The sequence below is a fragment of the Pseudomonas sp. RIT-PI-q genome (genome assembly GCF_001297125.1).
Taxonomy (GTDB): Bacteria; Pseudomonadota; Gammaproteobacteria; order Pseudomonadales; family Pseudomonadaceae; genus Aquipseudomonas.
On the sequence record NZ_LHPC01000030.1, the window covers coordinates 1 to 82,947 of the forward strand.

The following is an 82,947-nucleotide window of genomic DNA, read 5'->3' on the forward strand; positions in this document are numbered from 1 at the left end:
GCCCTACCCGCCTGCTGCACCCCACTCGATGCCCATTGGCCGCTGCCGTTTGTGCTGGCCGACACGGTGCTGCTGAGTACCCACTTCGATACCTCGCAACTGGCCAGCGATGACTTTCAACGCAGCGCCATCGAGCCACCTGCGAGCATCCAGCGCTCGGTCGCCAAGCGGCAGGCCGAGTTTCTCGCCGGGAGGGTCTGCGCACGGGCGGCGTTGCAGCAGCTGGAAGGGCTGAGTTTCATCCCGGCGATTGGCGAAGATCGCGCGCCGGTGTGGCCCGCGCACATCACCGGTTCGATCACCCACAGCACCGGCCGGGCGGCGGCGATTGTCGCGAATAAAAGCCACTGGCGCGGCTTGGGCATGGACCTGGAAAACCTGCTCAACGTGGAACGGGCCGAACGCCTGGCCGGGGAAATCCTCACCGGGCCTGAACTGCAGCGCATGGCCGCCGGCCGTCGCGATCAACTGGCGATGCTGGTGACCCTGACGTTTTCGGTGAAGGAGAGCCTGTTCAAGGCGCTTTACCCGATCGTTCAGCAGCGCTTTTATTTTGAACATGCCGAAGTGCTGGAGTGGACCGAGGCTGGCGAGGTGCGGTTGCGGTTGTTGACTGACCTGTCCGGCGAATGGCGAAACGGGACGGAGCTGGAGGCGCAGTTTGGCGTGATGGATGGGCAGTTGTTGAGTCTGGTCAGTATCAAGGCCTGAGGATTTTCGGCGTTTGTAATGACCCCATCGCGGGCAAGCCCGCTCCCACAGGTTCCGTGTTGTACACAAAAACTGTGGGAGCGGGCTTGCCCGCGATAGGGCCATCAAAGGCAATACAAAATCTCAACGCTTCTCCTGATTCCTCGGCCAGCTCAAACTGAAACACGCCCCACCCAGGCTTTTGCTCTTGCTGATCAGCGCCCGCCCGTCATGCCAATGGATGATCCGTCGCACAATCGACAACCCCAACCCATGCCCACCCGAGGCGCGGGTCCGGCTGTCATCGAGGCGCAGGAACGGGGTGAAAATCTTCTCCCATGCCGTTTCCGGCACGCCCGGCCCGTCATCCTCGACATCCACCCGGCAGCGCTGCTGCCCCACCTGATAACTGACGGTCACCCTCGACGAGGCGTGGCGCATGGCGTTGCTCACCAGATTCTGCAGCGCCCGATGCAGGTAGCGCGGCTCGGCCTCGACCCAGGCGTCGTCGCAATCGGCAGCCGACAGGCACAAACCGCGCTGCACCGTGACCTCGGCCCGTAGCGGCGCCAACTCTTCAATCACCTGATTGACCAGCGCATCCAGATCGATCCGCTGGAAATTCAGCGCCGGCGAACCCTGCTCCAGTCGCGCATAAGTGAGCATCTCGTCCACCAGCCGGTCGAGGTCCTCGATGTCGTGGTCCATGCCTTCGCAGTATTTTTCCAGGGCCTGAGGCGTGGTGGCCGAGCCGATCATCTCCAGGCCAAAGCGCAGCCGCGCCACCGGAGTACGCAATTCGTGAGACACGGCGCGCACCAGTTCACGCTGGATCGCCAGCAACTGTTGCAAATGCTCGGCCATGCGGTTGAACGCCGAGGCCAGTCGCCCCACCGAGTCCGCGCCGCGCGCCGGCACACGGGTTTCCAGGCTGCCCTTGGCGATGCGCGTGGCGGCGGCTTCGAGACCACGCAAACGACGCTCCAATTGCCGCACCAACAGATAAACGATCAAACCGATCAGGCTCAAACCGAGGGCCGCGATCAGCCCCAGCCACTCCGGCGGGTAAGGGTTCATCTGATACAGCGGGCCGATTTCCAGCACCCACGGCGTACCGACCATGCCGGCAAACACCCGGATCGAATCGCCGCCCTTGCCCAGCGCCATCACCGTGTCGCCCTCGGACACTCGACGGCTCTGGTCTTCGTCCATGTCGGCCTCGTCGACTGTGACCAGCCGCAGATCGAAGCCGAAGCCCTTCTCCTCCTTGATCTGCGCCAGGCGCTTGGGCTGCTCGGCCACCGGGACACGCACCAACTCATCGGCCAGCAGGTAAATCGTCGCGCGCGCCAGTTGTTCGCTGATTTGCTGGACTTCGCCGGTGATCACCAGCTGTTCCTTGTCGCTGACCAGTCGATAGACCTTCGCCGCATGCGGGCCGGTCTGTTCCACCAGCGCCTGGCCGCGCAGCACGCGGGTACGCTGGGTCAGGTCGAGGTCGGTCTGGGCGAAGGTTTTCAGCGCCAGAGGGATGCCCAGCAAACGCTCCCACACCAGCAAGGCGCGGTGGCGTTCGGTCTCGTTCATCGGTTGCAGGTTGTCGGCCATCAGCGAGAACGTGCCGTGGGCCAGGCGTTCGCGGTACTGCTCGCTACGCACCTGGTTGAGCATGTGCAACGCCAGCACGCCGAGCACCGCCACCAGAATCAGCGCGGCGCACATGCCGCCATAGATGCGCAGGAAGATCGAGTTCACTGGGACAAGTCTGCGCAGGCCTCGGGAACGAACAGATAACCTTTGCTGCGGATGGTCTTGATCAGGCGCGGATGCTCCGGGTCATCGCCGATCTTGGGGCGAATACGCGAGATGCGCACGTCGATGGAGCGGTCCTGGCCGTCGTAGCCAATGCCGCGCAGCGCGGTGAAGATTTCTTCCCGGGAGAGGATGCGTCCGGCGTTGGCCACCAGCAGCCAGAGCAAATCGAACTCGGCGCTGGTCAGTTCGATGCCGCTGTCGTGCAGCCAGGCTTCGCGCAATGCGTTGTCCACCACCAGCGGGCCGAACTGCAGACGGCGTTGTTTTTCCGGGACCACTTCAGGTGCTTCACTGCGTCGTAGCAGCGCCTGAATTCGCGCCAGCAACAGACGTGGACGAACCGGTTTGCACACGTAATCGTCGGCGCCCAGGTCCAGGCCAAGAATCTGATCGGTGTCGTCGGTGCGGGCGGTGAGCATCAGGATCGGCCCGTCAAACTTGTCGCGAACCTTGCGGCAGATGCTCAGGCCATCTTCGCCGGGGAGCATCAGGTCGAGGATCACCAGGTCCGGCTTCTCATTGATGATGCGGGCCGCGGCTAACGCACCATTGCCCTCGATCGACACGCGCAGACCATTGGCTTCCAGATAATCGCGGGTCAGTTCGGCCAGACGCTGGTCGTCCTCGACAATCAATACCTGCCAGGCTTCTTGCTCCACGGTGACCTCTGCTTGCCAACAACACTTATAAGGAAGGATCCACCCGTCTTTTTGTAATGAATGGGGAGGATAAGAATGCGTATGCATCAGGCGATTGTATAAACGCCGCCCGCCGAGAACACAAGCTGCTAAATGCGTTCGGACAAGCCGATTTTTTGTGATAGGGTTCGCGCCCTTAAAAATCCGAATGACTGTTTTTATTCAGTGAAAATCGATGAAAAACGGTCTGGTCCAGCAGCGTCGCGGCTTAGACGTGCGTTCCGACTTTCACACACAATTTACGCACAGGTTTATCCACAGGTAGTACGTTGCAACACCCCCCAAAACGCATTATCTTGTAGCACGGCGCTAAAAAAACCCTACATGTAGGGTTTTATGCCAAAAACCAAACACAAACCGGATACCGATTTCAAGCGCTTTTATTGCCTCTTTCCGGTTGAACCAAACGTATTTTCGAAAGACCAAACCGCGCGTGCGGATGGCTACTGTTTTTGAGCCGAAAACGGCGTTAACGGTACGGGTGTTGCAGTCAATTACTGTCACCCAAAAGGATCCCGGTTTCAGGTTCAAGGCCTGGGACCAAAGACTTCGGCATGGAAGCGGCGCCCCAATAGCCCCTTCCTGATCTGTCCCGAAGTTGGTATGCCCGGCCCCTCGCCGGTTGTAGTGCTTCAGGACAGAACGGTGGGCACCCAGATGGTGCCCAAACAAACATAGAGAATGTGGAGACAACCCCCCATGCAAACCGACACAACTCGCGAGAACCCGCAGGGCACCTTGCCGCAGGCCGCAGATTCGACTTCGGATCTGTCCGCCACCGCGCCTGGCCAACTGCGCGTGATCAAGCGTAACGGCACTGTCGTTCCTTACACCGATGACAAAATCACCGTCGCGATCACCAAAGCGTTTCTCGCAGTTGAAGGCGGCACCGCTGCCGCTTCGTCGCGAATCCACGACACCGTTGCGCGCCTGACCGAACAAGTCACCGCGACCTTCAAGCGTCGCATGCCTTCGGGCGGCACCATCCACATCGAAGAAATCCAGGACCAGGTCGAACTGGCCCTGATGCGTGCCGGCGAGCAGAAAGTGGCTCGCGACTACGTGATCTACCGTGACGGTCGTTCGAAAGAACGCGCCGCCCACGCGCCGGCCGAAGAAGCGGTCAACGCTCACCCGTCGATCCGCATCACCCGCGCCGATGGCAGCTTTGCGCCTCTGGACATGGGCCGCCTGAACACCATCGTCACCGAAGCGTGCGAAGGCCTGGAAGAAGTCGACGGCGACCTGATCCAGCGCGAAACCCTGAAGAACCTGTACGACGGCGTGGCCCTGACCGACGTCAACACCGCCCTGGTGATGACCGCCCGGACCCTGGTCGAGCGTGAGCCGAACTACTCGTTCGTGACCGCTCGCCTGCTGATGGACACCCTGCGTGCCGAAGGCCTGAGCTTCCTGGAAGTTGCCGAGAGCGCGACTCACCACGAAATGGTCGACCTGTACGCCAAGGCCTTGCCTTCGTACATCGCCAAGGGTATCGAATTCGAATTGCTGAACCCGATCCTGGCCACCTTCGACCTGGAAAAACTCGGCAAGGCGATCAACCACGAGCGTGACCAGCAGTTCACCTACCTGGGCCTGCAAACCCTGTACGACCGTTACTTCATCCACAAGGATGGCGTGCGTTTCGAACTGCCGCAGATCTTCTTCATGCGCGTGGCCATGGGCCTGGCGATCGAAGAGAAGAACAAGGAAGACCGTGCGATCGAGTTCTACAACCTGTTGTCGTCCTTCGACTACATGTCCTCGACCCCGACCCTGTTCAACGCCGGCACCCTGCGTCCACAGCTGTCGAGCTGCTACCTGACCACCGTGCCGGATGACCTGTCGGGCATCTACCACGCGATCCACGACAACGCCATGTTGTCGAAATTCGCGGGCGGCCTGGGCAACGACTGGACCCCGGTCCGTGCGCTGGGTTCGTACATCAAGGGCACCAACGGCAAATCCCAGGGCGTTGTACCGTTCCTGAAAGTGGTGAACGACACCGCCGTCGCCGTTAACCAGGGTGGCAAGCGCAAAGGCGCTGTGTGTGCCTACCTGGAAACCTGGCACATGGACATCGAAGAGTTCATCGAGCTGCGCAAGAACACCGGTGATGATCGTCGTCGTACCCACGACATGAACACCGCCAACTGGATCCCTGACCTGTTCATGAAGCGCGTCTTCGATGACGGCAAGTGGACCCTGTTCTCGCCGTCCGAAGTTCCGGACCTGCACGACCTGACCGGCAAGGCCTTCGAAGAGCGTTACGAATACTACGAAGCCCTGTCCGAGTACCCAGGCAAGATCAAACTGTTCAAGACCATTCAGGCCAAAGACCTGTGGCGCAAAATGCTCTCCATGCTGTTTGAAACCGGCCACCCTTGGCTGACCTTCAAAGACCCGTGCAACCTGCGCAGCCCGCAGCAGCACGTCGGCGTGGTTCACAGCTCGAACCTGTGCACCGAGATCACCTTGAACACTAACAAGGACGAGATCGCCGTTTGCAACCTGGGCTCGATCAACCTGCCGAACCACATCGTCAACGGCAAGCTGGACACCGCCAAGCTGGAACGTACCGTGAACACCGCCGTGCGCATGCTCGATAACGTGATCGACATCAACTACTACTCGGTGCCACAAGCGAAGAACTCCAACTTCAAGCACCGTCCGGTCGGCCTGGGCATCATGGGCTTCCAGGACGCTTTGTACCTGCAGCACATTCCTTACGGTTCCGACGCTGCCGTCGAGTTCGCCGACAAATCCATGGAAGCGGTCAGCTACTACGCGATCCAGGCGTCCTGCGACCTGGCTGACGAGCGTGGCGCTTACGAGACGTTCCAGGGTTCGCTGTGGTCCAAGGGCATCCTGCCGCTGGATTCGCAACAGATCCTGATCGAGCAACGTGGCCAGAAGTACATCGACGTTGACCTGAACGAATCCCTGGACTGGGCACCGGTTCGCGCCCGTGTTCAGAAAGGCATTCGTAACTCCAACATCATGGCCATCGCACCGACCGCGACCATCGCCAACATCACTGGCGTATCGCAGTCGATCGAACCGACCTACCAGAACCTCTACGTGAAATCGAACCTGTCGGGCGAATTCACCGTGATCAACCCGTACCTGGTTCGCGACCTCAAGGCTCGCGGTCTGTGGGATTCGGTCATGATCAACGACCTGAAATACTACGACGGTTCGGTGCAGCAGATCGAACGCATTCCGCAAGAGCTCAAAGAGCTCTACGCGACTGCTTTCGAAGTGGACACCAAGTGGATCGTTGACGCGGCCAGCCGTCGTCAGAAGTGGATCGACCAGGCTCAGTCGCTGAACCTGTACATCGCTGGCGCATCGGGCAAGAAGCTCGACGTGACCTACCGTATGGCTTGGTATCGTGGTCTGAAAACCACTTACTACCTCCGTGCCCTGGCTGCGACCAGCACCGAGAAGTCGACCATCAACACCGGCAAGCTGAACGCTGTTTCCAGCGGCGGCAACCACGGTGAAGATTCGGTCCTGGCAGCGCCTGCCGGCCCTGCTCCAGTGCCGAAGGCTTGCGCCATCGACGAGCCGGATTGCGAAGCTTGCCAATAAGCTGAGCCGGTAACACAAGAACCCCCGACAGGCCGCAAGCCTGCCGGGGGTTTTCTTTTGCCTTGAGGAATGTGGCGGCGGGTCTGGCGCCTTCGCGGGCAAGCCCGCTCCCACAGGTTTTGCATAGTCCTGTAGGAGCGAGGCTTGCCCGCGAAGAGGCCCGCCCTGACAACACAAAATGCCTGTTCCCGACCACAAAAAAGCCCCTCGATCGAGGGGCTCTTGGTGAAGCGCTAACCACCCACCCGCATCAGGTCATCTGAATGATGGTCTGCATGATGGTGCTCTGGGTGGAGATGGTCTTGGCGTTCGCCTGGTAGTTGCTCTGAGCCTTGATCAGGTCGACCAGTTCATTGGTCACGTTGACGTTGGACTCTTCCAGGGAGTTGGAAGCGATCGAACCCAGGGTGCCGGTTTCCGGTGCATCGTAGCCCGGGATACCCGACGCGTAGGTTTCTTTCCAGCTGGTGCCGCCCACTGGCTGCAAGCCTTGTTCGTTGGTGAAGCTGGCCAGGGAAATCTGGCCAATAGGCTTGGTCTGGTTGTTGCTGAAGTTGGCCAGCAACACACCGCTGCCGTCGATGGTCAGGTTGGTGATCTGGCCAGTGGCGTAGCCATCTTGCGTCGGAATCGAGCGCGCGGAGTCGGCATTGTATTGCGTGGTGTTGGCCATCGAGATGGTCACGCCGGCAGGGTTGGCGCTCGCACCGTTGGCTGTCCAGGTGCCGTTGGTCACGGTCCCTGGCACCCAGGTGGTGACCTTCAGGTCACTGCTGATCACTGGCGTAGGCGTCGGAACAGTTGGCGGTACGGTTGGCGGCACCGGGGTGCTGACCTGCACCAGTTTGCCGGTCGAATCGAAGGTCATGGTCGAAGGAACCGGCGCCGTCGGGGCGGCAGGCAGGCTGCCATCCGGGTTGCGGTTGTCAATCAGGGTGTAGACGTCCCAGGTGTTGGCGCCCGTCTTGACCATGTACTGGTCCATCACGTGCTTGTTGCCCTGGCTGTCATAAATCGGCGTACTGAACGGCTTGGAATACGTTTCGATTTTGCTTGGGTCGAACTTGTTGGCGGGTACGGTCTGATCAATCACTTTCTCCGTAGAGTTCAGGTTGATCGTCGACGAAATGTTGCTGGTCGATTTCGGTGCCAGGTTGGACGTGTCGATGCGCAGGTCGGTCAGCACACCGTTGACGATCTTGCCGTTGGCATCCACGCCGTAACCCTGCAGGCGCGATGTGCCGTCGGTGTTGGTGACGAAACCTTCCTTGTCGACCTTGAACGTACCGGCACGGGTGTAGGACAGCGAACCGTTGTTGTTCAGCACGAAGAAGCCGGAGCCATTGATGCCCATGTCCAGCACGTTACCGGTGTTGTTGATATCACCCTGGGTAAACTGCTGGGAAACGTTGGCCAGGCGCACGCCACTACCGGTGGTCTTGCTGCCCGAACCCAACTTGGTCGCCGAGTACACGTCTTCGAATTCTGCACGGGACGATTTGAAACCGGTGGTCGCCACGTTGGCGATGTTGTTGCCGGTTACGTCCAGTTGTTTGTTGGCTGCATAGAGACCGCTAAGGCCGATATTGAAAGACATATTCCACTCCTTTGTGCCGTGTTAGTCGGCTCTATATACCAATGGTTTGAACTTTGGACAGGGCGACACTGCCCAGCCCGGCGAGGTTGAGCATCAACTCGCCGCCGGTCTGGCTGATGGTCACGCTGTTGACGGTCGCCGGCAGATTGGTCACCAGCGCTGCGCCCTGGCCATCGATAGTGGTCGTGGCCCCAAACGTGTAAGTTCCCGATGCGAGCACGTTGCCGGCATCGTCCTTGCCGTCCCAGGTGAAGCTCGAATTGCCGGCTTTCTGGTCTTCCAGCTTGATGGTGCGGACGGTTTTGCCGTCCTTGTCGGCAATCGTCAGGGTGGCTGACGCGACGGATTGCGGTATCGCCACCGAACCGGTCAGGCCCTTCGTCGTGTCGACCACGGCCTTGTCGCCCGGTGCAATGACCGAACGGCCCACCAGTGACGAGGCCTGCAATGCCTGGGACGAGTTGTAGTTACCGGCAATGCCGGACACGGTCTCGTTGAGGGTGGTGATCCCTTCCAGACTGCTGAACTGCGCCAACTGGGCGACGAACGCGCCGTTGTCCTGCGGTTCCAGCGGGTTCTGGTTTTTCAGCTGCGTGACCAGCAACTGCAGAAACGCATCCTTGCCCAGGGCCTTCTTGCCGCTGGCGCTGCCGGCAGCCGACGCGAGGCTGTCGTTACCGGTGTTGGTCTTGATCGAGGAGTTGGCCAGGATGTCTTTGAGGCTCAACCCACTGGTGGTATCGGTAACACTCATCTGAGTCGCCCCTTATCACTGACCGAGGGTCAGGACCTTTTGCATCATGGTTTTGGCGGTGTTCATCATTTCGGCGTTGGTCTGGAACGAACGGCTCGCGGAAATCATGTCGGCCATTTCTTCCACCACGTTGACGTTCGGGTAGTAGACGTAACCCTTGGCGTCGGCGGCCGGATGGTTCGGCTCGTAGCGCGCTTCAAGGTTGCTCTGGTCTTCGACCACGCCCAGCACTTGCACGCCTTGACCGGCCGCGTCCTGGTTCTGGAACAGCGAATCGCTGCCGCCGCTCTGGCCGCCCTGGAACATGGTGGCGAACACCGGGTGGCGCGCACGGTAGGTCTGGTCGATGCTCGACGAGACGGTCTCGGCGTTGGCGATGTTCGACGCAACGGTGTTCAAGCGAGTGGTCTGCGCACTCATGCCGCTACCGGCAATGTTGAAAACACTGGACAGGGACATGACTTACTCTCCACGCAGGGCTGACACCAGCCCTTTGAATTTGCTATTGAGCAGGGTGAAGCTGGCCTGGAAGTTGACCGCGTTTTCCGCGTAGTTCGACTGTTCCAGCTGGGCGTCCACGGTGTTCTGGTCGATCGACGGTTGCATCGGCGTGCGATACAGCAGCGACTCGTCGCCATTGCCCAGGCCTTGCGCTTCGATATGACGGCTGTTGGTCATGTTCAAGGCGAAAGTGCCGTTTTTGGTTTTCTCGCTTTGCTCGGCGAGCACTTTCGAGAAGTCCAGGTCCCGAGCCTTGTAGTTCGGGGTGTCGGCGTTGGCGATGTTGTTGGCCAGGACTTCGGCACGCTGGGCGCGAAAGCCCAGGGCTTGTTCGTGGATACCGAGCGCTTTATCGAAGCTGATGCTCATGTCGGGAAACCTTCGGGTGACCTGATTTTTCGTAACATGGACATTAGCAAGCGTCGTGCCAATTCAAAAAAGCCCGTAAACCGGGGCTTTGCGGGCAGTGGCAACGCGGCAATGCCAGAAAAGCGGCAACCGATTTCCGCTGGCTGCCGCTTTTCTGCCGCTTTCCCATGAACAACACCTTTCCCTGTAGGAGCGAGGCTTGCCCGCGAAAGCGTCGGGGCAGTCAATGATGATGTTGTCTGACACACCGCTTTCGCGGGCAAGCCTCGCTCCTACAGGGGTTGCGGTGTTTGAGGGAAATCATCAGGCATAAAAAAACGGGAGCCCCTGAGGACTCCCGTTTTTTGTTGCCGCCAACGAATCACTTCGCCTGGTAAATGATCCCCGGGCTGCACTGGACCATCTGGTAATGATCCGGCAATCCGTTCAGCGCTTCGGAAGCACCGAGGAACAGATAACCGCCGCGCTTCAACGTGCCGTGGATGCGCAACAGAATGTCTTTCTTCACTTCGGCGGAGAAGTAGATCAGCACGTTGCGGCAGAACACGATGTCGAACTTGCCGAGGCTCGCGTAGCTGTCCAGCAAGTTGAACGAGCGGAACTCCACCCGGCTCTTGATCGGCGCCTTGATGGCCCAGCGGCCCGGCCCTTTCGGGTCGAAATAACGCTGCAGCCGCTCGGGCGACAAACCGCGACCGATGGCCAGGCTGTCGTACTCGCCGGTCTTGCAATTGGTCAGCATGGTGCCGGACAGATCAGTCGCAACAATCTGCACCCCCGCCTTCAACTGACCGATATTCGTCCGCTCGAACTCATCGATCGACATCGACAGCGAATACGGTTCCTGACCCGACGAGCACGCCGCCGACCAGATCCGCAGTCGCTGGCCGGGAGCCGCCTTGATCGCTTCGGGCAGCACCTTGTTCTTCAAGACTTCAAACGGATAGGTGTCACGAAACCACAAGGTTTCGTTGGTGGTCATGGCATCCACCACCATCTCGCGCAAACCGCTGCGAGGCTGGGTCTGGATGCGCTGCACCAGCTCACCCAGGGACTTGATGCCCTGCTGTTCCATCAGTTTGTTGAGACGGCTCGACACCAGGTACTGCTTGTTTTCACCGAGCAAAATGCCACAGGCTTTTTCCAGGAAGACCCGGAACTGTTCGAAATCCAAATTACCCGTAGACAAAGATACCGCCTCTTAAATCGTGTTGACCGCCAGGGGCAAAAGGCCCCTAGCTGATGTCTGCTGCTTTGATCCGGTCGACTACCCGGGATGCCAGGTCATCAGGACGGAACTTGGCAAGGAAGTCATCGGCACCGACTTTCTTGACCATCGCCTGATTGAATACGCCCGACAACGAAGTATGCAGGATGATATGAAGCTTTTGCATGCGCGGGTCGGCGCGGATCTCGGCCGTGAGGGTGTACCCGTCCATCTCCGGCATTTCGATGTCGGAAATCATCATCAGGAACTCTTCTTCCGGCTTCTTGCCTTCGTCGACCAGTTTGCGCAGGTACTCCAGCGCTTGCCGACCGTCGTTCAACGCCACCACTTCGACCCCGACCGTTTGCAGGCAACGCGTGACCTGCTTGCGCGCCACCGACGAGTCATCGACCGTCAGCACGCGCAAGGACAGCGCCTTGTGCTGGGTTTCGACATCCACCACGCCAACGGAAATCGCTTCCGGTGTCGGCGCCACTTCCGCCAGCACTTTTTCGACGTCGATGATTTCGACTAGCTGATTGTCGACCCGAGTCACAGCCGTCAGGTAATGATCGCGTCCCGTGCCCTTGGGTGGCGGATGGATCTCCTCCCAGTTCATGTTGACGATGCGCTCCACCGAGCGGACCAGGAAACCCTGGGTCTTGGTGTTGTACTCCGTGATGATCACGAAGGGATTGTTCTTGTCTTTCAAAGCCCCGGAACCGGTCGCCATCGCCAGATCAAGAATCGGAATGGTCGCCCCCCGGATATTCGCCACACCGCACACGACAGGACTGGATTTTGGCATCAGCGTGAGTTTGGGGCATTGCAGCACTTCCCGAACCTTGAACACGTTGATCCCATACAGCTGCTGGCCGTCGAGACGGAACAACAACAGCTCAAGGCGATTCTGCCCTACCAGTTGCGTGCGCTGGTTTACCGCATCCATTACACCAGCCATGCACAGACTCCTACACCAACGCTTAAGTGTGTTGCGACGCGCATTCATCACGAAACGGCACGGCGCTTGCTTTTTAACTCTTATGAACACAGAACCGACATTTTCCCGACGCCTGACATCAATCTTCCGCAAATTGCTTTGCGCGATGTCGGCCGTCTGCCTGTTCAACGCTGGCAGCCCTGCCCTTGCTGACGCGGTTACCTTGCCTGACATGCTTATCGGCGTCACTCAGGGCTTTCTTGAATTCACCGTAGAGGACTATCTGGCGACCAGTCAAACGCAGGGGCGCTACGAAATCGAAGTTAACCAGCTCGATCCGCGCCTGCGCATGCCGATGTGCGACAAGGAATTGACAGCCACCCTCGAGAGCCCGGCCAAGCCGCTGGGCCGGGTGACGGTGAAGGTTCGCTGCGAGGGCGCATCACCCTGGACAGTCTTCGTGCCGGCTCAAGTCCGCCTGTTTCGCGACATTGTGACGACCACCCGGCCCCTGCGGCGCACCGGCATAATCGAGCCCGAAGACGTGACCCTGCGCGAGCGCGACATCAGTTTGATCAGCCAGGGTTACCTGACCTCCGTCGATCAGGCGATCGGGCAGAAACTTACCCGACCAATGGTCGCCGATCAGGTAGTGACCCTGGTGCACATGGAACAGGCTGAAGTGATCAGCAAGGGTGACCAGGTGGTGATCACCGCCCGCAGTGGTACGCTCAGCGTGCGCATGCCCGGTGAAGCGCTGTCCAATGGTGGCCTGCGCGAACAGATCCGGGTGAAGAACCTCAACTCCCAGCGGGTTATCAAGGCGCAAGTCATCGCGCCCGGCCAGGTGGAAGTCGCCATGTAGGTATCTATTCATGAGGATGGCGCGCCGACCGACTGTTGCCTAAACTGTGCCCCAGGCAGGGCAAGCGCTGGCGCGCGCAAGCTCATTTATAAATGGGCCTAAAGTTTTTCCGGGTATGGCCGAAAACATGGCAAGCGTCCAAATACCCAGAGGTTTTTTTATCATGGTCATCGATTTCAACCGTTTGAACAGTTCCTCATCACTGACGGGCAGTACACGTACCAGCGTTGCCAAGGAAACCGCCGAAACCGGCAAATCCGCGCCGCTGAATACCCCGGCCGAACAGGCCAGCACCGTCAAAAGCGGGGAATCGGTACATCTCAGCAATGAGGCTCAACAGTTGCAGAAGGTCACTGACTCGCTGCGCGATCAGCCTGCCGTCGACAAAGCCCGCGTGGCCGAGTTGAAAGCAGCGATTGCCGATGGCAGCTATAAAGTCGACAGCAACCGCGTAGCCAGCAAACTGCTCAACTTCGAAGCCCAGCGCTAGGCCACCACGGTCTGCGCCAGGCTTTTGGACGCTTAAAACCCAAGGCCAGCCATGCACGACACTAATTTGCTGCAACTGATCACCGACGACTTCGCTCCAGCCCAACACTTGCTGCAGTTACTGCAAACCGAGTCCCTCGCCTTGCATGGTCGCGACATGCAACTGCTCGAAGACATTCTGGCGCAGAAGCAGGCACTGATCATTTTGCTCGAACAGCATGGCCGCAAACGCAGTGAAATCCTCGCCAGCCTCAACCTGCCGACCACGCGCAAGGGCCTTGAGCAACTGGCCGAGCAGTCGAGCATCGGCGAGCAATTGCTGGCACAAAGCGACGTACTGACCGACCTCCTGGCCCAATGCCAGGCCGCCAATGTCAACAATGGCCAGTCGATCATCATGCAACAGGCCGCCACGGCCACTCAGCTGAAAATCCTCACCGGCGGTGAACCGCCAGCGCTCTACAATGCCAGCGGATCATTCTCCACCCTTGTGAAGCCGCGCCCACTCAGTCAGGCTTGAGCCGGCAACATGCGCACGCCCTATCAAGACGCGAAACATGCTGGCAAAATGCTGGCTAGCCGCAGTCAAATTTTGTCTGGAGATTGATGAACCGTGTCCAATGCCTTAAACGCGGACGATGCTCCGCAGCCACCCAAGGTGCTCAGCACGCCCCTGGAGATCTCCGGCAATCTTCGCCAGCTGCAAGAAAGCCATGACCCGCTGATCATTACGTTCCACGAGCGCAGCCAGCGCTTCCAGAGCTATCTGGTGGACATCGATCGTGAAAGCAAGACGATCGCCCTGGACGAAATGATTCCCCGCGACGGTGAACGCTACCTGCTGGCCGGCGAACCGTTCAAGGTCGAAGGCTTTCACGACGGCGTGCGCATTGCCTGGGAAAGCAACGGCCCGCTGAGCATTGACGAGTCCGGTGGCAGCCGCTGCTACCGCGGCCCATTGCCCGCCGAGGTGGTTTACCATCAGCGGCGCAATGCGTTCCGTGCAGCGTTGAAACTGGCGCAACTGGTCAACGTCGATCTCGATGGTGAAAAGCTCAAGGCACCGATCAGCGGCAAACTGCTGGACATCTCCGCCACCGGCTGCAAGCTGCGCTTCGACGGCGACATCACCGGCAGCCTGCAACTCGGCCAGGTTTACGACCGCTTCGCCGCAGCCCTGCCCTTTGGCAAAATGACCGCGCCGGTCGAGCTGCGCTACCTGCACTTCGAAGAAAAAATCTCCACCACCTTCGCCGGCATCCGCTTTCACAACATGAGCGGCCTGGTGCAGCGGCAAGTCGAGCGGTTCGTCTATCAGCTTCAGCGCGAAGCGCGACGCTTCGACAAAGACGACATGTAATAGCCGCCACAATAAAAAACGGGCAGTCCCTTGCGGTGACTGCCCGTTTTTTTATGCGCTTAATTTAAGGCCTGGCCTCGGTAAAACTTTGCTCGCGACCGGTGTCCGGCTCATCCGGAGGCCGATCGGTTTCGGCCGTCGGTTCGGTTTCGGGTTCCGGGTCTGGCTCAGGATTGATCGGGTTCTGCATCTGGTCCTGCACCACCTGCTCATCGACACGCGGGTCAAGGCACGCCACCAGCGGCGAACTCGACATGCTGTCGGGCATGGCCACGTGGTGCAATGGAGCATCGTCGACCTGATGCAGGTTGGTGACTGCTTTCGGGCGAATCCGCCACACCAGCACCAACGCGAAGAAACTGAAGAAGGCATACAGCATGTGGCTGCCGAACAGTTTCATCAGCACGCCGGCCACCAACGGTCCGATGCTCGCGCCCACGCCATAGGTCACCAGCAACATCGCGGTCAGGGATACGCGACGATCGCCTTCGACGTGGTCATTGGAGAAGGCCACTGCCAGTGGATACAGGCAGAACATGACCAGTGAACAAACGAACCCGGCAATGAACAATATCTCCAGCGACACCTGTTGCAAGATTGCCAGCGGCAATGCCGCCACGGCCAGGACCACCGCGAAACAGCGAATCAACAACGCCCTGTCATAACGGTCGGACAGCCAGCCCAACGGCCACTGCACCATCAGCCCGGCGAAAACGCAGCTACCCATGAACAGACCGACCTGCTCGGTGGATAACCCTTGCTGCGAGGCATACAACGGTGCCAGACCATAGAACGAACCAATGATCAGCCCGGCCCCCAGTACCGTACTCAACGACTGTGGCACGCGCTTGATGAAGAAGCGCGGTTCCATCGGTGCCGGATGTAACGGCGCCGGGTGAATCCGCCGCGTCAGGGCCACCGGCACCAGGCACAGGGCAAAGCACAGCGCGACCAGCATCAACAGTTCCAGGCCCAGGGCCGGGTGCATGACCAAAATCAGCTGGCCCAGCACCAGGCCCAGGTAGGACGCGATCATGTAGCCACTGAACACCGCCCCCCGCTGCGAGGCTTCGGCCTGTTCGTTGAGCCAGCTTTCGATGACCATGTACTGGCACATCATGCCGAGGCCGACGATGACCCGCAGGAACAGCCATGCCGGCAACCAGTCGACCAAACCGGGGCCCAACACAGCCGCGCCGACAATCCCGGCGCACGCCGAATAGGCTCGAATATGCCCGACCCGCGCGATCAGCCGATGGCCGATCTTGCCGCCCAGCACCAGGCCAAAATAGTTGGCGGCCATCAACGCACCGACCCACAGACTGTCGACGTGATCCGCCGCCAGGCGCAAGCCCAGGTACGTACTCAGCAAGCCAGAGCCGATCAACATCATCAGCGAAGCGAAATAAAGCGCTCGAAAGGGTTTCCAGATTTGGCGCATCGGCGTTCCGAGCGGCTCCTTGCAGTGAGAAACGGGTTATCCGAAAAGATAGCCCCATAGAGACGATGCGTCAGGCCTGGGCTGCTAAAACACGGCGCTCCCAGGGTGTAATTTCATCAAAGAAGCTGGTCAGTTCCAGGGTCTTCGTCGCGATGTAGCCTTCGATGAACTCGGGGCCAAACAGTTCCTTCGCCAATTGGCTACGTTTCAGACGCTCAAGAGCGGCATGCAAGGTACACGGCAGCGAAAGATTGTCCGGCACTTCGAACACACCCTGGATCGGCTCGCTCGGTTCCAGCTGGTGTTCAATGCCATACAACCCCGCCGCCAGACTCGCGGCAATCGCCAGATACGGGTTGGCGTCGGCCCCCGGCAAGCGGTTTTCGACCCGACGAGCGGCCGGCGAACTGGCCGGAATGCGCAAACCCGCCGCACGATTATCGTGGGACCAGCAAGCATTATTCGGCGATGCGTACGGATGGCACAAGCGCTGATAGGAATTCACGTTCGGCGCGAACAGCGCGGTGAAATCCGCCATGCCAGCCTGCTGCCCGCCGATGAAATGACGGAACATCGCGGTCGGTTTGCCGGCCTTGTCGCTGAACACGTTACGATCGGTGCCGATTTCGACGATGCTCTGGTGGATATGCATCGAACTGCCCGGCGTGTGCGCCAGCGGCTTGGCCATGCAGACCACGGTCAGGCCATGCTTGAGCGCGACTTCCTTGAGCAGATGCTTGAATAAAAAAGTCTGGTCGGCCAGCAGCAACGGGTCGCCGTGCAGCAAGTTGATCTCGAATTGGCTGACGCCCATTTCGTGCATGAAGGTATCGCGTGGCAAGCCCAGGGCCGCCATGGATTCGTAGACTTCAGTGAAGAACGGGCGCAAGCCGTTATTGGAGCTGACGCTAAATGCCGATTGACCATCTTCGCGACGACCGTCCAGGCCGAGCGGCGGCTGGAAGGGTTGAGTCGGGTCGGTGTTCGGTGCGAAGACAAAGAATTCCAGCTCGGTCGCCACCACCGGCGCCAGGCCAAGGGCCGCGTAACGCGCGATCACCGCTTTCAATTGGCCGCGGGTCGACAGGTTCGAACGTGCACCGGTCAGCTCGTCGGCATCGCAAATGGCCAATGCGCGCGGTGGGTTGCTCCAGGGCAAGCGATGGATGTGCGCCGCGTCGGGCACCAGCGCCAGATCACCATCGTCGCTGCCGTAAAAGCGTGCTGGCGGATATCCGCCCATGATGCATTGCAGCAGCACACCCCGCGCCATCTGCAAACGCCGACCTTCGAGAAAGCCCTCGGCGGTCATTACCTTGCCGCGGGGTACGCCATTCAAGTCCGGCGTAACACACTCAATCTCATCAATGCCCGTCAATCGCTCCGCGAGTGAACTATGGCCACCGGTTGTCATGACGCAATCCTTTTTATTGTGCGAGCCGCGAACGGCGACCCGTACAAAATAGGCTTCGGCTGTTCGGAATATCAAGCAGCGGCGAACAAAATCGCCACAACGATAACAGCCCCCTGTAGGAGCTGGCTTGCCAGCGAAAGCGGTGGGTCAGCCAACTTCATCGCTGAATTTTAAGACGCCTTCGCTGGCAAGCCAGCTCCTACAGGGATTGCGCGGTTTTCAGGGGAGATAGAGGCTGAACACACCGCCGCCCAACGGGCCGCCATTACTGATTTCGGTGCGCCCGCCGACGCCATTGCGCTGGTGCAGCGCGGCAATCCGCCCGGCAAAGTACAAGCCCAGCCCGGTGCTGCCACTGCTGTGGTTGATGCCCTGCACGTAATCAGCCTGGCGCTCGATCATCTCGGGCGGGTAACCCTCGCCATCGTCGTTGATGGTCAGCACCAATTGGCCGGCTTCATCGCTGACACTGATCAACAGCGCATGGCGGGCGTAGCGAATGGCGTTGTTGATGCTGTTGGCCAGCACCGAAGCGATTAACTCCCTATCGAAGAAACCCAGCGGGCTCAACGGATCCACTTCGTAGGTCGCCATGATCCCGCGGCTGGCGAACACGTCCTGGTGGCAGGCCAGTTGCGCTTCGATGAAGTCATCCAGTTCATGGTAAGCCGGCTGCAACGGCATCTGGTTGACGCCGAGTTTGTACAACCCCAGCAACTGCACCAGCATGCCGTTCAGGTGAGCAAACTCGAACTCGATCACGCCTTGCTCCGGGGTCTGCCGCGTCGTGTCGGGCAAGCGCGCCAGCCATTGGCTGTGGGCCTGCATCAACATGGCCAGGGAGTTCTTCATGTCGTGCACGGTGGAGGCAATCACCGTGGAAAAATCGAGTGCCTGTTCGCTGTCGCTCATTCGCCAAACGCCTTGCTTCGAAGTTTCTGATAACGGGGAAAACGCGTATCGGTGTCAGGCATCAGGCCGACCATTTTCAGGCAGGTCCGACACTCTTCCATTTCCGCCGAAGGCACACTGGTGTCGGTGCCATGCAACAACGCCTGCGCCATGTTCAGGGCGATGCTGATGTTCTTCGGTTGCAGCGCCAGTGCTTTGCGGAAAACCTCGCGGGCCTCCACCAGGTTGCCGGTCTTGTACACCCGCACGCCCTGACGGTTGAGGTCGGCGGCGGCGTTGCCGGAATTGAGGATGGCCGGGTCGTCGGTCAGCTTGGCGATGCCCTTCATTACAGTCGGGTCGTCGCCGTAGATTTCCGCGCAGTTTTTCAGCATCGAGGCGCCAGCGCTGGCCTGCCCGAGCATTTGCAATTGTTTGGCGACCAGCAGCGCCGCTTCGGCGCTCATGAACTGCTCCATGCCATCGAGGCGCATCATCGCTTGCTCGGTGAGCTTCTCGGCGGTTTCGGCATCGTTAAGCAACAGACTGGTGGCCTTCATCAGTCGCGCACGAATCTGCAGCCCAGGGTCGCTCGGGTTTTCCTTGGCCACCGCACTCAGCGTCGTGTTGATTTCCAGTCGGGTCCGGGTGTCCAGGCCCTTTTCACTGCCTTTGCTGATCAAGGCGTGGGCGAGGCCGAGGTTGCTTTCGGCATCCTTGAAACGCGACTGCGCACCTTGAGACACGGCCTGGCGATAGGCTTTTGAGGCCGTTTCAAAATCTTCGTTGGTCATGGCCAGCTTGCCCAACTGCGCTTGGCGACGCACCGCCAGCGGCGATAAGCGAATCGCCTCTTCCAACACATTCTGCGCAGCCTTGGTGTCCCCTTCGGCAACGAGTACATCGGCCATGCCATCGTAGAGGGCCGGCATCATCGGGAACACTTTCAGGGCTTTTTCGTAGACGCCTTTGGCCTGACTGACCTGGCCACGCTTGAACAGCAACTTGCCCAGCCCGGCAAACGCCCACGGCAATGGTCGATCAGCAATGATGCTGTCGTAAAGACGCTCCAGCGCTCCGTTCTGATTCAGGTCGCGCAGGGCATCGGCGCGATAGCGCAGGCACAACGGCGAGTATCGAATGTCTTGCTTGCACAGGGCGATGCAGGCATTGAGCACTTCCACCGGTTTGCCCCGATCGAGGGCTTGCAGGATCGGCTTGAGCAAGGTCTTGCGCTGCTCCAGCCGTTCCAGGCGCTGGGCCAGGCCGGAACGATTGAAGGGCTTGGTCAGGTAGGCATCGGGCTCGTGCTCCAGGGCGCTGAGCACCATGGCCTGGCTGGTTTCGGCGGTCACCATGACGAACACGGCTTCATGGCTGATCAGCTTCTCGATCATCAAGTCTTCGAGTACCTGCTGACCGTTTTTCTTGCCATCGCCCAGGTGAAAATCCTGCAGGATGAAATCGTAGGCCTTCTGCGAACACATGCGCAGCGCCGCCTCACCCGTGTCGGCGGTGTCGACATCCTTGACCCCGAGTTCACGCAGCATGGACCGGACGGAACTGCGGAAATCCGAGAAATCATCGACGATCAGAAAACGCTTTTGGTGATACGACAGCATCGAGGATTTCCAGGCAATTTAAGAAGACCACTCAGGTTATCGGCCAGTAGTGGCGTTCCCTTGAAGCGCGGGGAGCGCAATTGTGCATTTGGCTGTCAAAGAACTTATGCCCAGCCCCAAAAGCGAGCTAAATATTTGAAGGTGTTATTAAAAAAAGGGATTATCCTGATTTATTGATGCGCACCTCACCCCTTTTAACTACAAGTCACCCTTACCCGTCGCCGGCAAAGGCAGAAGTTATGACCACCACACCCAAGCACTCGGCCATTGCTCCCGAGCAAATGGCCCGGAGCCCAAGCACCCTGGACTTCCCGGTGGTGGGTATTGGCGCGTCGGCGGGCGGGCTGCAAGCGATCAGACTGTTCTTCGAAAACATGCCCCAGGACAACGGCATGGCGTTCGTGATCATTCTTCATCTGTCGCCGGATCACGAAAGCATCGCTGACAAAATCATCCAGGAATCGACCAACATGCCGGTTCTGCAGGTCACCGAAACGGTGCCCATCGAGAAAAACCGGGTGTACGTGATTTCACCGGCGCAACGGTTGACGATGAATGACGGTTTTCTTGAAGTCAGCACCCCCGATTCGCGCGAAAGTCGCCATGCCTCCATTGATCTGTTCTTCCGCGACCTGGCCGACGTGCACCGCGAGCGTGCCTTCTGGGTCGTGCTGTCAGGCACCGGTTCGGACGGCGCGGTCGGTTTGTCGCGGATCAAGGAACAAGGCGGTATCACACTGGCCCAGGCACCGGAAGACGCCGAATTCGACGGCATGCCCCGCGCGGCCATCGAAACCCACATGGTCGACCTGGTATTGCCCGTGGTCGACATGCCGCAAAAGCTCCTGGAGCTGTGGCGCAACTCCCAGGAAATCAGCTTGCCCACGGTCAACGAACCCGAACAGCAAACCATCGCCGCCCTGTCCGAACGCGAAGCGGTGGTCGCCGAACAATTGCTGCATGACGTCCTGATCCAGTTGCGCACCGGCACTGGCCATGATTTCAAGCACTACAAACGGGCGACCGTATTGCGCCGGATCGAACGCCGGATGCAGGTCACCGCCCAGCCGGATCTGCGCGCTTACTACAACTATCTGCAAAGCAATCCCGAAGAAACCAAGGCGCTGCTGGGGGACATGCTGATTGGCGTGACCAACTTCTTCCGCGACCGTGAAGCCTTCGAAGCGCTGGAACGCGATGTCGTGCCGCAACTGGTCAGCGCTGCGGTGTCGGCACATCCCGAGAAAGAAGAAATCCGCGTCTGGTCCGCGGGCTGCTCCACGGGCGAAGAAGCCTACAGCCTGGCGATGTTGCTCAACGATCAACTGCAACTCGACAACAGCGCGGCGTCGATGCAACTGTTTGCCACCGACATTGACGAGCGCGCCATCAGCGTCGGCCGGGCCGGTCTGTATCCGCAAGCCATCATCACCGACGTGCCGCCGACGCGGCTGCGGCACTATTTCATCAAAGAAGATGACCACTATCGGATTCGCAAGGAACTGCGTGAAAAAGTCCTGTTCGCCAAACACAGCCTGTTGTCCGACCCGCCCTTTTCGCAAATCGACCTGATCGTTTGTCGCAACCTGCTGATCTATCTGGATCGCGAAGTGCAGCGCGAAATCCTGCAGATGTTCCACTTCGCCCTGCGCCCTGGCGGCTTCCTGTTTCTCGGCTCGTCCGAGAGCGCGGACGCGTGCCACGAACTGTTCGCCCCGGTGGATAAACGCAACCGGATTTTCCGTGCCAAGACCGGCGCCAACAGCCGGCGCACTCCGACCATGCCGCGTGGCGGTTATGTGCGCAGCAATATGTCCCGTGAGGCGCCGCAAAGCAGCGTGCCGCGCAAACTGTCATTTGCCGATATCCATCAACGCGCCCTTGAGCAATCGGCACCACCGAGTGTGATCGTCGACGCCAACGCCGACATCCTGCACATGAGCGAAAGCGCCGGGCGTTTCCTGCGCCATGTCGGCGGAGAGTTGTCGCGCAACTTGCTGACGCTGATCCTTCCGGAGCTGCGCCTGGAAATCCGTACCACCCTGTTCCAGGTTCAACAGAGCGGCCTGCCGGTCAAATCCCGCGAAGTACCGATCAAGCGTGATGACCGGCGCTACCTGATCGATCTGGTCGCCCACCCTTATAAGGATGAAGAGTCGGACGGCGACTATGTCCTGGTGATTTTCGAGGAAGTCGAGGTCGACCCTTCGGAGTCGCCGAGCACCACCTCGTTGCAAACCGAAAGCCAGGTGTTGTCCAACCTGGAACGCGAACTGCAACGCACCAAGCTGCACTTGCAGGACACCATCGAACAGTCGGAAATCTCCAGCGAAGAGCTCAAGGCTTCCAATGAAGAAATGCAGGCGATCAACGAAGAATTGCGCTCGGCCACCGAAGAGTTGGAGACCAGCAAGGAAGAGCTGCAGTCGATCAACGAAGAGTTGCTGACAGTCAACTTCGAGCTGAAAACCAAGGTTGAAGAAACCGACAAGATCAACGATTACCTGACCAACCTGATCGCTTCCACTGACATCGCCACGGTGTTTGTCGACCGCAGCATGCGCATCAAATGGTTCACCCCGCGCGCCACCGACATCTTCAGCATGTTGCCGGTCGATACCGGGCGCTCCTTGCTCGACATCACCCATCGCCTGCATTACGACAACCTGGCCGGTGACGCGGCGCTGGTGTTCGAATCGCTGAACATGATCGAGCGCGAAGTCAGCAGCACCGACAACCGCTGGTACATCGCCCGCCTGCTGCCCTACCGCTCCAGCGAAGACCACATCGACGGCACGGTGCTGACGTTCATCGACATCACCAAGCGTCGCGCGGCTGAAGAAGAACTGCGCCTGGGCGAAGAGCGCATGCGCCTGGTCGCCGAAAGCACGCGCGACTACGCGATCATCACCCTCGATGAACAGGGCATCATCACCAGCTGGAACAAAGGCGCCGAATTGATCTTCGGTTACAGCAAGAGCGAAGCCGAAGGCGCTTACTACGATTTCATTTTCTCCGCCGAAGATCGCGCCTCGGGTGTTCCTGAAAACGAACTGCTGGCAGTGCGCACCCACGGCCGTAGCGAAGATGAGCGCTGGCATCTGCACAAGGACGGTAGCCGCTTCTTTTGCAGCGGCGAGGTGACTTTGCTCAGGGGTGACAATCTTCAAGGCTACGTGAAAATCGCCCGGGACCTGACCGGCCACAAACGCCAGCACGAAGAGCAGAGCCAACAACTGGCCGAGACCCGCAACACCAATTACCTCAAGGACGAGTTTTTCGCGGTGATGTCCCACGAGCTCAAACATCCGCTGAACCTGATCCAGCTCAACGCAGAACTGCTGCGTCGCTTGCCGCTGACCAAATCCGCGCCGCCGGCGGCCAGGGCCGTCAACACCATCTGCGACGCCGTCAACAGCCAGGCACGCATCATTGATGACCTGCTCGACGTAGCCCGAGTGCGCACTGGCAAACTCAAGCTGCAACCGGTCGCCATGGACCTGACCAGTGTGCTGCGCGATATCCACACCGTCGTACTCAACGACCAGCATGACGTCACGCTTGAATTGTTGGTGCCTTGCGATCCGTTAATGGTGCACGCCGACCCGACGCGACTTGAGCAAATCATCTGGAACCTGGTGAACAACGCCCTGAAATTCACCCCGCCCAAGGGCCGCGTGCAGTTGATTGCCAGCCAGTCCGGGAACATGGCGCGGCTGGACGTCAAAGACAATGGCGCCGGCATCGCGCCGGAGAACCTTGACCATGTGTTCGACCTGTTTAGCCAGGCTGAAAAGCAGCACGCCACGCACAACCGTGAAGGGCTGGGCATTGGCTTGTCGCTGGTCCGCCAGTTGACCGAAGCGCAACGCGGTTCGGTTGAGGTGAGTTCCGCCGGAGTGGGAACGGGCTGTACGTTCAGCGTCTACTTGCCACTGGCCCGGACCGAGAGCGAGGCCCTATCCTCGATACCGGTCGAAGATGCGTCTGGCAGGCTGAGTGGGTTGACGATCCTGTTGGTGGACGACTCCGCCGACGTGCTGGAAACCTTGAAAATGCTGCTGGAAATGGAAGACGCCCAAGTGGTTGCCTTCGACCGTCCGGTGGCGGCCCTGGATGCCGCAAAAATCACCCGTTTTGACCTGATCATCTCTGACCTGGGCATGCCGGTCATGAACGGCCACGAGCTGATGAGCGCGTTGCGCCAGTTGCCACTGGTCAAGGATGTGCCGGCAATTGCACTGACCGGCTATGGCGCACAAAGCGACATTCAAAAGTCACGGCAATCAGGCTTCGACCAACACATCGGAAAACCGGTGTCCTACGATGAGCTGATCGAAACCATCGAGGCCCTGCGGCGTCCTTAAAGCACAGACCAGCATCAGCGCAAATAGGCACGCTGGACGCTGGCCCGCCGATCGATGGCTTGCCGCAGACGCTCCTTGTGGTCTGCCCAGACCGTAGGGTCGACTTTGGTTGAGCGCATCAGCACCAGCATGGCGGCCTTGGCGGCCTGGTACTCCGTCCATGCGTCGTCGGACCTGATCTTCAAACGCTCACGCTCGGTCATCTCCATGCGCCGCAACGCCAACACCGACTCATCGGTGATCACCGTACTCAAGGTCAATTGCACCCGGTGCGGCGCGACGAACTCCTGGGTGTCCGCGACAATCTCCCTCGCCCGCTGCGCGCCCCATTTGAGCGCCATGCAGTAATGCTCACCGATGCGCCGATCATGAAACTCCTCGCAAATCGCCCAGCCATCAGTGCCATAAATGCCTACAAATACCTGGGTAACTCCCTCATGACTGACCCGCGCCTGCACCTCGATCTGCACACCATTGCCGAGCACCTCATCATGGCTGTGCAGGGGCAAGCGTGTGTTGGTCCATAACCAGAATTTTGCGCCTCTGCGTCGCATCGATTTCGCCCCATCAGTGGTGTCTGGAGTAAGGCACAGCAATGACCGGGTTGCCATGTAAGTCGTCGGGAGGTTGGAGTGAAACAGGTCTAAACCTATATCAGGACCAGACACACACTTGATCACTCAAGCAGTGATTCATTCGCTTTCTGCCAGGAGAGAAAAATCATGCACAGAATTATCGCAGCGGGCGTGCTCTTACTGGCCTTGGTCGGATGTGCAACATCACCGTTGCCGATTGCCGATTCGCGACCGGTGCCTGCCGATCAGATTTATCCATTCAAAAGCCGGGGCACGAATGAAACAGGGCTCCTGACTGTTTTCCGGGATGACGGGTTTGTCGGCTCGGGGTGCGACATTGTGTTCTACATTGATGGTCAGCGAGCAGCCAAGATAGGGCCGGGGCAAAGGGCCTCTTTTAACTTGCCCGCCGGCGAAGTGAACCTCGGTACCGGTCTCGCCGAATCTGGCCTATGCAGCGGTGCAGTGATCAAAACTATCGCCTCCCGCATCAAGCCTGGGCGGGAAGTCATTTATCGAATTACTGGTGATATGCAGGGTTATTACCTCGGCCCCTATGTTGATTACAGTCGCTAAGATCGCGGGAACCGAATTCTGGTTTCGCCGTGACTGTTCCGTCGTTCAAGAGGGCACAAAAAAGCCCCGCCCGAACACTGCCCGGCGGGGCTTCTATTTGGCCTGCTGCTGCCACCCTGCTGTCACGAAGAAATCGAGCGGTCAGGAGAATGGCTTGAAAGGCCCGAAATGTATGGTGTCCCAGGGCAGGTTCGAACTGCCAACCTTCCCCTTAGGAGGGGGATGCTCTATCCAATTGAGCTACTGAGACACAAGTCGCCCGCAAAGACTGCGGTGCGATGGACGGCGTGCATGTTAACGGGCAGGCCTGATTTTGTCATGTCGTCCGTGGGGCTTTTTAAGTGTAGGCAGTTGCCTCGCAGGGGCGTGGCCATGTTTACCGTGCAATTTGCATCACCGCAAAAAGCCATCATTGCAAAATGCAATGCAGACCGTTCGCACGAATATCTTAATTCATTGTTTTTAAAGGATTTAATAGCCGTTAGACTCTTGGCATGCGGGCTGCTTTAGCTGTTCTCAAAGAACAACGGAGGCCAGCCTCATGAACAGCGCCCTTTTACTCTCGAATGCAATTGCCCTGGCGGTCCTGTTGGGTTTTCATTTTGCCCCCGAGAGCGGCGCTGAGCCGGTCGCCCAACGCATGCCTCATTACCTTCAGCTGCAAAAATCGCCTCAATTGGCGGTGATGAGTGATCAGCGCGTGTTCGTCAGTGAGGACAGCAGCGTGCTGCCAACTCAGTCATCCGAACGTTTGGTATTTTGATTCACCCCATCAGGAGCACAGCATGTCCAAATCAGCCGCAGGATTTTTCGTCCTCGCCTTACTGAGCGGCATTCTTCATCTGGCTTTGGTCCAGGACGCAATGGTTACCCTGCCTCTGATTGCCTGCGGCATCTTCAGCGCATTGTTCGTCTTGGCGCTGATCGCCGGGCGCAAGTTCAAATTTGATCCGGTACTGCGTTAGCCTTCAACAGGCCCAGCAGTTTGGCGACCGTAACCGCCAGGTCGCCGGAGTTATCGAGTCGATGAACCTGCGCATCACCGATTAAACCCTCCGCCGTGAATAGCCCGTTGCGGCGCAGCCTTGCTTCAATCTCCGCAAGCCCCTCACGTCCACGTCGCAGCAAACGCTCTCGCAGGACGTCATCCTTGACCGTCAATAATACCGGCAGCAGCGTCGGATATCGGTGCAGCGCCTGATTCAGATGGGCACGAGAACCGTTGACCAAGACATGACGGCCGTCTTTGAGCCATTGATCGATGTCGACCGGAATGCCGTAATCCAGGCCATTGGCGTGCCACGAAAGCGCGAAATCGCCTTGAGCCTTTCGCTGCTCGAATTCTTCCCGGGAAACGCCGATGGCATCTTCACCCACCGACTCGGGCGAGCGCGTAATGACCCGACGCACCACTTCGCAATTAAGCGCTTGCAAAGGCACTCGAGCGGCATCGATGAGGCTGTCCTTGCCCGACCCGGACGGCCCCATTAGAAAAATCAGCTTGCCATCCATCCTGAAAACGTCCCCCAAAGCCTGTATGCCACTAGTAAATCGGCCATTTGCCACTATCCTGTATAGGTAAGGAACAATGATCGAATCCGTATAGCATGCGCCTTCAGGCCTCTTCGGACACTCACTGTCGGGCAACAGAAAACGATCATTGATACGGACCAGGGGAAAATTTTCAAACCAGTCCGCATTTCTGACAATGGGTACTGGCATTAAGCCTTTACCCAAACCTATATTTGTCACAGAATTGACGCCAATGATCTGGCTACTTTGAGGCATGATGCGAGCCTCTATCAATTCAGGTTGAACATTTGGCCAGAGCGCTTGTCCTATCAGACATCCTGCGGCCAATCCCGAGAACCGCTCCCCTGAACTAACCGGTTAAATATATGCGCCCATTGAAACAGGCAATTTATTCCAGCCGTACGGCTGACAAGTTCGTCGTACGTCTGCCAGACGGAATGCGTGAACGCATTGCCGAGGTGGCTCGCAATCATCATCGCAGCATGAACTCCGAAATCATTGCGCGCCTTGAGCAGAGTCTCATTCAGGAAGGCGCACTGGGCGAAGAATTGAGCATGCGCCTGGACAGCCCGGAGCTGTCATTGCACGAACGTGAACTGCTGCAACGCTTCCGCCAACTCTCCCACCGTCAGCAGAACGCTCTGGTTTCGCTGATTGCGCATGATGCCGAAATGGCCGCAGACGCCTCCTGATTTATCCCGAAAAAATCCAAGCCAGCATGATTGCTGGCTTTTTTTTGCCTGGAATTTGGACGGAATGATTTGTTGACTGGGTTGGATTGGGGAAAGCTGAAAACCACAATCCCCTGTAGGAGCTGGCTTGCCAGCGAAGGATTCGAATGCACCACGTTTACCCTGTTGAAACGCGTCATCGTTAACGTTCTTCGCTGGCAAGCCAGCTCCTACAGAGGATTGGTGGGCGAAACCAATAGCGGCCATAGCCCAAAAAACGGATATGCACCCAATAAAAAACCCCCGATGCAACACATCGGGGGTCAGGGCAAAACAGGTGTAAATCTTTCAGAACCAGACACCAGCTCAGAGCAGGAAAATCGTCGCCAACCCAAGGAAGATGAAGAAGCCGCCACTGTCAGTCATGGCCGTAATCATCACACTCGCCCCCATGGCCGGGTCGCGCCCCAGACGGGCCAGCGTCATCGGAATCAAAACTCCCGCCAGTGCCGCCAGCAGCAGGTTCAACGTCATGGCCGCGGTCATCACCACACCAAGGGACCAACTGCCGTACAGCAGATAGGCGACAACACCAATGACGCCACCCCAGACCAGACCATTAATCAGGCCTACCGCCAACTCCTTGCGCATCAGGCGCGAAGTATTGCCGGTGCTCACCTGGTCCAGCGCCATGGCGCGAACAATCATAGTGATGGTCTGATTACCCGAGTCACCGCCGATACCCGCCACAATCGGCATCAACGCCGCAAGCGCCACCAGCTTCTCAATGCTGCCTTCGAACAAACCGATCCCCCGGGATGCAACGAGCGCGGTGATCAGGTCCCCCGCCAGCCAGGCCCAGCGGTTGCGCAGGGACTTCCAGACCGACGCAAAAATATCTTCCTCTTCGCGCAGCCCCGCCATGTTGAGAACTTCGTTTTCGCTCTCTTCACGAATCAGGTCGACCATTTCATCAATGGTCAGACGGCCGATCAGCTTGCCGTTTTTGTCGACCACCGGCGCGGAGATCAAGTCGTAACGCTCGAACGCCTGAGCAGCATCGTAGGCGTCTTCGTCCGGGTGAAAACTCACCGGATCGCTGGCCATGACTTCCGAGACTTGTTTTTCCGGATCGTTGACCAGTAACCGCTTGATCGGCAACACACCCTTGAGTACGCCGTCGTAATCGACCACGAACAGTTTGTCGGTGTGGCCCGGCAATTCCTTCAAACGACGCAGGTAGCGCAGCACCACTTCAAGACTGACATCCTCACGGATCGTCACCATCTCGAAGTCCATCAGTGCACCGACCTGCTCCTCGTCATAGGACAACGCGGAGCGCACGCGCTCACGCTGTTGGCCATCGAGGGTTTCCATCAGCTCGTGGACGACGTCTCGCGGCAGCTCGGAGGCCAGGTCAGCAAGTTCGTCTGCATCCATGTCCTTGGCCGCAGCCAGGAGCTCGTGATCGTCCATGTCGGCGATCAGGGTTTCACGGACCGAGTCGGATACTTCGAGCAGGATATCGCCGTCGCGATCGGCCTTGACCAATTGCCAGAGCGTCAGACGATCGTCCAGCGGCAAGGCTTCAAGGATATAGGCGACGTCGGCGGAGTGCAGGTCATCGAGCTTGCGTTGCAGCTCGACGAGGTTTTGCCGGTGAACCAGGTTCTCGACCCGGTCGTGATGCGGACCTTCCTGGCGATGAGTCAGGTCTTCGACTACCCGCTGACGCTGCAACAGCTCAACAACTTGAGCGAGGCGGTCCTGCAGGCTTTCTTGCGTTTTCTTTACTTCAACTTCAGACATAGGCGAACTCCACTCCCAGCAGCGGGGCACGCCGGAAGGATCAATCAGTCAATTCATGATTGGAAAAACGGTTTACTGAGTAACTACTGGGTAAGTCCATGGAGGTATTCCACAAGCCCCGGCGGGGCTGACGGGCGCAATGATACACCGCCCGGCGGTTTTAAACGTTAAAAAATCGTGGCTGAAACAAGCGCTTGCAAGACAAACCTGAGCGTGGCCCTGATCCATCAAAATGCGACGACTCATCCTGAAAAGAAAACACACCGTCGTCGAAAAATGTAGCGGCTACCCTTGGGTTGGACCGTCATGGAGGACGTTTAATGCCATCGAATGCACTTTGTTTTTTGCTGATCGCCCTGCTCTGCCCATCGCCCTGGGCGCTCGCCACCACCGTTCACCGCTGCGAGGCGGCCAACGGGCGCATTACCTTCACCACGTTGAGCTGTACGGCCGGTGAAAGCCTTTCGCTGCAGGATGTGCGCACCTTCACGCCCGCCATCACACCCGCCACGACAACGGCGCTCATGCCGGAAGCCGAGCCCCGCGAAACATCAGGTATGAAAATCAAAAGGAGAGAACTGACGGTTGTCGGCCAGTCCGAGGACAAATGCGGCAACCTGCTCAGTGCCCGCGAACGCCGCGAGGCGATCATCAATCAGCGGGTGGTCGCCGGCATGAGCGTGCAGGACGTTGAAAGCGCACTCGGCAAGCCAGACAAGATCAGTATCGGGAATTCAACCACGCGCTATCGCTACGACATCAAGCGAGGTCGCAGCGCACACGTCGAGTTCGATGAGAGGGGATGCACCCAAGGAAAAGCCAAATCCCAGACGGCAAAAAGCCCGCATTAAATGCGGGCTTTCTGTTGTATGGTGCACTCGACAGGATTCGAACCTGTGACCGCTCGGTTCGTAGCCGAGTACTCTATCCAGCTGAGCTACGAGTGCATGTGTGTTTTTATACCAGATCACAACTGGTTGAAGCCAAGTCATTTGCATTACTGCAAACAACCCTTAAATGGTGCACTCGACAGGATTCGAACCTGTGACCGCTCGGTTCGTAGCCGAGTACTCTATCCAGCTGAGCTACGAGTGCATTTGTTGCCGCGCATTATAGGCCGTCTAATCTCTATGTCAAACACTTTTTCTAGTAATTTCAAACACTTACCGAAGAAGCCAGATTACAACGTACTACGCAAATAATGGCGGAGAACGGGGGATTCGAACCCCCGACACCCTTTTGAGGTGTACTCCCTTAGCAGGGGAGCGCCTTCGGCCACTCGGCCAGCTCTCCGCAACACGGGGCGTATATTAACCAGCTTCTTCCCCGTTTGCAAACATAAAAAACGATAAAAATTAATGGCTTGGTTCTTCGTCCTTCTCTTTCTTTATACGCAGGTAAATTTCCTCACGGTGGACCGCAACCTCTTTCGGGGCGTTGACACCGATACGCACTTGATTTCCTTTGACGCCGAGCACGGTCACGGTGATTTCGCCATCACCAATAATCAGGCTTTCTGCGCACCGACGAGTCAGAATCAGCATACCTTTCTCCTCACGCATTACATTTCAGGGACAACAGTCTGCAAAAAAAAGGCATTTGACCTACAACCGGAGAAGTCATAGTCCTACATGCCTGAGTATTGCCTAGCGCGAGCAAAAGAACAGCCTCGGGGTCGCACCATTCAAAAAAACAAAAGGGCGCGGTCAGACCGCGCCCTTCGGCAAACGCATCACTCGCCCTGGCGGGCCGGAGCGTCCAGTTCGAAAGCCGTGTGCAGAGCGCGCACAGCCAGTTCCAGGTACTTCTCTTCGATCACTACGGAGACTTTGATTTCCGACGTCGAGATCATCTGGATGTTGATGCTTTCCTTGGCCAGGGATTCGAACATACGGCTGGCCACGCCTGCGTGTGAACGCATGCCGACGCCGACAATCGATACCTTGGCGATCTTGATGTCGCCCACCACTTCACGGGCACCGATCTCGCGAGCGGTGTTTTCCAGCACGGTTTGTGCGGCCTGGAAGTCGTTGCGGTGCACGGTGAAGGTGAAGTCGGTGGTGTTATCGTGCGCAACGTTCTGCACGATCATGTCGACTTCGATGTTCGCGGCACTGATCGGGCCGAGAATCTTGAACGCAACGCCCGGGGTGTCTGGCACGCCACGGATGGTCAGCTTGGCTTCATCGCGATTGAAAGCGATGCCGGAAATGATCGGCTGTTCCATGGTTTCCTCTTCATCAATAGTAATGAGGGTGCCCGGACCCTCCTTGAAGCTGTGCAGTACGCGCAGCGGAACGTTGTACTTGCCGGCGAACTCGACCGCACGGATCTGCAACACCTTGGAACCGAGGCTGGCCATTTCCAGCATCTCTTCGAAGGTAATCTTGTCCAGGCGCTGAGCCACGGACACCACTCGCGGGTCGGTGGTGTAGACACCGTCGACGTCGGTGTAGATCTGGCATTCATCAGCCTTCAGGGCTGCTGCCAGCGCCACGCCGGTGGTATCGGAACCGCCACGGCCGAGGGTGGTGATGTTGCCGTGCTCGTCGACGCCCTGGAAACCGGCGACAACTACCACGCGACCGGCCTTCAGATCACCGCGAATCTTCTGGTCATCAATCTGCAAGATACGCGCTTTATTGTGCGCGCTGTCCGTCAGGATCCGCACCTGATTGCCGGTGTAGGACACTGCTGGCACGCCGCGCTTGATCAGCGCCATGGCCAACAGTGCAATCGTCACCTGCTCGCCGGTGGAGACGATCACATCCAGCTCACGCGGAACCGGTTGGCCGTCGCCACTGATTTTCTTGGCCAGATCGATCAGACGGTTGGTTTCGCCGCTCATTGCAGACAGCACAACCACCAGGTCATCGCCGGCATCGCGGAATTTCTTAACCTTGTCGGCGACCTGCTCGATTCTCTCGACAGTGCCGACTGAGGTGCCTCCAAATTTCTGTACGATCAAAGCCATTTCAAAGCCGCCTCTGCCCATGAAGGGCGCCCAAATAATCACTCAAACAGCATTCCGGCCCGCCACTAGACGGCGGGCCGGACACGCTGCCTTATAAACCCTGCTCTACAAATGGAACGGTCAGGGCCAATGCGGCATCCAGTGCGCCAGCGTCGATACCGCCGCCTTGCGCCATGTCTGGACGACCACCGCCCTTCCCGCCCACTGCCGCAGCGGCTTGCTTCATCAAATCACCGGCTTTGAGTTGGCCAGTCAGGTCTTTGGTTACGCCTGCAACCAGAACGACCTTTTCCTCATGGACACTGCCGAGCAGGATCACTGCGCGGCCGAGTTTGTTCTTCAGCTGATCGACCAGCGCCAGCAGCGCCTTGCCATCCTGACCGTCCAGACGCACGGCCAGCACTTTCACGCCTTTGACGTCCAGCGCGGATGCCGACAGATCGTCGCCCGCCGCGCTGGCTGCCTTGGCCTGCAACTGTTCGAGTTGCTTCTCCAGCAGACGGTTGCGCTCCAGCACAGCCGACAGCTTGTCGATCAGGTTGTCGCGGCTACCCTTGACCAGGTTGGCCGCTTCCTTGAGTTGTTCTTCGGCAGCGTTCAAGTATGCCAGCGCTGCAGCACCGGTGACCGCTTCGATACGACGCACGCCGGAAGCCACACCGCCTTCGCTGATGATTTTCAGCAGGCCGATGTCGCCGGTACGGTTGGCATGGATACCACCGCACAGCTCGACGGAGAAATCACCGCCCATGCTCAGCACGCGCACGCTATCGCCGTACTTCTCGCCAAACAGCGCCATGGCGCCTTTTTGCTTGGCGGTTTCGATGTCGGTTTCTTCGGTTTCAACGGCGGAGTTCTTGCGAATTTCGGCGTTGACGATCTCTTCCAGCTGCTTCAACTGCTCAGGCTTGATGGCTTCGAAGTGGCTGAAGTCAAAGCGCAGGCGCTGACTGTCGACCAACGAGCCTTTCTGCTGAACGTGATCGCCCAGCACCTGACGCAACGCGGCGTGCAGCAAGTGAGTCGCCGAGTGGTTCAGCGACGTCGCGTGACGCACGTCAGCTTCAACCTGCGCTTCAACCGGCGAACCGATCGTCAGGCTACCCGATGCCAACACACCGTGGTGCAGGAATGCGCCGCCGGTCTTGGTGGTGTCGCGCACGTCGAAACGACCGTTGCTGCCTTTCAGATAGCCACAGTCGCCGATCTGACCGCCGGATTCAGCGTAGAACGGTGTCTGATCGAGAACGACCACGCCCTCTTCGCCTTCGCTCAGTACGTCGACCGATTGCCCTTCTTTATACAGAGCAACGACTTTGGCCGAACCGTTGGTAGCGTGGTAACCGGTGAATTCGGTGGCGACATCAACCTTGACCAGGCTGTTGTAGTCCATGCCGAAGGAGCTGGCGGAACGGGCACGGACGCGCTGGGCTTCCATTTCGCGCTCAAAGCCTTCTTCGTCGATGGTCAGGCTGCGCTCGCGAGCGATGTCGCCAGTCAGGTCCATCGGGAAACCGTAGGTGTCGTAGAGTTTGAACACCACGTCGCCCGGCACCACGTCGCCTTTGAGCTCGGACAGGTCCTGCTCGAGAATTTTCAGGCCGTGCTCCAGGGTCTTGGAGAACTGCTCTTCTTCAGCTTTCAGCACGCGCTCGATGTGCGCCTGCTGGGATTTCAGTTCAGGGAAGGCTTCGCCCATCTCGGCGACCAGGGCCGCAACGATCTGGTAGAAGAAACTGCCCTTGGCGCCCAATTTGTTGCCGTGACGGCAGGCGCGACGGATGATCCGGCGCAGCACGTAGCCGCGGCCTTCGTTGGACGGCAGCACGCCGTCGGCAATCAGGAAACCGCAAGAACGAATGTGGTCGGCGACGACTTTCAGGGAAGCCTGATTGTCGTTGCTGCAACCGATAGCCTTGGCCGATGCGCTCAACAGGCTCTGGAACAGGTCGATTTCATAGTTCGAGTGAACGTGCTGCAGCACGGCACTGATCCGCTCCAGGCCCATGCCGGTGTCGACCGACGGTGCTGGCAGCGGGTGCAACACGCCATCGGCGGTGCGGTTGAACTGCATGAACACGTTGTTCCAGATTTCGATGTAACGGTCGCCGTCTTCTTCCGGCGAGCCCGGTGGGCCGCCCCAGATGTCGGCGCCGTGATCGTAGAAAATCTCGGTGCACGGACCGCACGGGCCGGTGTCACCCATGGTCCAGAAGTTATCGGAGGCGTACGGCGCGCCTTTGTTGTCGCCGATACGAACCATGCGCTCGGCCGGAACGCCGATTTCCTTGGTCCAGATGTCGTAGGCCTCGTCGTCACTGGCGTAGACGGTAACCCAGAGCTTTTCTTTCGGCAGGTTCAGCCACTGTTCGGACGTCAGGAAGTTCCAGGCGTAGGTGATCGCATCACGCTTGAAATAGTCACCGAAGCTGAAGTTACCCAGCATTTCGAAGAAGGTGTGGTGACGAGCGGTATAACCGACGTTTTCCAGGTCGTTGTGCTTACCGCCGGCGCGTACGCATTTCTGGCTGCTGACGGCGCGGGTGTACGCGCGCTTTTCCTGGCCCAGGAAGCAGTCCTTGAACTGGTTCATCCCCGCGTTAGTGAACAGCAGGGTTGGGTCGTTGCCCGGAATCAAAGAGCTGGAGGCTACACGGGTGTGGCCTTGCTCTTCGAAGAAGCGAAGGAAGGCTTCACGGATTTCTGCGCTTTTCATTAGGTTCTTCCACGGAGGCTGCGGCCAAAGGCCTGTGCGAAACGTCAACAGACGAAGCGACGGCAAAGGGCCGCATTATATCGGCGTTAGTGACTAGGTACAGTGTGTTTGTACGTTACAAACAGTCAATTGGACGGCTAACACGGTCAGTTGCGAGAAAAGTCGACAAATGTAGCGATAACCTTCTCGATTTGCGCACGACTGACGTCCATGTGCGTGACCATTCGCAGGCGACCGGCAGCGCTGAGTTTGATCCCACGCTCGGCGGCGAAGGCTTTGATCGCTTCAGCCTTATCGCCCATCTGCACGTAAACCATGTTGGTCTGCACCGGCTCGACGCTGTAGCCGGCCTTGCGCAGACCGTCGGCCAAAAACTGCGCGTTGGCGTGGTCGTCGGCCAAACGCTGCACGTTTTTATCCAGGGCGTACAAACCTGCCGCCGCCAGAATACCGGCCTGGCGCATGCCACCACCGACCATTTTGCGCAGGCGCCGCGCCTTGCCAATCAACTCCGCCGAGCCGCACAGCACCGAACCGACCGGCGCGCCCAAACCTTTGGACAGGCAGACCGAGACCGAATCGAAATACTGCGTGATTTCACGGGCATCGACACCCAGTTTGACCGCTGCGTTGTATAGCCGAGCGCCGTCCAGGTGCAACTGCAGCCCATGCTCGCGGGTAAAACTGCGCGCCTTTGCCAGGTAATCCAGCGGCAGAACCTTGCCCTGCATGGTGTTTTCCAGCGCCAGCAAACGGGTACGGGCGAAATGGAAGTCGTCCGGCTTGATCGCTGCGGCGACCTGCGCCAGGTCCAGCGAACCATCGGCTTGCACTTCCAGCGGCTGTGGCTGGATCGAACCGAGCACCGCCGCACCGCCGCCTTCGTACTTATACGTGTGGGCCTGCTGGCCGACGATGTACTCGTCACCGCGTTCGCAATGGGCCATCAGGCCCAGCAGGTTGCTCATGGTGCCAGTCGGGACGAACAGCGCGGCGGCAAAACCCAGCCGTCGAGCCAATTCTTCTTCCAGGCGATTGACCGTCGGATCCTCGCCGTAAACGTCGTCACCGGTGGCCGCGTTGGCCATCGCGTGGAGCATGCCGGAGGTCGGTTGGGTGACGGTGTCGCTGCGAAGATCGATAACGCTCATGAATCTGGCCTCGGTAAGCAGGGGAAAATCCCTTTCAAGTAGGAATTACTGCGGTCATGGCGACGAATAATCAACCCTTGAGCGGGAAAAGGCTTCTTGAACCGACGAAAAAGTCGATAGCAATCATCAGATAGCAGCAATGCACATCTGAGAAATATGTGATAAAAACGCTTCGCCGCCAAACATTCTGGCGGCAAAACGTTCTCAGGGCGGGGTGCAACTCCCCACCGGCGGTAATTGCGCGCAATGCGCATAGCCCGCGAGCGCTTGGTGGCAGCACAGCTTCGGCAGTGACTGGCGGCAAGGTCAGCAGACCCGGTGTGATCCCGGGGCCGACGGTCATAGTCCGGATGAAGAGAGAACGGGATTGGCGCCAAAGGGCCGTCCGCCGGTATTCGTGCGAGCGTGCGTACCCTTAAATCCCATTCGATTCATAAGCCCTGTTTTTCACACAAACAGGAACCAGAACATGCAACCCACCGCAATCGATAGCAAAAGCAAAAACCATCAGGGCGAGCGCGTCGCGTTTATCCAGGCCTGCTGGCACAAGGATATCGTCGATCAGAGCCGTAAGGGCTTTGTGGCCGAAATGATTGCCCAGGGTTATCAGGAATCGGACATCGATTTCTTCGAAGTCGGCGGTGCGTTTGAAATGCCGCTGCACGCCAAGTTACTCGCCAAGACCGGACGTTATGCCGGCATCGTTGCCGCAGCCCTGGTGGTGGATGGCGGGATCTACCGTCACGAGTTCGTTGCCCAGTCGGTAGTCAGCGGCCTGATGCAGGTTCAGCTGGAAACCGAAGTGCCGGTGTTCTCGGTGTCTTTGACCCCGCACCACTTCCATGCCGGTGAAGAATTGCATCATAAGTTCTTCTTTGAGCATTTCGTGCACAAAGGCCAGGAAGCGGCGAAGACTTGCGCGGATACGCTGCACAAGATGCGTGCATTGCGTCGCAGTGAGCCGCGTGCGGTAGCGGTGTAAATACAAAACCCGTCCCTGTAGGAGCGAGGCTTGCCCGCGAAGGCGATTTCATAATCAACAGTGATGTTGAATGTTGAATCGCCTTCGCGGGCAAGCCTCGCTCCTACAAGGGACAGCGTTTTTTCAGGCGAGGTTTTCGTCGCTGGTTGGCACGATCAGGATGCCGGCGCGCAGGCCGTTCTTCACCTTGGGGTTCGGGAAGATGATCCGGGCGCCCTCCTCCTCGATGATCCAGCGGGTCTGGGCGATGTCTTCGGCCAGCAGATAACCCACTTCCAATTCCGAAAAATTCTCGATATCGGCTGGCAGGTTCAAGCGGAAACTATCGCTGTGCTTGATGATTTCCCGTGCCACGCTGAACAGTTGCAAACCGTCCAGCGCCTCTTCGGTAGGGGCCGGCTCGTTGCCTTCGATGATCTGCTTCAGGCGGGTTTCCAGCAGATCGACATTGACCCCGGCGTTCTGCCCGAATGGCCGGGCCTTGCCCAGTTCGAGGGTGAAAGACTCGGCACCGAGCTTGTCGTAGGTATAGGAGCTGAACACGATGGATGGCTTGTTCTGCAATAACACCGCTTCCATGCCGGCAGCCCGCAAGCGCGACAGTTCCAGGCGTGAGTGCTGACGACCTTCTTTCCACGGATACAAGGCGAACTGCTCGATTTTCGAGCCGCGAATCGCGGTGTGCAGGTCGTAGTGCAGACGGTTACGGTCCGGCAGGCTGAAGAAACTGGCCGCCAGCCGCTCCAGCTCACAGGCGCGCAGGGCTTCGAAGCCGCTGCTTTGTTCGTGACGGCCATTGAACAGCCGATTGACATCCTGCTCGACGAAACGCTCGCCTTTGCGAATCGCTTCGGGGTTGCCGAACAGGAACAGAATACGGGCGCGCGGCTTCAGATCGCCGCGAGCGATGTCATGCAACAGGCGATCGAGCAACTCGATCGGCGCTGTTTCGTTGCCATGGATGCCGGCCGATAGCAGCAGGTCCAGGCCGTTGTCGCGCGCCTCAGGCGGCCGGACTTCCAGCGCACCTTCGCTCAACCAGCGCATGCGCACGCCTTCGACAGTCAGTTGAGTCTTCTCCGCCGGTTCGCGGCCGGCGAGGGTCAGTTCAAGCAGTTTGCCGAGGGCGAGCATAGAGCGGTTTCCTTAGTGGTCGTGTGCGCAATCCGGGCCGTGCACGTGGTCTTCGTCACCGACTTCAGCCGGTTCCATTTCCAGTTGCAGACTTACCAGATTAGTCGCCAATGGGCGCAGCAGCAGGTTTGCGTATTCAGCGTCACCTTCTTCGACGTCCACGCCGATCAGCAGTTGGCCACGGCCGTCCTGCTGGATCCACAGCTCTTTGCCTTGCCACAGGACCGCGACGCGGGTGCAGGACGTTTCCAGTTGCGTGCCGTCGGTGTCTTCAAGGATCAGCTGCAGGGTATCGCTCATGTTTTTACGCTCTCGACGTTCAATTGATCTGGAATGGATAAACCGCGCCCAGTTTAAGGATTTGCGTCAGTTCATCCAGTGCCGTCCGGCACTCAAGCAGCAATTGCGGGTCCGCCAGGTCGGTTTCGGCCATGCGGTCGCGGTAGTGCTTGTCGACCCATTCGGTCAACGTGCCGTACAACGGTGCCGTCATGATAACCCCTGGGTTGACGGCCGCCAGTTCGGTTTCGTTGAGCGCGACGCGTAGTCGCAGGCAAGCTGGCCCACCGCCGTTCTGCATGCTTTGCTTGAGATCGAAGACTTTGATTTCGCGGATCAGGCCGCCGGAGCTGGTCAAACCTTGCAGGTATTGCCAGACACGCTCGTTGCCATGGCATTCTTCCGGCACGATCAACAGCATGGAGCCGTCAGGACGCGTCAGCAGTTGGCTATTGAACAAGTAGGAACGAACCGCGTCTTCCACGGTGACCGCCGAACGCGGTACGCAGATCGACTGAAATTTCCCACCGACTTTGGCGAGTTTGCTCTGCAATTCAGCCAGCATCTGCTCGGTGTCGAGGAACGCGTCCTCGTGATAGAACAGTACTTCGCCGTTACCCACAGCGATCACGTCGTTGTGGAACACGCCCTGATCGATCACCGAAGGGTTCTGCTGGGCGTAGACCACGCCGTCATCGCTCAAACCGTGCAGGCGGGCAACGGCCTGGGACGCTTCGAGGGTCTGGCGCGCCGGGTATTTCTGCGGCGCCGGATAACGGGTGTCGAACGCGCTACGACCAAACACGAAAAACTCGACGCCTGCCTCACCGTATTCACGGCAGAAACGCGTGTGGTTGGCCGCGCCTTCGTCACCGAACTGCGCCACGGCCGGCAAGGCGGCGTGGTGCGCGAAGTGCTTCTGGTCGGCGAACATGGCGCCCAGCACACGGCTGGTGGTCGGGTGTTCGATGCTGCGGTGGTATTTGCAGTTCAGGTTGGCCGCGGTGAAATGCACGCGGCCATCCGCCGTGTCAGCGCTCGGGCTGACCGTGGCGGCGTTCGCCACCCACATGCTCGACGCCGAGCAGCTGGCCACCAGCAATGGCATCGCGTCTTTGGCCGCTTGCTCGATCACTTGGGCGTCGGTGCCGCTGAAACCCAAACGGCGCAGGGCTGCCACGTCCGGGCGTTCCTGCGGGGCGAGGATGCCTTGTTGAAAGCCCATTTCCATCAGCGCTTTCATTTTTGCCAGGCCTTGCAGCGCGGCTTCCTTCGGGTTCGAAGACTGCTGGCTGTTGCTCTGGGACGCGACGTTGCCGTAAGACAGGCCGCCGTAGTTATGGGTCGGCCCCACTAGACCGTCAAAATTGACTTCATAGGATTTCATCAGCGAGGCTCCACGAGAATCTGTTGTTATAGGCTTCAGGTAACAATTCTTTTAGACCGAGGCGCGGCCTTCGCGGGCAAGCCTCGCTCCTACGGGGGATGCGTCGTACACAACATGTGTGAACACCACTGAACCTGTAGGAGCGAGGCTTGCCCGCGAATGGCCGTCAGGCCATCTTCACGCCAGGCGTCAAAGTCGCTGGCAACACCAGGCTCGGGGTTTCCAGCGAGGCTACCGGGTACGCGCAGTAATCGGCCGCGTAGTAGGCGCTGGCGCGGTGGTTGCCCGAGGCGCCGACGCCGCCGAATGGCGCGCTGCTCGCCGCGCCGGTCAGCTGTTTGTTCCAGTTCACGATACCAGCGCGGCTTTCCAGCCAGAACTGCTGATAACGCGCTTCGGAGTCCGACAGCAAACCGGCCGCCAGGCCATAGTCCGTGTCGTTGGCTTCAGCGATCGCCGCTTCAAAATCAGCGTAGCGGATCACTTGCAGCAACGGGCCGAACAGCTCTTCGTCAGGACGGTCGGCAACCGCTGTCACGTCCAGAATGCCAGGCGTCAGCAACGCGGCTTGCGCCTGCGGTTGAGTCATTTCCAGCAATGCCACCGCGCCGTTGGCCAGCAGATGTTCCTGCGCTTCCATCAGTGCTTTTGCAGCACCCAGGGAAATCACCGAGCCCATGAACGGCGCCGGCTGCTGATCGAATGCACCGACCTCAATCGTCGAGCTGACCGCCACCAGTCGCGCCAACAGTGTGTCACCCCAGGCGCCTTGCGGCACCAGCAAGCGGCGCGCACAGGTGCAACGTTGACCGGCAGAAATGAACGCCGACTGAATGATGGTGTAGACGGCAGCATCGAGGTCGGCGACCTGATCGACAACCAGCGGGTTGTTACCGCCCATCTCCAACGCAAGGATCTTGTCCGGACGACCAGCAAACTGTTGGTGCAGGTGATTGCCGGTGCGGCTCGAACCGGTGAAGAACAACCCGTCGATGCCCGGGTTCGCCGCCAGGGCGATACCGGTTTCACGAGCGCCTTGCAGCAGGTTCAACACGCCGGCCGGCAAGCCGGCTTCGATCCAGCACTTGACCGTCAATTCAGCCACTTTCGGCGTCAGTTCGCTGGGCTTGAACAGCACGCTGTTACCGGCCAGCAGCGCCGGGACGATGTGACCGTTCGGCAAGTGACCAGGGAAATTGTACGGACCGAACACCGCCACCACGCCGTGTGGCTTGTGGCGCAATACGGCGGTGGCGTCGCCCAGCGGGGCGCTCTTCTCGCCGGTGCGGTCGCGGGAGCTCTGCGCCGAGGTCGCAATCTTGTTGACCATGCTGGGGACTTCGGTCGACGCTTCCCACAGGGGTTTGCCGGTTTCCTCACCGATGGTGCGAGCCAGTTCGTCAGCGTTGTTCTTCAGCGCGGCGGCAAAGGCCTCCAACACGGCGATGCGTTCTTCCAGGGTGCGACGGGCCCAGCCCGGGAACGCCTGACGCGCGGCTTGCACGGCGGATTCGACCTGAGCGGCGGTGGCGCCTTCGCCGGCCCACAGCACTTGCTGGGTCACCGGGTTCAGCGATTGAAAGGCTTCGCCTTGACCGGCCAGCCATTCACCTGCGATGTATAGCGAATTCATTATTTGGACTCCCGAGCAGCGGACAACGGAACGGCGCGTACTTGATCGCCGGCGTTGAGTTGAAGACGTTTGGCGGTCAGCGGATCGACCACCAGCGTGCCGGCGGCGAAGCGTGCTGGCGCGGCAGTGATCCGGCAGTCTTCGCGCTTGCGGTTGTGAATCAGGAATGGCGTGGCGTCGTCACCCGGCGTACCGATGGCCAGTACCAGCGCCTGGCTGTCGCGGACTGCGCGGATCTTGCTGGTTTCGCACTCCACCGCAGGACCTGCGTCGAAGATATCGACGTAGCCTTGGTAGCTGAAACCTTCGCTCTTGAGCATGGCCAATGCCGGCTCGGTGTCCGGATGCACCTGGCCGATCACGTTGCGCGCGTCAGGCGACAGGAAGCAGGTGTACAGCGGGAATTTCGGCATCAGTTCGGCGATGAACGCCTTGTTGCCGACACCCGTCAGGTAATCGGCCTGGCTGAATTCCATCTTGAAGAAGTGCCGACCCAGGCTTTCCCAGAACGGCGAACGGCCGGCTTCGTCGGACATGCCGCGCATCTCGGCGATGATCTTGTTGCCGAACAGCTGCGGGAACTCGGCGATGAAGACCATCCGCGCCTTGGCCAGCATGCGGCCGTTAAGGCCCGTGCGGTAATCGGCGTGGAGGAACAGCGAGCACAGCTCGGAGTTGCCGGTCAGGTCGTTGGCCAGGAACAGCGTCGGGATTTCGCGGTAGATGTTCAGCTCTTGAGAAGCGCTGACGGTCAGGCCGACCCGGAAGTTGTACCAAGGCTCACGCAGACCGACGGCGCCGGCGATGGCGGAAATGCCCACCACGCGACCGTTGTCATCTTCGAGCACGAACAGGTAGTCCGCATCGCCCCGCCCGGCTTCGCCGCGAAAGGTCTTCTCGGCCCAGCCGACCCGATGGGCCAGACGTTCTTCGTTGGCCGGCAAGGTGGTCAGGCCGGTGCCGGTGCTGCGGGCCAGGTCGATCAGAGCGGGTAAATCGCTGCTGCGTACGGGACGAACGATCATGCTATCTCCTCAAACGGGCCGCTTGCGCCACCCGTGAAACTTCGCTGCTTTCTAGGCAATCAACAGGCGTCAAACCGCGACCAGGCGCACGCTGGCACCTTCACCGACGCCCAGGGCTTCGGCCGCTTCCAGATCCAGGGTCACGGGTTTGCCTGGCGCGTAATCGAGCTCAAGCAACACGGCGCGGTAATCCTGCAACTGGGCGTTGGCCACCAGGTACTGACGACCGGCGCCTTTGACCGGCTCACCGATCTTCACCGGGACCACACGGCTCTGGGCGATCGAACGGATCCCCGAAACGCGCGCGTGCAGCGTCGGGCCACCGTCGAAAATGTCGATGTAGTGATCGGTCTCGAAGCCTTCGCGCATCAGGATGTCGAAGGTGATCTGCGCACGTGGGTGCACCTGGCCCATCGCTTCTTGAGCAGAGTCCGGCAGCAGCGGTACGTAGATCGGGTAATGCGGCATCAGCTCGGCAAGGAACGTGCGGCTTTTCAGCCCGCACAGGCGTTCGGCTTCGGCGTAGTTGAGGTCGAAGAAGTTGCGACCGATGGCGTCCCAGAAAGGCGAATCACCGTTTTCATCGCTGTAACCGACGATCTCGGTCACCACGGAATCGGCAAAACGCTCCGGATGGCTGGCGACGAACAGCAGACGACCACGAGAATTCAGTTCCGCCCACGGCGAACCCACCAGCTCGCGCTGCACGTAGAAACTGGTCAGCAAGCTGTTGCCGGTCAGGTCGTGGCACTGCGAAAGCACGTGGATCTTGTTGTGGATCTTCAGCTCGCGGGAGGCGTGGACGAAGGTTTCGTTACGGAAGCTGTAAAACGGCTCCGAATAACCGGCCGAGGCCACGATGGCCGAGCAGCCCACCAGTTTGCCGGTGGCGGAATCTTCGAGGACGAAGAAGTAGCTCTCTTCACCGTTGAAGCTGACTTCAGCGGCGAACGACGCTTCGCTCGCGGCGATCTTGTCGCTCAGGCGTTCAACGTCATCCGGCAAGGAAGTGACACCAATCGGGCTGTCCGCAGCCAGACGCTGTACCTCGCCCAGATCAGCCATTTGCGCGGGGCGCATCACCAGCATGGTGTCACTCCTTTCTCGTAAAACTCTTGAGGAAAATAAGCCGGACCCTTGTAGGAGCGAAGCTTGCTCGCGAAGGTGTGTCAGTCGACATCACTGTGGCTGACACACCTTCGCGAGCAAGCTTCGCTCCTACAGGGAAGCGGGCCCGGTATAAAAATTGGGTTCGACGCCTGAAATCTCAGGCGTCGAAGGGTCTATCAGGCTTGTGTCAGTTTTGCCGCAGCGCGTTCGAAGCGGTCCAGGCCGGCATCGATATCGGCGTCTTCAACCACCAGGCTTGGGGCGAAACGCACCACGTCCGGGCCGGCTTGCAGAATCATCAGGCCTTCTTTTTCAGCGGCGTTGAAGATGTCCTTGGCCTTGCCTTTCCAGGCTTCGCTCAGCACGCAACCGATCAACAGGCCCATGCCACGAACCTGGGTGAACAGGCTGTATTTCTCGCCGATCTGCTCCAGGCGAGCCTTGAACTTGTCGTGCTTGGCGTTGACGCCGGCCAGCACTTCAGGGGTGTTGACCACGTCGATCACCGCTTCAGCGACCGCGCACGCCAGCGGGTTGCCGCCATACGTGGTGCCGTGGGTGCCGACGACTAGGTGTTTGGCCAGGTCTTCGGTGGTCAGCATGGCCGCGATCGGGAAACCGCCGCCCAGGCTCTTGGCGCTGGTCAGGATGTCCGGGGTCACGCCGTAATGCTGGTAGGCGAACAGCTTGCCGCTGCGGCCCATGCCGGTTTGCACTTCGTCAAAAATCAGCAGAGCGTTGTGCGCGGTGCAGAGTTCGCGGGCGCCTTGCAGGTATTCAAGTTCGGCCGGGATCACGCCGCTCTCGCCCTGGATAGGTTCCAGCACCACCGCGCAGGTCTTGTCGGAAATGGCAGCTTTCAGCGCGGCCAGATCGTTGAACGGTACGTGGGTGATACCGGTGATTTTCGGACCGAAGCCATCGGAATACTTCGACTGGCCACCGACGTTGACGGTGAACAGGGTACGACCGTGGAAGCTGTTGAGCGCGGCGATGATTTCGTACTTCTCGCTGCCGAACCGATCAAAACCGACGCGACGGGCCAGCTTGAAAGCGGCCTCGTTGGCTTCGGCGCCGGAGTTGCAGAAGAAGGCGCGGTCGGCAAACGTGGCGTCGATCAGCTTATGGGCCAGGCGCAGGGCCGGCTCATTGGTGAACACGTTGGACACGTGCCACAGCTTGTTCGCTTGCTCAGTCAACGCTGCGACCAGCGCCGGGTGTGCGTGACCCAAAACGTTAACGGCAATCCCGCCGGCGAAGTCGATCAGCTCGCGGCCAGACTGGTCCCAAACGCGGGAACCGGCGCCACGCACAGGAATGAATGCGGCAGGCGCATAGTTGGGAACCATTACCTGGTCGAAATCGGCGCGTTGTACCGCAGCGTGCTCAACGGACATCGGAGTCTCCTGATGAGGAACACCCGCCTGAAACTGGCGAGCTTGGTGAGGATTGTAAGGACAGTTTTCAGCCCGGCCTTGCCGCCAAGCGACAACTTCTTATAGCGCAAACCCCGGATTTTCCCGGGTTTACGGCAATGCGACATATAGGGTCGCAAAGGCGCAGTTTAAACTGCTGCCGGGGTTTGCGGCAGGCTTGGCGGGATCTTACTCAAGACGATTTCACGGTGGCGGTAAATATGTACCGCACAGGGTCGATATTCGTGGGGTTTGCTGTGGGCCTTCTGAAACGTAAATGGCCCCTCCATGAACTTCGACATCGAACCAGCCTTACCACCGCCGTTCAGACCGGACGCTCACTACCAGCACCTGACCCGCGTTATCCCTCATTGGCTGACGCAGGCCTCCAGACAAAAACGCGATGCGCTTTCGAAAACCAAGCCACGTCTGCCCGACGCAATCAAGAATGCACCCCGCAGTCAACACGCAGAATTGAGCACATTGAATGCTCGCCACTGGACGGCTCAAAACCGGGTTGATCAGACCCTTATGCGTCTGCAGAACGCCAGTGCATTCTCCGCCCCCCTGCTTCAGGCCGCCATCAAGCAGCGTTTCAATCTGGATCTGGACGTCAGCCAGACGTTCCTGCGCCTGTACATCCCCGCGCACCTCCCTTGGCTGCGATTGAAATCCGGTGCTGCGCGCATCTGGACCGTATCGCTGCTGGATGCCGCGCTGCACAACTTCGAAAGCGCCGAAACCGAAACCGACGCCTTTGAGCCTGCGTCGACTTACATCACACCGCCCTCTTCCACCGGGCAGTTCAAAACACTGCCGCAGATTCTGCAGACGATGCCTATCGCAGCGTTCGCCCTGCTGTGCCGTGAACTCGACATCGGCGAGCGCTATAAACAGTATCTCGAAGATAACCTGGGCATCAGCAATCCAGTGGCGGCGGCGATTCTGCAACCGAACATTCGCCAGAGCCAGCAAACCGCCCTGACCGCTGCGCTGCACATGGCACAGATGCAAAACCTGCTGGATAGCGATGTCCATCGCCTGATCCTCAGCCTGGTCGACAACCGGCCGCTTACGCGTTTGCACCGACAGCCATGGCGATGCCATGAACTGACAATCATGAATGCCCGCCTGACCGGCATTCTGCTGTTTGCTCCGGAACTGCAGCGCGCCCGCGAAGCGGTCCGGGTAGTGGCCTATATCCCTGACGACCCCGAGCATCCGATCAAGGAATACGCCTCGCCTGCTGCATTCGCCGAGGAGCTAAGCCAGCGCCTGCGCGATCCGGCCTATCAACAATTCTTCAGCCGCTTCGTAGACCATGAGGATCGCGGGTACTTCTTCGCTCAATTGAATAGCCAACTCAGCCCCATTACCTGGCAACCGGTGCAACCTGGCGATCCGCGTCCGACCTGGAGAGAAACCCCCAACCAGCGCCCGAACCTGCAAATGGTGGCAACGCCGATCGAAGGCGACCTGTGGATTCATCTCTATCAACGCCAACTCGACAAGATCCTTAATGATGCGCGTGTCATCGCCATCTCCACCGCCACCGTCGACCGCAAAGCGCGCTGGGCGTTATGGGACTCCTTCACGGAAATCGCCTCGGCACTGCTGAACATCGCAGCCTTCATTGCGCTGCCGTTCGTGCCGTTCCTCGGCGAACTGATGCTGGCGTACATCGCGTACCAATTGCTCGACGACACCTTCGAAAGCATCGTCGATTGGGCTGAAGGCCAGACGACAGAAGCGTTCGAACATTTCATGGCGCTGGTCGAATCTGCGGTGCAACTGGGCACCTTCGCCGCGGGTGGCGCGATTGCAGTCAGCGAATTTCGCGCGGTGCTGCCGCGGGAAATCGTGCAGTTCATCGACCGCTTTAATTCAGTGAAACGACCGAATGACGACAGCCGTTACTGGAAGCCTGACCTGACGGCTTACGAGCATTCCGTCGCACTTCCAAAAGACGCGAAACCTGACGCGACGGGATTGCACCAGCATCAAGGCAAAACCCTGCTGACACTCGACGACAACCTGTACTCAGTTAAAAAGCTGACCGGTCAGCATCGCATCGAACACCCCACTCGCCCCGAGGCCTACCAACCGACCCTGAGGCACAACGACCAAGGCGCCTGGCAGACTGAACTCGATCAACCACTGACCTGGGACCAGGCCACTTTGCTGCGGCGCATCGGCCCGGACATGCAAGGTTTTTCCGCGAGCGAGCGCGAACGCATGCTGACCATCAGCGGCTGCCACGAAGACGTCCTGCGCAAAATGCATGTGAATACCGAGCAAATGCCACCGCTGCTGGCCGACACGTTGAAACGCTTCAAGATTGACCGGAATCTTCAGACTTTCATCGAGCAAATCGGCAGCGATCGTCCAGACGAGTACCTGAAGGCCGATCCGGTGATGCAACTGGAACTGCTCTGCGACTACGCTTTCTGGCCGGCGGATCAAGGGCTGCGACTGGTCGATCCGACAGGGAAAACCGTCTGGGAACGCGTCATTGCCGACCAACTCGTGGTACAGGTCAATCAAGCGCAACTGGACAATGGCGGCCTGATCAAAACGCTCCTGCCAACACTCGACGATGCCGGCGCGAGATCACTGCGCCGCACCCTGGCCGAGCTCACCGAAGCCAAGCGGGAAAGCCTTTTCAGCCAGCAGTACCGCCGACTCGAACACGCTGCGCGCCCCTTGGTGCAGCGAATCATCGACACCGAGCCTGGCTTGCCCACCAGCCTCGCCGAAGCGCTGCTCGACACCACCAGCGCCCAGGAACGGCAGCAACTGGAGCGAGGAACGGTGTCGAAACGCCTCACGGATCTGGCGCAAGAAGCAGGCCTGCAAGTGCGGGTGACTCGCACTTATGAAGGCCTCGAGTTGCACTCGACGCGTAACAATCTCGACACCGATCGCTTGGTGTTACACACGCTGGAGCACTTGCCTGGATGGTCGGGACAACTGCAACTGGAGATCCGCCAATACGCTCACGACGGACTGTTGATCGACCGCATCGGCAACCCCGACGCCCTTTCGCGCAAGGTTCTGGTGTTGACCGATGCAGGCGCCTATCAAGCCTACGATGAGGCGGGCGAGCCGCTCAACAACACCGACACTCTCTATTCCAGTCTGTTGCAGGCGCTGCCCGACAGTGAGCGAATCGCCCTGAATATCAACATCGGAGAAGGCGAAAGATTCAAACAGCTAATTTGCACCCACGCCGTCAATCGTGAAATGTTGCGTGCGTTGCTGGCGCAACAGCCGATCCTCAAGCCCACCTATGATCCGGCGGTGATGCGTTTGCTGGGCGGGTCGGATGGCTATCGGCGGATGCCGGCCAACACGCCTTCCTTGCAAAGCCACATCTACCGGCTGTTTCCCCATCTGACACCAGAGGCACTCGAGGCCTTTGCCGAGCGATTGCAACGAAATCCCGGCGGGCCACGTGCCGAACTCCAGCGCCTGTTCAATCAACACGCGCAATTGTTCGATGAACTGAATGCGTGGCGTGACGCGATACCGCTGTTTGTCCCGGATACGTCAATCAGATTGAGCGTCGAGCAATACGCCACGCAACGGCAAGGGCGCAGGGAGATGACAGGCCGGTTACTGGACTGCTGGCGCCGCCAGGCCACACACGACAGCGCCAATGACGAACCGCTTTCCTTCAATTTCTCCCAGCCGATTTGGGGAGAGCTGCCCAGGCTGACCGTTGATTTCCCTCAGGTGCGCAACCTGCTGCTTGAAGGCCATCGCGCCACGCGCGGTGTGAATGATTTTTTGAAGGGATTTTCCGGACTCAATCGTCTGGCGATGCGCGATTTCGAATTGGGTCAGTTGCCGGATGCCATTGCGCGCTGGCCGCAACTCAGCGAACTGATCCTCAGCGATTGCGCAGTGACCCTCACCGAACAGAATCAGGCCACCCTTTCGGCCCTGAAGCACTTGCGCGTGCTCGATCTGTACAAAAATCCGCTCGGTGTGTCCCCCTCTCTGGAGAACATGCCTGAATTGAACTACATCGACCTTTCCAGCACCGGCCTGCACCAACTTCCCCCCGGATTGCTGACGCGGCCACGCCTGCGAACGGCCTTGCTCAATGACAACCGGATCGAGGAACTGCCGGCCGCACTTTTCAGCCTGCCCAACAAAACCCAGGAGGGTTTCGACCTGGGAGGAAATCCGATTTCCACCGCAGGCCGTGAACGCATAAAGATTCATTTCAACCTGACTGATCGCGACTTCGGCATCTTCGCCGAACAGGCCGATATCCGGCGCCTGCAAGTGCTTTATCCGCGACTGGATCAGGAAGAGGCCAGTGCGTTCATCTACCGCCAGCCTGGGTCGCTGGCCGAGGGCCGAGTCGAACTGGCACACCTGGAAACCGAGTACGACACCTTGCGCAACGAACTGGCCGCCTGGACTGCCGACATCCCCGCGCTTCACCCGGTCAGCGGCGAACCCTTTACCCCACAGCAAGTGATGATCGAACACGCCACCCGCGATGAATTCAAACAGCGGGTGGAACGCTGCTGGCGCCGAGAGACTGACCTGGACGATTTCAATCAGGACAACGAGCCCAGCCATGAGCTGACGCTGAGCACCATCATCACCGGCGAACTGCCTGTATTGCAGGCGGACTTCAGCCATGTGTCACTGCTGTACATGCACAGTGACGCCGGACTGACCTCCGGCGCCGGGCGTTTTCTACAGAGTTTTCCTCAACTGAAGAGCCTGACCATCCGTGATTACGCACTGCACGAAATGCCTGAAGCCCTCTTCAGAATGGGCAAGTTGACGTCGCTGGCACTGAGCGAATGTGAAATTACCCTGACCGCTCAAGCCGTGCAGGCACTGGCGCAGCTGGAGCAACTCGACTATCTGGACCTGAGCAACAACCCGCTGGGATTGGCTCCCGACGTCAGTCAGATGCCGGATCTATCCACCCTGCTGCTGACCCATACGGGTATCACTGAACTGCCGCCGGGCCTGCTGAATCTGACACGACTGGATGTCGCCGACCTGAGTGACAACGCGATCACCCACATCCCCCACGACATCCTGGAGCTGCCACTGGAAATCGCCGAAAGCATCAACCTGAGGGGTAATCCGCTGAATGCGCAGAGCGTGCAAACACTGATCGCTTACTTCAAAAAAACCAGCACCGATTTCGGCGTCGAAGCCGTGATCGAACAGGCTGAAATGGAGGTGTCGACTTCCGAGGACTCTGATGTCGACGAGTGACCGGCGCCAGCCTTAACCGCGCTCCGACGGCACCGACGACAATTCGAACGGACTGCTGCTGCGCCGCTGGTTGCGATCTTCGCGCGGCGTGGCGCCGAAGAAGTTGCGGTAGGCGCTGGAGAAGTGCGGCCCCGAGGAGAAGCCACACGACAGGCCGATCTGGATGATCGACTTGCTGGTTTGCATCAACATCTGCCGGGCCTTGTTCAGGCGCAGTTCCAGGTAATACTGGCTCGGCACGCGGTTGAGGTATTGCTTGAAGATGCGTTCCAACTGCCGACGGGACACGCACACGTGCTGGGCGATTTCGTCGGTGGTCAGCGGTTCTTCGATGTTGGCTTCCATCAGCAACACCGCTTGGGTGAGCTTCGGATGGCTGGAACCGAGGCGGTTTTGCAGCGGAATGCGTTGGCGTTCGCCGCCTTCGCGGATGCGCTCGACCACCAGTTCTTCGGAGACCGCGCCCGCCAGTTCGGCGCCGTGATCACGGGCCAGCACCGCCAACAGCAAGTCGAGTACCGACAAGCCACCGCAGGCCGTCAGGCGATCACGATCCCAGTCGAACAGATGACTGGTGGCGATGACTTTCGGAAAGCGTTCGGCGAAATCGTCCTGCCAGCGCCAGTGCACAGCAGCGCGGTAACCGTCGAGCAAACCGAGTTGCGCCAACGGGTAAACACCGGCCGACAAACCGCCGATCACGCAACCGGCACGCACCAATTGCTTGAGCGAACTGCTGAGCGCCGGCGCAAGCGAGGTCGGCGGCTCATCGGCGAGCAGGAACAGTTTCTGGAAGTTTTCGAGTTTGCCGGCCCACGGTTCACCCGGCAATTGCCAGGCGCCTTCGGCTGGCGGTTCGGCCTGCAAGAACGACAGTTCGTAGACCACGTCCGGATGCACACGCTGGGCAACACGCAAGGCCTCCTCAGCCAGCGCAAGCGTCAGTGCTTTAGTGCTGGGCCAAATCAGGAAACCAATTCGATGGGCAGTCATGGCGGGCAATCCGAAACGAAGAACAGTGATGAAGGCATGGGCCAATGCTAGCCCGTAAATGAACGCAAATCCCGAAACCGGCCCCGACCAACTGTGGGAACTGACTTGCCTCCCCCCTGTAGGAGCTGTCGAGTGAAACGAGGCTGCGATCTTTTGATCCTGGCTTTTTAAAAGATCAAAAGATCGCAGCCTCGTTTCACTCGACAGCTCCTACAGGGGATCCGACAAGTCCGCTCCGGGATTGGGGCCGGCTTCTGGATTGCGAAGCATGCACTATCCCGGTGCGCAACGGGAGTTCGGTTTCACTTGAGACTGCCCGAGAGGAATTGCTGCAAACGCTCGGACTGTGGATTGACCAGTACCTCGCGCGGGTTGCCGCTTTCTTCGACCACGCCTTTGTGCAGGAACACCAACTGGTTCGACACTTCGCGGGCGAAGCCCATTTCGTGCGTGACCACGACCATGGTCCGGCCTTCCAGCGCCAGGGCTTGCATCACCTTCAGCACGTCGCCAACCAGTTCCGGGTCGAGGGCCGAGGTCGGTTCGTCGAACAGCATCACCTCGGGTTCCATCGCCAGCGCACGGGCAATCGCCACACGCTGTTGTTCGCCGCCAGACATGTGGCCCGGGTAAGCGTCTTTGCGATGAGCCACGCCGACCTTGTTCAGGTAGTGCTCGGCCTTCTCGCGGGCTTCGGCCTTGGACATGCCGAGGACGTGGACCGGCGCTTCCATGATGTTTTCCAGCGCGGTCATGTGCGACCACAAGTTGAAATGCTGGAACACCATCGACAGGCGCGAACGCATGCGCTGCAGCTGTTTCGGGTCGGCGGCTTTCAGCGCGCCGTCCTTGTTGGCGACCAGTTTCAGCTCTTCGTTATTGAGCAGAATCTTGCCCGCGTGCGGCTGCTCCAGCAGGTTGATGCAGCGCAGGAAGGTACTTTTGCCGGAGCCACTGGAGCCGATGATGCTGATCACATCGCCAGCCGCCGCTTTCAGGGACACGCCCTTGAGCACTTCGTGACTGCCATAGCGTTTATGCAGGTCTTGGACTTCAAGTTTGTACATGCGGTCGGTTCTCACAAAAACAGTCAGTCAGTCGTTGAGCAAGCGCCCGTGACGCAGCGCTTCGCGCCCCGCCACCTTGGCCAGCCAGAAACCGGGTTGGGCATAACGCAGCCGTTCAATGGCAAACAGCACCCCGGACGTACCAGCACACACCGTGCTGACCCGATCCGATAACGGATCGATCACTTCGAAAATCTCGTCGCCGGCCTCGATCCACTCACCGGGTTTACGCAAAAAGCTGATCACGCCAGGGTGCGGCGCGAACAGCAATTCGGTGCCTTCGAACGGCATGCCTTCGCACGCGTCTTGCGCAGGTTTGGGCCATTCGCCGCTGATCAACCCTTGCTCGGCGAGGAACGCCAGAATGCCTTCGGCGTGGAACTCAGCCTGGGTACGACCGGTGTCGGCCTGCCCGCCCAGCTCAATGGTCGTCGCCAGGCAGGCCAGTGGAATTTGCGCGTCCGGGAACAGGCGCGACAAACGCAACCACGGCAGTGAACAGGCTTCATCAAAGGAACTGCCGCCGGAATCTTCCGCCAGCAGCCCAACCTTGACGTCGAGGTGCGCGGCGAGCGAACGCCATTGCGGCCAGTGTTGCGGCAACGCGTACATGTGCAGCGCCGCTTCGGCATCGCAATGCAAGTCCAGCACCACGTCGGCGGTGCAGGCATGGCTGAGCAAGATGCGCTGCATGCCTTGCAACTGACTGGCGGCCGGTGGCAATGCGGCGAGCACATCGCTCATGGCTTGGCGGATCAAACGGATATTGGCGTGCGGATCATCGCCCAGGTGCCCGTCCAGCTCGGCGGCCACTGGCGCACTGAGCTCGACGAAATCCCGGTTGAAGTTCTTGCCGCTGCCCGCTTCGAAACGCCCTTGATGATTGCCTTGCAGCAGTTGACCGAGGCCCAGTGGGTTGGCCACTGGCACCAGCTCGATCACACCATTGAGCAAGCCTTGGGATTCGAGTTCGGCCAGGCGCTTTTTCAGCTCCCAGGCCGTGCGCATCCCCGGCAGTTCATCGGCGTGCAGGCTGGCCTGAATGTAGGCCTTGCGCTCGCCAGCTCCGAAGCGGAACACCGAAATCTGGCGCTCGCTGCCCAGGTGGCTCCACGGCAATGCATGATCGATGCGTTCCATATCAGTGCTTCCGCGGGGCCAGATAGCCCAGCCAGCGGCGCTCGGCCAGTTTGAACAGCTTCACCAGAATGAAGGTCAGGCACAGGTAGAACACGCCGGCGGTGATGTAGGCCTCGAACGGCAAGTAGAACTGAGCGTTGACCGTGCGCGCGGCACCGGTGATGTCGATCAGGGTCACGATGGACGCCAGACTGGTGGTCTGCAGCATCATGATCACTTCGTTGCTGTACTGCGGCAGCGCTCGACGCAGGGCCGATGGCAACAGGATGCGCTTGTACATTTTGTAGCGCGACATGCCCATGGCCTTGGCGGCTTCGATCTCACCGTTCGGCGTGGCTCGCAGGCTGCCGGCGATGATTTCGGCGGTGTAGGCGCTGGTGTTGATCGCAAAAGCGAGGCACGCACAGAACGTCGCACTCGACAGCCACGGCCACAAGAAACTTTCACGCACCGCTTCGAATTGCGCCAGGCCGTAGTAGATCAAAAACAGCTGCACCAGCATCGGCGTGCCGCGGATCACGTAGGTGTAGAGCCAGGCGCTCATGTTGACGGCCGCATTCTTCGAGACGCGCATCAAGCCCAGCGGCAAGGCGCACAGCAGGCCGAAAAACAGCGACAGCGCGAGCAATTTGAGGGTGGTCACCAGGCCGCCGAAGTACAGCGGCAAGGCCTCCCAAATGACGTTGTAGTCGAAGATCATAGATCAGCCGCCCTTACGCCTACCGAGTAGCGCTTCTCAAGGTGACGCAATGCCAGCAACGAGACGCTGGTGATCACCAGGTACATCGCCGCCACTGCGAGGAAGAAGGTGAAAGGCTCGCGGGTGGCATCTGCCGCCTGCTTGGCCTTGAACATCATGTCTTGCAGCCCCACCACCGAAATCAGCGCGGTGGCCTTGGTCAGTACCAGCCAGTTGTTGGTAAAACCCGGAATCGCCAGACGAATCATCTGCGGCACCAACACCCGGAAGAACACCTGGAAACTGCTCATGCCGTACGCCATGCCTGCTTCGGCCTGACCCTTGGGGATCGCCATAAAGGCGCCACGGAAGGTTTCCGACAGGTACGCACCGAAGATGAAACCCAGGGTGCCAATACCGGCGGCCAACGGGTTGAGGTCGATGTAGTCGTCAAAACCGAGCATCGGCGCAACGCGGTTGAGCAGGTCCTGACCACCGTAGAAAATCAGCAGGATCAGCACCAGATCGGGAATCCCGCGGATCACCGTGGAATACAGGTCGCCCAGCCAGGCCAGCCAGCGGATCGGGGACAGACGCAGCGCAACGCCGATCAGACCCAGAACAATGGCCAGGACCATGGACGACAAGGCGAGCTGAAGCGTCAGCCATGCGCCATCGAGGATGACAGCCCCGTAGCCTTTCAACATGATTCAGGTCCTCGAAAGTTGGGATGAAAAAATGGCGCAAACCTCAGTGATCCTGTTGCTTGCGCCATTTCGGACTTGTCGCCGGGACGTGTTACTTGCCGTAGATATCGAAGGCGAAGTATTTGTCCTGGATTTGCTTGTACTTGCCGTTCTCGCGAATGGCAGTGATCGCGGTGTTGATCTTGTCTTTCAGCGCGTCACCCTTGCGAACCGCGATACCCACGCCGTCGCCGAAGTATTTGACGTCGGTGAAGGCCGGGCCAACGAAGGCGAAACCTTTGCCGGCGTCGGTTTTCAGGAAGCCGTCATCCAGCAGCGTAGCGTCTGCCACGGTGCCGTCGAGGCGACCGGCTGCCACGTCGAGGTAAATTTCGTTCTGCGAACCGTAAGGCTTGATCTCGGCACCCAGCGGGGCCAGGACTTCGCGGGCGAAACGCTCGTGGATCGAACCACGTTGCACGCCGATGTTCTTGCCCTTGAGTTCAGCCAGGCTGTCGCTGACCGGAGTGCCTGCCTTCATGACCAGGCGAGCCGGGGTGTTGTAATACTTGTTGGTGAAGTCCACGGACTTCTTGCGATCTTCAGTGATCGACATGGACGACAGGATCGCGTCGATCTTGCGCACTTTGAGTGCCGGAATCAGACCGTCGAACTCTTGCTCGACCCACACGCACTTGACCTGCATCTGCTCGCACAGCGCGTTGCCGATGTCGTAGTCGAAACCAACGATGCTGCCGTCCGGTGCCTTGGAAGCGAATGGAGGGTAAGCCGCTTCGATACCAATTTTCAGAGGTTTTTCATCGGCGAAGGTCGGCAGGGACAGCACGGACAGTGCCAGGGCGCCAAGCAGCACGAGTTTCTTCATCTTGGGACTCCATCGGTAAAGGGCTAAAACGGCAGAGTGAGCGACAGCCCAATATGCGAATGGGTTAAACCGGAAAAGCGGTGCTGCGTCTTAGGGAACCCACGTTATTTTCAACGCGAGCAACGACGAGCGAGTGATCGGCATTCTAACGACAGGCCCGAAGCCGATATTTCTTCAATGCGACAACAAATTACAGATGCACTGAGAAAGCGGTTTTGGCACGTTGACAGCCTTGCAAATTCATGCAAGAGCAAAAGACAGTAAACCGATCTATGCTGCAAATTGCGGGCCTATTATTGGCAAACCCTTCTAATCCGGCAAGCGTAGCGTTGCTTCTTATTTTTTATGGGTGCTGGAGAGACCGGGGAACGGGGTTTTACGTTTCCCAATGCCCCGGATTGGAGCGAGCGGTTACACATTCAGTTACTTGAAGGGTGGCGGGTAACAGTGGGAATTGGCCTACATCTGAAGCCGATAATTATTGGCTGTTGTTTATGTGGCGTCTGACCGGACGCCATCGCGGGCAAGCCCGCTCCCACAGGGGTCTTCAGTGAATGCTGAATTTGTGCACAACGAAAACCACTGTGGGAGCGGGCTTGCCCGCGAAGGGGTCGGAGCTGCCGACACAAAAACCTCAGACAATAAAAAACCCCACCAGGCTCAACACCTGATGGGGCTTCGATGACTCAAGAACCGCTACTTACGCAACGTTCATGATCTTGTGCTCATCAATCAAATGCTGCACCACACCCGGATCCGCCAGGGTGGAGATATCCCCCAACGCATCGTATTCGGCGGTCGCAATCTTGCGCAGAATCCGGCGCATGATTTTGCCCGAGCGCGTCTTCGGCAGGCCCGGCGCCCACTGGATGACATCCGGCGAGGCAATCGGGCCAATCTCTTTGCGCACCCAGTTTTTCAGTTCCAGGCGCAATTGCTCGGTCGGCTCTTCGCCACCAATCAAGGTGACGTAGACATAAATGCCCTGCCCCTTGATGTCGTGCGGCACACCGACCACCGCCGCTTCGGCGACTTTCGGGTGAGCGACCATCGCACTTTCGATCTCGGCGGTGCCCATGCGGTGACCGGAGACGTTAAGCACGTCATCCACACGCCCGGTGATCCAGAAGTAACCGTCTTCGTCACGACGCGCACCGTCACCGGTGAAGTACATGCCACGGAAGGTCTTGAAGTAGGTGTCGACGAAACGGTCATGGTCGCCATACAGCGTGCGCGCCTGGCCTGGCCACGAATCGAGGATTACCAGGTTGCCCTCGGCCACGCCTTCGATGATGTTGCCCAGGTTGTCCACCAACGCTGGCACCACGCCGAAGAACGGACGCGCCGCGGAACCAGGCTTGAGGCCGTGAGCGCCCGGCAATGGGCTCATCAGGGTCGCGCCGGTTTCGGTCTGCCACCAGGTGTCGACGATCGGGCAACGGGATTGGCCGACGTTCTTGTAGTACCAGTCCCACGCTTCCGGGTTAATCGGCTCACCGACCGAACCCAACAGTCGCAGGCTGCTGCCGTCAGCGCCTTCAACAGCGGCGGTGCCGGACGCCATCATCGCGCGAATCGCGGTTGGCGCGGTGTAGAGGATGTTGACCTTGTGCTTGTCGACGATCTTCGCCACCCGGGTGATGTCCGGGTAGTTCGGCACGCCTTCGAACAGCAGCGTGGTCCCGCCATTGGCCAGCGGGCCGTAGACAATGTAAGTGTGGCCGGTGATCCAGCCGACGTCGGCGGTGCACCAGTAGATTTCGCCCGGGCGGTAGTCAAACACGCGCTCGTGGGTCATGGCCGCATACAGCAGGTAACCGCCGGTGGTGTGCTGCACGCCCTTCGGCTTACCCGTCGAACCGGAGGTGTAAAGGATGAACAGCGCTTCTTCGGCGCCCATCTCTTTCGGCGCGCAAACGCTGCCCGCCACTTTCATCAGGTCTTCGTACCAGATGTCGCGATGCTGGTTCCACTTGATGTTGCCACCGGTGCGCTTGCACACGATGACTTTCTGAATGCTGCTGGTTTCCGGGTTGGTCAGCGCGTCGTCGACGTTGGTCTTGAGCGGGATCTTCTTGCCGGCACGAATACCTTCGTCGGCCGTGATCACCACTTTGGATTTGCAGTCAATGATGCGACCGGCCAGGGCTTCCGGCGAGAAACCGCCGAACACCACCGAGTGAATCGCGCCGATCCGGGTGCAGGCCAGCATGGCGACCACGGCTTCGGGGATCATCGGCATATAGATAGTCACCACGTCGCCGCGGTGCACATCCTGGCCGCGCAGGGCGTTGGCGAACTTGCAGACTTGTTCGTGCAGCTCGCGGTAGGTGATGTTGCGACTTTCGGCAGGGTCATCCCCTTCCCAAATAATCGCGACTTGATCGCCGCGCTCGGCCAGATGACGGTCGAGGCAGTTGTAGGAAACGTTCAGGGTGCCGTCGGCGAACCATTTGATGTCGACATGGTGATCGTCGAAGGAAGTCTGCTTCACCGTGGTGAAAGGCTTGATCCAGTCGAGGCGCTTGGCTTGCTCGCGCCAGAAGCCGTCCGGGTTGACGACGGACTGCTGGTACATGGCCTTGTAGGTCGCCTCGTCAGTCAACGTGTTGGCCGCAACCTCGGGACGAACGGGATACAGAGAAGCCGCACTCATCTTTCTTACCTCGGTGGAATAGTTGTTTTTGTATGACCCTGTTGTAGCCGGGCCGGGCCTATAGAACCATTCGACGATGGTAGTAACAAGCCCCTACAAATTATCGTGATAAGCCCAAATTCCCCCGCAATCCCCTGTAGGAGCCGGCTTGCCGGCGAATGCCGTGTACCTGACAAACCACGTCGTAAAGATCACCACCAAGCAACCTGTAGCAGCTGGCGAAGCCTGCGTTCGGCTGCGCAGCAGTCGTAAAATCAGCGATTGCGATATGTCAGGCAGGCCGCGGTGGCAGGGTTCACGACTGCTACGCAGCCGAACGCAGGCTTCGCCAGCTGCTACAGATTTGTGCGTCGTCAGTTCATTCTCACAGCGGATTGTTACGGAATCTGTCAAAGGTGTTTATCAAAAGCACGCCTATATGAATCCAACCCCCACGCCTAGAATCTGCCTCGCCAACTAGGCAACGCGATACACCAAGTTGCAGCCCCCACGAAGGGTGTAAATCCAAGACGAAAACTCAAGTTCCACACGCAATCCCAAAAAGATTGCGTGACCCCACTCGACCTTTAAAAGGTAAACCTGAAATGAAAGCTTTATTAGTTCTGGCCCTCAGCAGCCTGTGCGCAACCGCCATGGCAGACGAGGCCCCGACTGATGTCGCACAGCAACAACCGGCGGTAGAGGAATACACTTACTCCACGCATCTGGACATCGCCAAAGTTATCTCGATGAGCGAAATCCCGAACGTTTGCGAAGTTGTTCCGGCGAAAATGGAATACGACGATTCCAAAGGCCAACGCCACATTCTGCGTTACAGCGTCATGGGTAACGGCTGTTCTAACGGTTAATCACCCACCCCACTTTCCCAAGGTTCGACCCATCCGCCCACTACGTGTTGAGGCAGATGCAGCGCCGAACCTGGAGCCAATACGATGAAAAGCAAATTGATCCTCGCCCTGACCCTGTCCGTCCTGGCGGCCAACACTTTCGCCGCCGACGGTTACGACCGCACCGGCTCTGCTGCCTTCACCACCCAAGCGCCTGTCGCTTCTGACGGTTACGACAAGACCGGTTCGGCATCCTTCGCTTCCGACGGCTCCGATCACACCGGCGCTGCCAAGGTAGCTGCCGATGGTGCAGACCACGTTGGCGCGGGTCGTCTCAGCTGATAAATGAGCACGACTTCAAAGCCCGACGCTGGTCGGGCTTAGTTGTGTCTGGAGCTACCGAAAACCGACTCAAAACACAACATGTAGTGGAAAACGCGGTTTTTGATTGTTTTTTGAACAAAAATAATCGAGCTCAAAAATTTATGAAAAAAAAATCTGCACCCGCGATACCAGCCAAAGCCCTGTAAACCCTCACTCCCGCCTAAAAACGTCCCCTGCCTGCCCTTCTCAGTGCCATTTCGTCGCACCACGCGGCCGAAAATTTCCCTATAATGCGCCGTAAATCGGGCCTGCAATATTCCCTTACAGGGGAACACGCCAGTCTGAAGCCCACGCAGAAGCTGTCCACACTTTCTGCGCCCGTCAGTGGCCTCAGTACACCCGTACAAAATTCTGTTTATTGCCTGCGTTGTACTGCTGCAAAAAACGATTCCTTAAGATCCAACGCGGCCAGACGGTCGTGTGAAAAACCAACCTATCAGTTTTCACACGGGCATCTGGCCCTCACGCAGGAGACGACACGTCATGCTGAGCTGGGACGAATTCGACAAAGAAGACAGCGGCGAAACCGTGGTGAAAGGCGCCAACGCCGGCCACGCGACTGAAGCCAACATGGACCGCCTCGACACCGCTGGTGGTGTCGCTGCGCAAGAAGCTCGCGCTGTTACCGCGTCGGACTCAGCCGCCATCGCCCGTGCCAAAGCGGCCCTGGACAACCTCGACGTCGCCGAAGGCCTTGCCGAACTCGAAGGCGCCTCGGCCCGTGTCGCGGTCGACGAAAAGCGCATGATCAACTGCCGCGCCGACCTCAACCAACTCGTCCCCTTCAAGTACGACTGGGCCTGGCAGAAGTACCTGGACGGCTGCGCAAACCACTGGATGCCGCAAGAAGTCAACATGACCGCCGACATCGCCCTCTGGAAAGACCCGGAAGGCCTGACCGACGACGAGCGCCGCATCGTCATGCGCAACCTCGGCTTCTTCTCCACCGCCGACTCCCTGGTTGCCAACAACCTGGTGCTGGCCGTGTACCGCCTGATCACCAACCCGGAATGCCGCCAGTACATCCTGCGCCAGGCGTTCGAAGAGGCGATCCACACCCACGCCTACCAGTACTGCATCGAATCGTTGGCCATGGATGAAGGCGAAATCTTCAACATGTACCACGAGATCCCATCGGTCGCGAAAAAAGCCACCTGGGGCCTCAAATACACCCGTTCGATCTCCGATCCAAAGTTCGAAACCGGCACCGTCGAAACCGACAAAGAACTGCTGCGCAACCTGATCGCCTACTACTGCGTCCTGGAAGGCATCTTCTTCTACTGCGGCTTCACCCAAATCCTCTCCATGGGCCGCCGCAACAAAATGACCGGCGTCGCCGAGCAGTTCCAATACATCCTGCGCGACGAATCCATGCACCTGAACTTCGGCATCGACGTGATCAACCAGATCAAAATCGAAAACCCGCACTTGTGGGATGCTGAAATGAAGGAAGAAGCTTCGCAGATGATTCTGCAGGGCACTCAGCTGGAAATCGAATACGCGCGCGACACCATGCCTCGCGGCGTGTTGGGCATGAATGCGGCGATGATGGAGGATTACCTGAAGTTCATCGCGAACCGTCGCTTGTCGCAGATTGGGTTGAAGGAAGAATATCCAGGGACGACTAACCCGTTCCCTTGGATGAGCGAGATTATGGACTTGAAGAAAGAGAAGAATTTCTTTGAGACTCGGGTTATTGAGTATCAGACGGGTGGGGCATTGAGCTGGGACTAACCCTCTAAAAGATCTCCAAACAAAGACCCAACAAGAATGTTGGGGGTAGAAAAAGCCCCGTAAGGGGCTTTTTACTAAGCGCAAGGGAATAATAAAATGAGCAAACTAGTTGGCTTTTTCGCTTACGCTTCTACCCCAAGCGAAGTTGGGGAAACAATAGAAAGAGGAACTCAAAGTGCAAATAGAGCGTCCAACGATACTGAAATAAAAACCTGGCGCTCACTAGACATACTGGGACACTTTATTTCAGAGCAGGTTTTACTTGGCATCGATGAAGCCGACTTTTTAATCGCTGACATCTCCACTCTCAATTTCAACGTCACATATGAAATCGGATATGCAATAGGTAGAAACAAACGAATTCTACTCACACGAAATTCCAGCATAAGAGAAACATACCCAACAATAAAAGATGTCGGGATTTTTGACACCCTCGGATATAGCCAATACCAAAACTCCGCAGAACTTGCCAGACTGCTACTTTGCGCACACAAAGACTCGCCACTAGAAACCAACTTTAAAAAAAACACCCAAGCCCCTGTATTTTTATTAGAAGGTCGTTTCAAAACAGATTGGTCTTCCAGAATAGTATCTAGAATAAAAAAAGCCCGATATATTTTTCGAAACTTTGACCCTGTAGAGCAGCCACGATTATCTGGCACCGATGCAATCAAGCAAATCTCAGAATCATATGGCGTTGTTGTACCTTTAATATCAAGCAACGCTGAGGGCTCAGAGGTGCATAACATGAGGGGAGCATTCCTCGCTGGGTTAGCGGATGGAATGAACATTGCCCTGTGCATCATACAAAATGGTGAAAACCCAATACCCTTAGATTATCGCGACTTCGTAAACATTAGTTACCACCCAGAAGATGTCAACGACGTCATAGCCGAATTTGCAGGAAAAGTTGCAGAGGCTTTTCAGCAAGTTAATGAGCTTAAATCTAGAGCATCTGAAAGCTACCTTCAGTCACTTGACCTCGGAGCTTCATCCGCAGAAAACGAAATGCGCACTCTAGAAAGATACTACTTAACTACTGATCAATTTTTAAAATCAATACGCGGCGAAGCAAATATTGTAGTAGGTCGAAAAGGATCTGGAAAATCCGCTATTTTTCTACAAATTCGAGACAGAGAAAGAAACAAAAACAACAACATTGTCCTCGACCTAAAACCCGACGGATACAAGCTGATAAAATTCAAAGAACTAATATTGGACTTCCTAGAAGAAGGTACCTTCCAACATACGATCATGGCTTTTTGGGAGTACATATTACTCTTGGAAATATGCTACAAAATCCTGGAAAAGGACAAAGAGCGCCACCTGCACGACCACAACATTTATGATGGCTACCGCGCGCTTGCCGACCTCTACAACACCGAGGATTATGTAACTGAGGGTGATTTCTCTGAGAGAATGAGCACCCTAATGACCAAAATAACTACGGAATACAAGTCAAAGTACAGTGACAAAGTAAACGTAAGACTGTCCGTCCCTCAGATTACTGAGATGCTTTACCTCCACGATGTAAAAGCCTTATCCGAGAATGTTATAAGCTACATGAAGAACAAGGGCACGCTTTGGCTATTATTTGACAACATTGATAAAGGCTGGCCGACGTCTGGTTTGAAACATGAAGATTTATTGATCGTCCGCGCATTAATTGACGCAACAAGAAAACTTGAACGGCAATTTGACCGGGCACGCATTAATGTGCACAGCATAGTTTTCCTACGAAATGACGTGTACGACTTATTAGTCAAAGAAACATCTGACAGAGGTAAAGAGGCAAAAGTTCTTCTCGACTGGACCGACTCCGATCTCTTACGAGAACTTCTCAGACTAAGAATCATAACCAATAGCAACATCAACGACCAAACCTTCGAATTACTATGGCCTAACATATGCGTTAGTCACTACAACGGTGAGGAAAGCTCACAGTTTTTGATTGACAGATGCCTAATGAGACCACGCTTTTTACTAAATCTAATAAACCAATGCAAAAGCTTTGCGATCAACCTAAACCATGAAATTATTTCTCAAGAGGATATTGCAAAGGGTCTTGCGGCATATTCCACTGATCTATTGACCGATATATCGTACGAATTAAACGACATTGCAGGAAACGTAAACGATTTACTCTATGCGTTTATTGGCAGCAAGAGCAAAATCAGTAAAGAAGAGGTTTATGCAATCCTCACAGATTTTGGACTGGAGAAATCGTCGCTTGAAGAGGTATTTGACCTTTTGCTCTGGTACGGTTTTCTCGGAATCGAGATAGATTCCGAACCGAAATACATATACAACTTAAATTACAGCATGCAACTCCTCAACGGACTGATTAAGAAGAGGGCAACCTCATTATTTATCATAAATCCTGCATTCTGGTCCGCATTGATGATTGAAGATTAATTAGCGCTTTCATCAAGAATAAGTTTAGCTATATTGAGATCAGTAAGACTGCGACCACACTACGGGTTATTTGTAGCTTGACCATGAGGAGCATACCTACTAGGCTTTCGACTCCGGCGCCTAAGAAACGCCTCAAGTAGCGGCCTGACCGCTCCCGAAAGATGCGGCTTTTTTGTGCCTACGGATTTCTCGTGGGTGTGAAAAAACCTCTGCTATGTCGGGAGTGGGCTAATACAAGACCCGTAAGGGGAATATGTCCGGCCTTCTACTTGGGGTTTCTTAACTCCCGGCGCCTTAGCCCTAAGAAAGCTATCAAGTAGAGGTAATGGATATGCCTAAGCGTTTTCCCTTCCTATTGAAGGAAATGACCTACATTTGCACCGTGGAAAATCTGCTTCCGCTCCAGGAGGCCGATCATGTCTGATCCATTCATCCCCACCGTCTTCATCCGCCAAAACCTCGAACTTCACGCCCTCCTCCTGGAAAACCAGCCATGGTTCTGCGCCCGAGATGTGGGTCGCTTGATGGGTTTCCACCTGAGCGATCGCGTAGTCAGCAAACTGGATGAAGATCAGCGGCACACATTGATGATCAACTACCACGGCCAACCAGAAAAGCGACTGATGCTCAGCGAGTCCGGCGTGTATGCGCTGCTGGTCTATCACTACGCACCGGGAAATCGGTTGTTGCGTGAGTGGCTGACTCATCAAGTGGTGCCGGCGTTGCGCGATGCGGGTCCGTCGAAGAATGCGGATCGACCAATGTTGAGTTTGTTGGACTGGCCTGAGATGTCGTTGAGTCTGTTGCATTGGCAGGATGAAGGCTGGATTCGGCTGCGGGATATGCCTTATCTGTTGCTAGGTCGCACACGCCGGCGCGTACCGGCGGTTAAGCCTTGGTGGCGAAAGGTTTTGGAGGTATTTCAATCTTCAAAGCATTCGGTTGGCTAGCTTTGTAGGATCAACCGAAGGAATCGTCGGTGTTTCCTGTAGGAATTTTCCTAGACAGTCGTAATGGCCACCCAGTATCGTCCGAGGGTTTTCAGCCCTCGGCGATTTTATGGACACGGAAAAGAGCAGCAGCGATTGGACTGACATTGAGATTCAGGCTGCGGTAGACGCCTATCTCAGCATGTTGTCCCGCGAGCAGAGTGGTCAGAAAGTCGTTAAGACTGAGGAGAACCGCATCCTGCGTGAGGGAGCCTTAGCCGGTAGGACCAAAGGGTCGGTTGAGTTTCGGATGCAGAACATTTCTACGATCATGGCCGAGTTGGGTAGAGAGCCTATCAAGGGATACAAACCCGCCAAGAATGTCGGCGCGAATGTTGCGCGAAGCATTCGAGAAGCGCTCAACGCTCCAAGTACTTTGACGTCTGAAGATTTTGTCCCGACAGCGGACGAGGCAACGCTGGAACAGCGATCTGCCAAACTTGAGAAACAACCGATTAAAGACGTGCCGAAAGGGATTGAGAGACCAGAACAGACTCAGTCCAGCGGAAAGTCTTATGTTCGCGATCCTGAGGTGAGAGCTTGGGTTCGCCAACAGGCTAACGGTAGATGCGAAGGCTGTGGCGAGCCGGCTCCGTTTGAAAAGGACGGCAGGCCGTTTCTTGAGGTCCATCACGTTAAGCATTTAGCGCAGGACGGTTCGGATCGTCCGAGCAATGCCGTGGCGCTGTGTCCGAACTGTCATCGACGTTGTCACCATTCGAGTGACCGGGATGAGTTCACTGCTTCACTGTTTCAGAACGTGGAACGGTTGAAGTTTGAGTAATTGAGCCTGTAAAACTTCATCGGCACATGTGCACGAAGGCGGCGAGACGTAAGGATTGCGCTGCCGTCCTGATAAAAAGAGAAAACGCTTAGAGTCATCCAGGATTCGTCCTACAGCCCCGATTAGCCACGTTCGTTAACGTCGCGCAGCCCCTTTTTCGGGGCTGCCGAAGGATGAACGAAAGGATGATCAGTGGCTGGCAACAAGGACATTCCGCGGATTAAGAATCCACCCTCTGGTGATGGGCATCACGTCACCTACCGCTACATGACCGCCACCGAACTGGCCGAGCGAGACGCCAGGCAAAAAGCCTACGAGGCCATGCAGGCCAGGCAAGACGCCTTCGAACGCAGCCGTCAGGTCGTAGTGGAAAAGCAAAGGCCCACTCAAGCCGGATGTGTCTTCGCCAAGTCCCGCAAGCTGCCGGACGCCATCATCGATTACTCGAATCCCTCAGGGATGGTGCCGACCGATAGCCTGAAAGACTACGGTGACCTGATTCTGCTGGGTGCTCGCGAAGCGGATGAATCGGGCGCTGTGCCACTGAAGAAGATCAGTGGCACAGCGATTCCCGCCGGTTTGGGCTCTCTCGCCTTGGCCGGCTCGGCATTCGCCGCTGTTCCCGTGGCCGCCGCGAGCGCCGTTACAGCAACGCTGGTTGGCCTTGTTGCGCTGGTCACACAGTCGAGTCTGGGCGACAGCTCGCTTTACACCGAAGACCAACTCCGTGCGCTCAAACAGGCCCGCACACGCGTTCGCCTGCGGGTCGAGCAACAGGCTGACGGCAGTCTGAAGGGATATGGTTTCTACACTGGCAAAAATCGCGACTGGGAAATGGTTGATGTTGTGCAGTTCACATTGCGTGGTAGCCAGCAGGTGGCTGACCTGGGTGACGGCATTGAACTGATCTGGACGCCGGCCATGGATGGTTCCGACATCCTGGGCATTCCGGCGCTGGAGGCTGCCCCGCAAGCACCGCATATTTGGGTTTACCCGCCGACGAAAGCGGCTGACAGCATTCTCGTGAACCCGGTGTATCCGCCGGAGTACAAGGATTTCATTCTGGTGTTCCCGGCTGATTCAGGGATTAGGCCGGTTTACATTGTTCTCAGTCAAATCGGTGATCATTCGTATTATGACCACCCGAAAACACTTCCCGCATTCCCAGACGCAACCCGAGTAAAGTCGAAGTCATCTGTTCAAGGGGGAGGAAGGAAACGCGCTCGTTGGGTTGACCGTAAGGGGCGAATTTATGAATGGGACTACAAAAGTAATGCTGTGGAAAAATACGACAAACTCGGGATCCATTTAGGCGAATTCAACCACGTCACTGGCGAACAAACAAAACCTGCGAAACCAGGCAGAAAAACTTCAAGAAATTAAGGATTACGGCATGCGCTACCTTTTAATAACTGGCTTTTATCCGGATGACAAACAGGACGACTCCTTGCAGTTTGAGCTGGATATCGAAGGAAGTGAACTCAATGAGAAAGTTGCCCACTTGATTGAATCGAAGCCACTTAACGAAGTGGAGCCAGGAGAGCTACTTTTAAACGAAAATCAGGTAATGGCACTGTCAAGACTTCTGGGTATCAAGTTCCCAGAGGGTTTAGAGTATTTTATGGGGACTTGCTCCAAGCAATGAACCCCCTATCGTTCAAGTGATGGCAGCCACTTAGGTTCTTTCGACTATGAGACTGGCGAACAACTGGACCCACCGAAGAAAAATCGAAGCATCAAAAAATATTTATGAGGACGTTATGGGACTGAAGATCAGGCTGGAATGGTATGACAAACGAACCGAGATGGGCGAAGGGGAAGAGTTGTCGAAAGACTTTGGCGATGATGGCTCTGTTATCGAAGCGCTAGGCATTCCCATTGAAAACAATGTGAACAATGGCGGCTTCAACGTCTCTCCCGACTGGGTGAGTACACTTCAGCCCCATTTCCACCATGCCATTCAGTTGCTCTCCTATGACTATCAAGTAGCATTCGTCTATCGAGACAAGTGGTAAGTGGACTGAAAGAGCCAACACAAAAAACCGACCGATCTCCTGATCGGTTTTTGTTTACCCGCTTTCTTCGCTTCGTGCGAAACGCTACTCGTCAGCTTGTGCTTGCCGGAACCAGGACTGCTTCGAAGCCTAACGTGGCAAGCCGCCTCGCCTCTGTTTGGTGGTCGACTTGGGGAGTGTGGTGATCTTGTGAATCGCGAACAGGCTCGCTCCCACAGAGATTTCGGTAGGTTTGGGAACATCGGCGTTCCGCCTCACGACCTTGCCGAAACTACCCTCACTCCATACTGCGGAATAATCCCGTCCGCTGTGACCAACTCCAGCCCTTCCGCCTGAGCCTGAGCGATCAACATCCGATCAAACGGATCGCGATGAATCTCCGGTAACTTACCCGCCTGCTGTCCATGGAACAGCGAAATCGGCAGTTTGGTGAAACCCTCGTCTTCAACCAGCGCCTCAAGATCCTCAGGAGCCTCTAGCATCCCTTTAGCCTGCTTGATCGATATCTCCCAGATGGAAGCGGCGCTCACGAGTACCTGATTACGCGGCTCCCCTATCATCTGCCGAGCATCTGTGCCCAGTGCTGGATCATCGGACAGCCACCAAAGAAACGCATGGGTATCCAACAACAAGCGCCTCATAGGCTGCCCTCAAAATTAGCAATGATGTCCTCAGGAGTTTTGTCGAAATCCGCAGACATTCGAACTTTCCCCTTCAACCGTCCAGGCTTGCGCGCCCGAGGTGTATCGACATGAGGTAGTAGATCCAGATAAGGCTTGCCGGCCTTGGCAATCACAACCTTGTCGCCATGCCATACACGTTCAGCAAGCTGGGATAGCTGGGACTTTGCTTCATGCATGTTTACTTGCACCAGTTCATTCATATGGCACCTCCACAGATTAGCTAAGCTAGCCTAAGCCGGAGATTTTCGATAGGCAAGGTGTCGGCCCGACCGTCTGTCAAAAATAACGTCGCAAATTACTTGTTGAATCAATACGTGCGCCAATACGCGCTACCCGCTATTAATACGCCATGCCCACTCAAGGACCCGAGCCCACCATGAAATTCGACCTCGCCTACTGCCTCAGCCTCGACGACAAGCTGTCGATCTATGACGTGCGCGATTTGAATTTCGACGAGACGATGGAGTTCGATTCCGCAAAAGAACACTTCCAATGTCCCAATGACGCATGCAGAGCGGCCTTCGACGCGGCGAATGTGTTGACGACGTTCAACGCCAAAAACGTGAATTACGTTCGCACCCCGCACTTCAAGAACACGCCCAGCACCCGGCATGTGGCGGATTGTCCTTATGTCAGTCTCAAGACGCCGGCGTCAGGTGTGGACGCGGAAGGTGCGGAAACGGATGACAGTCGGGAGGAGCATTTCCCGTCGGAGTTGTTACTGACTCGGCGAGAGTATGTGCGAAAGCCGTCGGCCCCGGCGGTGGCTGCGGACGTGACGCGGGATGAGTTGCGAACGCCTTCAGCGGCCAGTGATGTCGAGCACCCGAGCCGCGACTCGGCTCCGGACAAGACCAGTATCTTCGCCCACCCGGTGGAGTGTTTTGTGTCGAACTTCGAGGACAAGGACCTGCTCAAGCGCATGCCGCTGAAGATTGGCGAGCATACGGCGCCTTATGGGTCGTTCTTCAAGAAGATCGAATACCTGACGGACAACAAGGGGTTGATTTACTGGGGCAAGATCAAGGAGATCAAGGATTACACCCAGAGCTTTCGCATCGATTTCGAACACAAGGTCTGGTTCAAGCAAGCGGACGAGGCGAAGAAGAAGCCTTATTCAGTCAACGTTTACCTGAGCAAGAAGTTGATCGACAACTACCGCAAGCGCAAAGCGCTTCTGGAAGAGATCAAGCATGCCATCGAGAGTGGAGCGCAGTTGTATTGCTTCTTTTATGGCGTGACGCCGGAGTTGAAGCAGGTGCCGAGCAAGAAGAACCCCGAGAAGACGTTCGGGGTGTTCAGTGCAAATATTGAGAACCTGGATCACTTCATTATTCGTGAGGCACCGGGGTTGGACAGCTAATTAACATTACGCGTTTGGTTTCACTTCACTGCTGCCGAAGCTGTTGCTCAAGTTCCCAAATCTCCCGCTTCACCTCTTTGCGCCGATCACGTGCGGCCTGAACACCTTGCTCATCCAGTGCGCAATACTTGCGCAACCAGTGCACCATCATTTCCTCATCGGGGGAGTAGTAGTCTTTCGACCCTTTGCTGAGCCGCAAGGTGTCGTTCATCTGCGCATCGAAGCGGCCAGCCGCAAACTCGTCCGGCGGTAACGTGCCCCACTCAGCGGCGTAACTCTGAAAGATCCAGGCGATATCGTCGATGTGTTTTTGTGCGCCACGATGTCTGCGTTTGTAGAACACATATTCGCGATTGCTCTCTTCGAAACGCTCCATCATGGGTTCATCGTCCACCCATTGAAGAATGTCGTGCTGCAGCGCATATCGCATCAAGCCGTAGATCCAGCGCTCGGTAAACCGTTGAGTAAAACCTTCAACGTCAGCCTTTTTCGCGTCCGCGAAAATCATGCAGTAGCGGGTTTTTATGTGCATGACGAACAGCACGTGTTTGCGCTGAACAGTGATCACATGAACCAGCCACTGCTCCGCCGAATGCTCCGGTTCATCTTCTTCGGGAGTGGGCGAAGGTGGTTGGAAATCCACGGGCGTGATGGTTTTACCCTTGTGCACGCGACTGAAGAATTTGCTGGCTGCTTCGGTGCAGTTGAAGATCAACATCAATGGCTCTCTGGTAAGACTGGAATGTAACTGTCAGTCGTGCGAAACGATTTCATCCATCCATTCAAGCTCATAGGGCTGGCGAACGACGTAATCAATCGAATGACGCGCTTCTTCACTCAGAGTTGATAACTCCGCGTCAGTTAGTAAGTCATGCATGACCATCAGGCTCAGGGCGCGGAGCGCACTGGAGCGACTATAAGCATTAAACGCATGTTCTATGTCTTTGTCCCGATCACGCATCAACCTGTAAAGCATTACGTATCGAGTATGAGCCGAGAGCGCGCCATGCTGCGCAATTGTCTTGGCATCTGCCAGAACACCCAGGCAGAAACGATCGAGCGCAATCTTGCGCAATTCCTTGAATTTCTTCCAGTCGCTTTCGAGAATTGACATGACATTCTCCTGGGTAAAATCTTGAACGGAGCGCAGGCATATTCTTACGAATAAGCCTACTGATCCCAACCCTACCTAACGCACATACTCAGCATCACCAACACTAGCAAACCTACATACACCCGAGCATGCACTCGGTCCGGTAACCGCCCGATCCATGGAGTTGCCAACCTGATTCCCAGCAGCGATCCAACCGTCAAAACCGCAAATGCCAGCAAGTCGACGTAACCGATAAACCACCGCCCCAAGTCAAACTCGCTGAACCCCGCCATCGCCATGTAAGTCAGTGTCCCGGCCAGCGCCACGGGCAAACTGAGCGGATTGGCCATGGACGTCGCCTGACTCATGCTCAACCCACAACGCCGCAATAACGGCACGGTCATGACGCTGCCTCCTACGCCGAGAAACGTAGCGATAGCGCCGATTCCTACGCCGCCACCCGACGCTTCCACTCTTCCCAATCGACGTGGAATTCCGTTGTCGGAGGGTGTGAGAAATCCTCGTCTAAACAAACAATCCACAATGGTCACGGCCAGGTAGGCGATGAAGGCATAGCGAATCACCTCTCCGCTCACCCACATCGCGAGCACCGCGCCGGCCACCGCGCCCACTCCGATGAATCCACCTAACGGCCACAGGTAATGGCGAATCAGATTACCCGCGCGGTGGTGTTTTCCGGTGGCGACCAGCGCGTTGACGATCATCACGCAGGTCGAGGTGGCCACCGCAATGTGCATCGCCGATTGGCCAATCGGGTCGTCAGCACCGTGGCTGGCCACGAGCATGCGGTACAGCAATGGCACGACGACGAAGCCACCGCCGAAGCCAAAGAGCACGGCGGTGACGCCGGTCATGCAGCCGAAGAGTGCCAGCAATAAATAGAGCATCACGCGTCGTCCGTTGGTAGAGAGCGGTCGACGATAGAGCGATGCGCCTTGGCCTGCTTCAGCAAGTCAGCCAATAATGTTTGCGTTTACGCCAACTGCTGGAATCCGCTTAATGCGCAATGTTTCGATTGATCTGCTGGACGACACGCCACGGCCGGTGGTGGCTCTCGGTACGGATTATTCCTACGGTCAGGTGTTGCCCCGTCATACACACCGTCGGGCGCAATTGTTGTACGGCGCCACGGGGGTGATGCAGGTCAGCACGCACGACGGCAATTGGGTGGTGCCGCCACAGCGGGCGGTGTGGATTCCGCCGGGGGTGGCGCATGAGGTGCTGATGCTGGGGGTGAGCACGCGCAGTGTGTACATCGAGCCGGGGACGGTGGATTTGGCGAACCGTTGTCAGGTGATCAGTGTTTCGCCGTTGATGCGGCACTTGCTGATGGAGGCGGTGGAGGTGCCGCTGGCGTACGACGAGGCTGGGCGCGACGGTGCGTTGATCGACTTGCTGCTGCACGAACTGGCGCGCAGTGCTCATCTGCCACTGCACATTCCGCTGCCTGTCGATGCTCGGCTGCTGGCGTTGTGTCAGGGCTTTCTACAGCGGCCCGATGCTCATCAGTCGCCGCAGCAATGGGCCGATCAGTTGCACATCAGTCTGCGCACCTTTAATCGCTTGTTCCGCCAACAGACTGACCTGAGTTTCAGCCAATGGCGGCAGCGGGCCTGCGTGGTGTTGGCACTGGCACGATTGGCGGTGGGCGAACCGGTGACGCGCATTGCCCTGGATTTTGGTTATGACAGCCCGGCGGCGTTCTCGACGATGTTCCGACGCATTCTGGGGCAGGCGCCGTCCGTCTGGCTGGAAGGCGCGAAATAGCAAAAATCTAAAAATGAATTTGATTCGGGTTCAAAACAACTGTACAAAAACACAGTACATTTTGAATCAGCACTCTCGAGCCCGGAGCACACCATGGCCTCTCTTGCGATGAAAATCACCCTGGAACGTATCGCCCTTTTCCAATTCACCCCGGCCCACTGCGCCCAGGCCCGAGCGATGCTGGGTTGGAGCGTTGAAGAGCTTTCTGAAGAGTCCGGGGTTTCCGTTGATGCCATTGAGCGATTCGAGGCAGAGCGCGATGTGCTGGATGTCACGCGGCTGGCGTTGGCGTATCGGTTTGAGTCGGAAGGATTGGTGTTCTTCCCGGGGTTTGCGCCGGGGCGCGGGATGAATGTGAAAGGGTCTACGCCGAATCCGGTGGCGCGGGCGGATTATGCGATGGTTGAGTGAGGTGTCAGCCAGGCCCGCTTCATGGCAAGCGGCCTGGCTTCATAAAGCTAGGCGTTTTGAGCTTCCACTTGTTCACCAACGTTTTCCATCGCCAACCACCAAGCACTCCCCCGCTGCGGATGCATCACGTTGAACGCCTCACCCATCTGCGGCGTAGTAATCGACACATTTCGCTCCCAGGCCAGAGCCAAAATGCGGTCAAACGGTTCATACCATGCATGCATCGACAAATCGAAAGTGCCGTTATGAATCGGCAGCAGCCAACGGCCTTTCAGATCAATGTGCGCCTGCAGGGTTTGCTCGGGTTGCATGTGAACATGCGGCCATTCAACGTTGTAGGCACCGGTTTCCATCAGCGTCAGGTCGAACGGGCCGTACTGTTCGCCGATGCGTTTGAAGCCGTCAGAGTAACCACTGTCGCCACTGAAGAAGATCCGGGTGTCGCCATCGATCATCACCCATGAGGCCCACAGCGTGCTGTTGCCATCGAACAGACCACGGCCGGAAAAATGTTGTGACGGTGTGGCGATGAATTGGATGCCGTCGACTTCGGTGCTCTGCCACCAGTCCAGTTGGCGGACTTTGCTGGCGTCGATGCCCCATTTGATCAGGGTGTCGCCCACGCCGAGAGGGGTGAGGAAGTATTTGGTTTTGTCCGCCAGTTTGAGCACGGCCCGATAGTCGAGGTGGTCGTAGTGATCGTGAGACAGGATCACCGCTTCAATCGGCGGCAACTCTTCGAGGCTGATCGGTGGCTGGTGAAAACGCTTGGGGCCGGCCCATTGCACCGGTGAGGCGCGTTCGGCGAAGACCGGGTCGGTGATCCAGAATTTGTCCCGCAGTTTCAGCAAGACAGTGGAATGGCCGAGGCGATAGACGCTGTGATTCGGCGCCGCCAGCAGCGCATCCCGGGTCAGGGGTTGTACCGGGACGGGGGCCGTCGGGCGGGTGTTTTTCGGTTTGTGGAAGATCACGTTCCACAGGATGCGCAAGGTTTTACGAAAGCCTTCGCGCTGCACCGGCGTGTGGTTGCGGTACTGCCCTTGAGCCTGTCGAGACGCTTCAGGCGTGGAGGCGTTGTCCGCAGGGGAAATTGAAGTGGCCATGTCTGAATGACTCCGGGATAACCGCAATGGCTCGCGGCTCTCCGTTTTGGGACGTTAAATGGCCAAGGCACGCACGCATCAGCCGAAGATTCTATTGTTCACTGCGCAGGATTAACAAAACATTACACTGCACAGTGTAGTTTCAAGGTTGCATCAAAGCCGATCACAAGTAAACTGCCGAGTGTAATTCTTCACTTCTTCCTGCCGAAGCGTACTTATGACAGCTCCACAGCGTCTCACCGACCGAAAACGCGAAGCTATTATTCAAGCGGCGATTACCGAGTTCCGTGCCAACGGTTTCGACATCACCAGCATGGACAAAATCGCCGCCACCGCCGGCGTGTCGAAGCGCACCGTGTACAACCACTTCCCCAGCAAGGAAGAGTTGTTCGCTGAAATCCTCAATCAGTTGTGGGCGCGGGTGACGGCTGAACAGGAAACGTCCTACCGCCCTGACCTGCCGCTGCGCGAGCAGATGCGCCTGATGCTGATGGCGAAAATGCAGATGCTGGGCGACGACAATTTTCTCGACCTGGCGCGGGTGGCTATTGCTGCCACCATCCATTCCCCCGAGCGCGCCCAGGACATGGTCGCGCGAATGGGTGAACGCGAAGAAGGCTTGACCGTGTGGATCCGCGCCGCTCAGGCCAATGGTCGATTGAAACCGGTCGCCCCCGAATTTGCCGCCCAACAGATTCAGGGAATGCTCAAATCCTTTGCGTTCTGGCCGCAGATTTCCATGGGCCTGCCAAGCCTCTCGCCCGACATGCAGGCCACCGTGGTGGAGTCGGCGCTGGACATGTTCATGGCCTGCTATCAGCTGCAATAAATGACAAGGTCTGCCGCTTTAACAGCTAATCGGCCTCTCTGAATTAAACACCGCAATGTGTTTCAGAATGAAACTGGCGCTGGGGCTATAGTGAGCCTCAGTCCCAGCGCCATGCAGAGAGCACCATGACCACCTCGACCACTGACACCAAACCCGCCGCCCACGTCGATCACCTACGCTTTCATCGCCCCCACGCTCACCTGGCGCCCACCTTCGGCAACGACAAGTTCGCCCTGCGCGCCGAAGCCTTTGCGCGGTTCTTCGGTACGCCGACCTTCCTCGGTGCGCAGACGCTGATCGTGGTGTTATGGGTGTGCCTCAACGTATCCGGGGTCACCCACTTCGATGTTTACCCGTTCATCCTGCTCAACCTGGCGTTCAGCCTGCAATCGGCTTACGCCGCACCGTTGATTCTGCTGGCCCAAACCCGTCAGGCGGCGCGGGACAAAGCCCAGTCCGATGCCGATGCGCAGCACCGCGAAGCATTGGCCGTGGCCAATAGTGAACGTCAGGCACAAGCGGCGCAGAACACCGCGCAACTGATGGAATTACTCGAGCAAAACACCCGCCTGACGCAAATGACCAAGGAACTGACCGAACGCATCGAAGGCTTGACGTCGGAAATGCATCAGCATTTCGTGCGCAAGACCTGACCTGCCTCACGGCAGTTTCAGCGCCCGCCCCAACTCGTCAAACAATGTCACCACCGAGCGCAAGGCACGGCAATCCGGACGGGTTAGCAACCACAGCGCGGTGTCGTAACCGTGCAGTGGCTCGCCCAATGGCTGTAATCCGTCGCTGATCAAAAAGTCTGGCAATGCCGCCACGCCCAACCCCGCCCGCACCAGCTCGGTGACCGACAACATGCTGTTGCAGCGATAGCTTGGGATTACCCCCGGCAACGCTTGCCGGCGCCAAGCAATGGTCGGGTGATCGGGAAGGAAATCGTCCGGGGCGATCCAGGTCAGCGCGGCCAGATCATCGGCATCGACAGATTTCAGATACGCCGGACTGGCACAGACCCGATAAGACACCTCGGCCAGACGCCGGCCAACCAAATGTTCGGGCGGGGTGCGGGTCAGTCGTAAAGCGATGTCCGCATCCCGGCGGCTGAGGTTGGCAAAGTCGTTGGACGTGCTCAACTCGATGGTCAACGCCGGATAGCCGGGCATGAACGTCGCCAAGGCTGGCAACAACAAACCTTGCAGGACCGAATCGGTACAGGTCAGGCGCACGGTGCCGCTGATGACTTCACCGCCCTGCTCTACGCCGATGCGCGCCGCCTCTAATGCAAGTTCGGCCCGTTCTGCCTGCTCGGCCAAGGTTTGCGCCAGGGTGGTTGGCAAGTAACCGGCGCGGCTCTTTTCGAACAGTTGCTGGCCGAGTGCGGCTTCGAGTCGGCGCACAGCGCGAAACACCGTTGAGACATCGACCTTCAACAGCGTGGAAGCCCGAGCCAGAGAGCCGCCGCGTACCAGCGCGAGGATCAGGGACAGGTCCGGGTAGTCCAGTCGATAGTGCGTCGGTGCATTGATCACTTGGAGTAACGCCAATATTGAGTGCGTGAACGCCAATCTATAGTGGCTACCAGGAATCAACAAGCGTGGAGCGCACTCATGGAAACCCGCCCAATCCGCATCGCCCTGATCGGCGATTACGACCCGCAAGTCACCGCCCACCAAGCCATCCCCATCGCACTCGGCTTGGCCGCCGAACAGTTAAACCTGAACGTGCAATTCGAATGGCTGGCCACCGACCGCATCAACGCGCAAACACCGCTGCAGACCTTCGATGGCTTCTGGTGCGTGCCCGCCAGTCCTTATCGCGACATGGACGGCGCGTTGCGGGCGATTCGTTTTGCCCGCGAACAACAACGACCTTTCCTCGGCACCTGCGGCGGTTTTCAACACGCGGTGCTGGAATACGCCCGCAATGTGCTGGGTTGGGAAGATGCCGAGCATGGCGAGACGTCGCCTGACGCGGCCCGGGCACTGCTCACGCCGTTGAGCTGTTCATTGGTGGAAGCCGTCGACGGAATTCACCTGGTTGAAGGTTCGTTGATCGCCAAGGCGTACGAAAGCGCTGAGATTCGCGAGGGCTATCGCTGCCGTTATGGTGTGAACCCGGTGTTTGAACAGGCGTTGCTGAGCCAACAACTAAGAGACGTTGGACACGACTCGGCGGGGGATTTAAGAGCGCTGGAATTGCGCGGTCATCCGTTCTTTGTCGCCACCCTGTTCCAACCGGAGCGTGCCGCGCTCAAGGGCATTCTGCCGCCGCTGGTCTGTGCGTTGATTGAGGCCTGCGCGAGGCAGAAATCATGATCGCCGACACGCCGAAAGCCCCCTACTACGCCGTTATCTTTACGTCATTACGCACCGAGGGCGATCAAGAGTACGCAGAGGCTGCCGAACGCATGCTAGCGCTGGCTCGCGAGCAACCTGGGTTCCTGGGTGTGGAGTCGGCTCGGGGTGAGGATGGGCTCGGAATTACGGTGTCGTACTGGGCCAGCGAGGCGGCGATTCTGGCGTGGAAACATCATCCTGAGCACAGTGAGATTCGTGAGCGAGGGCGGTCGACTTGGTACTCGGCGTGTCATACGCGGGTGTGCAGGGTTGAGCGCGATTATGCGTTTAAGCAGTGAATGATTTGGTGTTCTTGAGGCCGTCATCGCGGGCAAGCCTGCTCCCACAGGGATATATGTCGCTCACAAATCCTGTGGGAGCGGGCTTGCCCGCGATGAGGCCAGCACCGACACCGCAAAATTTCAGCTCTGCACCAAACTGCGCACCGCCGAAATCTCCGGCACTTCCCGCCGATTCATGTACACCCGCAACGGCTCGGTAATGTTGATCCGGTCATCGATGTTCTGATCCAGCAACAACTGAATCAACTCACGCTTAAGCGTCATGGCCTGGTCCGGACCAGCAGCCCAGACAAACTCACTGGTGGGGATAATGCCGTCATCGGCCACGTCCATTCCGAAGGAATCTTCGCTGAAACGCACGATGTACTGGCCGGTCTTGCGATTGAGGCCGACGAAGCCTTTGAGTTGGTCGGCGGCCTGGCAGATGAGTTCGGAAGTGATGCGCATGATAAACCTCACAGAAGGTCGTAAAGGACCGGTGATCGATGGTTTACACGCAGGGCAAGCGATCGGGTTTCCCTCTGCCGGGGAAACTTCCGGGGCCAAGAATACTGCAAAGAACCGCACAAAGGCGCTGAAAAAATCTGCTTTAAACACGTTTATGTCGGTCTCGCGATAGCGCTGGCGGCGCTCAGTTGTTAAAAGAGACGTCTTTGAACATCTGCGAAAGGATCTCGACCATGCCCGCTACCTTCTGCAAAAGCGCCCTGCTGCTGGGTGTGTTGCTCGGTCTCGGCCAGGCACAGGCTGCCACCGAACCCAGCCCCACCGCGCTGGCCACACACTTGGGCATCCCGCATCCGGCGGTGATTGCTCACCGTGGCGCGTCTTTCGATGCACCGGAATCCACCGCGGCGTCCTACAAACTGGCCCGCGACCTGGGCGCCGACTACCTGGAAATGGACTTGCAACGCAGCAAGGACGGTGTGCTGTTCGCCTTGCACGACAACAACCTGCAACGCACCACCGATGTGGCCACCAAGTTCCCTGAGCGCAAGGACAGCCCGGCCACGGCGTTCACGATCGCCGAGCTGAAAACCCTGGACGCCGGCAGCTGGTTCAACACCGCTTACCCGGATCGTGCGCGTCCTGCCTATGTCGGACTGAAAATCCTGACCCTCGATGAAATCATCGACATCGCCCAGGGCAACCCGTTGCACAAACCGGGGCTGTACATCGAAACCAAAGAGCCGAAGCAGTTTCCCGGGATCGAGCACGACCTCAAGGAGAAACTTCAGGATCGCGGCTGGTTGAGCCCGGCCGGTTCGAAACTGGCGAAAAGCGAGCTGGCTGTCGGCCAGGGCAAAGGCAAAGTCGTGCTGCAAACCTTCGAGAAAAGCAGCCTCGAACTGCTCGAAAAAGAAATGCCGCAAGTACCGAAGATCCTGCTGTTGTGGGTGGGCGAAGGCAGCATCGAGCCTCAATCCAAGGTGACGTTCGCCGAATCCGGCGACAAGGACAAAGCCACTTACTACGCCAAGCAGCAACCCAAATCCAAAGCCGAGTTCCAGCAGTGGGTCGAGTACGCCAAGGCCCAGGGCGCGATCGGCACCGGCCCTTCTGCTGCGCTGACCAAGGGTGGCGATCAGAGCTACTCGGACCTGGTGCAACCGTGGATGAATCAGTACACCCACGACCAGGGTTTGTTGGTGCACGTCTATACCATTGATGATGCGGTGGATTACCAGAAAGTCATGGACGCGGGTGTCGACGGCATTTTCACCAACCGCGCCAGTGAGCTGCTGAAGTTCTACAAGCGGCCGGCGGCGGCGAGTGTTGCGCAGTTGTTGAAGAACAACGGGTATTGATCCAATACCGTGGCGACGCCTTCGCGGGTAAGCCTCGCTCCTACAGGAATCGAACCAACCCTGTAGGAGCGAGGCTTGCCCGCGAAGCTTTTCAAACGACGCGGTCGTGGGAATTAAGGCTGAATTAAGTTGCCCCAGTTAATCTGATCCCACTTAAACGGCTCACCCAAGGAAAGAACTTCATGAAAACCCTGACTGCTCTGTTCACTGCCGCTGCCCTGACCCTCACCGCTGGCCTGGCCCAGGCCGCTGATGTTCCCGTCGATCAGATCCCTCAGCTGGTCAAGGACGGCAAGATCAAGCCGCTGGAAGAGCTGAACCAGATCGTGCTGAAGTTGCACCCGGGTGCGACGATTACCGACAGTGACCTGGACAAACACTCCGCTCTCTACGAGTACGAAGTCGAACTGAAAGACGCCAAAGGCGTTGAGTGGGACGTGGACCTGAATGCCGCCACCGGCGAAGTCCTGAAAAATAAACAAGACGACTGATGCACACAGCAAAAAGCCGCACGATTTTCCGATCGTGCGGCTTTTTTGCATTCAGCGATCAAGCGGTCGTGCTGACCAGCGCCCTCGATGTGCTGGAACCGGTGTCCTGCAACGCCTGCATCAAGGCCGCCGTGGCCGTCTGCAACGAAGCGGACGTCATCGCAATCTGCGACTGAGCCGCCGCCACGTTGGCCGCCTTAGCCTCGTCACTTTCCTGTTTGGCCTGGGCCGCTTGCAGTTGCTGTTGTTGTTCCTGCATCTGTTTTTGCAGCTCGGCAATCTGCTTGCGCAGGGCTTTCACCGCGTCGGATTCTTCGCTGCTGCTGGAGCTGCTGTCGCTCGATGCGGGCGCGCCACCGGGAGAAACCTTGGGGCTATCAGTAGACGCCGTGGTGGTGGCCGTTACCGTGGTGTCTTCGGCGCTGTCGCTGACGGCGACCTTGGTCGCAGACGTGGAAGGTGCCTGCGGGATGGTGACGGAGGTGATGCTGACCATGGTTTTATCCTAAGTGGGTTCAGAATAAATCCATCATCGACATGGGCGGCCCGGACTTGAGATCGACTGTGTACCGACTCGGTAAGCAAACCGGTACACAGCCATTTCGATTAAGCGCTCAACCGCGCCGTCACCTCATTCAACTGCCCCGACAACCCATGCAGGTTGTGGCTCGCCGCTTCGGTGCGTTGCACGTTGTCGAGGTTGGTACTGGCGATGCTGGTGATCTCGGTGAGGTTGCGCGAAATGTCTTCGGCCACTGACGTCTGTTCTTCGGCAGCGGTGGCAATTTGGCGGTTCATGTCGCGAATCGCTTCCACCGCGAGGGTGATCCGTTCCAGCATGGCGCCGGCCTGGGTCACTTGCTCGACACTTTCCTCACTGCGTGACTGCCCGCTTTCGATCGCCTGCGCCGCGTCCACCGCGCCGGTTTGCACGGTTTGAATGATCTGGTTGATTTCGATGATCGACGCCGCCGTGCGCTGGGCCAGGCTGCGCACTTCATCGGCCACCACCGCGAAACCACGCCCGGCTTCACCGGCCCGGGCGGCTTCAATGGCGGCGTTAAGCGCCAGCAAATTGGTCTGTTCGGCGATGCCGCGAATCACTTCCAGCACCTTGCCAATGCGTCCACTGTCGGTTTCCAGACGACGGATGACCGTGGCGGTATTAGCAATTTCGCCGCGCATTTGGGTGATGGTGTGGATGGTGCCTTGCATGACTTTTTCGCCCTGCTGGGCTGATTGGTCAGCGTCATCGGCGGCACGTGCCGCATCGGCTGCGTGACGCGCGACTTCCTGGGCGGTGGCGGACATTTCGTTCATCGCCGTGGCCACCTGATCGGTGCGGTTGAACTGCTCGTTGGTGCCGCACGCCATGAGGCTGGCAATCGAATTCAACTCGCCGCTGGCGCTGTCCAGGTCCTTGGCGCTGCGCTGCAATCGGGTGAAGGTTTCAGCGAGAAAATCGCGCAGGGTGTTGGCGGCCATCGCCAGTTTGCCCAACTCGTCCTGCCGGGTGCTCGACACGCGCTCGGCAAATTTGCCCTGGCTGAGTTGCGCCACGTATTCGATCAACTTGCGGATCGGTTCGACCAGGTTGCGGTTGACCAGCCACAGGCTCAACAGGCCGATCAACAGCCCCGACGCGAGCATCACGATGATCCCCAGCAACACCGTTTGATCGGCGCTGGCGCTGATCAGTTTCGACTGCTCGGCGCCCTGCTTGCGCAACTCGCTGACCAGTTCGCTCATCTGATCGCTGGTCGCACGGTCCACGCCCTTGACCGCCGTGTCGCCAGCGGTCGGGTCGGCACCCGCCGCCACGTAGGCATCGCGGCCCTTCTGGTACGCCGCGCCCAATTGGCGATGCTCGTCACGCAGGCGTTCAATGCGGGTCTTGAGTTGCGGCTCGATGCCCTTCTGTCCGGCGAGTTCACCGAGGATGCCCTGCACATCGCGCTGACGCTCTTCGAACTGCTTCCAGTATTTGTCCAGGTCCGCCGGTTGCTTGCCACGCAGCAGGACGTTTTTCCATTCCTGAACCTGCACCTTGAATTGCAGGTTGGCTTCATCGATCAATTGCGAGGTGTGCAGCGGACCTTCGATCAGGTTCGCGTAGCTCTGCACGCCGCCGGACAGAAAGTGAAAACAGGCCAGGGCGATCAGCAACACGGCCAACAGGCTGCCGCTCAGCAGGGCGAGGATTTGCGCTCTCAGGGATTTTTGCAAAAACATCGAGTGATACTCATGACAGGGATGAAGCACGCGGGCGTGCGAGGTGTCCGGACATCCCTGTCGGCGACGCGGGTTCACGACCGGCTTCGCAATGATCTACCTCAGCGTCATCGGCGTGCCAGTGCCGTTCTTGAGCGGTTCCGACCGCCGGTAGAAGGCCTTTTGCCAGCGCCACAGAGCTGTCACAAAACTGTCAAAACTCCTTGCGATGATGCGGCTCAAGTGAACCTGTGAAACCAGCCACAACGAACCCCGTGTAGCAGCTGGCGAAGCCTGCGTTCGGCTCGGGCCGCGATCGGACGAAGCAGTCGTGAAGTCAGGCAATGCGGAGTATCAGGAAAACCGCAAGTTCAGGTTTTACGACTGCTTCGCAGCCGAACGCAGGCTTCGCCAGCTGCTACAGG

General features: G+C 58.0%; 75 protein-coding genes, 4 tRNA genes, 2 pseudogenes and 1 riboswitch. Of the genes and pseudogenes, 33 read left to right on the plus strand and 48 right to left on the minus strand.

Annotated features, from left to right (window positions below; all coding sequences use genetic code 11):
* The coding region (locus tag AEQ67_RS16275) for a 4'-phosphopantetheinyl transferase family protein (RefSeq protein ID WP_059404864.1) at positions 1–711 on the plus strand (711 nt) is incomplete at its 5' end.
* A gap of 123 nt (positions 712–834) precedes the next feature.
* Here the strand turns inward: AEQ67_RS16275 and AEQ67_RS16280 are convergent.
* Positions 835–2,445, minus strand: a complete 1,611-nt coding sequence (locus AEQ67_RS16280; RefSeq protein ID WP_059404865.1) for an ATP-binding protein — start codon at positions 2,443–2,445, stop codon at positions 835–837.
* Entirely contained in the window at positions 2,442–3,164 is a 723-nt protein-coding gene (locus tag AEQ67_RS16285; RefSeq protein WP_059404866.1) for a response regulator, read from the minus strand. The genes AEQ67_RS16280 and AEQ67_RS16285 overlap by 4 nt, the downstream gene beginning before the upstream one ends.
* Positions 3,165–3,902: 738 nt before the next feature.
* Between AEQ67_RS16285 and AEQ67_RS16290 the strand changes: the two genes are divergently transcribed.
* Positions 3,903–6,797, plus strand: coding sequence for a ribonucleoside-diphosphate reductase subunit alpha (locus AEQ67_RS16290; protein ID WP_059404867.1), 2,895 nt, complete (start codon positions 3,903–3,905; stop codon positions 6,795–6,797).
* 250 nt (positions 6,798–7,047) lie between these two features.
* On the opposite strand, the gene flgE is transcribed toward AEQ67_RS16290, so the two are convergent.
* The 6 genes from flgE to AEQ67_RS16320 all read right to left on the minus strand — a co-directional run bounded on the left by flgE (position 7,048) and on the right by AEQ67_RS16320 (position 12,186).
* Complete coding sequence (gene flgE, locus AEQ67_RS16295) at positions 7,048–8,394, minus strand: flagellar hook protein FlgE (protein WP_059404868.1); 1,347 nt, start codon at positions 8,392–8,394, stop codon at positions 7,048–7,050.
* A 31-nt stretch (positions 8,395–8,425) separates the two neighbouring features.
* Positions 8,426–9,148, minus strand: coding sequence for a flagellar hook assembly protein FlgD (gene flgD / locus AEQ67_RS16300; protein ID WP_059404869.1), 723 nt, complete (start codon positions 9,146–9,148; stop codon positions 8,426–8,428).
* 15 nt (positions 9,149–9,163) lie between these two features.
* Positions 9,164–9,607 (minus strand): flagellar basal body rod protein FlgC, encoded by a 444-nt coding sequence (gene flgC / locus AEQ67_RS16305; RefSeq protein ID WP_007937507.1) that lies wholly within the window; start codon positions 9,605–9,607, stop codon positions 9,164–9,166.
* A 3-nt stretch (positions 9,608–9,610) separates the two neighbouring features.
* Positions 9,611–10,018, minus strand: a complete 408-nt coding sequence (gene flgB, locus AEQ67_RS16310) for a flagellar basal body rod protein FlgB (protein WP_059404870.1) — start codon at positions 10,016–10,018, stop codon at positions 9,611–9,613.
* 361 nt (positions 10,019–10,379) lie between these two features.
* On the minus strand, positions 10,380–11,207 hold the full coding sequence (gene cheR / locus AEQ67_RS16315) for a protein-glutamate O-methyltransferase CheR (RefSeq protein ID WP_059404871.1): 828 nt from the start codon (positions 11,205–11,207) through the stop codon (positions 10,380–10,382).
* A 46-nt stretch (positions 11,208–11,253) separates the two neighbouring features.
* Positions 11,254–12,186, minus strand: a complete 933-nt coding sequence (locus AEQ67_RS16320; protein WP_059404872.1) for a chemotaxis protein CheV — start codon at positions 12,184–12,186, stop codon at positions 11,254–11,256.
* An 82-nt stretch (positions 12,187–12,268) separates the two neighbouring features.
* Between AEQ67_RS16320 and flgA the strand changes: the two genes are divergently transcribed.
* The 4 genes from flgA (at position 12,269) to AEQ67_RS16340 (ending at position 14,879) form a co-directional block, all read left to right on the plus strand.
* Positions 12,269–13,030: a flagellar basal body P-ring formation chaperone FlgA gene (gene flgA, locus AEQ67_RS16325; RefSeq protein WP_059404873.1), complete on the plus strand. Its 762-nt coding sequence runs from the start codon at positions 12,269–12,271 to the stop codon at positions 13,028–13,030.
* 163 nt (positions 13,031–13,193) lie between these two features.
* Entirely contained in the window at positions 13,194–13,520 is a 327-nt protein-coding gene (gene flgM / locus AEQ67_RS16330) for a flagellar biosynthesis anti-sigma factor FlgM (RefSeq protein WP_059404874.1), read from the plus strand.
* A gap of 51 nt (positions 13,521–13,571) precedes the next feature.
* Positions 13,572–14,039 (plus strand): flagella synthesis protein FlgN, encoded by a 468-nt coding sequence (locus AEQ67_RS16335; protein WP_059404875.1) that lies wholly within the window; start codon positions 13,572–13,574, stop codon positions 14,037–14,039.
* 93 nt (positions 14,040–14,132) lie between these two features.
* Complete coding sequence (locus tag AEQ67_RS16340; RefSeq protein WP_059404876.1) at positions 14,133–14,879, plus strand: flagellar brake protein; 747 nt, start codon at positions 14,133–14,135, stop codon at positions 14,877–14,879.
* A gap of 64 nt (positions 14,880–14,943) precedes the next feature.
* Here the strand turns inward: AEQ67_RS16340 and AEQ67_RS16345 are convergent, their stop codons facing one another.
* From AEQ67_RS16345 to AEQ67_RS16360, 4 genes are all read right to left on the minus strand, one after another.
* Positions 14,944–16,320, minus strand: coding sequence for an MFS transporter (locus AEQ67_RS16345; RefSeq protein WP_059404877.1), 1,377 nt, complete (start codon positions 16,318–16,320; stop codon positions 14,944–14,946).
* A 70-nt stretch (positions 16,321–16,390) separates the two neighbouring features.
* Positions 16,391–17,632 carry a glutamine synthetase family protein gene (locus tag AEQ67_RS16350; protein ID WP_177333655.1) on the minus strand — a complete coding sequence of 414 codons (1,242 nt, stop codon included), beginning with the start codon at positions 17,630–17,632 and terminating at the stop codon, positions 16,391–16,393.
* Between the two features lie 321 nt (positions 17,633–17,953).
* On the minus strand, positions 17,954–18,646 hold the full coding sequence (locus AEQ67_RS16355) for a sensor histidine kinase (protein WP_059404879.1): 693 nt from the start codon (positions 18,644–18,646) through the stop codon (positions 17,954–17,956).
* Entirely contained in the window at positions 18,643–20,247 is a 1,605-nt protein-coding gene (locus tag AEQ67_RS16360; protein ID WP_059404880.1) for a tetratricopeptide repeat-containing response regulator, read from the minus strand. The genes AEQ67_RS16355 and AEQ67_RS16360 overlap by 4 nt, the downstream gene beginning before the upstream one ends.
* A 239-nt stretch (positions 20,248–20,486) precedes the next feature.
* Between AEQ67_RS16360 and AEQ67_RS16365 the strand changes: the two genes are divergently transcribed.
* The gene (locus AEQ67_RS16365) at positions 20,487–24,614 is read left to right on the plus strand and encodes a CheR family methyltransferase (protein WP_059404881.1); all 4,128 of its coding nucleotides are present in this window, start codon (positions 20,487–20,489) and stop codon (positions 24,612–24,614) included.
* Positions 24,615–24,628: 14 nt separating this feature from the next.
* On the opposite strand, the gene AEQ67_RS16370 is transcribed toward AEQ67_RS16365, so the two are convergent.
* Positions 24,629–25,168: a hypothetical protein gene (locus tag AEQ67_RS16370; protein ID WP_059404882.1), complete on the minus strand. Its 540-nt coding sequence runs from the start codon at positions 25,166–25,168 to the stop codon at positions 24,629–24,631.
* Positions 25,169–25,336: 168 nt separating this feature from the next.
* Between AEQ67_RS16370 and AEQ67_RS16375 the strand changes: the two genes are divergently transcribed.
* A complete protein-coding gene (locus AEQ67_RS16375) occupies positions 25,337–25,765 on the plus strand; it encodes a hypothetical protein (RefSeq protein WP_059404883.1) in 429 nt (142 codons plus the stop codon).
* Between the two features lie 173 nt (positions 25,766–25,938).
* Here AEQ67_RS16375 and AEQ67_RS16380 read toward each other — a convergent pair.
* Positions 25,939–26,015 (minus strand) — tRNA-Arg (locus tag AEQ67_RS16380).
* A 291-nt stretch (positions 26,016–26,306) separates the two neighbouring features.
* Here AEQ67_RS16380 and AEQ67_RS16385 point away from each other — a divergent pair.
* The gene (locus tag AEQ67_RS16385; protein WP_059404884.1) at positions 26,307–26,528 is read left to right on the plus strand and encodes a hypothetical protein; all 222 of its coding nucleotides are present in this window, start codon (positions 26,307–26,309) and stop codon (positions 26,526–26,528) included.
* A 22-nt stretch (positions 26,529–26,550) separates the two neighbouring features.
* Positions 26,551–26,730, plus strand: a complete 180-nt coding sequence (locus AEQ67_RS16390; protein WP_059404885.1) for a PA3371 family protein — start codon at positions 26,551–26,553, stop codon at positions 26,728–26,730.
* Here AEQ67_RS16390 and phnN read toward each other — a convergent pair.
* Complete coding sequence (gene phnN, locus AEQ67_RS16395; RefSeq protein ID WP_059404886.1) at positions 26,705–27,277, minus strand: phosphonate metabolism protein/1,5-bisphosphokinase (PRPP-forming) PhnN; 573 nt, start codon at positions 27,275–27,277, stop codon at positions 26,705–26,707. The two genes, AEQ67_RS16390 and phnN, sit on opposite strands and share 26 nt — an antisense overlap.
* Positions 27,278–27,663: 386 nt before the next feature.
* On the opposite strand from phnN, the gene AEQ67_RS16400 reads away from it, so the two are divergent.
* Positions 27,664–27,990 carry an Arc family DNA-binding protein gene (locus tag AEQ67_RS16400; protein ID WP_003178899.1) on the plus strand — a complete coding sequence of 109 codons (327 nt, stop codon included), beginning with the start codon at positions 27,664–27,666 and terminating at the stop codon, positions 27,988–27,990.
* Positions 27,991–28,335: 345 nt separating this feature from the next.
* Here AEQ67_RS16400 and mgtE read toward each other — a convergent pair whose 3' ends face one another.
* The gene (mgtE, locus tag AEQ67_RS16405) at positions 28,336–29,778 is read right to left on the minus strand and encodes a magnesium transporter (protein ID WP_059404887.1); all 1,443 of its coding nucleotides are present in this window, start codon (positions 29,776–29,778) and stop codon (positions 28,336–28,338) included.
* Between the two features lie 320 nt (positions 29,779–30,098).
* Between mgtE and AEQ67_RS16410 the strand changes: the two genes are divergently transcribed.
* Positions 30,099–30,629: a hypothetical protein gene (locus AEQ67_RS16410; RefSeq protein ID WP_059404888.1), complete on the plus strand. Its 531-nt coding sequence runs from the start codon at positions 30,099–30,101 to the stop codon at positions 30,627–30,629.
* A gap of 19 nt (positions 30,630–30,648) precedes the next feature.
* Here AEQ67_RS16410 and AEQ67_RS16415 read toward each other — a convergent pair.
* From AEQ67_RS16415 to ltaE, 7 genes are all read right to left on the minus strand, one after another.
* Positions 30,649–30,725: transfer RNA gene (locus AEQ67_RS16415), tRNA-Arg, on the minus strand.
* A gap of 71 nt (positions 30,726–30,796) precedes the next feature.
* A tRNA-Arg gene (locus tag AEQ67_RS16420) sits at positions 30,797–30,873 on the minus strand.
* Positions 30,874–30,980: 107 nt separating this feature from the next.
* Positions 30,981–31,071: transfer RNA gene (locus tag AEQ67_RS16425), tRNA-Ser, on the minus strand.
* Positions 31,072–31,133: 62 nt separating this feature from the next.
* On the minus strand, positions 31,134–31,322 hold the full coding sequence (gene csrA / locus AEQ67_RS16430) for a carbon storage regulator CsrA (RefSeq protein ID WP_002554426.1): 189 nt from the start codon (positions 31,320–31,322) through the stop codon (positions 31,134–31,136).
* A gap of 188 nt (positions 31,323–31,510) precedes the next feature.
* Entirely contained in the window at positions 31,511–32,752 is a 1,242-nt protein-coding gene (locus AEQ67_RS16435; protein WP_059404889.1) for an aspartate kinase, read from the minus strand.
* 91 nt (positions 32,753–32,843) lie between these two features.
* Positions 32,844–35,468, minus strand: coding sequence for an alanine--tRNA ligase (gene alaS, locus AEQ67_RS16440; RefSeq protein WP_059404890.1), 2,625 nt, complete (start codon positions 35,466–35,468; stop codon positions 32,844–32,846).
* A gap of 146 nt (positions 35,469–35,614) precedes the next feature.
* On the minus strand, positions 35,615–36,619 hold the full coding sequence (ltaE, locus tag AEQ67_RS16445; protein WP_059404891.1) for a low-specificity L-threonine aldolase: 1,005 nt from the start codon (positions 36,617–36,619) through the stop codon (positions 35,615–35,617).
* Positions 36,620–36,815: 196 nt separating this feature from the next.
* Positions 36,816–36,986, plus strand: a riboswitch (FMN riboswitch).
* Positions 36,987–37,088: 102 nt separating this feature from the next.
* Here ltaE and AEQ67_RS16450 point away from each other — a divergent pair.
* Positions 37,089–37,601 carry a 6,7-dimethyl-8-ribityllumazine synthase gene (locus AEQ67_RS16450; protein WP_059404892.1) on the plus strand — a complete coding sequence of 171 codons (513 nt, stop codon included), beginning with the start codon at positions 37,089–37,091 and terminating at the stop codon, positions 37,599–37,601.
* Positions 37,602–37,724: 123 nt separating this feature from the next.
* Here the strand turns inward: AEQ67_RS16450 and astE are convergent, their stop codons facing one another.
* From astE to AEQ67_RS16485, 7 genes are all read right to left on the minus strand, one after another.
* A complete protein-coding gene (gene astE, locus AEQ67_RS16455) occupies positions 37,725–38,735 on the minus strand; it encodes a succinylglutamate desuccinylase (RefSeq protein WP_059404893.1) in 1,011 nt (336 codons plus the stop codon).
* Positions 38,736–38,747: 12 nt separating this feature from the next.
* Complete coding sequence (locus tag AEQ67_RS16460; protein ID WP_010457234.1) at positions 38,748–39,035, minus strand: hypothetical protein; 288 nt, start codon at positions 39,033–39,035, stop codon at positions 38,748–38,750.
* A gap of 19 nt (positions 39,036–39,054) precedes the next feature.
* A complete protein-coding gene (gene astB, locus AEQ67_RS16465; protein WP_059404894.1) occupies positions 39,055–40,401 on the minus strand; it encodes an N-succinylarginine dihydrolase in 1,347 nt (448 codons plus the stop codon).
* Positions 40,402–40,567: 166 nt separating this feature from the next.
* Positions 40,568–42,037, minus strand: a complete 1,470-nt coding sequence (gene astD / locus AEQ67_RS16470; protein WP_177333656.1) for a succinylglutamate-semialdehyde dehydrogenase — start codon at positions 42,035–42,037, stop codon at positions 40,568–40,570.
* Positions 42,034–43,059 carry an arginine N-succinyltransferase gene (gene astA / locus AEQ67_RS16475; RefSeq protein WP_059404896.1) on the minus strand — a complete coding sequence of 342 codons (1,026 nt, stop codon included), beginning with the start codon at positions 43,057–43,059 and terminating at the stop codon, positions 42,034–42,036. The genes astD and astA overlap by 4 nt, the downstream gene beginning before the upstream one ends.
* 69 nt (positions 43,060–43,128) lie before the next feature.
* Positions 43,129–44,148 carry an arginine/ornithine succinyltransferase subunit alpha gene (aruF, locus tag AEQ67_RS16480; protein ID WP_059404897.1) on the minus strand — a complete coding sequence of 340 codons (1,020 nt, stop codon included), beginning with the start codon at positions 44,146–44,148 and terminating at the stop codon, positions 43,129–43,131.
* Between the two features lie 197 nt (positions 44,149–44,345).
* The gene (locus tag AEQ67_RS16485; RefSeq protein ID WP_059404898.1) at positions 44,346–45,566 is read right to left on the minus strand and encodes an aspartate aminotransferase family protein; all 1,221 of its coding nucleotides are present in this window, start codon (positions 45,564–45,566) and stop codon (positions 44,346–44,348) included.
* Positions 45,567–45,872: 306 nt separating this feature from the next.
* Here AEQ67_RS16485 and AEQ67_RS16490 point away from each other — a divergent pair, with 306 nt between their 5' ends.
* A complete protein-coding gene (locus AEQ67_RS16490; protein ID WP_059404899.1) occupies positions 45,873–50,837 on the plus strand; it encodes a dermonecrotic toxin domain-containing protein in 4,965 nt (1,654 codons plus the stop codon).
* A gap of 12 nt (positions 50,838–50,849) precedes the next feature.
* Here the strand turns inward: AEQ67_RS16490 and argR are convergent, their stop codons facing one another.
* The 7 genes from argR to acs all read right to left on the minus strand — a co-directional run bounded on the left by argR (position 50,850) and on the right by acs (position 58,944).
* Positions 50,850–51,830, minus strand: coding sequence for a transcriptional regulator ArgR (gene argR, locus AEQ67_RS16495; protein WP_059404900.1), 981 nt, complete (start codon positions 51,828–51,830; stop codon positions 50,850–50,852).
* A gap of 302 nt (positions 51,831–52,132) precedes the next feature.
* Positions 52,133–52,897 carry an ABC transporter ATP-binding protein gene (locus AEQ67_RS16500; RefSeq protein ID WP_008154324.1) on the minus strand — a complete coding sequence of 255 codons (765 nt, stop codon included), beginning with the start codon at positions 52,895–52,897 and terminating at the stop codon, positions 52,133–52,135.
* A 27-nt stretch (positions 52,898–52,924) separates the two neighbouring features.
* Complete coding sequence (locus AEQ67_RS16505; RefSeq protein WP_059404901.1) at positions 52,925–54,037, minus strand: M14 family metallopeptidase; 1,113 nt, start codon at positions 54,035–54,037, stop codon at positions 52,925–52,927.
* A gap of 1 nt (position 54,038) precedes the next feature.
* Positions 54,039–54,737: an ABC transporter permease gene (locus AEQ67_RS16510; protein WP_059404902.1), complete on the minus strand. Its 699-nt coding sequence runs from the start codon at positions 54,735–54,737 to the stop codon at positions 54,039–54,041.
* Entirely contained in the window at positions 54,734–55,423 is a 690-nt protein-coding gene (locus AEQ67_RS16515) for an ABC transporter permease (RefSeq protein ID WP_008154330.1), read from the minus strand. Before AEQ67_RS16515 ends, AEQ67_RS16510 begins: the two co-directional genes overlap by 4 nt.
* 91 nt (positions 55,424–55,514) lie before the next feature.
* Positions 55,515–56,288 (minus strand): ABC transporter substrate-binding protein, encoded by a 774-nt coding sequence (locus AEQ67_RS16520; protein ID WP_059404903.1) that lies wholly within the window; start codon positions 56,286–56,288, stop codon positions 55,515–55,517.
* A 700-nt stretch (positions 56,289–56,988) separates the two neighbouring features.
* Positions 56,989–58,944: an acetate--CoA ligase gene (gene acs / locus AEQ67_RS16525; RefSeq protein ID WP_059404904.1), complete on the minus strand. Its 1,956-nt coding sequence runs from the start codon at positions 58,942–58,944 to the stop codon at positions 56,989–56,991.
* A 584-nt stretch (positions 58,945–59,528) separates the two neighbouring features.
* Between acs and AEQ67_RS16530 the strand changes: the two genes are divergently transcribed.
* From AEQ67_RS16530 to AEQ67_RS16570, 10 genes and pseudogenes are all read left to right on the plus strand, one after another.
* Positions 59,529–59,792, plus strand: a complete 264-nt coding sequence (locus AEQ67_RS16530) for a DUF2790 domain-containing protein (protein WP_059404905.1) — start codon at positions 59,529–59,531, stop codon at positions 59,790–59,792.
* 84 nt (positions 59,793–59,876) lie between these two features.
* The gene (locus AEQ67_RS16535) at positions 59,877–60,113 is read left to right on the plus strand and encodes a hypothetical protein (protein WP_059404906.1); all 237 of its coding nucleotides are present in this window, start codon (positions 59,877–59,879) and stop codon (positions 60,111–60,113) included.
* Between the two features lie 525 nt (positions 60,114–60,638).
* Entirely contained in the window at positions 60,639–61,889 is a 1,251-nt protein-coding gene (locus tag AEQ67_RS16540; protein WP_045057829.1) for a ribonucleotide-diphosphate reductase subunit beta, read from the plus strand.
* Between the two features lie 96 nt (positions 61,890–61,985).
* The gene (locus AEQ67_RS16545; protein ID WP_059404907.1) at positions 61,986–64,304 is read left to right on the plus strand and encodes a P-loop ATPase, Sll1717 family; all 2,319 of its coding nucleotides are present in this window, start codon (positions 61,986–61,988) and stop codon (positions 64,302–64,304) included.
* A gap of 416 nt (positions 64,305–64,720) precedes the next feature.
* Positions 64,721–65,254 carry a BRO-N domain-containing protein gene (locus tag AEQ67_RS16550; RefSeq protein WP_059404908.1) on the plus strand — a complete coding sequence of 178 codons (534 nt, stop codon included), beginning with the start codon at positions 64,721–64,723 and terminating at the stop codon, positions 65,252–65,254.
* A gap of 109 nt (positions 65,255–65,363) precedes the next feature.
* Positions 65,364–66,077 carry an HNH endonuclease gene (locus AEQ67_RS16555; RefSeq protein WP_059404909.1) on the plus strand — a complete coding sequence of 238 codons (714 nt, stop codon included), beginning with the start codon at positions 65,364–65,366 and terminating at the stop codon, positions 66,075–66,077.
* 192 nt (positions 66,078–66,269) lie between these two features.
* Positions 66,270–67,460 (plus strand): S-type pyocin domain-containing protein, encoded by a 1,191-nt coding sequence (locus AEQ67_RS16560; protein ID WP_059404910.1) that lies wholly within the window; start codon positions 66,270–66,272, stop codon positions 67,458–67,460.
* A 10-nt stretch (positions 67,461–67,470) separates the two neighbouring features.
* Entirely contained in the window at positions 67,471–67,722 is a 252-nt protein-coding gene (locus AEQ67_RS16565) for a pyocin S6 family toxin immunity protein (RefSeq protein WP_059404911.1), read from the plus strand.
* An 18-nt stretch (positions 67,723–67,740) separates the two neighbouring features.
* A pseudogene (locus tag AEQ67_RS36205) lies at positions 67,741–67,830 on the plus strand (colicin E3/pyocin S6 family cytotoxin); the annotation flags it as partial.
* Positions 67,831–67,837: 7 nt separating this feature from the next.
* A complete protein-coding gene (locus AEQ67_RS16570; protein WP_059404912.1) occupies positions 67,838–68,092 on the plus strand; it encodes a colicin E3-like toxin immunity protein in 255 nt (84 codons plus the stop codon).
* A 254-nt stretch (positions 68,093–68,346) separates the two neighbouring features.
* Here the strand turns inward: AEQ67_RS16570 and AEQ67_RS16575 are convergent, their stop codons facing one another.
* Positions 68,347–68,718, minus strand: a complete 372-nt coding sequence (locus AEQ67_RS16575; protein WP_236710351.1) for a type II toxin-antitoxin system VapC family toxin — start codon at positions 68,716–68,718, stop codon at positions 68,347–68,349.
* An 11-nt stretch (positions 68,719–68,729) separates the two neighbouring features.
* Positions 68,730–68,975, minus strand: coding sequence for a type II toxin-antitoxin system Phd/YefM family antitoxin (locus tag AEQ67_RS16580; protein WP_059404914.1), 246 nt, complete (start codon positions 68,973–68,975; stop codon positions 68,730–68,732).
* A gap of 176 nt (positions 68,976–69,151) precedes the next feature.
* On the opposite strand from AEQ67_RS16580, the gene AEQ67_RS16585 reads away from it, so the two are divergent.
* Positions 69,152–70,138 (plus strand): hypothetical protein, encoded by a 987-nt coding sequence (locus tag AEQ67_RS16585; RefSeq protein ID WP_059404915.1) that lies wholly within the window; start codon positions 69,152–69,154, stop codon positions 70,136–70,138.
* 25 nt (positions 70,139–70,163) lie between these two features.
* Here AEQ67_RS16585 and AEQ67_RS16590 read toward each other — a convergent pair whose 3' ends face one another.
* The 3 genes from AEQ67_RS16590 to AEQ67_RS16600 form a co-directional block, all read right to left on the minus strand.
* Positions 70,164–70,856 carry a DUF6933 domain-containing protein gene (locus tag AEQ67_RS16590; protein WP_059404916.1) on the minus strand — a complete coding sequence of 231 codons (693 nt, stop codon included), beginning with the start codon at positions 70,854–70,856 and terminating at the stop codon, positions 70,164–70,166.
* A gap of 33 nt (positions 70,857–70,889) precedes the next feature.
* Complete coding sequence (locus tag AEQ67_RS16595) at positions 70,890–71,252, minus strand: hypothetical protein (RefSeq protein ID WP_059404917.1); 363 nt, start codon at positions 71,250–71,252, stop codon at positions 70,890–70,892.
* A 71-nt stretch (positions 71,253–71,323) separates the two neighbouring features.
* Positions 71,324–72,139 (minus strand): sulfite exporter TauE/SafE family protein, encoded by an 816-nt coding sequence (locus AEQ67_RS16600; protein WP_059404918.1) that lies wholly within the window; start codon positions 72,137–72,139, stop codon positions 71,324–71,326.
* 112 nt (positions 72,140–72,251) lie between these two features.
* Between AEQ67_RS16600 and AEQ67_RS16605 the strand changes: the two genes are divergently transcribed.
* Together AEQ67_RS16605 and AEQ67_RS16610 are read left to right on the plus strand one after the other, a co-directional pair.
* Positions 72,252–73,019 (plus strand): AraC family transcriptional regulator, encoded by a 768-nt coding sequence (locus AEQ67_RS16605; RefSeq protein ID WP_059404919.1) that lies wholly within the window; start codon positions 72,252–72,254, stop codon positions 73,017–73,019.
* Between the two features lie 93 nt (positions 73,020–73,112).
* On the plus strand, positions 73,113–73,430 hold the full coding sequence (locus AEQ67_RS16610) for a helix-turn-helix domain-containing protein (RefSeq protein WP_059404920.1): 318 nt from the start codon (positions 73,113–73,115) through the stop codon (positions 73,428–73,430).
* Between the two features lie 47 nt (positions 73,431–73,477).
* On the opposite strand, the gene AEQ67_RS16615 is transcribed toward AEQ67_RS16610, so the two are convergent.
* Entirely contained in the window at positions 73,478–74,536 is a 1,059-nt protein-coding gene (locus AEQ67_RS16615; protein WP_059404921.1) for an MBL fold metallo-hydrolase, read from the minus strand.
* Between the two features lie 217 nt (positions 74,537–74,753).
* On the opposite strand from AEQ67_RS16615, the gene AEQ67_RS16620 reads away from it, so the two are divergent.
* The gene (locus AEQ67_RS16620) at positions 74,754–75,365 is read left to right on the plus strand and encodes a TetR/AcrR family transcriptional regulator (RefSeq protein WP_059404922.1); all 612 of its coding nucleotides are present in this window, start codon (positions 74,754–74,756) and stop codon (positions 75,363–75,365) included.
* A gap of 125 nt (positions 75,366–75,490) precedes the next feature.
* Positions 75,491–76,018, plus strand: coding sequence for a DUF1003 domain-containing protein (locus AEQ67_RS16625; RefSeq protein ID WP_059404923.1), 528 nt, complete (start codon positions 75,491–75,493; stop codon positions 76,016–76,018).
* 6 nt (positions 76,019–76,024) lie between these two features.
* Here the strand turns inward: AEQ67_RS16625 and AEQ67_RS16630 are convergent, their stop codons facing one another.
* Entirely contained in the window at positions 76,025–76,966 is a 942-nt protein-coding gene (locus tag AEQ67_RS16630; RefSeq protein ID WP_082377868.1) for a LysR family transcriptional regulator, read from the minus strand.
* 15 nt (positions 76,967–76,981) lie between these two features.
* Here AEQ67_RS16630 and AEQ67_RS16635 point away from each other — a divergent pair, with 15 nt between their 5' ends.
* Together AEQ67_RS16635 and AEQ67_RS16640 are read left to right on the plus strand one after the other, a co-directional pair.
* Entirely contained in the window at positions 76,982–77,689 is a 708-nt protein-coding gene (locus AEQ67_RS16635) for a CTP synthase C-terminal region-related (seleno)protein (protein ID WP_059404925.1), read from the plus strand.
* Positions 77,686–78,009 carry an antibiotic biosynthesis monooxygenase family protein gene (locus tag AEQ67_RS16640; RefSeq protein ID WP_059404926.1) on the plus strand — a complete coding sequence of 108 codons (324 nt, stop codon included), beginning with the start codon at positions 77,686–77,688 and terminating at the stop codon, positions 78,007–78,009. The genes AEQ67_RS16635 and AEQ67_RS16640 overlap by 4 nt, the downstream gene beginning before the upstream one ends.
* Positions 78,010–78,132: 123 nt before the next feature.
* Here AEQ67_RS16640 and AEQ67_RS16645 read toward each other — a convergent pair whose 3' ends face one another.
* Entirely contained in the window at positions 78,133–78,459 is a 327-nt protein-coding gene (locus tag AEQ67_RS16645; RefSeq protein WP_059404927.1) for a DUF2025 family protein, read from the minus strand.
* 233 nt (positions 78,460–78,692) lie between these two features.
* Here AEQ67_RS16645 and AEQ67_RS16650 point away from each other — a divergent pair, with 233 nt between their 5' ends.
* Both AEQ67_RS16650 and AEQ67_RS16655 read left to right on the plus strand, forming a co-directional pair.
* Positions 78,693–79,820: a glycerophosphodiester phosphodiesterase gene (locus tag AEQ67_RS16650; protein WP_059404928.1), complete on the plus strand. Its 1,128-nt coding sequence runs from the start codon at positions 78,693–78,695 to the stop codon at positions 79,818–79,820.
* Between the two features lie 182 nt (positions 79,821–80,002).
* Positions 80,003–80,311, plus strand: a complete 309-nt coding sequence (locus AEQ67_RS16655; protein ID WP_059404929.1) for a PepSY domain-containing protein — start codon at positions 80,003–80,005, stop codon at positions 80,309–80,311.
* 58 nt (positions 80,312–80,369) lie between these two features.
* On the opposite strand, the gene AEQ67_RS16660 is transcribed toward AEQ67_RS16655, so the two are convergent.
* The 3 genes and pseudogenes from AEQ67_RS16660 to AEQ67_RS36730 all read right to left on the minus strand — a co-directional run.
* Positions 80,370–80,807, minus strand: a complete 438-nt coding sequence (locus tag AEQ67_RS16660) for a hypothetical protein (RefSeq protein WP_059404930.1) — start codon at positions 80,805–80,807, stop codon at positions 80,370–80,372.
* A 110-nt stretch (positions 80,808–80,917) separates the two neighbouring features.
* Positions 80,918–81,796 (minus strand): methyl-accepting chemotaxis protein, encoded by an 879-nt coding sequence (locus AEQ67_RS36725; RefSeq protein ID WP_401362381.1) that lies wholly within the window; start codon positions 81,794–81,796, stop codon positions 80,918–80,920.
* Positions 81,797–81,850: 54 nt separating this feature from the next.
* Positions 81,851–82,543, minus strand: a pseudogene (locus AEQ67_RS36730) (methyl-accepting chemotaxis protein); the annotation flags it as partial.
* Positions 82,544–82,947: the final 404 nt, after the last annotated feature.

Coding starts and splice junctions, on each gene's coding strand:
- AEQ67_RS16290 (WP_059404867.1), top strand. CDS start 3,903: ATGCAAACCGACACAACTCGCGAGAACCCGCAGGGCACCTTGCCGCAG.
- flgE (WP_059404868.1), bottom strand. CDS start 8,394: ATGTCTTTCAATATCGGCCTTAGCGGTCTCTATGCAGCCAACAAACAA.
- flgD (WP_059404869.1), bottom strand. CDS start 9,148: ATGAGTGTTACCGATACCACCAGTGGGTTGAGCCTCAAAGACATCCTG.
- flgC (WP_007937507.1), bottom strand. CDS start 9,607: ATGTCCCTGTCCAGTGTTTTCAACATTGCCGGTAGCGGCATGAGTGCG.
- flgB (WP_059404870.1), bottom strand. CDS start 10,018: ATGAGCATCAGCTTCGATAAAGCGCTCGGTATCCACGAACAAGCCCTG.
- AEQ67_RS16320 (WP_059404872.1), bottom strand. CDS start 12,186: ATGGCTGGTGTAATGGATGCGGTAAACCAGCGCACGCAACTGGTAGGG.
- flgA (WP_059404873.1), top strand. CDS start 12,269: ATGAACACAGAACCGACATTTTCCCGACGCCTGACATCAATCTTCCGC.
- flgM (WP_059404874.1), top strand. CDS start 13,194: ATGGTCATCGATTTCAACCGTTTGAACAGTTCCTCATCACTGACGGGC.
- AEQ67_RS16335 (WP_059404875.1), top strand. CDS start 13,572: ATGCACGACACTAATTTGCTGCAACTGATCACCGACGACTTCGCTCCA.
- AEQ67_RS16345 (WP_059404877.1), bottom strand. CDS start 16,320: ATGCGCCAAATCTGGAAACCCTTTCGAGCGCTTTATTTCGCTTCGCTG.
- AEQ67_RS16350 (WP_177333655.1), bottom strand. CDS start 17,632: ATGACCGCCGAGGGCTTTCTCGAAGGTCGGCGTTTGCAGATGGCGCGG.
- AEQ67_RS16355 (WP_059404879.1), bottom strand. CDS start 18,646: ATGAGCGACAGCGAACAGGCACTCGATTTTTCCACGGTGATTGCCTCC.
- AEQ67_RS16360 (WP_059404880.1), bottom strand. CDS start 20,247: ATGCTGTCGTATCACCAAAAGCGTTTTCTGATCGTCGATGATTTCTCG.
- AEQ67_RS16365 (WP_059404881.1), top strand. CDS start 20,487: ATGACCACCACACCCAAGCACTCGGCCATTGCTCCCGAGCAAATGGCC.
- AEQ67_RS16370 (WP_059404882.1), bottom strand. CDS start 25,168: ATGCGACGCAGAGGCGCAAAATTCTGGTTATGGACCAACACACGCTTG.
- AEQ67_RS16375 (WP_059404883.1), top strand. CDS start 25,337: ATGCACAGAATTATCGCAGCGGGCGTGCTCTTACTGGCCTTGGTCGGA.
- AEQ67_RS16385 (WP_059404884.1), top strand. CDS start 26,307: ATGAACAGCGCCCTTTTACTCTCGAATGCAATTGCCCTGGCGGTCCTG.
- AEQ67_RS16390 (WP_059404885.1), top strand. CDS start 26,551: ATGTCCAAATCAGCCGCAGGATTTTTCGTCCTCGCCTTACTGAGCGGC.
- phnN (WP_059404886.1), bottom strand. CDS start 27,277: ATGGATGGCAAGCTGATTTTTCTAATGGGGCCGTCCGGGTCGGGCAAG.
- AEQ67_RS16400 (WP_003178899.1), top strand. CDS start 27,664: ATGCGCCCATTGAAACAGGCAATTTATTCCAGCCGTACGGCTGACAAG.
- mgtE (WP_059404887.1), bottom strand. CDS start 29,778: ATGTCTGAAGTTGAAGTAAAGAAAACGCAAGAAAGCCTGCAGGACCGC.
- AEQ67_RS16410 (WP_059404888.1), top strand. CDS start 30,099: ATGCCATCGAATGCACTTTGTTTTTTGCTGATCGCCCTGCTCTGCCCA.
- csrA (WP_002554426.1), bottom strand. CDS start 31,322: ATGCTGATTCTGACTCGTCGGTGCGCAGAAAGCCTGATTATTGGTGAT.
- AEQ67_RS16435 (WP_059404889.1), bottom strand. CDS start 32,752: ATGGCTTTGATCGTACAGAAATTTGGAGGCACCTCAGTCGGCACTGTC.
- alaS (WP_059404890.1), bottom strand. CDS start 35,468: ATGAAAAGCGCAGAAATCCGTGAAGCCTTCCTTCGCTTCTTCGAAGAG.
- ltaE (WP_059404891.1), bottom strand. CDS start 36,619: ATGAGCGTTATCGATCTTCGCAGCGACACCGTCACCCAACCGACCTCC.
- AEQ67_RS16450 (WP_059404892.1), top strand. CDS start 37,089: ATGCAACCCACCGCAATCGATAGCAAAAGCAAAAACCATCAGGGCGAG.
- astE (WP_059404893.1), bottom strand. CDS start 38,735: ATGCTCGCCCTCGGCAAACTGCTTGAACTGACCCTCGCCGGCCGCGAA.
- AEQ67_RS16460 (WP_010457234.1), bottom strand. CDS start 39,035: ATGAGCGATACCCTGCAGCTGATCCTTGAAGACACCGACGGCACGCAA.
- astB (WP_059404894.1), bottom strand. CDS start 40,401: ATGAAATCCTATGAAGTCAATTTTGACGGTCTAGTGGGGCCGACCCAT.
- astA (WP_059404896.1), bottom strand. CDS start 43,059: ATGATCGTTCGTCCCGTACGCAGCAGCGATTTACCCGCTCTGATCGAC.
- aruF (WP_059404897.1), bottom strand. CDS start 44,148: ATGCTGGTGATGCGCCCCGCGCAAATGGCTGATCTGGGCGAGGTACAG.
- AEQ67_RS16485 (WP_059404898.1), bottom strand. CDS start 45,566: ATGTCCGTTGAGCACGCTGCGGTACAACGCGCCGATTTCGACCAGGTA.
- AEQ67_RS16490 (WP_059404899.1), top strand. CDS start 45,873: ATGAACTTCGACATCGAACCAGCCTTACCACCGCCGTTCAGACCGGAC.
- argR (WP_059404900.1), bottom strand. CDS start 51,830: ATGACTGCCCATCGAATTGGTTTCCTGATTTGGCCCAGCACTAAAGCA.
- AEQ67_RS16500 (WP_008154324.1), bottom strand. CDS start 52,897: ATGTACAAACTTGAAGTCCAAGACCTGCATAAACGCTATGGCAGTCAC.
- AEQ67_RS16505 (WP_059404901.1), bottom strand. CDS start 54,037: ATGGAACGCATCGATCATGCATTGCCGTGGAGCCACCTGGGCAGCGAG.
- AEQ67_RS16510 (WP_059404902.1), bottom strand. CDS start 54,737: ATGATCTTCGACTACAACGTCATTTGGGAGGCCTTGCCGCTGTACTTC.
- AEQ67_RS16515 (WP_008154330.1), bottom strand. CDS start 55,423: ATGTTGAAAGGCTACGGGGCTGTCATCCTCGATGGCGCATGGCTGACG.
- AEQ67_RS16520 (WP_059404903.1), bottom strand. CDS start 56,288: ATGAAGAAACTCGTGCTGCTTGGCGCCCTGGCACTGTCCGTGCTGTCC.
- acs (WP_059404904.1), bottom strand. CDS start 58,944: ATGAGTGCGGCTTCTCTGTATCCCGTTCGTCCCGAGGTTGCGGCCAAC.
- AEQ67_RS16530 (WP_059404905.1), top strand. CDS start 59,529: ATGAAAGCTTTATTAGTTCTGGCCCTCAGCAGCCTGTGCGCAACCGCC.
- AEQ67_RS16535 (WP_059404906.1), top strand. CDS start 59,877: ATGAAAAGCAAATTGATCCTCGCCCTGACCCTGTCCGTCCTGGCGGCC.
- AEQ67_RS16540 (WP_045057829.1), top strand. CDS start 60,639: ATGCTGAGCTGGGACGAATTCGACAAAGAAGACAGCGGCGAAACCGTG.
- AEQ67_RS16545 (WP_059404907.1), top strand. CDS start 61,986: ATGAGCAAACTAGTTGGCTTTTTCGCTTACGCTTCTACCCCAAGCGAA.
- AEQ67_RS16550 (WP_059404908.1), top strand. CDS start 64,721: ATGTCTGATCCATTCATCCCCACCGTCTTCATCCGCCAAAACCTCGAA.
- AEQ67_RS16555 (WP_059404909.1), top strand. CDS start 65,364: ATGGACACGGAAAAGAGCAGCAGCGATTGGACTGACATTGAGATTCAG.
- AEQ67_RS16565 (WP_059404911.1), top strand. CDS start 67,471: ATGCGCTACCTTTTAATAACTGGCTTTTATCCGGATGACAAACAGGAC.
- AEQ67_RS16570 (WP_059404912.1), top strand. CDS start 67,838: ATGGGACTGAAGATCAGGCTGGAATGGTATGACAAACGAACCGAGATG.
- AEQ67_RS16580 (WP_059404914.1), bottom strand. CDS start 68,975: ATGAATGAACTGGTGCAAGTAAACATGCATGAAGCAAAGTCCCAGCTA.
- AEQ67_RS16585 (WP_059404915.1), top strand. CDS start 69,152: ATGAAATTCGACCTCGCCTACTGCCTCAGCCTCGACGACAAGCTGTCG.
- AEQ67_RS16590 (WP_059404916.1), bottom strand. CDS start 70,856: ATGTTGATCTTCAACTGCACCGAAGCAGCCAGCAAATTCTTCAGTCGC.
- AEQ67_RS16595 (WP_059404917.1), bottom strand. CDS start 71,252: ATGTCAATTCTCGAAAGCGACTGGAAGAAATTCAAGGAATTGCGCAAG.
- AEQ67_RS16600 (WP_059404918.1), bottom strand. CDS start 72,139: ATGCTCTATTTATTGCTGGCACTCTTCGGCTGCATGACCGGCGTCACC.
- AEQ67_RS16605 (WP_059404919.1), top strand. CDS start 72,252: ATGCGCAATGTTTCGATTGATCTGCTGGACGACACGCCACGGCCGGTG.
- AEQ67_RS16610 (WP_059404920.1), top strand. CDS start 73,113: ATGGCCTCTCTTGCGATGAAAATCACCCTGGAACGTATCGCCCTTTTC.
- AEQ67_RS16615 (WP_059404921.1), bottom strand. CDS start 74,536: ATGGCCACTTCAATTTCCCCTGCGGACAACGCCTCCACGCCTGAAGCG.
- AEQ67_RS16620 (WP_059404922.1), top strand. CDS start 74,754: ATGACAGCTCCACAGCGTCTCACCGACCGAAAACGCGAAGCTATTATT.
- AEQ67_RS16625 (WP_059404923.1), top strand. CDS start 75,491: ATGACCACCTCGACCACTGACACCAAACCCGCCGCCCACGTCGATCAC.
- AEQ67_RS16635 (WP_059404925.1), top strand. CDS start 76,982: ATGGAAACCCGCCCAATCCGCATCGCCCTGATCGGCGATTACGACCCG.
- AEQ67_RS16640 (WP_059404926.1), top strand. CDS start 77,686: ATGATCGCCGACACGCCGAAAGCCCCCTACTACGCCGTTATCTTTACG.
- AEQ67_RS16645 (WP_059404927.1), bottom strand. CDS start 78,459: ATGCGCATCACTTCCGAACTCATCTGCCAGGCCGCCGACCAACTCAAA.
- AEQ67_RS16650 (WP_059404928.1), top strand. CDS start 78,693: ATGCCCGCTACCTTCTGCAAAAGCGCCCTGCTGCTGGGTGTGTTGCTC.
- AEQ67_RS16655 (WP_059404929.1), top strand. CDS start 80,003: ATGAAAACCCTGACTGCTCTGTTCACTGCCGCTGCCCTGACCCTCACC.
- AEQ67_RS16660 (WP_059404930.1), bottom strand. CDS start 80,807: ATGGTCAGCATCACCTCCGTCACCATCCCGCAGGCACCTTCCACGTCT.
- AEQ67_RS36725 (WP_401362381.1), bottom strand. CDS start 81,796: ATGGCCGCCAACACCCTGCGCGATTTTCTCGCTGAAACCTTCACCCGA.